This window comes from Ruegeria sp. BC3 (genome assembly GCF_056539265.1).
On the sequence record NZ_JBQFUP010000002.1, the window covers coordinates 111699 to 227041 of the forward strand.

A 115343-nucleotide genomic window follows, 5' to 3' on the forward strand; every position below is an offset into this window, starting at 1 on the left:
TCGCGGGCTCCATATAGACACCTGCCGGAACGCCTTCTGTCACACGCTTGCCGCCAAATACAGTGCCGCCTTCGGCCTTGGCGGCCTCTAGCGCTGCGGTCATGGCCGCGCCCGAGGCTTCATCCACCAGTGGGCCAACCAGCGTTCCTTCAGCCATCGGGTTGCCGATGGGCAAACCAGCATAAGCCTTTTTCAAGCGACCAACCAGTTCCTCGCGGATCGAGTTGTGCACGATCAGGCGGCGCAATGTGGTGCAGCGCTGGCCAGCCGTACCAACGGCCGAGAACACAATCGCTCGGACAGCCATTTCCAGATCCGCCGAGGGGCCAACGATCATCGCGTTGTTGCCGCCGAGTTCCAGAATACACTTGCCAAAGCGCTGCGCGACGATGGGTGCAACCGCGCGGCCCATCCGGGTCGAGCCGGTGGCCGAGATTACGGGAACCTCTTCACTGGCGACCAAGGCTTCGCCCAGCGCGGCACCACCGATCAGTGTTTGCAGCAGCCCGTCAGGCGCATCACCAAACCGGGCCAAAGCGCGTTCAAAGATCTTTTGGCAGGCCATCGCGGTCAGCGGCGTTTTCTCGGACGGTTTCCAGATCACTGGATCACCGCAAACCAACGCCAAAGCCGCATTCCATGACCAAACCGCGACCGGGAAGTTGAAGGCCGAGATCACGCCGACGGGACCCGCAGGATGCCATGTCTCCATCATCCGATGGCCGGGGCGCTCGGACGCGATGGTCAGTCCGTAAAGCTGCCGCGAAAGACCCACGGCAAAGTCACAGATGTCGATCATCTCTTGCACTTCGCCCAGACCTTCGGAGGTGATCTTGCCAGCCTCCCAGCTGACCAGCGCCCCCAGATCGTCCTTGGCGGCGCGGAGTTCCTCGCCCAGAAGGCGGATCAACTCGCCGCGCTGCGGGGCAGGCACCACGCGCCACGCTTTGAACGCTGCTTTTGCACGGGCGAACACCGCGTCCATCTCGGACACCGGTGTCTCGTGCACCTCAGCCAATACGCTGCCGTCGATGGGCGATGTAACCTTGAGCGTACCGCCGGTCAGGTCGGCCTCGGTCAGGTCCAGATTTGCCAATGTGTTTTGGGCTGTCATCACGATGTCTTTCATATCTCAGGCCGCCTTGTTCTGTTCGGTTACGTCGCCAGCCCGATAGAGCCGGCCAAATTCGGTGTTGAGGAAATCGGCAAGCTTCACCTGCTCTTGCCGGACAAAGCCTTTTGCGGGCAGCACGCCGATTCGCATCAGATCGACGACGCCCAGAACGCCCGCAGCTGTTGTCACCTGAATGGCGCTCCAGACCTGTCCGTTAATGGTGCGGGCAAAGCTTTTGTTGATCAGGGATTTCTCGCGCAGCGCGCCATCGATCATGCCCTTTGCGGTGCAATAGACCAGCACCACATCCTGATCGGTGCGCGGCAGCGCGGTTTCAAAGATGTCTTTCAGCAGATCGCGGCGACGTTCCAACCCCAGATCATGCAGCAACAGTTTCAGGATTTCGCAATGGCCCGGGTAGCGGATCGAGCGGTAAGACACCGCCCTTGCCTTGCCGTCCAAGGTTTCTGGCAAAGTTCCCAAACCGCCGGAGGTGTTGAAGCATTCATACTCCACCCCATCATGACCCAGCAGTTCGTAGTCTTCCAGCGGGGCGGTCTTGACGCGTTCGCCATTCACGATGGCATCGCAGGGGTTACAGTATTCGTTGATCAGGCCATCGGTGGACCAAGTCAGATTGTATTTCAGCGCGTTGGTCGGATAAAGCGGCAGCGCCCCGACCCGCATATGCAGGCTGTCCAATTCGTCGAATTCCGAGGCCAAAGACGCTCCGGCGATCCCGACAAACCCGGGCGCCAGACCACATTGCGGCATAAAGGCGGTTTCGCTGTCTTTCGCCAGATCGCGCACCGCATTGGTGGCCGCCACATCCTCGGTCAGGTCAAAGTAATGCGCACCAGCTGTTTTCGCCGCCTTTGCAATCTTGGGCGTCAGGAAAAACGGGGCCGCCGAAATCACGGCATCAAAGCCTATCAACCCCTGGGTCAGCTGTGTATCGTCCTCCACATCAATCTGGCGGGTCGAAACTCCCTGCTTGTTCAGGGCTGATAACGCGGCAAGATCACGATCGGCCACCGTGACCGAGTAGTTTGACGATGACTTCAGCAGGGTTGCGATCATCTGACCGATCTTTCCTGCTCCGATGACACAAATGTTCCAGCTCAAAACGCGCCTCCTCTTTCGTTTGCAAAAAGTATGAGGCCCCACCTGTTCGAAACGTAGGCGCAATCTTGACGAAACCGAAGGTATTGCCGTCAATATGTCGGCAAATCTGACATATTGATGTATCGATGGAACGCTGCTTTTTGTCCGTGGCCGAGGCCATTTCCAACTCGCGGTTGCAACGTCGCCTGACAAATCAACAAGCCCAGTGATTTTTATATTCAAATATTATACGGTGCATTCAATTGGGCCGTATTGTTCGCACATATCAAACTGTTCGGTCGGCCCGCCCAGCGCCCAAACATGGCCTGGCCGGTCACTTTTTCGTCCGGCCAATAGGGGCTGATCCAACACTATAGGGTCTAGCGTTGGGGTTTTCTGATTTTAATCGCGACGACGTTCAGGGGGGACAAGGCGTGCCAAAAGATCCAATTGAAAGCTCAACATCATTCGAACCAAACCAAGATGACCTGAAACTGATAAACGAGGTTCTACCCGCGCAGGACCCATCAGTCATTCATTCGAAATTCGAGTATTTTGAAGTTTCCGAAGACACAACGCTGCCCTCGCTCGGCATGTTTGTCGTGCTCGGCGGCGAGGTCCAGTTGCGGCAGGGTGACAACGTTCTGGCAACCGCAGATACCGGAGATTATTTCTACGAAGAGCATCTTGAGATCTACGACATTCCCGTCAGCCTCGAGGCGCACGCAATGCCCGGCACAAGGCTGGCCTATCTGTCCAGACATCAATGGTCCGCGATCCCAAAACATATCCGCGACGCCTGTTACGACACGCTTTTTGGCGATCTGGTCAGCGTCCATCTGCAAAACTATCAGCAGCCTATCAATTGCTGCAGCGTGACAGCTGCCGCTCTTAGTATGTCTGCGCTTGGCTTCAGCTACGAAGTCAACGACATCTTTCGCGAATGCGGTTTGCCGACGTCGTTTGTCGTGAATGACGGCATCTCTCTAGGCGAGCTGTACGACGTCGCCTGCACCTTTATCCACAGCCAGGGTCTGCGGGACGTGATCCAGGTTCAGGCCTATTTCATGGATGAGGCCACGACCTCGGCCGAGCTGCTGTCAGAGGCGATCGACGAATCCAACCGGTTGGGCGGAGACAACGACATCCTTGTGGCGAACTTTCAGGTCGGCGTTGCGCACGGCAAGGACAACATGCCCGGTGGTCACTTTGCGATCATCGCCAAATGCAATCGCAGCACCGGGTTGGTGCACATGATGGATGTGCACCCCGAAAAATACGGCAAGCTGTGGGTCACCACAATCGACCGGTTATGGGCCGGGATGTCCGACCGCGACGGGACCTCGATGCGGTCGCGCGGGATGCTGCGGTTCTCGGCACGCGAGGCTGTGAAAACGCATCTGCAAACGCTGAAACAAGACTGCAACTATGTCGACAGCACCCGCTATCTAGCCAAAGATCCAAAGAAGCGGCGCAACCTGTTCCGGCGTGCCAGCCCGAACATGAATTCGCTGGGCGTTTTGGCCGAAAGTCTGGCCATTCTTGGGGATGAGATCGTCGATGAAGACAAGCTTCTGTTCGCCACAGAGACCGATCTGAGCGATAAGCTCAGCCGGGTATCGACCGCCAAGGAAATGCACGATTTGGCGCAGCGCTATCTTGCCCAGTCACAAATCGAGCATTTGGGCAGCGCCTTCCGCAGCTATGCCCAACGCCCGGTGGAGGATCATAGCACCCCTGAGGAATGGTTCTGCGACCGGTTGCGCGGGTTGAACAAGGCGCACGACCGGCACTTGATGATCAACATCGATTTCAACCGCGTGCTTGGGTTCGAAGTCATCCGTCCACCAGCAAACGTGTACCGCGAAACAGCCCTGCTGGAAGAATTCTGGTGCTTGTGCATCGCCTATGACGAAGAGACTGATCTTGTGACTGTGGTGGACATGAGCCCGGCAACCTCACAGGTCTGGCAAGCACCACGGGAAAACATCTTTCGTGGCTTGCGCGACCTGAAGGACCCGGCGCTTTTGGTGATCGAAGAGCGCGAGCCACCCGAAGACCCCAGCGACGTGGCCACCATCGTCAAGAACAACGCGATTGTTTTGTTCTATGCCGACGAAGATCCGTGGTCTTACATGCTGCGCAGTATCCTTGCCAATATCGGCATCACGACGATCAAGCTGATCGACGTCGAAGGGCATGGTGCCAATGTCATGAAGATGCGGCGACAACTCACCGCGATGACAGGCAAGGAAACCGTCCCTTATCTGTTTTTCCAAGGTGAGTGTCTGGGTCGCCGAAACGACATCGTGGACAGCATACTCAAAGGCCATTTTCAGAAACGGGTATTCGAAGCCGGACTGCCGGTCCTGCTGCGTCATCAGTCCCCCAGTCTGGACAACAATATCTTTGGCTACCCCAAAGGTGGACTGACTGAACCGCCCAGCGAAAAGCGTAATGTGCTGCTGTGTGCCTGTGGATCTTCTGCAGCCGACAAGGTACCGCAACTGGTCAAAAAGATCACCGCAGCGGGCCACAACGTAAAGCTCATCCCTTCCGTTTCAGCCGAGAAGTTCTTTCGCGATATCGAGATCGAAAAGGGTGTCGAGATTGAAAGGGGGTATGAGCCCGAAAAGGTCGAGGACTACATCTCGCACAACGACTATTACCGCGATGACGACGAATGGAACTTTCGTTACACCAAGTTCGGAATGCCTCTGCGCGCCTCGCATCTTGCGCTGTGTGACTGGGCCGATTGCGTGATCGTGGCCCCTGTGACGTGCAACACGATGGGCAAGATCGCCAACGGAATCGCCGATAACCTGCTGACCTCGGTCTTTGTCGCGTGGCAGTACAGGAACAAGCCCGCCATCCTTTGCCCCGCGTGCAACACCAATATGTGGAACAACGTCACAACCCAGCGGAACGTCGAAAAACTGCGCGATCTGGGCGTCGATCTGGTCGGCCCCCGCAAGGGGCGGTTGTCAAACGGCATGATGGGGATCGGCATGATGGCCACCCCGGACCAGATCATGGAAGTGCTTGACGAAGCGTTCGAAGAACTGGCGGACCAGGAACACAACATCTGCAAATGGGCGCAGGAGGCCGCCGCATCTGACGACTTTGCGCAGTGGCGCCGCGTGTTCGACGCTGTCGACAAGGGCATGGCCGGGATCGACATCGTTGACGACCACAATGGCGACACGCTGCTGCACTATGCGGCGGGCGGCGAAGGTGAGTTGCACGAGAACGGGAAGGGTCTTGGAAAACCCGACCTGGAGGCCGCGCAGGAACTGATAAACCGCGGTATCAACGTAAATGCGACCAACGACCATGGATTTACCAGCCTGCATGTGGCGGTGATGAACAACTCGGTCGAGATGGTGAAAACCCTGCTGGGCGCGGAAGGCATTGATGCGAGCGGCTGCATTCACTTTTTGCAAAACCCCAAGAACGCAATGGATGTCCGGGAGGCAAACATCTCGGACGACGTGCTCGGGATGCTGAGTGACTGGGCCAACACCCACACCCTGACCGAGATCGAAGAAGAGGACGAAGACGAACTGGTCGATGATCGGGAACGCACCTACCTCTATTTCACTTACGGCTCATTGAAGAAGGGCTTTCCCAACCACGAGGCCCATGCCGAGGTTTTGGACGATTTTGTGGGTGAGGCCGTGACCCGGCAACGCATGCCCCTGATCGTCCCGCACGAGCCGCATTGTGACAATCCGAACTGCGGTTTCCTGCACCGGATGGCCACGTTGGTCGACCAGAAAGGACGCGGCAAACCGATCCGTGGTGAGGTGTATCGGGTGACATCCTCTGGGTTGAAAGAACTGGACCAGCTCGAAGGTTACCACGGGCCCGGATCGCCCGAGAATGTCTATGTCCGCAAGCGGATCAACGTTCTGATCGACGGCGTGAAAAAGCCCGCCTATGCCTATGTGATCGCGCACCCCACCAAGTATCTGGACCAATGGGAGGCAGGAACGTCCGGAATTGTCGCGGAATACACTTTGGACATGGCCACAGGGACGCCAAAACCGGGCTTCCAGCCGCCTAGTGCCTGACCTGAACAATAACCTCATCCTCAGGGCCGTCCTTGAGGCTGAGGTTGTAGGCCGTGATGATCACCATGCACAAAAGGACAAACGGCCAGAACGAAGCCTTGGGGATCAGGTTGTCCTTGTAGTGGATGAACCACAAGGACGGCACCGCCTCGGAGGCGAACAGATAGGTGTTCACTGAAACTGCCAACAGCAGGAAGTACATCAGGAAAAAGAACGACTCCATATAGATCACCGGTGATCCAGCGAAGCCCTCACGCAGTTGTACATGCGCCAGAAGGATCACAAAAAACAGGACCGAACACGTACCGATGACGCTGGATGTGCTGAAATCGTGCCGCTCAACCAGTTCGGGGCGGCGGGTGACGATCATGACGGCCCCGAACAGCAACATCGTCACCACGATCAGCGGAATCATGTGGACGATGAAGGCATTCGCAAAGTTTCGCTTGATGACGAAGTTGTAGTGCAACTCGGGCAGGTTGGTCTGATATTCATTCTCACCGATTCCAAGCGTCGTATCCAGATCGGATAGTCGATAGTCGAAATAGGTATTCTCACGCTCCCACGTGCCCATCACGATCCGATTGTCGATGCCAAAGATATCGTCCGGCCCCGTGGCTGGATAAGCGGAAAGGTCGGGGATTAGAGCCACATTCTTGTCAAATCTGCTCGGCCAGAAGCGGACCCAGACGGTTTTGTGGTCAAAGGGATAGCTGGTGTAGTCAAAGGTCTGGCGCAGGGTCTGTTCAAAGTACCAACCGATCAGTTCAGATCCACTCTGGTCGATCCGATAGGCCTCTTCGATCAGACCATTCGCGGCATCTGCGGCTTCGGGCAGGATGAACCCAACATCGCCCTCGGCCGGTTTGATGGCGTCGTGTACCCCGTCCTCGTAGTGCTGCCAGATATAGCCGCTGATGTGGACGTCGCTGGCCCCGGTGAAACTAAAGGACTTGATGAAAATACCCGTTCTGACCTGATGCTCCGGCAGGCTTGGGAGGTCATTCAGGTATGTGTCGACCGACGCCTGATCCGGCAGCTGCGTAGGGTCTTCCTCGAAATGGTTCAAGTCGATCCATAGCTTGATCAGCAGAAGGGCCAGACCCAGCGTGATGGCACCAGAGATCAACCAGACTTTCTTTTCGATACTCATTCAGCCCTCGCCCGTCTAATCCAACCGCCCGACCAGCGACTGAGTGATGCCGAGGTCCTGAAAACCGGCCTTCAATGCATCGAACCCTTCATGGGACGCCAGTGGAATGCCCCAGCCCCCGCATTCTGCCAGTGTTCGAGCCTGTTGGATTGACAAATTCACCATCGGAAGGGGTTCGTCCGCCGTGAACTTGGCTAGAGCATCCGCATATCGCGTCGCCTCATCCCAGTCCTGTCGCGCCAGCATAACGGCGCTGGCATCCGTGTAGAAATGCAAGTGACTGTGCCCAACACAGCCCTCAGCGATGATCTCTTCGCCCAGTTTAAGGTGGCGATCCTGCGCCTCTGGGTCTGTTTCAGCCATCGCCAAGGCCGACAGCGCCTTTGGTCCCACGAAATTCCGCCCGTGTTCCAGTGCAATATCCACGGCGCGGCGGCCGGTTTCGCGGGCCGCTTCGATCTGGCCGGCATAGACTTGCGTACGGGCGAGATGTTCTAACGCCTGGGCCTCAAGACGCTTGGCCCCGACACGGTGGGCGATCTCTGCTGAAACCGAGAACGTGTCCAAAGCCTGATCCAACTCGCCCAGGAACGTATGCGCCACCCCCAGGCAGGTTTGCGCCACACATTCCGGCACAAAGGCGAAGTACTTTTGCGAGACCTCAATAGCCTCCTGCGCATCCTTTTTGCCCTGCGCCACATCGCCGGTATAGCTACGGGCAACGCTGAGGTTATGAAGGTTCGCGGCCAAATCCCGAACCAAACCCTTTTCCCGCGCCCGCTCAACGGCCTGCGTGTAGAACCCTGTGGCCGTTTGCATCGTGGCATTCATGAAATTTGCATCGCCAAATCCGCTGAGTGCACCGACCTCAAGACGCGCGGATTCTAGCTTTCTGGCCAGTGTTAAAGCCTTTTCATTGCTCTCAAGCGCCTTTTTCACCTGCCCAAGCGGGAAGTAAACATTGCCGCGGACATAGTTGATCTGGGCAATGTCACGATCGGATCCGCAGCGTTCAGCGGCGGCCTCGGCGATATCGAGGCTTTCCAGAGCCTCTTGGTACAGGCTGGCCTGCCGTGCGGCTTGCGCCAGCCCGATATGCACCCGACAGACCTGCTCATCCGTATCCGCCAGTTCGGCGGCTTCCTTGAACTCGCGCAACGCATCATCGGACAGGCCCTGCAACCGGTGCGTCTCGCCCCGGGCACAAAGCAGATCAAACCGCACCCCGGCTGGGGAAGGCAGTTCCAGCGCCCGTTCTATCAGCGGGCTGGCGTCGTCGAACTGAAATGCAAGGATCAGCTTGTCGGCGGCCTCCAGATAAGCCTGCGCCGCATTATTCGCGCCCGCACGGTCCAGATGTTGCGCGCGCAGAGTGGCGTCTCGATCTTCAAACCATTTTGCGGCCTGACGATGCAGCCGGGCGCGTTCGGATTTCACCAGTGTCGCGTATGAACCATCGCGGATCAGCGCGTGGGCAAACATCAGATCGGCACCGGCCTCTCGGATCAGGGCCGAACGGATCAGGGTCGAAGTGTCCAGATGCCCTTCGCCCAAAAGGAAATTCAGCACCTCGGGCGAGAACCGCTGACCAAGGACCGAGGCCGCCTGAATCGCCGCTCGGCTGGCCCTGTCCAGAGAATCCAGTCGAGACTGAACAATACCCTGTATGCTGCCCGGAACAGATTCCTGCTTCAGAACGTCGATGTTGCGCAGCAATTGTTCAAGAAACAGCGGATTGCCCCCGGCGCGTTTGACGCAGGTGTCCAACAATTCCGGATCGATACCCGTGAACTCTTCGACCAGTTTTCGGGCCTGTTCGTCCCCCATGGGCGCCAGTTCTAACTTGGAAATTAGCGCGCCGTCCGTCGCCATCTGCCATTCACGGTTGATTGGATCACCCTCAACCCGGCTGGTCATCAACAAAACGCAAGGCAGATCGCGCGTCATCGCGGCGATATGCGCACAAGCGGTCAGGATTTCAGGCGAAGCCCAATGGATGTCCTCAATCTGTATCAACAGCGGGGCTTCTGCGCTGCGGGCTGTGATCAACTCATCGATGACCTGTCGTCGCCCGCGCAGGCGGGTGGCATTGTCCATCACCGCATAAACCTCGGCCAGACCGGGGTCTTGCTCCAACTCCAGCAAGGCGTTCAGGTGACCCGCGTTGGCTGCCGAGACCCAGCCCTTGGTGATAGCGTCCGCGGCGACCGAGGCGCAGGTGGCGGCATTGTCCGTAGGCTCTAGCCCCAGAATGCTGCGCGCCACGGATTGAATGGCAGAATGCCCCTCGCGCGTGCCGAAATCCATGACGACGCCGTTGTGAATAGAATAGGACAGGCTGTCCGCCAGTTCGGCCACCTGTTCGGACAGATGGGTTTTACCTATGCCCGGCTCGCCAAGAACGATATGGACCTCACCCTTGCCGTGACGCTGACAACGGTCGAAGGTGGCCGAGAACAAGGACAGCTCTCGCTCGCGCCCTACAAAGCGATGCCGGCGCGACCGGATGTTGCGCGCCATGCGGTCCAAGCGCCACAGCTCAACCGGGGTACTCAGCCCTTTGATCGCCTTTTCGCCCATGGATTCGCCAACAAAAAGCGGCCCTAACGCACGCTGAATGTCGTGTGAGACCAAAACCTCACCCGGCGCGGCCATGTCGGTGATGCGCGAGGCGAGGTTCACGCCGTCGCCCGTAACGGTGTATTCGGTGTGCGCCTCGCTGCCTGTCGTACTGGCGATTACCTGCCCCGAGGCAAGCCCGATATGGCAGGAGAGCGGAGGGTTCAGGCTGGGCAGTACCGCATGAATTTCCAACGCCGCCCGTGCCGCGCGTTCGGTATCGTTTGTGTGTGAAATGGGCGCGCCAAACACGGCCATCACCGCGTCGCCGATATGTTTGTCGATCCGCCCGCCATATTTCTCGACCACATGATCGACCTTGGCAAAAAAGCCGTTGAGCAGCGCGTGCATGTCCTCGGCATCCAACTCGCTTGTCAGGCGGGTAAACCCAGTCAGATCGGCGAACATGACCGTGACCTGCCGCTTGGCGGGTTCAAGCGGGGTGTCGGGTTCATAGGGTTGAACGGTTTCGAATGTCTCAAGTTCAGAAATCGCGCGCAGCAATCTGCGGCGGTCTCCGACGGCAGTCACACCGATTTCGATCAGATCTTCGCCCGTCAGATCGGGCAAAATTGCGAAATCAATTTTATTATCCAAAAAGGCTTGCGCGTAGTCAGATAGTCCAAGTGCGCTTAGCCAGTCCCTAAGGTCCTGAGACATGTCGCCCCTCTGAAGCCCCCAACTCCAGACACAGACGTAGCACAACAGACCCGCATGAGTCTGCAAAGTTTGAATATTTTAATGTTTATGCACACCCAATTGCCCGAATGAGGGGCAATTGGGTCTTTAGCATCAGGCCTCGGCTTCCAATCCGTCGGTCGACAGATCGTCTAGCTTCGGCATCAGGCGTAGAAGCTCGGCCGTGTATTCCGTTTGAGGATTCGCAAACAACGCGTTGGTTTCTTGCAGCTCAACCACCTTGCCCTGCTTCATCACGGCCACGCGGTCGCACATCTGGCGCACCACCGGCAGGTCGTGGCTGATGAACAACAAGGTCAGGCCCAGATGTTCCTGCAGGTCTTTCAGGATGTTCAGAATCTGCGCCTGAATCGACACGTCCAACGCGCTGGTCGGCTCGTCGCAGATCAGGAAGCGTGGCTGCGTTGCCAGTGCGCGCGCGATCGAAATCCGCTGCCGCTGACCGCCCGAAAACTCGTGCGGGTATTTCAGGCCAGCTTCATGCCCGAGCCCCACCTGATCCAACAGTTCATCCACGCGCCGCTTGATATCGGACCCATCCATCAGCTTGTGATGGCGGATCGGCTCGGCCACGATTTCATCCACCCGCATGCGCGGGTTCAACGAAGAATAAGGATCCTGAAAGATCATCTGGATGCTCTTGCGATAGGCATCCAGAGCGGCCTTGTTGGTCAGGTCGCTGACGGTCTGGCCCTCAAATGTGATCGTGCCACCATCCACCGGGTACAAACCGGCGATCATACGCGCGATCGTCGACTTGCCCGACCCGGACTCGCCCACAACGCCGAACACTTCGCTCGCGCGAATGTCAAAGCTGACGTCATCAACGGCGGTGAAAAAGGTGCGGTCCCACGGCAGCAGGCCTTTGCGCTGCAGGAACTTCTTGGTCAGGTTGCGGATTTCAAACACCGGTTTGCTGGTGTCATTGTCCACTTTGGGCCAATGGCGCGCCATGTCGTCGATGGCAAACCGGGTCTCGCGGCCGCCATAGCTGATCTGCGGGAAGCGGTGCAGTTTCAGTGTCGGGCGCGGCACGGCGGCGATCAGAGACTTGGTGTATTCGTGGCTAGGCTGCCCCATCACTTGCGAGGTCGGACCGGTTTCAACCACCTTACCCGCGTACATGACGGTCACCTTGTCGGTGGTATCCGCGATTACACCCATGTCGTGGGTGATCAGGATGACGCCAACCTGACGCTCCTGCGCCAGTTCCTTGATCAGATCAAGAATCTGTGCCTGAACCGACACGTCCAGCGCAGTGGTCGGTTCGTCCGCAATGATCACATCCGGCTCGGTACACAGCGCCAGCGCGATCACCACACGCTGCCGCATCCCGCCCGAGAACTGGTGGGGATACTGATCCAGCCGCGTGTCCGGGTCAGGAATGCCGACCCGGTCGATCAGGTCGCGGGCACGCTTGTTCGCCTCGGCATCGGATCCACCCAGATGGGCCTGGATCGTCTCAACCAGTTGCTCACGCACGGTGAACAGAGGGTTCAGCGATGTCAGCGGGTCCTGAAAGATCATCGAGATCTTTTTGCCGCGCAGACCGCGCATTGCGTTGACGTCCAGTCCACTGATCTGGTCCCCGCGCAGTTTGATCGTGCCGCTGGCAATTCGGCCAGGCCGATCCAGCAGACCCATGATGGCTGCACCAATGGTGGATTTACCCGCACCGGATTCACCCACCAGTCCGTGGATTTCGCCCGGCTCAACGGACAGGTCCACATGGTCCACAGCGGTAAACAATTTGCGGCGCGTCGGGAATTCGACCGTCAGGTCGTTGATCGTAAGTAGGCTCATGAAATCACCGCAGCTTGGGGTTCAGCGCATCGCGCAGCCAGTCGCCCAGCAGGTTGACCGAAAGGGCCAGCGCCAGAAGGGTGCAGGCCGGGAAGAAGAGGATCCACCACTCACCCGAGAACAGGAAGCCCTGCCCGATGCGGATCAGTGTGCCCAGTGACGGTTGCGTCGGAGGCGCACCCACGCCCAGAAAGCTGAGCGTCGCCTCGGCGATGATCGCCAGCGCCAGCGAGATCGTGGCGATCACCAGAACCGGGCTGAGAACGTTGGGCAGGATGTGACGGAACATGATCGGGAACGAACCGCGCCCGATCAGGCGCGCGGCCTGAACGTATTCCTTGTTCTTTTCCACCAGCGCTGCGCCGCGCACGACGCGGGCAAACTGCACCCAGTCGGACAATGCGATCGCGATGATCAGAACATAGATCGCCATCTCGTCGCGGTATTCCGGCGGGGTGACACCCTTGGCGATACCAAAAATCAGCATCGCAACAAGGATCGCAGGGAAGGTCAGCTGCACATCCGCAACCCGCATGATCAGTGTCTCAATCCAGCCCCCGAAATAGGCGGCAACTAGCCCCAGGACGATTCCGATGATCAACGCCAGCAGCACTGCCGATACACCGACAAACAGCGATATGCGCATACCGTACAGGATGGTCGAGAAAACATCTCGTCCCTGATCGTCTGTACCCAGCAGGAACGTGTCCTGCGTAAAGGCATTGGGCGTTCCCGGCGGTGTAAAGCCGTTCATCAGGTTCAGCGACGACGGGTCGAACGGGTTATATGGCGCGATAAGAGGCGCGAAAATGGCAGACAGCACCAGGATCAGCACAACCAGAGACGCGATCACCGCGACCGGCGAATGCCGGAATGACCAGGCAAAATCGCTGTCCCAGAACTTGGAAAAACGCGACTTGGTGGGGGCGGAAGGGGTTTCGATAGTATCGGTCATGTGGCCCTCGCGTCGACACGCAGGCGCGGGTCAATGGCATAGTAGAGAAGATCGACGATCAGGTTGATCGTCACGAACATGACCGAAATCAGCATCAGATAGGCGGCCATGACGGGGATATCGACGAACTGGATCGCGTTGATGAACAGCAGACCGACGCCCGGCCACTGGAACACCGTCTCGGTGATGATGGCGAAGGCGATGATCGAGCCCAACTGCAGACCCGTAATCGTGATCACCGGAACCATGGTGTTTTTCAACGCGTGGCGGAAGTTGATCACCCGATCCGACAACCCACGGGCGCGGGCGAACCGGACGTAATCGGCACGCAGAACCTCAAGCATTTCCGAGCGCACCAGCCGCATGATCAGCGTCATCTGATACAGACCCAGCGTAATCGCAGGCAGGATCAGCGCCTTGAGACCGGAAGTCGTCAAGAAGCCGGTGGACCAGTTGCCAATCATAACGGTCTCTCCCCTCCCGAAGCTGGGTAAGAGGTCCAATTCAACCGAGAAGATGTAGATAAGTAATATCCCGATCAGGAAGGTCGGCAGAGACACCCCGATCAGCGAAACGGTCATGATTATATTCGCAGCGACCCCTTGTCGTCGGATGGCTGTGAATACGCCCAAAGCGATACCCATCGTGATGGCCAGAAATCCCGAGACAAACGCCAGTTCCAACGTGGCTGGCGCGCGTTCGGCGATAATCGTCGAGACCGGACGTCCCTGACGATACGACACGCCAAAATTGCCTTGAACGGCCTCTTTCAGGAATTTGTAGTACTGAACCGGAATCGGCTGATCCAGCCCCAGTTCAGCGCGCAGCCGGTCGATATCGGCTTGCGTGCGTTCCTGACCCAGCATGTTGTCGATCGGGTCGCCAACAAACCGGAACATAGAAAATGCGACCAGACCCACGACCAGCAGTACGATCACGGATTGGAACATCCTTCGGACGATATATGCGAACATTCACTTTCCCCATTGATCCGCCTCTCTATGCACGCACTGACCAAATGGTCAAGCAATCGCCATAAATACAGCAATAGGTCTAGGCCATTTCCCGACGTCAGGCCCGACGTCGCCCTGAAATGGTTGGGATTGGCCTGATCCGGTTGGGTCGGGCCAATCCTTTAGCGGCTTATTCAGTTCACCGTTACCCAGCGCAACAGGAAGAAATTGTCAGGGCGCTGCGTCAGCTCGATATTGCTGCGCGTGCCCCAGACCAGTGGCTGCACGTACATCGGAACATAGACCTGTTCGTCCTGAATGATCTGGGTCACTTCATCCAGCATGGCCTGACGCTTGGCCTGATCCAGTTCGGATTGAATGGCTGGAAGCAACTCGTCTACACGCGCGTTCGAGAACCCACCGAAGTTCCAGCTACCCAGTTTTTTCTCTTCGTTTGGCGTCGCGACCAAAAAGCGAACGGGATGTTCGGCGTCAAAGGTACCCGGGCTCCAGCCCAGCAGGTACATGTCGTAGTTATCCTCGCGCAGCTCGGGCCAGTAGTTGCGCACCGGCATCGCATCCAGTTCCGCCGTGATCCCGATCTGTGCCAGCATGCTAACGACAGCCTGACAGACAGCCTCGTCATTCAGATAACGGTCATTGGGGCATTTCAGCCCGAACGAGAACCCGTCCGCATATCCAGCTTCGGCCAGCAGAGCTTTGGCGGCTTCGACATCAAATGCCGGGCGTTCTGCATTCGCTTCCGAGTATCCGCTCATTGCGGGGCTGACCAGCTGAGACGCCGCTTCGGCATTGCCGCGCATGATGGTGGCCAGAATCGCATCCACATTTACCGCCTGCGCGACGGCTTTGCGCACGCGCGGGTCGCGGAAGGGGTTCGGCTTGCCCGCATCGTCGGTGTATTTCAGCGTCTCAGCCTCGTGGTCAAAGCCCAGCATGATGACGCGCGCCTCGATCCCCTGAATGACTTCTACATCGGCGTCTTCCTGCAGTCGCGCGACATCCTGGATTGGCACCGGATTGATCATGTCCACATCACCGGACAATAGCGCCGCGACCGCGGTGGCCGGGTTCTGGATCGGGTTGAATTCGGCACGGGTGATGTTGTGCTCGGCCTCTCCCCACCAGCCCTCGAACGGTTCCAGCACGGTTTTCAGACCCGGCTCGCGCGCGGTGACCCTGAAAGCGCCGGTGCCATTGGCGTTGACCGTGGCATAGTTACCGGTCTCTTTGTCCGGCACCGCAGCGTCATTCGCCTCGGTCCAGCCCTGATCCATGATCATCCAGTTGGCAATCGAAGACGGGAACAGCGGGTTTGGTGCGGTCATCATGAAATCAACGGTGTAGTCATCGACCACGATGACCTCGCTGACCGGGGCAAACCAACTGCGGGTATCGGCCGCCTCGCCCGAGGCGCGCTGATAACTGAACAGAACATCCTGCGCATCAAAGGTGCTGCCGTCGTGGAACGTCACGCCCTCGCGCAGATTGAACCGCCAGCCGTCGCCCTCGCCGATCGGCTCCCAGCTGACGGCCAGTGCGGGTTGGACGCTCATATCCTTGTCGCGACGGACAAGACCTTCGTAGACGTTGTTGAGGAACCCCAGAACCGGGGCCGAGTTGACCGCGTGCGGGTCCATGGTTTGCGGGTCGGTGGTCGAGGCCCATTTGAAGTCTGCGGCCTGAACGCTGGTGGCAGTCAGCATCGCAAGGCCAATGGCGCTGTTCCTGAGGATCATTGTTATGTCTCCCTGTTTCTGGGGCCGAGTTTTCTTGGTTTTTGCCGTGTGCGCAAGGAAATCTCAGGTCGCAACAAAAAACAGGGCGCGAAAATCGCGCCCTGTCTGATCGTCAAAAGTTTTGACTTACTGCATGGTGAAGTATTTGACCTTCGGCTGGTCTTCAGCGTCCACTTCGATGCCAACACCGTCAGCCATGCCCCAGTTCAGAACCTGGTGGTGAATGGGGATGTACAGTGCTTCGTCCTGCACGACACGCCAGATGTCGGCGATGTCCGCGTTCCGGGCGTCCAGGTCAGTGTTCGAGGCAAGCGACTTGATCTTCGCGTCCAGCGCATCGTCCTGATAGCCGGTGCCGTTCCAAGTGCCGATATCGTCTTCGCGACCATGGACAAGGAAGTTGAAGATGTATTCCGAGTCATAAGTCGGAACACCCCAACCCAGCATGTAGAAGTCAGTCTTGCTGTCGGTGATCAGCGGGAAGTGCTGTGCCTTAGGCTTGGCATCCAGATTCACGGTCACGCCAATCTGGCCCAGCATGCCAACGGCTGCCTGACAGATCGCTTCGTCGTTGATGTAGCGATCGTTCGGGCAGTCCAGACGCAGCGAGAAGCCATCTGCATACCCGGCCTCAGCCATCAGCTCTTTGGCCTTTTCCAGATCGGTGGAGGACTCGCCGTCCATCGCTTCGGTCCAGCCGTTCACGAAGGGCGGTGCGATCATGCCAGCAGGCTGCGACTGGCCGCGCATCACGACCTGTTTGATCGCATCACGGTTGATCGCCATCGACATCGCCTGACGCACGCGCACATCGGCCAGAGGGTTCTTGCCGTCCACGTTGTCCGCTTCGATGTCATCTGAACCCTGGTTCATACCAAAGAAGATCACACGGTTCTGCGGGGCTTGCTTGACCATCAGGCCATCGGCGCCATCGACACGCTCGATGTCTTGCACCGGCATATCCTGCAGGAAGTTCACCTCGCCCGACAGCATCGCCGCAACGCGGGTCGCAGCGTTCTGGATGGGGGTATAGACAATCTCTGTCACTTCCATTGGGAACTGGTCGATGCCCCAATAGTTGTCGTTGCGCACCATCACGGTTTTAACGTCAGGCTCGCGGCTCTGGAGGATGTAAGGGCCAGTACCGTTGGCGTTGGTGGTGGCATAAGTGATCTCGCCACCCTCGAAATCCTGCACATTGACAGTGTTGTTTGCCTCGGCCCAACCCTTGTCCAGGATGAACAGGTTGGTCAGGTTCGACGGCAGGATCGGGTTCGGACCGTCTGTCACGATCTCGACGGTATAGTCGTCAACCGCACGCACTTCAGTGATCGAGCCGATCAGCTCTTTCATGTCGGAATTCGGTTGCTTGGCACGTTCAAAGCTGAACACCACATCTTCGGCATTGAAATCCGCGCCGTCGTGGAACTTGACGCCCTCACGCAGTTTGAAAACCCAAACGTTCGGATCATCGGCCTTGGGACCCCACTCGGTCGCCAGCGCAGGTTCAAACGCACCCGTTACGTCGCGGATGATCAGCGGCTCGTACATCTGGTGGCGAATGGTGTGTGACGGACCTTCGTTTTGCGAGTGCGGATCCAGTGTCAGAGCATCACCAGCCCGCGCCCAACGCAGGGTTTCAGCCGATGCGGCACCCGCCATCAGTGCAGTCGCGCTGGCAGCGATCATCAGGTTCTTAAGGATCATTATAGTCTCCCCATTTTCGTTAATACCGTTCCTGGAACGGCAGACCGTTTTCGACGGTCTTGGTGGTTGCCGATCATCCAGATGATTTCGGCAGTTGCAACACCAGATTGTGAACTATCCGCAATTCCGATCAATTTCGACAAGCCGAGGCACAGCGCGAGTCCAATTTAGAGACTAAACGCCCCTAGTGCAGGATGACCGAACGTTGATGCGGGTCATCTGGGAATACGCGCCCGGACTGAACACATTGAAAGATATGCCGGAACACCAACCCCGCTTCACCGCCCGGCGAAACCGCGCCAAAATATTTGTGCCCGGTCGGCGTGTCATATCGGGTGTTGATGTCGTCACAATCCACCTGGAAGACATTATGGGGCGTCCGGTCGATATTCTCGGGGCCTGTGTGGCCCAAACGGCGCGAGGCCACCTTGTTCTTCAGGTTTGCTGCCTTGCTAGCCCGCAAAGCCAGATCGTCCGAGGCGAAATAGACGACCACATTACGCGAGGCATGGCTGACCAATACGCCTTGCTCGTGTTCATGCACAGTTTCATTGACCACATCCGCCGCGACCATGAATGTATTGCGGAACAGCAACGGCACGCCCGACGCCAGATCGTACCGATCCCATTCGATCAGCGTCTGACGCAGAACCCGGTTGCCCATCGAATGCGCAAGCAGATTGATCCGCTTCAGGCAGGGTGCGGTTTCGGGCTCGTTATCATCACTGTTGCGCCATTCCAGAAAGCGTTCCAGCACACGGGCAAAGGAAAACCCGCTTTGATCCGCGGATTTCTGGTCGTCCCAGTACTTTTGCACAATCCCCTGTTTGGCGTCACTGGGCCAGATCAGCGGCAGCACCATGACCTCGCCCGGGTTGGCCTGATCACATAAACGCTGCAATTCTGCTGTCGTCTGAAACACATCCTCGGGCAAATTGTTAAACCCGTGCAGGTAGAGCATGACCTGCCGGCAGTCACTGTCCCGAACGCGGCGCAACAGCTCTTTGCTGGTGATCTCGGTGTGATGTTCATCGTGTCCTTTCTCACAATAGAATACCGAGTTCGATGGCGCGTTGTTGTCCAGATCAAAGGTGAACCGACGACCTTTGCGAGTGCGGATACTTTGGGTGGGAAACCTGTTGGTAGTAAAAAGCATGAATAGGCCCTCCTGTTGGGGATGACGAAAGCCTAGCAAGCCTCTTGTGACCTGTCAGCATCGGCAACTAAGCCCGCGCCAGGAACGCGAATGTTCGCCGCGCAGCGATCATTTCTGCTCGTTTGGCTAATGCTGCACTCCATTCCTTTCAGCATTTCGCCTGAATTATGTTAAAAGCGCCTACTTCCGTAGCACGAGTTATGACATTGAAATGACGAAGCTAAGAATTTGAAGCTAATTTTATTCAAAGCGCTTGACTGGAACTTAACTCCGCAACTAAACGGTTAACGAGTCCTGACTGCAATTCTTGCGTGTTAAAATTCGATAGTACCTAGGGTCTTTTCCACCAATGTTTGATTTTAATTTTTCTGACGGGGACTCATCGGAATCCGCCGTCCAACGCCCTTCCTCCCCTGGCGCTGCGCATGGTGTTTTTTTCAGCATCGCAAAGCGCGTGTTTGACCTTTTGGTCAGCGTAGTTTTCCTGCTGCCGCTTGCTGTCTTGTGTGGAATTGTCCTGCTGATCCTAAATCCTATTTGGAACAAGGGGCCGCTGTTCTTTGCTCAGGAACGTATGGGACGGAATTGCAAACCGTTCATAGCTTACAAGTTCCGTTCTATGCGCCCGGCACCCAAGATCGAACGTAGCGCCGATTGCCCACTGGAAGAAGACAGGATCACGCCTCTGGGCCGCTTCCTGCGCAAGACCCGCCTTGATGAATTGCCACAAATCATCAATGTTTTCAAAGGTGAGATGAGCTTGGTCGGGCCTCGCCCCGACTATATCGAACATGCGCGCAAGTATCTGTCCGAAATTCCGGGATATCAGGAACGGCATGACGTGCGCCCGGGCATCAGTGGATGGGCGCAGGTCGAGCTGGGATACATTGAAGGCACGAATGCAACTCGCCGGAAAGTACAAGCGGACCTCTACTATATTGCAAATTCTGGTCCGGCCATGGAGGCACGAATTGTCTGGCGCACAGTCTCCGTAATGTTGCGCCGCGGTGGTGCGTGATCCGTTTTTCTTGCGGCTTAGTTTCTTTTTGAAACTTAGCCGAAACTGGTCCGCCGTATTATGTAAAAAGTTTAAACTCCAATGCGATCCGGGCGCAGTGATTCCTTGAACTTGGTTTTGTTCCGCGAGGCTTTGTCTGACTACACACGGTGCGAGATATTCTCATCTTGTTCAATCTATGATTGATTATTCTTTACTCTTTCCGCTTTAGCGTTTTTCTTTGATTGTATTTTGAGCACAGAGTTGAAAGAAACGTTTTTTGGTTTGAATTGGTGCGGGACGTTTTTCAGGAAAGCATCTAGGTGATCGCGGCAAAAATGCGGCGAAAGTGACGTGAAGATTCGAGCAGTGACACACCGGCGAACGGGCCTTTTGGCCCTGGTTTGCGCATTGGCGACGGGCCTTGCACAGGCGCAGTCTGTGTCGACCTACGGCACCCCCGGCCTGATCGAGATCCCGACCGCTGAGATGTTCGATGATGGCGAGCTGGTTTTCACCGCAGCGGGGCTGAGGAACACTGGTCGGGCGACGATGACCTTTCAGCTGCTGCCCTGGGTTCATGGCAGTTTCCGCTATTCCGTTCTGAACGACTTCCAGGGGCCCGGCGCTACGCTGTATGACCGCAGCTTTGATGTCCACTTCCGGTTGCGTGAAGAAAGCAGGAACGGCCCGGCCATCGTGATGGGCCTGCGCGACTTCGGCGGCACCGGTGTCTATGCGGCCGAGTATTTCGTGGCCACCAAGACCTTTCGCGACCGGTTCAAGCTGACCGGCGGCATCGGCTGGGGGCGCATGGCGGGTCGCGGGGCGTTCTCGAACCCGCTGGGCATCTTCGGCAGCCGGTTCGACACGCGACCGGCGTCAAACTCGAACGGTCAGGGCGGCGAGGTAGAGTTCGGCAACTGGTTCCGCGGCGACGCGGCCCTGTTTGGCGGGGCCAGTTGGCAGTATAATGACAGGCTGGCCTTCCTGGCCGAGTACTCGCCCGACCTGTACACACAGGAAAGCGACGGCGGCATTTTCAAGGTCAAGACTCCGATCAATGTCGGCGCGCAGTACCGGTTCAGGAACGGATCGCAGCTGACGGCGTCGCTTCTGTATGGCAACTCGCTGGGGCTGACCTACAGCTATTTCGTCGATCCGCGCAAAGCGGTGACGCCCGGCGGGCAGGGCTCTGCGCCGCCGCCCTTGCTGCCCCGGTCCCAGGTTGCCGCCGCAACGACCCCAGCCGACAGCGACGCAATCCGCACCCGGATGCAGTCGGCGCTGAACCAGGAGGGACTGCGGCTGGTCTACCTGTCCGAGACCGGCGACACGGTCCGCATCGGGGTCGAGAACAACCGCTATGGTCAGGCGGCGCAGGCCCTGGGTCGCACCGCGCGGGTGCTGGCCAATGAACAGCCGCCCCAGGCCGAGCATTTCGACATCGCGCTGATGTCGAACGGCGTGCCGCTGAGCGCGGTGCGCGTCAATCGTGACGACCTGTACGATCTGGAACACGACCCCGACAACACCTGGCGCAGCTTTGCCCGGGCCCAGATCTCGGACACGCTGCCGCTGGTGCAGGGCGGCGTTCTGACCGATGCCTTCCCGCATTTTTCCTACAGCTTCGGGCCCTACCTGAACTTTTCCTTCTTCGACCCCGACGACCCGCTGCGCTACGAGGTGGGTGTGGCGCTGGAGCTGGATTACACCGTCACGCCGGGCCTGACCTTTTCGACCGGGCTGCGCCAGCCGATCCTCAGCACATTGGACGACAGCACCCGGCCCTCGGATTCGACCCTGCCGCGGGTGCGCTCGGACTGGAACATCTATGCCCGCGAATCCAACCTGCGGATCGAACATATGACCGGCGAGTATATGTGGCGGCCGGGCGAGAACCTTTATGCCCGCACCACGCTGGGCTATCTCGAGACCATGTTCGGCGGGCTGTCGACCGAGCTGTTGTGGTATCCCACCAACAGCCGTCTGGCCCTTGGGGCCGAGGCCAACTATGTGGTCCAGCGTGACTTTGACGTGCTGTTCGGCCTTCAGGATTACAACGTCTTCACCGGGCATGTCTCGGCCTATTACGATCTGCCGGGCGACTATCACGCGCAGGTCGATGTCGGGCGTTATCTGGCGGGCGATTATGGCGCCACTTTCACCCTGGACCGCGAGTTCAACAACGGCTTCAAGGTGGGCGCGTTCTTTACCCTGACCAATGTCAGCTCGGAAGAGTTCGGCGAGGGCTCGTTCGACAAGGGCATCCGGCTGGAAATCCCCATCTCGTGGATGACCGGACGCCCGTCGCGCAACAAGATCGCGCAGACCATCCGCCCCGTCCTGCGTGATGGCGGCGCACGGCTGAACGTGCGCAACCGGCTGTATGGCGTCACCCGCGAGGCGCGCGCGCAGGATCTGTCGCGCAGCTGGGCGAGGTTCTGGCGATGAAGATTTTGCGCACCGCCCTGCTGGCCCTGGTCCTGGTCTCCTGCGGTGAGGCGCAGGACGATGTCGACCTGCTCAGGGGCACGCTGTTTCCCAACACGCCGCGGTTCAACCCGCGCGCCGAGGCGCTGGCTGCCCGCCGCCCGATCCCGCCCCGGCTTGAGGTCGGCTTTCCCAGCCGCGATCTGGCCGGCGTCATGCTGCTTGAGACCGAGCGCGCCGGGGTGCAGACCTGGCTGACCGCAGACGGGGCCACCATCACGCTGGAACGTGGCCTGCTGACCTCGGCCCTTGGCTTTGGCGATGGCATGATGGGCTCGGATGTCCGTCAGAGCGCGGCGCTGATCCTGGGCCCTGGCGCGGGCCGGGCCGAGCGGTTCCACAGCTTTCTCAACGGCGATGACGAGATCGAACTGCGCGCCTATGACTGCCAGATCACCTCGCTGGGCCCCGAGACCGTTCTGTTGCGCGGCACCCCTGTCGCCACGGAAAAACGGCAAGAGGACTGCTTCGGGGTGGCAGATCGCTTTACCAACGTTTACTGGGTGCGCCAAAGCACCGGACGCATCGTCCAGTCCTCGCAATGGACCGGTGAGTTCCTGGGGAATATGTTCATAAAGGATGTGCCCGATGACCGTTAAGACGTCGAACCATGAAGACCGCATCATACGCCGGATCCCGCTGTTTCTCGGGGCGCTGGCGCTGAGTGCCCTGGTCGCCGGATGCTCGACCATCTATCGCAGCTCATCGGTCACCGCCGGGGTGTCGGACGCCGGCAAGGTCCGCGTCGTGTCCGTGACCCCCGAGACCGTGCGGGTCGCCAACCGCTCGCCCTATGCACCCAAAACCCTGCCATCGGTCTTTGCGCAATCCGCCGGCTCGGGCTCGTCCACCAGCCTGCGCGGCACCGGCCCCCTGCCCGAGGCCCCCTCGACCCAGGACGGATCGCGCGCGCGCCTGCAGCTGGACCCGCCGCCGCAGGTCAATCCGGGGCCGTATACCATCGGCATCGGCGACGTGCTGGTGCTGTCGACCCCATCAACGCAAGGCACCGCCGGAGAGCTATCGGGCCTGCTGGCCGCGCAGAACAGCCGCAACGGCTATACCGTGCAGGATGACGGGTCGATCAACATCCCCGATGTCGGGCGCGTCCGCCTGGTCGGCCTGACCGTGGACGAGGCCGAGGCCATCCTGTTCCAGCGCCTGGTCGAGAACCAGATCGACCCCACCTTCAGCCTCGAGATCGCCGAGTTCAACTCGCGCCGCGTCTCGGTCGGCGGCGCCGTCGGCCAGCCCGGCGTGCAACCCATCACCCTGACCCAACTGACCCTGGGCGAGGCGCTGTCGGCCGCCGGATCCGTCTCGGTCAGCGATATCGACAACTCTTCGGTCCGCCTCTACCGCGACGGGCAGGTCTATCAGATCCCGCTGGAAGACCTCTATTCGCGCACCGAGTTGCAGAACCTCAACCTGATCGCCGATGACTCGGTCTTTGTCGACACCGACTATGACCTGGACCGCGCCGAGCGCTACTTTGCCCAGCAGATCGCCCTGCGCGAGACCGTGCTGGAAGGCCGCCAGACCGCCCTGCAGGAACTGAACACAGCCGTCTCCCTGCGCCGCGACGATCTGGATGAACGTCGCAACAACTTCGTCCAGTCGATCGAGCTGGACGCTGTCGACCGCGACTATGTCTACCTGTCCGGCGAAGTGCGCACCCAAGGCCGCTATGCCCTGCCGTTCAACCAGACCGCGACACTCGCCGACGCGCTGTTCGACACCGGCGGCGGCATCGCAAAGGAAACCGGCGACGCATCCGAAGTCTACGTCCTGCGCGCCTCAGACGACGCCCGCGAATTCGGCGCCGTCACCGCATGGCACCTCGATATCCGAAACGCCGCACAACTCACCCTCGCAGCCCAGTTCCAACTGCGCAGCAACGACATCATCTTCATCGCAGAAAACCCCGTCACAAAATGGGGCAGAACAATCTCGCAAATCACACCATCCCTCATAACAACACCAATCAACGCTGCCGTGAACTAAATGCCAAAAGGCTGGTCGCAGGGACATGAGAAGTAATAGCACGAATGCCTTCAAAACAGGGATATTTTGAAGAAGACTGCGGTTTGCGGTATCGGCAACGTTGGTCCGTCCCATGCTGTTTTTTCGGCGCTAAAGCCCGAACCAATTATGCGAGTGTTTTAGTAATCTGAGCACCCAGCATCGTGTCAATTTCAACCGGTTCAGCGTCAGATTTAGATAGATCTGCGCAAAGCCTTAATGTGTCAGCAACCAATGCAGACAAATTGGCTTTGCGATGTGCAATCTCGGCACGCAGTTCCTCAGTCTGAGGCAGAGCGCCAGTGCCCCTTACAACCCGGTCAACCCATACGTTACTTTGAAGTGCACGAGTAAAATTACCAGAACTCAAAAATCCCGAATGTTGATGGGCAAACGATAGTGTATCTGCGGCCCTAAGGCGATCGAGCAATCAGAAACGCTGACGGAGCGCGTTTCCATAGTCCAGCTAAAGGCGAAACGTGCCCGGTGTGCTGATGATGTGATGAGTTGTGGATATCCGGGGCAATCGAGCGGATGTATTGTATTTGAGCTTTGGAAGGCGCATCCCCACTGATTTGCACTAGTTCGAAGCGCCGCACAACTGAATTGCTTCAGGCAAAAATTGTCCCTTGAAATGACCGATATTTTCTCAGGCTTTTAGATGGCAAGGTGGTGCAATGTCCGCGCGGGAAAGTGGATGCACAAACGGCTGCCGTCGGCAAGGATGGGTGCTTCCAGTTTATGGCCAAAGAAATGGTTGAACAGCCCGCTGTGTGGATCAAGGCAGCAAATTATTACCTGGAACATGCGGACGGACACCAGCTGTTGTCGTCCGTCGACTTCGAACAGTTCAACTGGGTGGTCATGCTGGCCTGTGGAACGGCCGTTTTGGCTTGGTTGGCAGCGAAATGCTGGTTCGAGCAAATCGCCTGACTGCCAGTCGAAGTCGATTTCGCGTCAGAGTTTTGGTACCGCGAACCTCCGATCTCGGACGCACACTGGCTGTTTTGTCAGCCAGTCCGGCGAGAGGGCCGACACGTTGGCTGCTCTGCGCTATTGCGCCGGCAGGGTCGGCAAGGTGGTGTTGCTGCTAAATGCACCCGAGTGCGCGCGAAAGCGATCTGGCTCTGAACATTCTGGCAGGCCCGGAAATCGGCCTGGTATCGACCAAGGCCTTCACCTGCCAATCACTGGTTCTGGCGGCCATAGCGCTTGAAGCCTCTCGCGCCTTGTCGATGGCATTTTGGACCAATCGGCGTTCAACCAAAGTCATGATTTCCTCGGAAATCGAGTTTGATGCGGGAAAAATGGCGGATACCAATTCCTGCAACCGGAATACCAGCTTTGTGACCTTTTCAGTCATGCTAACTGTCAGCAAAAAATCTGGTCAGTCTTTACGTGTGTCACTGAATTCGCAGTTTGGGATGGTTGGTCGGTAGGTGGAAGCACGGATCAGAAGTGCGATTTAACCGAAAACCCTGCCCCATCAGCGCTGAATGCTGTGGGGCAGGGGGTTTTAGGCTGTGCCCATGATCGTTTCCAATGAGTCGTGTTCTGCAACGAAGTGATCGGGCTTAACCTCGCTCAGTTGCGGCACGTAGCTTGTATCCCCGGACGCCAGACGGCTTGGCAGGAATCGCAGCGCAGCCTTCGGATCCATCGGAGATGGCAGTTCACCCGGCAGCTTCAGGCGCGTTCGGCTGCGTTCTACATCCGGGTCCGGGATCGGAACGGCTGAGATCAGCGATTTGGTGTAAGGATGGATCGGATCGGAACAGATCACCTCACCATCGCCCAGCTCTACAATCCTGCCGAGATACAGAACCATGATCCGGTTTGACACTGCCCGCACGACCGACAGGTCGTGGCTGATGAAGATCATCGACAAACCAAACTCCTGCTGCAATTCGCGCAGCAGCTCTACGATCTGTGCTTGTATCGAGACGTCCAAAGCGGACACTGCCTCGTCACAGATGATGAGCTTGGGTTTGTTGATCATGGCCCGCGCGATGCCGACGCGCTGGTTTTGCCCGCCCGAAAGCTCATGCGGGTAGCGGTTGATCATGTTGGCTTTCAGACCGACCCGTTCCATCATTGCTGCGACCATGTCTTTGCGTTCACGGTCGGTCAGGTCGGGGCGATAGGTTTTCAGCGGTTCCGCGATTGACGCCGAGATGGTCATCCGTGGATCAAGGCTGGCAAGAGGGTCCTGGAACACGATTTGCAAGTCCTTTCGGTACTTGTTCAGTTCGCGTCGTTTCAGTCCGACGATGGGATGACCCAGCCAGCTGACGTTACCCGCGCTGGGTTCGATCAATTGCAAAACAGCCCGAGCCAAAGTGGACTTGCCGCAGCCCGACTCGCCCACAACACCCAGCGTTTCGCCCTTGCGAATATCGAAGCTGACGCCGTCAACGGCTTTCAAAGGGACTTTGTGCCCAAACAAACCGCCCGAAACATGGATCGGGAAATGAACCTTGACGTCGTCGACTTTCAGCAGGGGTTCTTCGATCTTTTCCAGAGCTTTAGGAGCATCACCGGCGTCGATCCGCGGCATCGCCTCAAGCAAGGTCCGCGTGTATTCGTGCTTGGGCGCGCGGAAGATTTCGCGAGTCTCGCCAGCTTCGACGAACTGACCAAGGCGCATGACCTGCACCCGGTCACACATGCGGGCGACAACGCCCATGTCATGGGTGATCAGGGCAATCGCGGTCCCTTCGTCCTTTTGCAGGCGCACCATCAGATCAAGGATGTCGGCTTGTACCGTAACGTCCAGCGCTGTCGTTGGTTCATCAGCGATCAAAAGCTTGGGGTTACATAGCATCGACATCGCGATCATGACCCGCTGGCGCATCCCACCCGACAATTCGTGGGGGTACTGGTCCAGACGTCGGTTGGCTTCGGGGATACGCACGCGATTCAGCCATTCCAGACACCGCGCCCGCGCGGCCGAGCCTTGCAGACCCTCGTGAACCTGCAGGACTTCGCGCATCTGTTGCCCGATCCGCAAATGCGGTGTCAGGGCCGTCAGCGGATCTTGAAAGATCATGCCCACGTCATCGCCGCGAATCTTGTTCAGCTTGTTGATCGGCAGGTTCAAGATTTCCTGGCCGTTCAGCATGGCAGAACCCATCGCGCGCCCGGCAGGAGGCAACAGGCCCATCGCTGCCATGAAGGTCTGGCTTTTGCCGGATCCACTTTCGCCCACGATGCCCAGGCATTCGCCTGGATTGATGTCGAAACTGATACCTTTGACAGCCTCAACCACTCCATCTGGGGTGTCGAACTGGACGCTCAGGTCCTTTACGGAAAACAGGCTCATATCAGCGATCCTTCGGGTCCAGAGCGTCACGCAAACCGTCACCGATGAAGAACATGGTGATGATGATTGCGACGTAGAAAGTCAGGGGGAACAACAGTTGCCACAAAGTTCCATAGCCCATGGTTCCCGCACCTTCGGCGATCAGGCGACCAAGCGAGGTATAGGGTTCAGAAATACCCAGCCCGAGGAACGAGATGAAACTCTCGGTCAGGATCATTTCGGGAACCAGCAGCGACGCGTATACGATAACGACCCCCAGCAGGTTAGGCAGGATGTGGCGATACATGATTGTAAACTCGCTGACACCAGCGGCACGTGCCGCCTCAATGAACTCGCGGTTCTTAAGGGTCAGCGTTTGCCCCCTTACGATCCGGGCCATGGTCAGCCACCCGACCGCACCGAGGGCGATGAACAGCATCACGAACGACCGTCCTGCAACAACAAGCAGAAGAATGATGACCAGCGTCGCAGGAATCGCCAGCAGGATATCGACAAAGCGCATCATGGCGCCGTCGGTGCGGCCCCCAATGTACCCGGCGGTGATACCGTAGCATGTGCCGACGATGAGAGCTGTGGCGGCACCGATCAGACCCACCAGCAGGGACGTTGTCGTCGCCTGAATGACGCGGCTGTATAGGTCGCGCCCAAGGTCATCGACCCCAAAGTAGTGACCCGTCTCGATGGACGGCATGCCCATGCCGCGCACATCGCCCATGACGTTCCAGTCGATCTCTTCGTTGTTCCAGACCGCGAAGTAAGGCCCGATGATCGTGAAAAGAACGATTAGACCCAGAATGAAAAGGCTCGCCATTGCGGCCTTGTTGCGGACAAAACGCATACGCGCGTCTTGCCAGAGAGAACGCCCCTGAATGACCGTGTAGTCTGTGACATCGTCGGCCAATTGGGCGGCTTTTTGTGATTTTCCAAGCATTGCCAGCCCCTCAGTAGCGGATTTTCGGATCGAACCAGGCATAAGCCAGATCGGTCAGCAGGTTCACGAGGACAGTCAGAACGCCATAGAGGATCGTGACCCCCAACAGCACGGCATAGTCGCGCGACAAAGCAGACCCCACATAGGCCTGGCCCAGTCCACCAGTCGAGAAGTAGATGTCCACAAAAACAGAACCGGTTAGAACGTAAACGAAGACCGGCCCCAGATAGGACACGACGGGCAGCAAAGTCGGTTTAAGTGCGTGGCGCCAGATCACGGTTCTGGTCGGCAGGCCCTTGGCCCGAGCCGTACGGATGAAGTTCGAGTTCAGAACTTCCAGCATTGATGAGCGTGTGATCCGTGCGATCGAGCCCATGTAGGACGTCGCCAACGCGATCACCGGCATGATCAGGTACTGCCATTGACCGCCGTTCCAGCCACCGCCCGGCAGCCAGCCAAGCCACAAAGTGAAGGTCAGGATCAGGATTGGGCCCATGATGAAGTTCGGCAGCGCCTGTGCCGCAATACCCAGGCCGACAGCGAAATAGTCGATCCAGCTATTGTGTTTGATCGCGGCGGCAATCCCCAGTGCGACTCCAACGGATGTCGCCACCAGGAAGGAGAGCGAACCGTAGGTCAGCGAGATCGGGAAACCTTGCGCGATGATATCGTTCACGTCCCGGTCCTTGAATTTGAAGGACGGACCGAAATCGAAATGCACGACGATGTTGTAAAGGTAATCCCACAGCTGTTTCCACAGCGGTTGGTCCAGCCCGTACCGCGCCTCGATATTGGCCAGAACCGCGGGCGGCAGTGGCCGTTCCGAGGTGAAGGGTCCGCCTGGCGCGAAGTGCATCAAAAAGAAACTTGCGACGATCAGCAACAGGATCGTCGGAACGGCGGCCAACAACCGCCGGATGACATAGGCAAGCATTTCATGCCCCCAATTATTGGCTATGCCCCAGAGAAGCCTCCGGGGCATAGCGTGGTCTAAGGATGATTATTCGGCGACTTTGTAGAGGTTCTTGGAGTACCAGTTCTGCTCTACGTTATTGACCGGCCAGTTACCGACGTCGCTGTCCATCATGTAGACGCCAGCGTAGTGATAGATCGGGATAACGGGGGTCTCTTGCGCGATGATACGCTCGACCTCGGTGTACAGAGGTGCGGCGTCATCCGCCGTTTTGGCTTCGGCCAGCAGTTCATCAACGCGGGCGTTGTTGTACTTGCCGTCGTTATAGCCAGAGTCTGACTGAAGCAGGTCAAGGAAGGTCGAGGCTTCGTTGTAGTCGCCACACCATGCGCCACGGGCCAGATCAAAGTTCTGGTTGCCGCGCTCTTCCAGGAAGATTTTCCATTCCATGTTGGCCAGCTCGGCGTTGACACCCAGCTTTTGCTTCCACATCTGGCTCAGCGCGACGGCAACTTTCTTGTGGGCTTCCGAGGTGTTGTAAACCATCTCAAAGCTCAATGGGTTGTCGGGGCCGTAGCCAGCTTCTGCCAGCAGTTCTTTTGCCAACTCGTCACGCTCGGCCTGAGACATCGAGGCCATTTCTACGTCCGGAACATCAAAACCAGCAGTTGCTGCGGGTGCAAAGGTGTAAGCCTGAGGCTGACCACCTGCCATAATGTTCTCAGTGATGATCTTACGGTCTACGGCAAGCGAAAGGGCCTGACGGACGTTGGGATCCTTGAAGGCTTCCGGGCCGCCTTCGGACAGGTTGAACGTGTAGTAGTAGTTACACAGGCGGGGGAAGCTGATTGCCTCTTCCGGATGCTCTTTCTGCAGACGTGGGAACTGACCAGCGGGTACTTCGGTGCGGTCCAGCTCGCCTGCCAGGTAACGGGTCAGGGCGACGTTCTCATCGTTGATGACCAAGGCCACAACTTTGTCGATGATTGTGTTGTCGTTGTCCCAGTAGTTTTCGTTCCGCTCACGGACCGAACGTTCTTGCGGAAGGTGCTCGGTCAGGACGTATGCGCCGTTCGAGACGATGTTCTCAGGCTTGGTCCATGCGTCGCCAAACTCTTCGATGACTTTCTGAGGGGCCGGGAAAGTGGTCGAGTGCGTGGTCATCTGCGCGAAATACGGCAGCGGCGCGCTCAGGGTGACTTCCAGCGTGTGGTCGTCGATGGCTTTGACACCCAGTTCGTCAACCGGCTTTTCGCCAGCGATGATTTCGGATGCGTTCTCGATCGACATCAGTTCCATGAACCACGCGTACGGCGAGGACAAGGCGGGATCGACGGCGCGTTTCCAGGCATAAACAAAGTCGCCTGCAGTCACCGGATCACCGTTTGACCACTTCGCTTCGTCGCGCAGGGTAAAGGTGTAAACGTCTTTAGTGTCGTTGGTCGTGTAACCTGTGGCAACGCCGGGAACGAGGTTGCCGTCTTCGTCCTGGTTCATCAGGCCTTCGAACAGGTCACGGACGATCTCGGCGCCGGAAACATCTTCAACAACCTGCGGGTCGACCGAGCTGTGCTCGTCAAGGATACGATAGGTGAAGGTCTGATCATCAGCCAATGCTTCGCCAGTTTCCGGATGGGTTCCTGCCGCAAAAGCAGCGCCGGCGATCATGGTCGAGGTCAGTAGCCCCGCCAGAGATGTCCGAATGTACTTGTTCATGTTTGTTTACTCCCATTTTTTGGCAACGCGCACGCACCCCTTTGGGATGGCGGCAGGCCACCATGTTTGTCCGACCCAGAAGCCGACCAGGACCGGTTCGAAATTTGCTTTTCAGATCGCAATGGCCACCGCGTCGCAGTCTTTCGGTTTGTAGTCGGGAACGTGTTTGCGAAAGTCGCCTTTCACTGTGGCAGAAGGTGACACCATTTCAAAAAAGGTTAAACCCTTTGCCTTAATATTGGGCAACCAGAGGTGGATTGTGAATGAAACCGGGGATGTCTCGGAAATTTTATGCTGAAACACGCAGGCTTCGTGACATTTTCGTGAAGGCTGCAGTTTTCAGTTTTCCGGTTTCCGCGGCGTAATGATTCTCCGCCAAGCATTTCGCTAGGGCGAATCGCTACCGGGTCAATGCCTGTTGAAGGCTCTTGCTCGGAAAGCATGTCGCCGCGCGCCCACTTGTCTGCTGCCATCGACCAATCGACCGCCGCGTCTTGAAGCCGGGTAGCCCATCCGCCCCGCCGACATCATGCCCCTCTTGTTCCAGCCTACGCTGCATGGTTGCGATGTCAGAGCGGTACATGCTGTCAATCTTTCCCCAGCGCCCGCGAAAATCTGGGACACCGTATTGAATGCGATCTCCGACATGACCAACGAATAGGGCGTAAAGGTCGCTCTTATTGTATTCCTTCAGGACATAGAAATTCGGAGTCACGAGAAAAGCCGGGCCGTGTCGCCCGGCTGGCATCATCAGATAGCCCTCACCCTTTTGTTCATGCTCAGGATACGGCTTGCCCGATACCCGTTTGATACCCATTGCCGCCCAGTCCCGAATGGGTTTCCCTTGATCGGGGCCCTCCAGCGCGCAAGACACTGTTTCCGGTACAAAAACTTCGAACCCCCAGTCGCGACCGCTTACCCAGCCATGCTGCGCCAAGTAGTTCCCGATCGAGGCAATCGTATCCTCGCCCGAGGTCCAGATGTCGGCTTTTCCGTCACCGTTCCCGTCCGCGGCATAGGCCAGATAGTTTGAGGGCATGAATTGTGGTTGACCCAAAGCACCCGCCCAACTGCTTTTCATCGCACCCGGCGGTGCGGCTCTGGCTTCGGCGATTTGCAGCGCGGCGATCAGTTCCTGCGTGAAGTATTCCGCGCGGGTACTCATGAACCCTTTGGTACCCAGTACCTGAAACATGTCGTGCCGGATGGGCACCTGACCATAGCCGCTTTCCCGGCCCCAGATGGCCAGAATGATGCGCGCGGGGACGCCGGTTTCAGCCTCGACGCGGGACAACGTTGATGCGTATCGTCGAGCCATTTGTCGTCCGACCGATGTTGCACCCTGCACCGTCCCCGCATTGAAATAGCGCGCCGGCGACCCGAACTCAGCCTGTTTTTGCTGTTTCGGGGTGTTCGCTTGTTGGCCGGGCGGCACTAGATCCGGCAGTTTCCAATTAAGCGTAACCCCATCAAAAGCCTGCCGCATCGTGCGACGCGAAACCCCCTTTGCCTTGGCCATCGGCCAGACCGTTTCGTTCAACCATAACTGGAATTGTTTCTCGACCGCGTCCCTGTCTTGTGCGGTCGCGCTTGTTGTCAGGCACAAAAGGCCGAGGGCAAATACAATCCAACGCATTGGGCAAAGGCTGGCGGGACTGGGCGGTTGAGTCAACTCAGAGATTAGTCTGTGCCTCAACGCGCAAATGATCATTCAAAACGGTCAAGTCCCTGTTGATCCGGAAAAATCCTTGAGAAATTTTACGCCTCTGTCGATAGTTGGCCAAAAGGATCGCTCAGGAGGGCAATCACGCGTGGCACTATCCCGCTTGTCACATGGCACGCTGTCGGCGCTTGTCTCAGCCGCTTTGGTTGTTGCAACGGCAGCGACTGCAAGCGCGAGCGACAGCTTCATGGACCCGCAGGGCCCGATCGCGGCTGTTCAAAAGGTACACCTATTGCGAGCGACAGCGCTTATCCTGATCGCAGTCGTCCCGGTTCTTGTGCTCGTCCCGTTGATCGCTCTTCGTTACCGGCGGCGCAAGGATGGTCACGCCGTGTACAAGCCCAAATGGGATTTCTCAGGTCGCCTGGAATTTGTCATGTGGGGTGTACCCGTCGTGATTGTGGCGCTTTTGTCTTTTTACCTTTGGAAAGCGACACACCGTCTTGATCCCTACTCGGCTGCTTTTGGCGAAACACCTGCGCTCAATGTGCAGGTCGTGGGTTTGGATTGGAAATGGCTGTTCATCTATCCCGACCTGGGCATTGCCAGCGTGGGAGAGCTTGGCATCCCGGTCAAACAACAGGTCGCAATGACGCTGACGACGGACACAGTGATGCAATCTTTCATGATCCCGGCACTGGCCGGCCAGATTTACGCTATGCCCGGTATGACGACCAAGCTGCATCTCGTATCGGATGCGCCGGCTACGATGCAGGGGGAAAACACTCAGTATAACGGGCGCGGGTTCACCAAGCAGAAGTTCCAGACCCTCGCCATGCCGGCCGATGAATTCACCGCGTGGGTGGAAAAGGTACGCAGCAACGGTATTGCGTTGGATGACGAAACCTATCGGGTTTTGGCGATGCGGTCAGATAGGGATGAGGTTCAGGTCGCCTTAGGTACACCGCAAATGCCTGATAACGCGTTGTATTTCACGCTTGATAACAAGGGATTGTTCAATTCCATCGTGCATCGTTATCACGGTGGCGAGGCGCTATCGACCGATCAACAACCTGGGACCGTAGAATTCGGGCAGGAGGCGCCCAAATGACCACCGCCGACTCCGCCTTTTTCGGACGTCTGAGCTGGGACGCGTTCCCACTGGCCGGACTTATCCAGAACCCCAATACCAATGAGATTGTTGCTAACGCGGCAGCGGCCATTGTGATTGTCGGTGTCATTATTGTGGTCGGGGCGCTGACCTGGTTTCGCCTGTGGGGGCCTTTGTGGCGCGATTGGTTGACCAGTGCCGATCACAAAAAGATCGGTATTATGTACATCGTCTTTGCAATCGTCATGCTGGCGCGCGGAGTGCTGGAGGGCGTGGTCATGCGCGCCCAGCAAGCGGCCGGGCCGGGTGAGGGTTTCCTTGAGGCCGAGCATTTCGCAGAACTATTCAGCACCCATGGCACGATTATGATCTTTTTCGTGGCCGTCCCTTTTGTGTTCGGCCTTGCGAATTTTCTGATCCCGCTCATGATCGGCGCGCGCGATGTCGCCTTTCCCGTGATGAACCAGATCAGTCTGGGCCTGACTGTTTCGGCTGGGATGATGCTGATGGTCTCATTGGTGGTCGGAGAGTTCTCGACCGGTGGCTGGACGGCCTATCCCCCCTATACCGGTGCCGCATTCAATCCGGGGGTAGGACCCGACTACTGGATCTGGGCCATAGTTGTATCCGGTATTGGGACAACTCTGACCGGCATAAACTTTGCGGTCACGATCTACAAGCTGCGCGCACCCGGGATGAAGTTCATGCGGTTGCCGATGTATTGCTGGACGATCATCTGCAGCTCGATCCTGATTGTCTTTGCGATGCCGCCGCTGGGTGTCGCCGCGTTGATGCTGGCTGCGGACAGGTATCTGGATTTTCACTTTTTCACCAACGACCTTGGTGGCAACATGATGAACTACGCCAACCTGTTTTGGCTGTTCGGCCACCCTGAGGTCTACCTTCTGGTTCTGCCCGCATACGGCATCTATTCCGAGGTGTTCGCGACATTTTCGGCAAAGCGTCTGTATGGCTACAACTCGCTGGTCATTGCCACGATGTCGATTGCGGTTCTGTCGTTCACCGTTTGGCTGCACCATTTCTTCACCATGGGCCAAAGCGCGTTGATCAACGCGGTGTTTGGCATCGCCACTATGCTGATCGCGATCCCGACCGGTGTGAAAGTTTATGACTGGATGGCGACCTTGTTCCGTGGGCGTATCCGGTTTTCGGTTCCGATGCTCTATGGTCTGGCGTTCCTGATGCTGTTCGTAATCGGCGGGCTGTCTGGTGTGATACTCGCGAACCCGACTGTGGATTATCAGGTCCACAACACGCTGTTCTTGGTTGCCCATTTCCACAACGTTCTGCTGCCGGGTGTACTGTTCGGGTTGCTCGCCGGATACAACTATTGGTTCCCCAAAGCCTTTGGATTCCGTCTGAATGAGTTCTGGGGCCGCGTCTCGGTCGCGCTGTGGACGGTGGGTTTTATGCTGACATTCCTGCCGCTTTATTTCGTCGGTCTGATGGGCATGCCACGCCGGTCGTTCAGTTGGGAGGACCCCAGCTTTCACCCATACATGATCATCGCTGTAATCGGCGCGCTGGTCATTCTTGGGGCCCTGCTGTCGGTGGTCGTTCAGCTTTGGGTCAGCATCCGAGAACGAGACAAAATGCGCGTACCGGTCGGAGATCCATGGGACGCGCGCACGCTGGAATGGTCAATCCCGGCCCCGCCACCGCCTTACAACTTTGCCATCATCCCGCAGGTCACAGACCGAGACAACTTTGCCGCCGCGAAAGAGCGTGGCAACGCATACCCGTCACCGGATGCTTACGAGGATATCTCGGTGCCTCTCAACACTGGGATCGGGTTCATCCTCTGTGTTCTTAGCGGTGTATGGATGTTTGCGCTGGTCTGGTGGATTTGGTGGCTGGCCGTGCTGGCAACCGTTCTGATGCTCGGCGCCTTTATCGCGTGGACATTCAAGACCGAAACCGAACGCGTTGTTCCGGCGGATGAGGTCCGAAGAGAGCACGAGGCATGGTTGGATTTGGTGCACAGCGCCACACCTGTTGATCGTGACCACGAAACGGCCCCGGAAAATCGCGGCCTCGCCGCCCCTGATCTGGAGGCCGTGACATGAAGCGCGCGCCCAGACACAGCTATCCCGGCCTGAACCTTGGACGGCGTCACGCAAGCGCTGACAAAGCTAGCGAGGTCGTCACCTTCGGTTTCTGGGTCTTTTTGATGAGCGATCTTGTCTATTTCGGCCTGATGTTTGCCATCTACATCACCATGATCGACGCCCAGGCCGGTGGTCCGGGGCCACATGAGCTGTTCGACCTGAAAAGCATTTTTGCGCAAACCATGATCCTTTTGACCAGCAGTCTCACGGTGGGTCTGGCGATGCTTGCGCTCAAGTACAACCTGCCGCGATGGCGGATCGTGTTTTGGTTCTCGGTCACGCTGGTTCTTGGTCTGTGCTTTCTGGTTCTGGAAATTCGCGACTTTATGACGATGGCCGAAAAGGGGGGTATCCCGCAACGCAGTGGCTTCCTGTCGGCGTTTTACGGGTTGGTGCCCCTGCACGGGCTGCATGTTGCCGCCGGGTGTCTTTGGCTGGTCGTGTTGGGGATTCAGCTGCGGATTTTTGGTCTCACCGATCTGCTAATGTCGCGCGTGGTGCGGCTGGCGCTGTTCTGGCATTTTCTTGATCTGATCTGGATCGGCATCATCACGATCGTTTATTTCGGAGGGCTTACCTATGGATAAACGCAGCGAAATGCACCGCCGCGAGCGTCGCCGCTATGTAATCGGATATGGCGGGTCGCTGTTACTGACTTTCGCTGTGTTCGGGATCGCTTACCGATACGGGATCGAGACGAAGGGCGTTTATCTGACCATAGCGCTGCTTGGATTGGCGCAGTTGATCGTTCAATTGGTCTATTTTCTTCACATCGACCGGCGGCGCAGCAGCCGTGAGGATTTGGACCTTATCCTGTTCTCAACGCTTGTGCTGCTGATCATCATCCTCGGCACGGTCTGGATCATGGGCAATCTGGCCGTTCGGATGCATACCATCCCGATGTAACAGCCGACGAAACCAAACGAAGGGGGCAGGTTCATGAAATCGATAAAGCTCGTCGGTGCCATTTGCATCATAGGCGCAATCGCCGCTGGCCTGTTGCTATATTGGCGTCATCAAGAGCGATACCCCTCGACCGACGACGCCTATGTTGGGGCCAACATCATCTACGTTGCTCCGCAGGTTACAGGACAGGTGGCTGACGTTCTGGTAGAGGAAAACCAACCCGTAAAACATGGGGACCTGCTGTTCACAATCGATGACACGCAGTTCAAGGCGTCGGTCGATCAGGCCAAGGCCAATCTGGACAGCGCGGTGCAGCAGGCAGAGTCTTACTCCACTCAGATTGCAGCTGCGCAGGCCTCTGTCGAAAGTGCGCAATCGGCTTACAACACGGCGCAAAGCAATCTGGAACGTGCCAAGGCACTGTTTGCGACGGGTGATCTGGCACAGGCCTCGCTGGATCAGACCAGCTCTGATTTCGCTCAGGCGGCAGCCCAACTGACCACCAGCCAGTCCAGCTTGCTTGCCTTGCAAAGCGGGTTGGCGGCCAAACAGGATGATATTCTGTCCTCACAAGCGCAGGTAGAGATTGCGCAGGCCAATCTGAACTGGACCAAAGTTTTTGCGTCAGCGGACGGGTGGATTGCCAATCTGACCCTCAGACCCGGATCTTCGGTCTCTGCCAATGCGCCACAGTTTTCGATTGTCGAGTCCTCTGACTGGTGGGTCGACGCCAATTTCAAAGAAACGTCCTTGCCGCGTATCCGCCCCGGTCAGCCCGTCACTGTAAAGGTCGATATGCTGCCCGGTATAACCCTGACCGGCAAGGTCGCATCCATTGGGCGAGGATCGGGGGACACCTTCTCGCTTTTGCCTTCCGAGAATGCCAGTGGGAACTGGGTCAAGGTTACGCGCCGCTTCCCGGTTCGGGTTGAACTCGATCCAACGGACGCGCCGCTGCGCGTCGGGGGCAGCAGCAAGGTGACCGTCGACACCACCGTTTCTCAGGCTGATAAATGACCTCTAGGGCGGCAAGCCGCGTCAATCCGGTGATCGTGATCGCCGTGGTCCTGAGCGCCATACTCGAAGTGCTCGACAGCACCATCGTCAACGTGGCGCTGCCGCATATTCAGGCCGCGTTTGGCGCAACGACCGATCAGGCCACCTGGATTTTGACCAGCTATATCGTCTCGGCCGTTGTGGTTATGCCGCTGACCGGGTTTGTTGCCCGCCGGGTCGGACGCCGCCGTCTGATCCTGACTGCCGTTACTGGATTTGCCACCATGTCGGTTATGTGTGGCCTATCGTGGAGCCTTGAGACCATTGTCGCCTTTCGCCTTGCTCAAGGCATGTTTGGTGCGTTTCTCATACCGCTGTCTCAATCCATTCTGTTCGACGCTTTCCCGCGCGAAAAACGCGGTCAGGCTATGGCTGTATTCGGCCTGGGTGTTGTCGTTGCCCCGGTTTTGGGTCCGACGGTCGGTGCAATCCTGACCGAGTACTTCTCGTGGCGGATGGTGTTCTTCGTCAACCTTCCGGTAGCCGCAATGGCCCTGCTTTTGCTGGCCGGAGAATTGCCCGAAGACGAAACCGAAGAGGTGCGCATCGACTGGGCAGGCCTTGCCCTTTTGGCGATCGGGATCGGCTGTCTGCAATTTGTGCTGGATCAGGGCGAAACCAAGGATTGGTTGTCATCCCGCGTCATTCAGGTGGCGGTCATCGCCTCGGTTCTGGGAGCGTTGGGGTTCATCGCGCATGTCCTGACCACAGAAAAGCCTGTGGTTGATTTGCGTTTCTTCGCGGACCGGAATTTCGCGCTGTGCAATCTGGTGATTGCCGGTTTTGCCATCTCATTGTTCGGCGGCATCGCGATCCTGCCGACTTTCGTCCAGAACCTACTGGATTATCCTGTGATTACATCCGGGCATCTTTTCATCCCACGCGGCATCGCGGCCGGTATATCGATGGTGTTGACCGGCGCTGTTCTGGTTACACGGTTCGATCCGCGCGTGCTGGCCGGGCTGGGAATGTTTCTGACCGCTGTCAGCAATTTCATGATGGGATCGCTCAACATGGATGCCGGGTTTTGGGAGCTGGCGTGGCCCGGCGCAGTCAGCGGGCTGGGCATGGGCCTTGTGTTTGTGCCGATGTCTATATTGGCCTTCGAGAGCATCTCAAAATCCCGTCAGGACGAGGCCTCGGGCCTGTTCAACGTAACCCGGCAACTGGGATCGTCGGTCGGCATCTCGCTTGTTGGAACCTGGGTCGTGCGCGGGCTGCAAACAAATACAGCCGTTCTTAGCCAGAATGTGACGCCCTATAACCCTGCGGCACAGGCCTATCTTGCGCCCCTGAATCTGACGCCGGACAGCGCGCAGGGGGCGGCCATTCTGGGACAGCAGATCGCAGAGCAGGCCGAGCTGATCTCATACCTGACCGTTTTCAACAACCTTGGGCTTTTGGCGTTGGCCACCATCCCGTTGCTGTTCTTCTGCAAGGCTCCCAAGCCGGGAACTCAAGCGTCTGTACCTGCGCATTAACTCAGCAGTAACAGCCCCAAAGCCAGAGCCGTCCAGCACAACCCGAGACTGAGGACGATGTTGCCAGCGGCCAACGCGATGGTTCGTTCGCGTCTCAGTTCCAGCGACTGATAGGCAAAACTGGAAAAGGTCGTGAAGCCGCCGCAAAAGCCGAAGACGAGGCGCTTTTCCTCTTCGCCCATCTCGACGGCCCCCCCCAAATACCCAATCCACAGACCCAACAGCAAACTGCCCAGAACATTAACGATCAGTGTGGAAAAGGGTAGGTCATGAACAACCCGCAGCGCGATCCAGTGGCGTAGGACCGCTCCTAGCCCGCCGCCCAGGCCGAACATGGCGTGCAGATAAAGCTCGCTCATTCCGAGGCACCCCGCAGGTGAACGCGGCGTCCGATAGCCTCACCCAGAATGGCGGTGGCCAGTCCAACCGCAATCTCCAATGCGGCGGCTGAAGCGGCGACCCAGATGTTGGACAGGGCTAATCGTTCCAGATCGGCGACAAAAGAGGAAAAAGTAGACAGGCCTCCGCAAAACCCGACTGCACCAAGATGCAGCACATGGGCATGAATGCGGTGGCGTACCGAATAAAGCCAGCCAAGGATGAAACACGCGACGACGTTAATGCCAAATGTCTGTGTCAGAAACACCGCGCCGGGGATTGTCACTGAGAACATTTCGCGCAGCAGCGAACCGGCTGCCCCACCGATAAAAACGGCCACAAACATCAAAGCCGTGGTGCGAACATTCGTTCGTTTCTGTGTCACAAACTGTTGTCCTGCCCTGATGCCATCTGTTCGGGCATAATGGCAGACGATATGCGGATCAACCGCTGGTGAATTGAGTGGCGGAATTCACATGTTCGCCCGTTTGCGTGAGCGTGTCCGCAAAGGCTTGCAATTCAAAGCCGATTTGCCCCAGTTTTGGCACATGACGCGCCCGCTACAGCCGACCAGAAACCAAGCCATTCCGGGAGAGTACGAATGATTGTACGCAGACTCTACTATGTCCTGACCTATGTGTGTCTGCCGCTGACCTTGCTGTGGGGCTTCTACTGGCCACCTGCCCATTGGTTGTTGGTGCTGCTTGTCCCGTACGCCCTGATCGGCCTGTATGACATGCTGACAACCAAGCACAACGTGCTGAACAACTACCCGGTTCTGGGACATTTCCGCTACATGCTGGAATTCGTCAGCCCGGAAATCCGCCAGTATTTTGTGGAAACGAACGAAAGCGGCCGTCCGTTCAACCGGATCGTACGTTCCCTTGTCTATTCGCGTGCCAAAGGGCAGGTGGATACGCAGGCCTTCGGCACCCAGTACGACATCATGACGGTCGGTTATCACCGGGCCAACCACTCGCTGGCACCCAAGCATGTGGACGAAAGCGAAGAACGTGTGATGCTGGGTGGCCCGCAATGCTTGCAGCCTTACAGCGCGTCGCGATTAAACGTGTCAGCGATGAGTTTTGGTGCACTCAGCGCCAACGCGATCCGGGCACTGAACGGCGGGGCCAAGGATGGTGGTTTTGCCCATAACACCGGTGAAGGCGGGCTGTCCCCACATCACCTTGCCGAAGGTGGGGACATTATCTGGCAGATTGGTACTGGCTATTTCGGGTGTCGCACGCCCGAAGGCGGTTTCGACAAGGACAAGTTCGCGGAGAAAGCCAAGAATGAAGTCGTCAAAGCAATTGAGATCAAACTGTCTCAGGGGGCCAAGCCCTCGCATGGCGGGGTTTTGCCCGCGGCGAAAGTAGACAAGGAAATCGCCGAGATACGGGGTGTACCCGATCATCAGGACGTTATTTCCCCGCCGATACATTCGGCCTTCGAAGGACCGGCGGGCCTGATGCACTTTGTGCAGCACCTGCGGGAGATGTCAGGTGGCAAGCCCATCGGTTTCAAGCTTTGCATAGGTCGCCCGTCCGAGTTTATGGCGATTTGCAAAGCGATGCTGGAAACGGGCATTCTGCCGGATTTCATCACAATTGATGGTTCAGAGGGCGGCACTGGTGCGGCGCCGGTCGAATTTACCAACCGACTGGGTATGCCGCTGAACGAGGCGCTGATTTTTGTGAACAACTGCCTGCGCGGTGTCGGGCTGCGCGACAAGATCCGCATTATCTGTTCGGGCAAGGTGGCGACCGGCTACGACATGGTCGAAAAATTCGCCCTGGGCGCTGACATGTGCAACGCGGCCCGTGCAATGATGTTCGCTGTGGGCTGTATTCAGGCGCTGCATTGCAACACGAACCGTTGCCCATCCGGTGTTGCCACTCAGGACCCAATCCGGGGCAGGGCGGTTAACGTTCCGCAAAAACGTCAGCGCGTTCACCGTTTTCATGATGCGACCTTGGAAAGCTTCCGCGAACTCTTGGGTGCGATGGGCAAAGAGAAGGTTTCCGATCTGCGACCAGGCGATATTCGCCGCCGTACTGCGGATGAACGGGAACGGTCGTACGCCGAACTTTATACCTTCATCGAAGACGGGATATTGCTGACAGATAATGTCCCGACCGAGTTTGCTGCGGACTGGAAACTGGCCTCGGCCAATCACTTCTGATTTTTTTTGAAGCTGCCGCCAAGGATTGACGTTTCCGATCCGTCATACCCATCGTGATGCGCATAACAACATCGGATGAAGACCTGGCCAAAGCCGCTGCAGAAGGGGACGCTGACGCGTTTTCCACCCTTTTGCAGCGCCACTACGATCGGATCTATCGTCTGGCGTTTCGTCTGACAGGACGGGCGGATCAGGCCGAGGATCTGACCCAAGACATCTGCGCGGCGTTGCCTGGCAAAATCCTTGGATTCCGAGCTCAGGCAAAGTTCACGACCTGGCTGTATCGAGTTGTGGTCAATGCCGCCGAAGATGCGCGACGACGCAAAGCGAGCTACAGTCGCGCCGCCTCAGGCTGGGGCGATGTCGAACAGATGCGGCGCGCCGAAGCTGCAGACGCGGCCGAAGCGCTGGATTGGTTGCAGCGCGCCATGCGCAGTCTGCCGCCGGAGTTACAGGACACTCTGGCGCTTACGCTTGAGGACGAGATGACCCATGCCGAAGCTGCCACAGTTTTGGGGGTGTCCGAAGGCACTGTGTCCTGGCGGATGTCCGATATCCGCAAACGCCTGCGGGCCCTGCGACAAGAGGAATTGGCACAATGACCGATGATCTCGAGGACTTCAAAACCCTGATGGATGCGGCGACCCCGGCGCCGGATGCCGAGCGGCGGGCCGCGAATCTGGAACAGGCTCAGAAAAACTTCGCACGGGCCCAAGGATCACCAGCCGGAATGCGTCTGACTGTTAAGCGGGGCCTTTTGGTCCGCGTAACAGAAGGAGCCAAATCCATGTTGAATGCTTTGTCACATCGCGGTGCCTTGACCGCCACGACTGCGATCGCCGCAGTTGCGCTGATCATGATCGTCCCACAGGCCCGAGACATCGCCATAAGTCCGCAATCGCGCAGCGAAAGCCGCGTTACCGCACCCGAGGCCGATCTTGCAGAGCCCCTTGTCGAAGCCCCGGTGATTGTCGAAGAAAGCGCCGCACCCGCCCAGTCCAAGGTCGCAGCGCCCCAATTCGGCATAGCGGGTGGCATGGCAGAAAGCAGCGTGGGTTTGCGCGCGATGTCGGACGAAGTCGCCGTGGCTCGGGTGCGGCCAGAGATCGGCGTTGTCCCCGAACCTGACACCGAGGCTTTTGCCAACGCTGAAACCAATCCTCTTAAAGTTACCAGCGAAGAGCCTGTGTCCACCTTCTCGATCGACGTTGATACGGCGTCCTATGCGATTGTCCGGTCGTCTCTGATGCGCGGTCAACTGCCGCCAAACGAGGCCGTCCGGGTCGAGGAGATGGTGAACTATTTTCCGTATTCCTATCCCGCACCAGAAGGGGACGCGCCCTTTCGACCCACGATCACTGTGACGCCGACGCCATGGAATGACGGCACGCAGCTTGTTCACATCGGTGTACAAGGGGCCTTGCCGCAGCTCGAGGATCGACCGCCTTTAAACCTCGTCTTCCTGATCGACACATCCGGATCCATGCAAGATGAAAACAAGCTGCCTCTGCTTAAACAGTCCTTCCGACTTTTGCTGTCTGAACTAAGGCCGGAAGATCAGGTTTCGATCGTGACCTACGCTGGCAGCGCAGGTCAGATTTTGGAGCCGACGGCCGCATCAGAACGCGACAAGATTTTTGGTGCGCTCGACCAGCTAGCAGCAGGGGGGGCGACCGCCGGGCAAGCTGGGTTGCAGCAGGCCTATCATGTGGCTGAAAGCATGGCTGCAGACGGAGAAGTCACGCGCGTTATTCTGGCCACGGACGGTGATTTCAACGTTGGGCTGTCTGACCCAGATGCGCTCAAAGACTATATTGCGCGCAAACGGGACAGCGGCAAATTCCTGAGCGTTCTGGGCTTTGGGCGGGGCAACCTCGATGACGCCACAATGCAGGCTTTGGCTCAGAACGGGAATGGGCAGGCCGCCTATATCGATACGTTGAGCGAAGCGCGTAAAGTCTTGGTCGATCAATTGACTGGTGCTTTGTTTCCGATTGCGAATGACGTCAAGATACAGGTCGAGTTTAACCCGTCGCAAATCGCCGAATACCGCTTGATCGGCTATGAAACCCGCGCCCTGCGCCGCGAAGACTTTGCCAATGACAAGGTGGATGCGGGGGACATTGGCGCGGGTCATACGGTGACGGCGATTTACGAAGTCACCCCGGTCGGCTCTGATGCGATCCGCAATGATCCCTTGCGCTATGGCTCGCAAAAGGTGGGGGACGGATCGGATGAGATCGGGTTTTTCAAGCTGCGCTACAAAACGCCTGGGTCAGACAATAGCCAACTGATCGAACAGCCCATTTTCTCAGCGCAAGGCGACGCTTCTAACGACGTGCGTTTTGCGTATGCGATTGCGGGATTCGGGCAGCTATTGCGCGGTGGCACATATCTGAATGACTGGACATACGAGGACGCAATTGCCCTGGCAAACGCGACGCGAGGCGAAGACCCATTCGGCTATCGCGCCGAAGCAGTCACTTTGATGCGGTTGGCTGAAACGCTTTCGCAATGAGACCCGTCGGCGGGGTGAGGTGTCGCGCAGCGCCCCGCTGTCAAAATGACCTCTGGGTATTGGCCGCGTGGGAATTGATCCTGCGCACGCTCCATTCAACAGCATCTCGCATGGTTTTTCCCAAAGCCTCGTCAAAGGCTCTCACAAGATCCGGGGTCTTATCGCTGGCTGCGACGACATATTCGCGGAACGAGTCTGAGGCGATGATCTTGTCTTCGAACTCATCAATGATCTTGATGTTCATGCGAACTTCGACGCGAATGGCCGAGGATCCGTCAGCCCCCGCGACAACAAGGCCCTGAAATTCCCGTAGATCGGGTACAATGACATAGTCGGCCCGCAAGCCAACGGTCGAGCGTCCGACGGCCGCAACCTTGCCACTATTCTCATAGCTTTCGACAAGAAGCGCCTGAACGATCAGGGGGGCCCGGTCTACCCAACGGGCGCGCGGCAGATACTGCACCTGCAGCGGCGTTGGCTGAATAGCGATCTGATCGGTGTTGACTGCGGCGGTCGCGGTCGGCTCCTGTACAACGATCTGTTTTTGAATTCGCGGCAAGGACGACGAAAACGTACTTTTGGGGGTCAAAAGATATAAATCGTTGGGCTTAGATGCTTGACGCAGAGTGCCCAGACCCGTGCATGCACCCAGCGACACCAACGCCAGAACCAATAGAAACAGCCTGATCATTGGCGAAACTCCGATGCTTGGGTTCCCAGCAAAAAGCGTGCCGGGTCGCGTTCCAACTTGTCGACCAGCCGATCCAGGCTGATGACCAGCCGCTGTGACTCTTCAACAAATCGCGTGAACTGAGGAAGTCCAACGCGCAGGAAGTCGGACAGTTGCCGCCGGTTGTCCTGAACGATGCCATCGATGGTCCCGATCAGATCGGATGCGGACCGTGACGCGCTAAGGATATCGGTCGAGATGGCGTCCAGTTTCTCAGTCACGTTAGACACTGTCGTCGCGATTTGATTGGCAGCATTGCGGATGTCGTCCATGACTGCGCCGACATCATTGTTGATTACGTCGTTGGCCGAGTCGAACGCACGTTCTGCGGATGCCAAGGTGCTGTTTGCAGTGTCCATCGCCGCCGACACCGAGCCGAGCGTCTTGTTCGCATTCAGAAACGTTTCTGTGGCCGTTGCCAGGGCAACGCTGCCTTCATCGGATAGACCAGTCAGACGTTCGGCCAGTGTGGAAGCCCGTTCGATAAACGGCTTCACATCGTCACGAATAACCTCGTCCGCCGTCTCAATGGTGGTCTTGGCGCTGTCCAAGGCCGCGGTCGCGGACTCAGATGCAGTTTGCACGCTTTTGAGTGTCTCGGTGCCCGTCGTAAGGGTCGTCTCAGCCGTATCGGCCAGGGTTTCAAGCCGGGTTGTAAAGTCGCCCAGTTGCCGCGCTGCACCGCCCAGATCGGTCGAAAGGCTTTCAAAGTCCGACAGCGTCTTATCCAGTCTTCCAGACGCCGAGGCGAGATTGTCCAGAATTTCGCTAACAGATTGGCGATTTTTGTCGTCAACGACCTGATTCAGGCTTTCAAGCAGGGTGACCGCCTCATCAAGTACCTTGGGGGCGCCTTCAAACAGGGATTGAATAGCGCTGCGCTTGCTCTTAATGACGCTGTTTTCCGGCAAGCGCCGGTCGCCGCTTTTGCCACCTGTCAATTCCACATAACTGACACCGGTGACACCCAGAGACTGGAGCTGCGCAATGGTTTCTTCGGTGACCGGGATGTCAGCGTCGACCTCTAACCTGACCCGAACTTTTGACGGATCATCATCGTCTAGGTTCAAAGAAATCACCTGACCTACAGGCAGACCATTGAAGCTCACCCCACCCGCTGCAGACAGGCCGGATACGTTGTCAAACAGAACATCGTAATAGGCGTATTGCCGCGACACCTCGAACTTGGCCAGCCATAGGAAAAAGCCCAGGGCACCAAGGATGCCCGCAATGGTGAACGCACCGATCAGGATATAGTTTGCTCGGGTCTCCATAGCCTTTACCTGTCCTGCCCCTTCTCTTGCGCCGCGCGGGCCCGGGGGCCGGTGAAATATTCCTGCACCCAAGGATGGTCGACTTTGGTCATTTCTTCAATCGGACCTTCAACCAGCACGTGTTTTTCTGCGAGAACTGCGACCCTATCGCAAATGGCGTAAAGGCTATCGAGGTCATGTGTGACCATAAACACGGTCAAGCCCAGAGCATGCTGCAATTCGCCGATCAATTCGTCATAGGCGGCGGCTCCGATCGGGTCGAGACCAGCGGTGGGTTCATCCAAGAACACGATCTCGGGGTCTAACGCCAAGGCGCGGGCCAAGGCGGCGCGCTTGCGCATCCCTCCGGACAATTCGGACGGAAGTTTCCCGCAACTGAGTTGCGGCAGGCCAACAAGGCTGATCTTCAGGTTGCCAAGCGCGCACATCAGGCTTTCGCTGAGCCCCGTATGCTCGCGCAGCGGCGCCATTACGTTCTGCAAAACTGTCAGTGACGAGAATAACGCTCCGTCCTGAAAGGCGACGCCCCAACGGCGTTCGATTCGGCGGCGCTCTTCTTCGGGGCCATTCAGAACATCAACGCCCAGAACCTCGATACTGCCGGCGGCTGGTTTGTTCAGGCCGACAATCGTGCGGAGCAGTACGGATTTCCCGGTTCCCGACCCGCCAACGATGCCCAGCACTTCGCCACGCCATACATCCAGGTTCAGGTCCTGATGCACCACTTGTGGTCCGAACTGGTTTGTCAGGCCCCTCACGCGGATCACTGCCTCGCGCTGTGCGTCCGACTTTGAAGTCTGCTCAAGTGTCGTGCCGTCCATGTCAGACCCCCAACACCGAGAAGAAGATCGAAAACAGCGCGTCCAGCGCGATGACCAGGAAAATGGATTGTACCACGGAGGCAGTCGTTCGCTGCCCGACACTTTGCGCCGACCCCTTGACCTGCATCGCCTGCCAGCAGGCGATCACGCCAATAACCAAGGCAAAGAAGGGGGCTTTGATCATGCCAATGGCAAAGTGCCAGATGCCCGTGTTCTCTTTCAGCCGGGTGATGAACATTCCGGGACTGACGCCGAGGTCGATCCAGCTCATTAATCCTCCGCCGAACAGGGCGGCGATATCGGCAACAAACCCAAGGATCGGCAGCATGATCAAAAGGGCCACAACTCGCGGGATCACAAGCACTTCGACCGGGTCCAATCCAAGCGTCCGCATCGCATCGATCTCTTCCTGGACCTTCATCGAACCGATGGCCGCCGTAAAGGCTGAACCAGATCGACCTGCAACGATGATCGCGGTCAGCAGAATACCCAGCTCGCGCAGAACAGAGATCGAGATCAACTCGACCACGAATATCTCGGCCCCGAACTGTTTCAGCTGGGTTGCCCCCTGAAACGCTAGCACGACACCAATCAGAAATCCCATCAGGGCAACGATGGGGATGGCTTTGAACCCGGTTTCTTCCATCTGCGAAACCAGGGCGGCCTTGCGCAACCGGCGCGGCATCACAACGGTGCGGGCCAGACGGTGCAATGTCAGACCAAATAAATTCAACAGTGACAGGCCGTCCTTGCCAGCCTGCACCGTACGCTCGCCCACACTCGCGACCCAATCAGTGAAATTGCGGTTTTCGGTTTCTACACCGGGGTCATCCGGAATGTTTTCCGCAACAGTTTCCAGCAATGCGGAATGCGCGGGTTTCACCCCTTCGTACTGCACAGTTGCACCATTGGCTCGGGCACGGCGCGCTAGGTCGGCAATCAACCAAGCTCCGCCCGTGTCCAAGGCACCAATTTGCGACATATCGACGGTCAGAGTTGCACCATCCGCGCGAAACCTTGCAAACGCGCTTTCCACCCTATCCAATGACTGCGTCAGCAGATCACCCGAGACCCGCACGTAAACGCCATTGGCGTTCTGGTCCGACTGTATCATTGGCTGTGTCATGGGCGTATGTGATGTCAAAGGGCTTTGACCTGCAACGGGTTTTTGCGATGGATCCCGTAAATGTCGCGGGCAATAGCGTTGGGGTGACAATAACTGAGACAAAATTTCCCTGATGAGCCTCAGTCTTCAAAACAATCCCGGTTCGAGTGACCAAGCAATAAAGTGGTGGCGCGCGACTAAGTAGTTGCCGGGCCTTTTGATCCGCTACAGAGTTCGCCCTGCACCAAATCGGTGGAATCAGGGAGAGCGACATGCCGGACACCAAGAATGTCCTGTTCATTATCATAGATCAGTTGCGTGCGGATTGTTTGAACGGCGCGTTGGCAGCCCATGTCGAATTGCCAAATCTGCGTGCTTTCATGGACGAGGCAGTGACTTTTGATCGCCACTACTCGGTGACTAACCCTTGTGGCCCGTCGCGGGCGTCGATCCTGACGGGGCAATATGCGATGAACCATCGCTCGGTACGCAATGGAACGCCGCTGCGGCACGATACGCCGAACCTCGCGACAGAAATGCGCAAGGCGGGGTATCTTCCAATGCTGTTCGGCTATACGGACACTTCGGCTGATCCCCGCGCGCACGACCACAACGATCCGATCCTGAAGTCCTATGAACGGCCAATGGCTGGTTTTGAGGAAATCCTCGAGATGCGGTTAGAGGAATCCTATCCTTGGCGGGCGTACCTGATGGAAAAAGGGTACACGTTTGATGATTACTGGGACGTTCACAAGCCGGTGTCGCCTGATGGCAGAAAACCACGGTTGAACGATCCGGCGCTCTACCGCGCTGAAGACAGCGACACAGCCTTTTTGACCGATGTGTTTTTAAGCAATATTGCCCCGCGTGTCGGCGAAGGTTGGTTCGCGCATCTGACATACATCCGGCCCCATCCGCCACTGGTCGCGCCGGCACCGTATAACGCTATGTATGACCCGACGACGCTGCCCCAGCCCGCCAGCTTGGTCAGCCCGGCGGACGAGCGGGCGATGCACCCGTTCTTTGGCCCTGCAATCGACAACTCGACGATCGGCGATTTTGTTCTGGGTTTTGACGCAGTTGAACCCACAGTTGAAAATGTCCAGACTTTGCGCGCTGTTTATTTGGGGCTCGCGACCGAGGTCGACCACCATATTGGCCGTGTTATCCAGTTTCTGAAGGACAGTGGTCAGTACGAAGAAACGTTGGTCGTGATCACCGCAGATCACGGTGAAATGCTGGGCGACCGGCACGGTTGGGGTAAAATGACGGTCTATGATGCCGCATATCAAACCCCTTTGATGATCCGCATGCCGGGCAATAAAACGCGGGCTGGGGCGGTGGTCTCGGAGCCGACGGAATCCGTGGATATCACGCCGACGATCTTGGACTGGATCGGCCAATCCATCCCGAACGCAATGGACGGTAGATCCTTGTTGCCACTGCTGCACGGGCAGCCGCCCGAGGATTGGCGGACCTATACTTTCAGCGAATTGGATTTCGCAGAGCCCGAGCAGCCGACCCTGTGGCAGCAAGAGTTGGGCACGGGCAACAGCGACTCTTGTCTGGGCATTCTGCGGGACGACCGTTTCACTCTGGTCGAGTTCGCGGCGGACCTTCCGCCGATATTGTTCGATCACCGTAAAGACGGCGAATTGCAGAATGTTGCCGGGGATCCAGAATGTCTGGCGGATTTGACGCGACTAAGTCGACAAATGTTGCGGCACCGGATGCAAAATATGGATCATACCCTGTCGTTGGACTCCATCACAGCCGAAGGTCCAAAGACAAAATCCCGGTATTGATTGCCCTGCGCAGCCAGTGCGCGACCCCAAAGTGTCGCGCGCTTGCCCCCTACACCTGAAACAGATCAGGTGTTACGCATATGTCGCGGAGAGGGTGAACTTGGAAATAACCGAACAACAGATCAAGTCCATGACAACAGCCGGTCTGAACCTGATCGGGCAGGCGCTGTCTATCTATGATAGCCAGTTGCGGCTGGTGGTCAGCAATCGACCGTTTCAGACAATGTTCGACCTGCCGGACCATCTTGTGCAGCCCGGTGCCTTGTTCAGCGATACGATCAGATATTTGGCGTCGATCGGCGACTACGGCGAGGTCGAAGATATTGAAGAGGTCGTCGATCTGCGGGTCAAACAGGCGCTCGCTTTTGAACCTCATTACATCGAACGCGTGCGTGCCAATGGTCAGGTCATTTCCGTCGAGGGCGCGCCTTTGCCCAAAGGCGGTTGGGTGGCGGTCTATACAGACATCACTGACACGAAACAGGCCGAAGCTCTGTTGCGTGCCCGTTCAGAAGAATTGTCGGACCAATTGCTCGGCAGGGCCGAAGAACTTTCGGCTGCGAACCGCAAATTGGCGGCGACCAATGCGGCGCTGGAAGAGGCCAAACGCCAACTGACCGAAATCGAAGCGCGCACTCGCATGACGACCGAGATGATGCCGGCCCATATCGCCCATCTGGATTCTGAGGGCCGGTATGACTATTCCAATCGACGGCTTAACTCCGTAATGCCGGGTCGTCCGTCTGAGATATTGGGAATGCATATCTCGCAGGCCTTGGGTTCTGTGGCCTATAACCGCGTCGAAACTCACTTGCATAAAGCCTATGGAGGTGAGGTATCGGTGTTTGAGTTTACGGAAGATCAGGACTCAAGACGTATCCGAGTGTCGTTTACACCCGACGGCGAAGGCGGCGTTTACGTGATGTCCGTTGACATCACCGAAGAAACCCAGGCTCGGGTCGCTCTGCAACAGACCCGCCGCAGGGCGATGGCTGCGCAGATGACGAACGGTCTTGCGCATGATTTTTCGAACCTGTTGACCATTATTCTGGGCATGCAATCCCGTCTGGAAAAAATGGGATTGTCCGAGGACGCCCGAGAGTTGGTTGCCGCAACCCAACAAACGGCCCGACGGGGCGGGCAGTTGCTGAATCGAATTGCCGACATGACCGGAAACCGAACCCCGCAACCCAAAGCGACAGACATGCGCGGTTTGTTGGAGGATTTGCGTATTCTGGCATCGCCTTCGTTGCCGCGCGGCGTCGGTTTGTCCGTGGTCAACACGCTGCCAGACAAAGCGCTTATGCTGGATCCCGGGATGGTTCAGGATGCGCTGCTCAATTTGGTGCTGAACGCGCGTGACGCCTGCGGAGAATCCGGGCAGATCACAATCAGTGCTCACACCATTGGCGAGATCTGGATCGAAATCGCTGTGTCGGACACCGGCCCCGGGTTTTCGCAAGAGGCACTGGAAAAGGCACTGAACCCGTTCTTTACAACCAAGGGCGACAAAGGGTCAGGCTTGGGACTTCCGATGGTCTATGACACCGTCAAATTGGCTGGCGGCGATCTGAGCTTGCGGAACACACCCTCCGGCGCATCTGTTGTGCTGCGCTTGCCGTACCGGCCGGCCCCTCCGGTTCAGGACGGATTGGTTTTGTTGGTCGAAGACAGCGACGACCTGCGCAGCCAGTTTCGGGATATGTTGGTCGAGCTTGGATTTGCAGTGATTGAAGCGACCTCGTTTGACGAGGCGCTCGTCCTGACAAAGGATGTCAGGGACATTGCCCTTGTACTTTCCGATATCAGGCTTGAGGGGCAAGAAACCGGCCTGGACCTGCTGGCGAAGCTTGATCCTGCATTGCCCTGTATTCTGATGACATCCTTGCCATATTCTGATCCGCTGCATCGCGCGGCGCTGCAACGCGCGCCAGTGCTTCGCAAACCATTCACGCGGGCGCAGCTGTCCGCCCTGATCCAAGACGAGGCCGCCTGATGACTCAACCACTGGTGACCATCGTCGATGATGAACCCGAAATTCGGCGTATTCTGACCGATGCGCTTGAGGATGCCGGTTTCCGAACCCAGAGCTTTTCCCGCGCGCGGGAATTTGAAGCTTCGCTGAAACGCGTCACACCGGATGTGTGCCTCGTGGATTTGTCTCTGCCGGATACCGACGGGTTGGCACTGGTTCACAGGCTGGCGCTCGAGCAAGGCGCGGCGGTCATTATCATATCCGGCCGCGCTCAGGTACAAGACCGCGTTACCGGTTTGGAGCTTGGGGCGGATGATTACATCACCAAGCCGTTCGATCCGGTCGAGGTTGTGGCGCGCGTCCGCGCCCGATTGCGATCACCAAGGGTGCAGGCCGCACAGTCGGATGTGGCGCGTTTCAATGGTTGGACCGCCTATTTCGACCGCTACATTCTTGAAGACAGTTCAGGGGCAGAAACCCCGTTCAGCCATGCCGAAGGCGAAGTGTTGAGGTTGTTTTTGGAAAGCCCTAAGCGTTTGATCAGCCGTGCGCAAATGCAAGAAGCTTTGGGGGGTGCTGCAGGCGAAAGTTTTGACCGCGCAATGGATGTCAGGATCTCGCGTCTGCGGACGAAATTAGGAGAAGACCCAAAGAACCCCCGGTTGATCAAAACAATCTATGGTGCCGGATATATTTTCCTCGGTGATGTCGACTGGTGAGGTGGAGCGGGCGATGATCCGCGCCCCGACACCGAACGAGAGGCGCGTACGTTATTCACGTAGAGCCCGGTCCTTGACCTTGATCACCGGCTGCAGGAGATAGTCCATCACAGTTTTCTTACCCGCCAAAATGTCCACTTCGGCTATCATTCCGGGGATGATCTCAACTGCGACACCATTGGCGTCCAGAATGGCATGCCGCGTTTGGATTTCGACGACAAACACCTCTTCGTCATTGCGTTCTGGACGCGTGATTGTATTGGCCCCAATGCGGGTGATCTCTCCGTCCAGCGCCCCGTAGCGCGCAAAATCATAGGCCGTGATTTTCACTTTTACTGGTTCGCCTGCGTGCAAAAAGGCAATGTCGCCGGGGCGCACGTAAGCTTCGACCAAAAGCGTGTCGTCCAACGGAACGATTTCAATCAGTTCTTCTCCGCTGCGGGCCAACCCGCCCAAGGTGGTCCGGTGAATGCGGTTTACGATGCCCCTGACCGGAGATCGAACCAGCGCGCGATCCGCGCGGTCCTGCAAGGCCGGCAAGGCTGGTCGCAGCGCTGCCAGTTCAGCCGTTGTGATTGCCAGATCGGTCAACGCAGCGCTGCGGAACCTGCTGCGCGCGGCCTTGATCCTGTCATCGATTTCTGCAAGCCCCGTTTCCAAACGGTTGGTCACCGCCACCGCGCGGATTTTACGACCCTCCCATTCCGCCGCGCTTCGGCGCAGGGACAGCAGGGTTGTTGCGGGCTCCATCTGTTGTTTCACCAACGGAGTCATAATGGCGCGTTCTTCAGCCAGGATCTTTAACGTTTCTTCAGCCGTCACTTGGTCGACCAGGCCTTCCTCGTACTCTCGATGGCGCTGTTCTCGCTGACGTTCCAAGATGGCGATCTCGGCGTTCAACTCCAGTTGACGGCCACGAAACAACGCGGTTTCAGACCGGACCACTTCTGGTGCGCCTTTGACGAGGTCGGCCGGGAACGTAAGATCGGTGCCGTCAATTTCAGCCCGAAGACGTTGAACCCGAGCTATCAGACCGAATGAGCGCTGCTGTTCCTGACTTAGCTGGCTGTCGATCTGTGTGGTGTCAAACTCCATCAACAGCATGCCTTTGTCGACGACCTGGCCTTCGGCCACGTGCAAGGATTCCAGAACCCCGGGTTCGGTTGCTTCGATCAGCTGTACATCCGCCGAGGGCACTATTCGTCCGTCCACACGTGTCACGTCATCCAACTCGGCGAAAGAGGCCCATACTCCTGCAGAAACAAAGCAAGTCAGGATCGCCAGCAAAAGGAGCGAACCCCGCAACGGAGATCGCCCTCGCATTTCGCGGGCCATCAAGGCTAGATCAGGATGCCGCGACATTTAGGTGCCTCCCAGTACTACGCGCATGTTGGTTCAGCATGCTCTTGGGACCATCAGCGCCAACGCGTCCGCGCTCGATTACGATGACCCTGTCTACAAGAGCCAACAGGCTCGTGCGGTGTGTGACTATGACCATCGTTGTGTTGGCAGTCGCCTGTTTCAAGCGTTCGATCACCTTAGCCTCGGTTTTAACGTCCATCGCGCTGGTGGGCTCATCCAACAGTAAAACCGGGGGGTGACCAACCAGCGCTCTGGCAAGCGCGATGGCCTGGCGCTGGCCGCCCGACAGGCCTTCGCCTCGTTCAGCCAGTTGCTGGTCATAGCCGCTTGGATGTCTTGCCACGAAATCCTCGACCCCGGCCACACGGCCCGCACGAATTAAGTCCTGATCTCTTGGTCGGATCGCGCCACTGGCGATATTGTCCCGGATAGAGCCTGAGAAAAGCCATATATCCTGTAGTACCGACCCGACGCTGTGTCGCAGATCGCCAGGATCGATTTGCCGAATATCAACCCCATCCAGCATTACCGAGCCGGACTTGGGCTCGTACAATCCCAAAAGCAGGCGTGCCACGGTGCTTTTGCCTGACCCGATAGACCCCAGAATGGCCACTTTCTCACCGGGCTTGATATCGAACGAGATGCCGGACAGCGCATCATCCTGCTGTTCGGGGTAAGCGAAATGGACGTCTTTGAATGAAATCTGGCCGTTGATCTTGGGGCGGCTAATCCAGTTTCGGCCTTCCGGTCTTTCGCTCTCGGCGTGCATGAGAGCATTCAAGTTCTGATAGGCACCACGCGCTTGATTCACGCGTGTCAGTGTTTGTGCAAGCTGTCCCAATGGGGCCAGGGCGCGTCCGGTCAGCATCACTGAAGCGATCAGCGCACCCATACTGGCTTGGCCGTCGGCTATCAGGAACACGCCATAAAATACGATCAGAACCTGGGCTGCCTGTTGCGTGAAGCCAGTTAGGTTAAGCGCAAACTGAGTGATCGTGCGGCTGCGGATGCCGTGCGAAGACTGGCGTTCTATTGCGTCATCCCAGCGGGCGCGCATTTGCCGAGACGCAGAAGTGGTTTTGATGGTCTCAAGCCCAGAAACAGTTTCGACTAGAACGGATTGTTTTGATTGCCCATCTGCAAAGCTGTTTTCAGCCAATCGCGACAGCAGCGGCTGAACTGCGAGACCCGACAACAAAACGATTGGAACTGCGAGTGCCGGTATCAGAGCCAACGGTCCACCAACGATATGAATGACGAATATGAACAGGGCAATAAACGGCAAATCCACCACAGCGACCAAAGTCGCCGACGTAAAAAACTCCCGCAGGGTTTCAAACTCGCGGACGGTGCTAGCCATTGCGCCCGTCGATCCGGTGCGGGCTTTCATCTTTAGGTTCAAAAGCTGGTCGAAAACGCGACGCCCCATGAACAGGTCGGCCTTTTGCCCCGCCCGATCAATAAAGCCAGCGCGCAAGAGCTTCAGAATGAAGTCAAAACCTAGCGCCAGTCCCACTCCGACGGTCAGAGCGATAAGGGATTCGGTTGCTTCGTTTGGAAGCACCCTGTCGTAGACCACCATGATGAAAACAGACGTGGAGAGGCCCAGAAGGTTGGCGACGGCCGCAGCCAGTACGACCTGCGCATAGAACCAGCGGTTCGCCAACATAGCAGACCAAAACCAGTGTTCCGATGCAGGAGATTTGCCGCTCATCGGCTTTTCCTTATGGCTGCGCCGAAACAAGAACGCATATCCGGTGTAGTTTTTTTGGACGGCTGCTTCGTTCACTTCACAGATGCCGTCGCCAGCTTCTGGGTCAAATACCAAAAGCCTTCCGTTTTTGGTGCGGCCATGAAAAACGATGGCCTTTTCGTTTTCCAGAAGAAGCAATGCGGGAACCAGAACGTCATCGAACTCGGCAAGCTTTCGTGCGCCAAACCCGGCCTGCAATCCGGCGTGATGCGATACTTCTACAATGTCTCTTGCACTCAGCTTGCCTGATGCGTCGGAGTGGGCGGCGTGTAGGGCAGCGATGGTCAGAGATCGATCCAAATGCGCAGCTATATGCAGCAAGCAGGTCTCCAACGAGGTGAGTTGCGGCATGGCTGCCGGAGGTATTGATGGTGTCATGGTGCTGCGCCCTAGTTGGTGATGGATATGCCAAGGAGATCCAGAATGTCGCCAGTCAGGCTTAGCGCAGCGTAGTTGGTCAGGAAAAAGCTCTGCTCTGACAGAATGAGGCGCTGCTGCGCGTTCACGTAGTCCCGCTGCGCATCTAAAATTTCGACCAGACTGCGCCGTCCGATTGTGAATTGGGTGCGCGCTGCAGTCACGCTTTCGGCGTTTGCCTGAACCGCCAATCGAGCTGCTTGCAGACGAACCGCCCCGGCATCTTGATCTGAGCGGATAAAGTCCAGTTCCCTTCGAATTTCGCGGATCAGCGTTTCGCGGGCAAACTCGGCTTCTCGGACCTGCGCTTCTGCGGCTGCGATTGCGGCACGGCGTTGACCGGTGCTGTCGATTTCATAATTGAACGACAGATCGACCCCGAAATTTGCGTCATTGTTACGATCGCGATCCGCAAAAGCCGCAATTTCAATTCCGGGCTGCCGTCGAGCTAATGCAGCGGTTTGCTCGGCTCGGGCCGCCAGCAAAGCTGCATTTGCGCGTCGGACTTGCGGGCTGTCTAAGACAATTTGGGTATCAGTTCGCGTGAGTTTCGGCGCCTCAACAGGCGGGGACAGTTCACCGGGTGGCTGACCGAATACTTCTTGAAACTGAGCTTCGGCGCGTTCCATTCTGGTTTTTGCATCAGCGAGTTGAGTGCGCGCGTCAGCCATGCGCGAGCGTGCCGTGAGTACATCAGCATTTGATCCAACACCCTGAGCGGTGCGTTCGGTGATCTGGTTTGAAATTTCTTCGTGCACTTCGACATTTTCGGCCGAGATCGCCAGGATCTTGCGCCGATCCAGCACGACAACATACGTTTCGATAGCCGCCAGAGCCAGTGAGGCGGCTGTTTGTAATTGGCCACCGCGGCTTTCGAAAACCCGCGCCTTTGCAGCTGCCAAATCCCCGGATGCGGCGCCACCATCATACACCAGCTGTGACACTCGCAGGTATGGCGTGACATCTGCAATATCCGAATTCACGCGCTGTGACCTTGCATTCATTCCGAGTGAAACACGGGGCAAGAAAGCACCTTCGGCCGCCCTCTTATTGGCGGTAGCAACGTCCAGCTGAGTGACACTTTGGGCGAGGTTCGGGTTTGTTTCGACGGCGGCGCGAATCCGTTGCCCAAAGTCACTTTGCGTCAACCGCGGGGCTGCCGCCTGCGAACCGGTGCCGACCGAGCCTTGGGACAAGGAATGCTCGACTGCGGACAGGTCTGGTGGGGCCACGCATGCGGTCAAAGTCGGGATCCACAGCAGGGTAACCCACTTCAAGATACGTCTGCGGTTCTGCTCGAATTTCATTACACTTCCCCGATCAAGCAATCGTCTTCGTTTCGCGCATGGGCCATGGCTGAAAGAAAATGCGAAACATCTGAATTTTCAGTGTATTTTTTGCGAGTATAGGTATGCGCTGCCTGCTTTTGGGCAATCGAGAGCCAAGCAAGATGCGACAGCGAGACCTGATGCGCATGGACCAGTTGAAGTGCGCCGGCCTCGAGCAGCGTCAGTTTTTCGGGTTGTGACAACGCGTTCAGCCGTTGAAAATCCACCCCGAGAGTACCAGCGGGAAGCTCGATCCCCTCATGACCGGCCAGAGGTTTGAACAGTCCGAGATTTTGCAAAGTTCGGCAAGTTATACGAGTTGCGAAAGCGGAGCTTTCGCGCGCACGCAGAAACCTGAGAACCTTTTTTAACTCTGGGCTTAACTCACCGGTGGCGACAAAGAACGGTTCGTGTTCCGGACTACCTGTCACCAGGCCAAGAGTCTCGTCCACCATGAGTTGCATTTGATTTTCAGAGCGCGAAGTACACTGCTCGGTTTTAAATGGGGGGCATCTTAGAACGGATGGAATGTAAGAAGCTAACCAGCGACCATCGCCCGAAACAAACGGTGTTGGTTCACGAGGTGACAACGATAAGACTGCGACCGGCTCGACCCAATTGTCGCTTTCGCGAAACACCATCGGGTAGGCGGCTGCGGTGAGTGGAACCTCATGCTCGACAATTGGACACAAGTGCTGATGCCTAGCGAAACTGAATGACGAAAATCGCTTCCAATATCGGTTGGCGTACTTATCGTAAGTTACTGGATACAGGCCATTCTGTGCCATATTGACCCCTAGTTGAATTGAGGAGACCGCCGATTGCATGAACCGGCGGTCGAAGCTGTGGTCAAGCCGTCGCCCCGGTTGGGTCGGTGTGCAGGATGTTGTCCGAATTCAACTCGCTCAGGTCGTCCAGGCCAGAGAATTGCGCCATTGTTTCTATGGTTGCCGAGGTCGGAGTAGAGTAGTCGACTTTGACCAGAACCCCGTTGTCGCCGTCTGTTGCGAGGACATAGATTTCGTCCCCTGCCTGAGCGCCAATCAGGCTTTCAACAGCCGTTTCCACAGTGTTCATGGACAGGTCTGCTAGGACCGTAGTCAAACCTACAAAGCCTGTGTTGACACCCAGCGTACCCCCGACACTCAGGTTTTCGACTCCGGTACCATTGCCGCGCAAACTGGCCGGATCGAGGCCACTGAACATCAAAGCGTCCGCCGCATCCGCTGCCGTCCCAAGCGCAAAGCCTGTAATCGTATCCACGCCGTTCGTAGCCGGATCCGCTTCAAAGACAATGACATCTCGGCCGGCATCCGAGACATTGATGGCATCGTCACCATCTTGTCCGCGAACAAAGCTATCCACATCGCTGGCCACCAGCGTATCGTTGCCGTCCGTACCCAGGATTATGGTTGATGGGCCGCCGTCCGATGTGGTGATTGTCAGCTCGATGGGTTTTGTTGGGTCCTGAACGGTCATCGTGAACGTCACCAGGGGCTGGTTCAGGTCGGAATATACTGGTGCAACACCCGCGAAGTTGACGGCTGAGCTTCCTACTGGATTCGACAGATACAGGCCAAAGGCGCCATTTCCCGAGTCTGAGCCAGTGTTGAATGTGACCACAGACGGATCAAATCCCAACTCGATAGTCATCGCCAAACCCGACGAGATGTCGCGATCGGCATCGGCAAAGATCTCGAACGTGATGATCGATCCGCTTCGACCCGCCTCGGCTATGACATAGGCCGAAGGGACATTCGCGTTTACCTCATCGGATACAGGCAAGGGGTCTGGGCCACCGGAGACCGTAGCCTGTGCTTGAAAGTTGAGGTCGTCGCCGGCCAAGACGCCGGTGAATTCTGAGGCCGGGACGGTTAGTGACCATGTACCATCGGCGGCCACGGTGGCAGAGCCGACAGAGTTGCTGTTGAGCGTGACATTCACAAATTGACCGGCGCTCAGACCAGCCGACGTCCCAGACACAACAACGCCCGAGCTTTGCGCATCACTCAAAGATACAGAGTTGTTCGACCCGATAGGATTTAGGTTCAGTAGAGGTCTGAAATCCGTCGCAAGTGTGGTTGTCGCTGGAATAGCGCTGTTTCCTGCGCTGTCACTTACGGCAGCCGAGATCGTGAAATTCGTGCTGTCTGCCAATCCAGCAAGATCGGAATCTGGGATTGTGACGGACCATCCACCGGATGACGCGTTGACGGTATAGTCTCGCCCATCCAACGTAACGGTCACGGTTTGCACGTCTTCCGCCGAGGTCGCGCCTGTTATGGTCAGGTCGTTGCCCCGCTCGGCAATGTCCAGAACCGATCCGACTGGCAAGGCGTTGATTGTCACGGTTGGGGCCGTGAAATCAGTCTGGAATGCGCCGTTCGCGGTGGCGGTGTTGCCGGCCGCATCGGATACGGACGCCCTTACGTCATAGCTTTCTCCGTCCTGCAGGGCAGAGAGGCTTGCAGCTGGCGCTGTTAACGACCACGTGCCGCTGTTGACCGTTGTGGTGTTGCTGATGTCTACCGTGCCGTCGGCTCGAACGATTTCAATAGTGATGGTGGTTCCGTCAGGCGCATCAGACGTTCCGGAAACAGTCAGGTTTGTGCCCCGTTCCGCCGCGTTCAAGACAGCTCCGTCGGACAGTCCCGTGATCGCGATTGCGGGTGCCGAAAAATCTGTATTGAAACTTCTGCTTGCCTGCGAGGCTGGGTTGCCCGCTGCGTCCGTCACATCAGCTGTAACGGAAACGGTCGCTCCGTCAGACAAAGCGGCAAGGGCAGCCGAAGGCACGGTTGCCGACCATGATCCGCCTGACACAGTACCGGTATAGGTCTGACTGTTTAAGGACACGGAAACGGTTTGCCCGTCTTCGGCGTTGGTCGATCCGGTGATCGTTAGATCTGTGCCACGTTCAGTGGCATTCAGAACCGGCCCACCGGAAAAACCGTCAATGCTGAGGGTTGGGGCGGTTACATCTTTAGAAACCGCAATGCTGTCCTCACGGGCGGCGAGCCCGTCCAGGTTGACTACGTTAGCAGTGATCGAAAATGATCCGCCGTCTGCCAAGGACACCAAGTCGGCAGTGGGGATAGTCACCGACCAGCTATTGCCCGAGACAGTGCCGGTATAACTTTGTCCGTCCAGCATCACGGTAACCTGCTGACCGTCCTCGACATTTGCGGATATGCCCAAGACAGTCAGGTCTGATCCAACTTCGACCGCGTTCAAAACGCTTCCAACGGAAAGCGGAGAAATGGCAATCGAAGGACTGGTCAAATCCACCGGGACGGAGGCCGTTGCCGGAGCTGACGTGTTCCCTGCTGAATCGCTGACAACAACTTTCACGGAAGCCGGAGTGCCCGAAGACAGTTTTGCAAGATCGGCGACCGGAACGGTCACGCTCCAGTTGCCGCCCGACGCGGTGCTGGTGTAGGTCTGGCCAGCGAACTCGACCGCAATCGTTTGGCCATCGGCAGCGGTTGTCGATCCGCTCAATTCTAGATCGCTTTGGATATCAACCAATTCGATCGAACCGTCAGAAACTTGGTTCAACGAAATAGTTGGTGCCGTGAAATCGGTGTCAAAGCTGTCGCTGACCTGTGCGGCCGGGTTCCCCGCCTGATCTGATACGTCAGCCGTGACAGACACAGTTGTTCCGTCAGCCAGCGTTGCGAGATCGGCGGACGGGACGGTGACAGCCCATTGGCCGTCTGCAACTGTACCGGTGTAGGATTGCCCGTTAAGTGTGACTGTGACCGTTTGGCCATTCTCTGCGTCGGTTGTACCTGAGACCACCAAATCAGTGGCCATTTCCGCCGCATTCATAACTTCACCATCCGAGAAACCCGAGATTGCGAGGGTCGGCGGGATGGTGTCGATGTTGTATCGGACGGTTTCAGCGGATAGCTCTTGCCCGTTGCTGTCCAGGTGTCGCACGGTCACGTCCTGAACGCCTTGCGGCAGGCTGGCGGCCTCGGCAGACGTCAGGGAAATACTCCAATCCCCGTCTGCATTGAGTTCTACTGATTTGACCAGCGATCCAATCGTGACTTCCACGGTCTCGGTGCCGTTAGGGACATCAATATCAGTTCCCGAATTACTCAACGCAGTTGATTGCACCTGAGCAAGATTGAGGGTTGGTGTCACAGGCGTCGGCACGGTCAACTCTGCGTCATCGCCACCGCCACCTCCGGCGCCTGCGGCGGCGGCGCCCGCCAAGCCCAAGCCGCCCAAGGCAGCGCCCATGCCGCTGATGCCACCGCCCGCTGCCGCAGCTCCTCCGGCCTCGGCGAGGCTGAATTGCGCAATTTCGGCCACCGCGTTTTCGGCAATCATGATTGCACCGCTGTCCAGTACCTGAACATTCTCGGCAGCAACAACCATCGTGCTGCCGTCGATCATCTTCAATTGGACATCACCGTTCTTCAAAAGTTTGACGGAGCGAACACCGGGAATCGTTTCGGCAAACTGATAAGCGTAGAGCTCTTCGATCGTGGCCTGTGCCAGCGCAGGCAGGGCCATCAACGCCGAACCAAGCCCGCCCGCAATACCGCGTCCGGCCCAACGACGCATTTTGCCGTCGATCCACTTGCGAATGTGATCTTTGCGACCGGCTTCTGATCCGTCCGCTTCGGTTTTGGCGTGAGAATCGTGTTCTTTGGTCATCTTACCCTCATTTGTGGTGTGCACGTCCGCCCGAGGGGGCCAGGTTCTGTTCATCTGTCTTTCGCTCTTGTGACTCATGCGGCCGGACCAGGAAAAATTGTGTTAAACTGAAACCGAACTCCGCGTTTTCACCACAATTCCGCTTTGGTTTCGGGCCGGGCATCAGATCATCCTGCAGTCAGTGCCAATTTTGGCGTGGGGTGATTAGGTATGATGCTTCGGTTTGACAGAGTGATTGCAACGGGGAGCGCAGCGCTCGATTCAGGTATCCGTGATACGGCTTTAAAAACGTTTAACGGGGCCACGTATCTTTACAGTTTGACCGGCCCCGGGGGTGGTATCGCCGTCTGGCGTCTGGTCGATGGTGCATTGCCGCAATTGGTGGATACCGAGTATTTCAGCGGTACGATTGCTTTCCAGGTGGGCGATATAGGTGTGCCTATTTCCGTTGGTGGCACTAATCAGCTTGTCTTGGATATCGATACTGCAAACGGTCTTGTCGGCTATACATTGAACCCCGATGGAACGGTCGGCTCGTTGCGGGAAACCGGTACTTTGACGGGTGGAGGCGAAATTTCCGCCTTGGTCGAACTGTCGACTGGTTCTGGGCGATTCCTGATGATGTCGCACGAAGATACCGATCGGATCGTGACCTATAGAGTGAACGGAGACGGCTCGCTGACATCCTCTGGCGTCGTTCTGGCAGAGGCCGATTCGATGCAGGGCCTGCGCATCGGGGCCGACAATTTTGTCATTGCTACAGACGGCACGCGCAACACCGTTGCAACCTACCGCGTTGACGGATCTAGCGGCGCCATAACCGTGGTGGACAATTCCGAGGCGCTGTCAACGCTGGGGATTGCCGTGCCGACAGCGGTTGAGGTGATACAGGCTTACGGAAGATCCTGGGTTGTGATCGCTGGGGCCCAGAGCAACTCTCTCAGTGTAATGGAGATGGGCAGTGATGGCCGCCTTATCCCTACGGACCATGTTCTGGATTCCCTGCATGCCCGTTTTGAATCTGTTCAGGACCTTTCGGTCGTCCAAGTGGATGGTCGGGTCTTTGTCGTGGCGGGCGGGGGCGACGATGGGATAACGTTGTTTACTATGACGCCCAGTGGGCAACTGGTGTATTTGGACAGCTTTGCCGACACACTTCAAAGCGGCCTGCAGAATGTCGAGACGTTCAGCGTCGCGCATGTAGGGGATGAACTGCAAATCCTCGTGGCGTCGCAGCAGGATGCAGGCCTGACTCAGTTGACAGTGGATGTCTCGGATATGGGCGTCGTGCGCAGCGGGTTCGGCACCGTCAACGGGACGGCCGGAGACGATATGCTGAGCGGCAGCATCCTTCCAACTGCGCTTGTTGGTGGGGCTGGGGATGACATCCTAATCGCCGGGCAGGCCGCCACGACTATGACCGGAGGCGCAGGGGCCGACATTTTTGTCATGCAATACAAAACCGAGCCTGTGACGATCACCGACTTTCAAGCAGGGCTCGATCGGTTGGACCTATTCGACTACCCACTGCTCAGAACGCCCGCTCAGCTGACGTTTACCCCAACCGCGCAGGGCGCGCGGATTGAGTACCTGAACGAAACCATTAACGTAATGTCGGCTTCGGGTGGGTCACTAAGTAGCACGCAAGTGTTTGGTGCAGGTTTTGGTGGCCCTGATCATATACCTGTCGACTTCGGTGATTTTGGCGGCCTCGACCCAGGAAGTTCAGATGGCGTTCAGGGCGCGGTCTCGCTCAATTCCGCGACCGCCAACGCTAGTCTCACGGATGCCGAAATCAGGTTTACCCCAACCGGTGGCGCAACTATCACCGCCCGCGCAGACAGTAACGGGCGATTTGATCTCGATTTACCTTCTGGCCGCTTCGAGGGCGAGTTCGATGTGATCAAGTCCTACTCCACCGCCAGCAAAGACATTAATGCGCTGGATGCATTGCAGGTTTTGCGGATTGCGGTCGGACTGGACCCAACATGGGGGCCCGCATCGCCGGAAAATCTGATTGCCGCAGATATCAACCGTGACGGCACGGTGAATGCATTGGATGCGTTGTCGATCCTACAAGTGGCCGTTGGTCAGCCGACAGCGGCCCAGCCGGAATGGGTGTTCATCGACGCGAACGCGGACCTTTCGGGGATCACCCGAAACAACGTCTCATACGATACTGGTGTCGATGTGGCGGCCGTGGACGGCGTAATCACAGTCGATATGACTTCGATCCTGCTGGGAAACCTCGAAGCCCCCTGACGCGGGCCGAGTGGTCATTCTCTGAACGCCCGGTTGAAGTAATCCGCCAAAGGCTTCACGAGATAAGAAAGCGGGGTCCGCTCATCTGTTTTGATCAGGGTCTCAACCGGCATACCCGGCAGCAGTTCCTGACCGTTCAAACGCTCGACCTGACCTTCTTGCGGCACGACTTCGGCGCGATAGAACGTCTGGCCCGTGTTGTCGTCGGTGAACGTGTCAGCGGAAACGGTGATGACCTGCCCGTCAATTTCAGGAGTTTCACGCTGGTTGAATGCGGGAAAACGCAGTAGTACTGGCTGGCCCACGTGTAACTGATCGACGTGAATCGCATCGACCCGCGCTGCGACCAGCAAGGGTGTGTCCTGAGGTACAATATACATCATGGGTTCGGCAGGCTGTATCACCGATTGAAGGGCAAAGACCTGGCTGCCGTAGACGGTACCCGAAACCGGGGCGCGTATGTCCAGTCGAGACAGGCGTGTGTCCAAAGACAGGCGGCGCTCGGCAAGCTCTGAAATCTGCGATTGAATATCCCGCAGGGTCGAGATGGCCTCTTCCCGTCGGGTTGCTTCCAGTTCCACTATCGCTATCTCGGTTCCCGAAATCTGGCCTTTCAGGCGTGCAACGGCGGCTTCCAATCGACCGATATCGCCCGTCAGGCTGGCCTCTTCGCGTAGCAGGGCTGATACACGGCTCGCCTGTGTGAGGCCGCGCTGGAACAGGCTTTGCTGGTCTTCCAACTCTTCCTGAATCAACTCGACCTGACGTCGCAGCGAGACCAGTTGCGCCTCGGTTCCTGCAATTTCGCTTTCGATCTGGATGGTTTGTTTGCTTAGCTGTTCGGTTTGCTGGTTCAACGTGTTCAATCGCGCCTCGAACAGACGCTGCTGGCCGGCAATCAAATCGGGGTCGATGTTTTCCTGTCGCTGTATCTCGGCCAGTTGAACGGCAAGCGCCTCGGCATCCGCGCCATCGCGTTCGGCTTCCAGCCGGGCCCGACGGGCCAGCAGCTCGAACAGCTGCGCTTCGACAATGGTTTTTTCAGAGGACAAGAACGTATCGTCCAGCCGCAACAGAAGATCGCCATTGCTGACCGCATCCCCGTCGCGCACATAGATTTCGCCCACAACGCCGCCGTCGGGGTGCTCGATCACTTGGCGATTGCTTTCGACCTCGATGATACCCTGCGAGATGATTGCCCCCGCCAGTCGGGTGTTAACTGCCCACAGGCCCAAGCCGCCAACAAGAATACCCAAGGCCAGGAAGCCAACCAGCGCGGGGATCGTGATGCGCCATACCGGGCGCGAAGTGTTTGCCGCTGTGTCCTGCATCAGTTGCTTGCCTTGCTGAGATTGCGCTTGATCGACCCTGCGTTTTGCACGACTGCGCCCAAAACCTCATCCCGCGGTCCGGCTTTTACCACCTGACCGCGCTCGACGACCACGAGGTCATCGCATTCCGAGATTGCCTGGGGTCGGTGGGTCATGATGATCGCGGATTTGCCCTCGGCCTTCAGTCCTCGGATGGCGGCGTTCAACGCCTCGGTCCCATCTGCATCCAAAGCCGAGTTTGGCTCATCCAGGATCAGCAAGACTGGGCTTCCGTACAAGGCGCGCGCAAGCGCGATCCGTTGTTTTTGCCCGCCCGAAAGCTGACTGTCATTACCTTCCAGAATGGTGTCATACCCTTTTTCCAGCGTCAGGATCAGCTCATGCGCGTTGGCTTTCTTGGCGGCCGCGACAACCGCGTTTGGATCGGGGTCTTCGGACATGCGCGCGATGTTTTCCGTGACAGTTCCGTTGAACAGCGTGACCTCTTGCGGCAGGTACCCAATATGTTGGCCCAGATCGGTTGGGTCATATTGATCCAATGTTGCGCCGCCTAATCGGATTTCGCCTGCGGCGGGTTTCCAGATACCCAAGAGCGCTTTGGCCAACGTTGATTTGCCCGATCCGCTTTTTCCGATCACGCCAAGTGCCCGTCCTGGCGAGAGGGTTAGCGAGACATTGCGCAGAGTCGGCGTCTCTGCACCGGGTGGGATCACAGTCACACCCTTGGCGGTCAGTTGGGCCTCGGGCACAGGTAGTCTGGTTCGGGGCATCTCGGGCGGCGTGGCATCGAGAAACCGATTCAGCGACACCCACGCGGTGCGGGCGCGTTCAACGACACCCCATTGTCCCACGACCTGCTCAACTGGTGCCAACGCGCGTCCGAGCAAGATAGAACCTGCGATCATCGCGCCGGGGGTCAGTTCGTTGCGCAACACAAGTAAAGCCCCAAGTGCCAACATCGCGGACTGTAGGAACAGACGCAGAGACTTGGTCACAGAAGTAAAGCTGCCGGTCCAGTCACTGGCGGCAATCGTTTGTTGCAAGGCGTTTGTGCGTTGCCTTTGCCACCGCCGGGTAATGTCTTCTTGCATCCCTTGCGCACGGACGACTTCGGCGGCTTGTCTGGCATGTTCCGAAAAGTTGTTGGCCTTGGCGGACGCAGATTGTGCCAATGCAACCTTGCGGCGCGTCATCATCTGGTTGAGCAGGGCTATGACCACCAAAAGCGAGCCGCCCGCCACGGCCAGCCAACCCAGAAGGGGATGGAACAGAAATATCGCGGCCACAAAAACCGGCGTCCAGGGGATGTCCATGACTGCCAAAAGCACCGGCGATGAACACAGGTTCTGGATCGACTCCAGATCCCGCAGTGCTGTTGCTGGTGCCGCACGAGCACGCGGGTGCAGCGACCGACGCAAAGTTGCGTCGAATACACGTTCATCCAGTTGGGACTGAAACCGCGCTCCAAACCGTGCAACAATCCGGCCGCGCGCATAGTCGAGCATCGCCATAAGGCCGTACAGCAGCGCCACCAACAGAAACAGTGCCGCCAAAGTCTCAACAGCCCGCGACCCCAGAACGCGATCATAGACCTGCAACATGAACAGTGGGCCAGTCAGCATCAGCAGATTTACGAAGATACTAAACAGAAACGCCAGCGCCAGGAACGTGATCCCCTGATTGCGCGCGGATTGCATTTCACGTCTGGGCTGCGCGGCCATGCGATTCTCAGTATTCACGAACAAGGGCTTTCGAATTTGTTGCTCAGGCATTGAATGCGTGCATTCGGCGGCATCCTAAACAGATGTTGCAGCGGTGGAAATGCACCTCGTGACGGATAGTCCATATGTCGCCGACGCGGTGTCACGAGCGACACCCAACTTGCGCGGTCCGGGCAAAAGATATTTTGTTGACACAAACTTAGCTCAGATAAGGCCTATGCCATATGGTACGTGACGCGGACCCTGTTACCCGAGTGCTGGTGGTTGTGGCACCCAGCTTCAACATGGCGGCGACAATGGGGTTCATCGATCCGTTTCGCGCTGCCAACTATCTGGACGGAAAGCCGTATTTCAAATGGGATTTTGCATCTGAGACGGGTGGTTCCTGTGTTGCAAGCAACGGTGCCGAAATGGCCACCGTTGCTCTGGCTGATGTTCCTTCAGCGGATATTGTGGTCGTATCCACAAGCTGGACGCCGGAAAAACACCTGACCCAAAAAACCGGCAACGCTTTGCGACATTGGGCGCGAAGTGGTGCCACGCTAGGGGCTCTGGATACCGGAGCGTTCGTTCTGGCGCAGGCCGGTTTGTTGAAAGGACGCAGGGCGACGGTTCACTACGAGCATATCGATGCCTTTCAGGAACTGTATCCGGATGTCGAAGTGGTCGAAAATCTGTTCGTGCTGGACGGCAATCGTATTTCGTGTTGTGGCGGAAGCGCTGCGGTGGATTTCGGTTTGCAGATTGTTCAGGGCATCTATGGTAGCGCTTTGGCGAATGCGGCAGCTAGATATATCTTCCACGACCGCCTCAGAGGACCATCCGACATGCAGCAGCCACAAGGCAGCGAGCCTTTGGGCGCAACGGTTCCAGTCAAGTTGAGAGCCGCTATTCAGGTGATGGAAGCCAACCTGGAAGAGCCGGTGACGGTTCCGGAGATTTGCAGGAAGGTCGGCATTTCCCATCGGCAATTGGATCGCCTATTTTCAACATACATCAAGAAAACGCCCGCGCTTTATTACCGAGATATCCGACTGGACCGGGCGCGTGGCTTGGTGACACAGACTGAATTGCCTATCGCCGAGGTCGCGATTGCTTCGGGGTTTTCCAGTCAGGTGCATTTTAGTCGGGCATATAAGGAACGGTTCGGCTTGCCGCCCAGTCGGGACAGGGTGGAAGGCCGTGTGCCATTCGAATTCCGGGCATGGCCGATGCATCGCAAGCCGGCAAGGTAAAAGCAGTTCAGCGGCGATTGGCGAAAAATGATGATTTGATGGCGAAAAAAGTTAAGAGCGTGGACGCATTTGGCCAGAGAATACCGTCCAACAGTCAGCCAATGGGTCGTTGCCTGCCCCAGAGTTGTGGAGTTTCCGATGAGCGAGCTGCCGTCCAAAGATCAGTTTCAACGCATATCCGAGGGCTTCAGCCCGGATCCTTTCGATACAAGCTCTTTGAAGGCTGAGGCCTATGTCGATCCGGCCTGGCATCAGGTGGATCTGAACGAAATCATCGCAAAAACCTGGCAATGGGTGTGTCACGTCGAAAAATTGCGTGTGCCTGGGTCCTATGTGACTGTCGAGATTGCAGGCCGCCCGATCGCCATTGTGCGCGACCGCGAAGGCGAGTTGCGCGCATTTTACAATGTCTGCAAACACCGTGCGCACCATTTGCTGACGGGCGAGGGTGAGACGACACGGATCATGTGCCCTTACCATGCGTGGGTCTACAAGTTGGACGGTCAGCTTGTGCGCGCACCCGAGACCGAGAATCTTTCCAACTTCAACACCAAAGATATCTGCCTCGATCAGGTGCAAGTCGAAGAGTTCGCGGGCTTCATTTACGTCAATTTGGATCCTGCAGCGCGCCCATTGCGTGAGGTGTCTGGTGATCTCGAAACCGAGATTCGCCACTGGGCCCCGGACATCGAACGGCTGACCTTCGGCCATCGGCTGACCTATGACATCAAATCCAACTGGAAGAACGTCGTCGACAATTTTCTGGAATGCTACCACTGCCCGACCGCGCACAAGGATTTCTGTGATCTGGTCGACATGGACACCTACAAGGTGACCACATACGGCATTTACTCCAGCCATATGGCCGAGGCAGGCAAGGGCGCGAACACGGCCTATGATGTTTCGAACGCGACCGTGCGCACCCATGCGGTCTGGTGGCTTTGGCCCACGACCTGCCTGATGCGGTATCCGGGCCGGTCGTCGATGATCGTTCTGAACATCATCCCCGTGGGTCCCGACCGGACGCTTGAGACGTATGACTTTTTCCTCGAGACCCCCGAGCCGGACGAAGCCGAGCTTGAGGCCATCCGGTATCTGGACGAGGTTCTGCAGCGCGAAGACATCGACATCGTCGAAAGCGTTCAGCGTGGGATGAGCACACCAGCTTTCACTCAGGGCCGGATCGTGCATGATCCAAACGGGTCGGGCAAATCCGAACATGCGGTGCATCACTTCCATGGGTTGGTTCTGGACGCTTACGCAAAGGCTGCTCCGTGACACGGCCCAATATCGTTGTGGTCATGGCTGACCAACTGGCTCCGCATTTTTGCGGAGCCTACGGACACCCGACTGTTAAAACGCCCCACATCGATGCACTGGCTGCACGTGGGATGCGGTTTGACGCGGCTTATTGCAACTCACCGCTCTGCGCCCCGTCGCGCTTTGCCTTCATGTCCGGGCAAATGATCAGCCGGATTGCGGCCTATGACAACGCCAGTGAGTTCCGCGCTTCGGTCCCGACATTTGCGCATTATCTCAAGGCGTTGAGGTATCGCACATGCCTATCGGGCAAGATGCACTTTGTCGGCCCCGATCAGAAGCACGGCTTTCAGGATCGCATCACCACCGATATCTACCCCGCCGATTTTGCTTGGACCCCGGATTGGGAAGCCCCGGACGAACGCATCGACAAGTGGTATCACAACATGCAGACGGTCAAGGAAAGCGGCGAAGCTGTCGCGACCTATCAGACCGATTATGATGATGAGGTCGAGTTCGCTGCGCGCAGATGGCTGATCGACCGGGGTCGGGACCGGGCAGCAGGGGACGACGCGCCGTTCTGTCTGGTGGCAAGTTTTATCCATCCGCATGATCCATACGTGGCCAAGCCTGAATGGTGGAACCTCTACTCGGACGCAGATGTCCCGATGCCGGAGTTCACGCTTGCGCCCGAGGAACAAGACCCGTTCTCCCGCCGGGTGATGGATGGGATCGAGGCGAGTTATGTGCCTTTGACAGACGAAGAGGTTTTGCGCGCACGACGCGCCTATCTGGCCAATGTCAGCTATTTCGACAGCAAGGTCGGTGCGATGGTTAAAGCACTCGAGGACATCGGCGAGTTGGAGAATACCATCGTCATTGTCACCGCCGACCACGGGGACATGCTGGGCGAACGAGGCCTCTGGTACAAGATGAACTTCTTTGAACATTCGGCCCGGGTGCCTCTGATGATGGCCGGTCCGGGCGTGGTGCAGGGGCACGCGCCAAATGCCTGCTCTTTGCTGGATCTTTTGCCGACCTTTGTGGACATCGCGGGGGGTACGGACGGTCTTTACGGTGAACCCGTCGATGGGCGGTCGCTGATGCCGTTGGCACGCGGAGAGGCTGATCCGGTGGACGAAGCCATCGGTGAGTACTGCGCCGAGATGACACCCTATCCGGTGTTTATGATCCGGCGCGGGATGCTGAAATACATCCATTGCGACTCGGATCCACCACAGCTTTACGATCTGGCCGCTGATCCGCTGGAAAAGGTGAACGTCGCAAACGATCCGGCATACGCCGATCAGACTACCACGCTCGCTGCTGAGGTCGCTCGACGCTGGGATAGCGAAAAACTGCGCGCTGACGTGATTGCCACGCAAAAATCCCGCCGAGCGCTGCATGCGGCGATGGAAGCTGGCGCGGGTGAGGCCTGGGATTACAACCCGCCGCGCGACGCCACTCAGGAATATGTACGCAATCACATGGACTGGACGGTCGCCGCAACGCGCTACCGCTACCCGCCGCTGAAGGAGAACAACGAATGATGCTGGACGGCAAAACCGCCTTGGTGACCGGAGGGCGCGGCGGGATCGGGCGTGCCATTGTCTCGCGCTTTCTGCGCGAAGGCGCGCGGGTCTATGCGGCAGACCTGACGCCTGAGGGGTCCTTGGCCGCCCATGACGACGATGGCAGTGTTTTTGTTAAGCTGGATGTCACGCAAGAGGTAGATGCAATAGCTGCGATGGGGCAAGTTGGTGCCGAAGCGGGCCAGCTGAACATTCTGGTCAACGCTGCGGGGATCGAGATTGAGAAGACAATCGAAGAGACTTCGCTTGAGGAATGGAACCTGTCTTTTGCGGTCAACGTTACAGGGACGTTTCTAACGTCGAAACATGCGTTGCCGCTGATGCGCAAAGCGGCTGCTTCCGGCACGTCGGCCTCGATCATCAATTTCGGCAGCTACGACGGATTCATCGCCGACCCAGGTCTGGCTGCCTATTGCGCAACAAAAGGAGCAGTCCACGCGTTGACCAAGGCCATGGCTTGCGATCACGGTCCAGAAGGCATCCGGGTCAACGCAATTTGCCCAGGCTATGTCGACACGCCGATGTTGCAGAGCTTTTTCACCGGAGATGGCTCCGGTGCAGGCGGCAAAACGATCGACCAGCTGCAGCAAGCGGTTCGGGACGTACATCCCATGCGCACTTATGGCACGCCCGAGGACATCGCTAATCTGGTCAACTGGCTGGCCTCGGATGAGGCGCGATATGCCAGCGGGCAACTCTGGGTTCTGGACGGAGGGCTGAGCGCGCAGGTTCAGCAGATGAAGCTATGAGCAAACCCGTTATCATCACCTGCGCACCAACCGGCGGCATCCACACGCCGACAATGTCGGAACACCTGCCGATCACGCCGAACGAAATCACCGAGGCCAGTATAGGCGCGGTCGAGGCCGGAGCTTCGATCATCCACCTGCACGCGAGAAACCCGAAAGATGGCCGACCCGATGCTGATCCGGACTTGTTCATGCAATTCCTGCCGCGCATCAAACAGGCGACCGGCGCGGTGATGAACGTCTCGACCGGCGGCGGGCTGGGCATGACGCGCGAGGAACGGCTGCGCGCAGCCCTGCGAGCCAGCCCGGAAATGGCTAGTATGAACATGGGGTCGATGAACTTTGGCATCTTCCCGATGATGCAGAAATACTCGGATTGGAAACACGAGTGGGAGCCCGAATTTTTGGGCATGACCCGCGACTTTATTTTCCGCAACACCTTTGCCGACATCGAATACGCGATGAAAGAGTTGGGCGATGGCCACGGCACCAAGTTCGAGTTCGAATGCTACGACCTTGGTCATCTCTATAACCTTGCATGGGTGGTTGATCAGGGTTGGGTCAAGCCGCCGTTCTTTATCCAGATGGTGTTCGGCATTCTGGGCGGGGTCGGCGCGGATCTGGACAACCTGATGCATATGCACACGATTGCCGAAAAGCTGTTTGGCGGCAGCTATGAGTGGTCAGTGCTGGCTGCGGGCCGTCATCAAATGGGCTTTACCACACAAGCTGCGTTGCTGGGTGGCAACGTTCGCGTCGGACTGGAAGACAGCCTGTACATAGGCCCGGGCGAAAAGGCGAAATCCAACGCCGATCAGGTGCGCAAAATCCGATCGATCATTGAAAACCTTGGGCTGTCGGTCGCCACTCCGGACCAGGCGCGTCAGCGTTTAGGTCTTAAGGGCAATGACCAGACGGCATTCTGATGGGGGAACGCATGCAGACAAAGATGTTGATCAATGGCGAGATGGTCGAGGGGGCCGGAGACGTTCTTCCCGTCTTGGACCCGGCTACCGGAGAGACCGTTGCCCAAGTGCCAGAGGCTTCAGCCGAGCAGATCGAAGCCGCAACGCGTGCGGCCGAAGAAGCCTTTGAAACCTATCGCCGCACGCCGCCTGCGGAACGATCAGCGCAGCTTTTGGCCATTGCGGATGTCATCGAAGAGAACATCGAAGAGCTGGCCGAGCTGGAAACGCTGGACGTTGGTAAGCCCTGGCCGATGGCACGCGACGAAGAGATGCCGCTGACCATCGACACCTTTCGGTTCATGGCGGGCGCAGCGCGCACGATGACGGGATCGGTCGCGGGGGAGTATGCGGCAGGCCATACCTCGATGATCCGCAAGGATCCCATCGGGCCTGTGGCGTCGATCGCGCCGTGGAACTACCCCCTAATGATGGCGGCTTGGAAAATCGCTGCGCCATTGGCAGCAGGCTGTACCATCGTGTTGAAACCATCCGAGGTTACGCCGCTGGCAACGCTCCGACTGGCAGAATTGCTTTCGGATGTATTGCCAAAAGGCGTTTTGAATGTTGTCCACGGTCGGGGTGCTTCTGTCGGCGACGGCCTGATCAATGATCCAAGGATCGAGGGGATTTCGGTCACCGGCTCTCCGGTGACCGGTATGGCGGCCATGCGGGCGGCTTCAAACCAAATCCGCCATGTGCATCTGGAACTTGGCGGCAAGGCCCCGGTCATTGTCTTCGATGATGCTGATATCGATGCGGTGGCCGAGACGATCCGATACGGTTCGTTTTTCAATGCCGGGCAGGATTGCGCGCAGCCCTGCCGTGTCATGGTTCAAGATGGGGTATACGACCGTCTGGTTGCCGAAGTGGCCGATCAGGTGAGCCAAATTCAGATCGGAGCGCCCAAGGCAGAAGGTACGGAAATGGGCCCCATCGTGTCGGCGGTTCAACGCGACCGCGTCGCGGGTTTCGTGGACCGCGCCCGAAGCAGCGCCGAGATCGCCGTAGGTGGCAAGGTCGGAGACGGAGCTGGTTTCTTCTACCATCCAACAGTAGTGGCGAATGTGGACAACGATGCCGAAATTGCCTGCAACGAGGTGTTTGGTCCCGTTGTGACTCTGTCGCGTTTCACTGAGGCCGAGGACGCTCTGAGAATTGCTAACGCCGGGCGCTACGGTCTGGCGTCGTCGGTCTGGACCAAGGATGTGTCGACCGCGATGCAGATGACCTCACGTCTGCGCTATGGCATGACCTGGGTGAACACGCATGGGATGCCCGCTGCCGAAATGCCCTGGGCCGCGATGAAGGGATCAGGGACCGGGTGCGATATGTCGGTCTATGCGCTCGACGCCTACACCTCGGTACGTCATGTGATGGTGGCGCACTGATGCGGCTGGCAGGAAAAAAAGCGCTGGTCACCGGTGGCCGACAGGGGATTGGGCGAGGGATCGTTGAGGCATTCGTTCGTGAAGGCGCGGTTGTCACCACCTGCGGTCGAGGGCCGAGACCCGAGGGGCTGTCAGACAACATCATCTGGTATCCGCTGGACGTTACCGACGCTATCGCCGTCGGTGAGCTCGCTGAAACGACAGGTGGCACCGATATCCTTGTCAACAATGCGGGGGTTCAGGTTGAAAAGACCGTAGCCGACAGTACGGACGCGGATTGGGAGGCAGTGATCGGCACCAATTGTCGGGGTGTGTTCAACCTCTGCCGCGCTTGCATCCCGCGGATGCCCGAGGGCGGGTCGATCATCAATATTGGCTCGATTTCGGGCAAAGTCGCGGACCCGTCTATGGCGCTTTACAATGCGTCCAAGGCGTTTGTACACGGTCTGACACGGTCGGTTGCAGTCGACCACGGCCCTCGAATTCGCTGCAATGCCATTTGTCCCGGGTGGATTGAAACCGGAATGTTGGATGCAGGCTTTGATCTGGCGTCAGACCCGGCCGCGGCGCGGCAAGACGCGCTGGCACGGCATGCCGTGCGGAGGTTCGGCAGACCCGAGGATATTGCAAGCATGGCGGTTTGGCTCGCCTCGGATGAGGCGGCGTTCGCGACGGGTCAATTGTTCACGGTGGATGGCGGCATGACGGCTGCTTCGCCTCTTAATCCGGGATTGTTTTGATGGACACACAACACACAGCCTGCCTTGGCGGCGGCGTGATCGGCGCCAGCTGGGCCGCGTTGTTTCTGGCGTCTGGGCGTTCAGTTGCGATGTACGACCCGGACCCTGACGTTGAAAAAAAGGTGCGCGACTATATCGAAACTGCGTGGCCTGCGCTTGTCGAACTGGGGTTGGCGGAGCATGGCACGCCCGAGGCGATCTCATTCAGTTCGAGCGCTGCCAGCGCTGTCGAAGGTGCAGCTTTCGTCCAGGAAAACGTGCCTGAGCGTCTTGAGATCAAGCACGCCACCTTCGCCCAGATCGAGCCCGCCCTGACCCCCGATGCAATTGTCGCCAGTTCTGCTTCGGGGCTCACCCTTGGGCAGATGCAGCCGGGTTGGAAGGATCCTAAGCGGTTTGTGTTGGGCCACCCGTTCAACCCTCCGCATCTGATCCCGCTGGTTGAGGTTCTGGGGAATGACAAAACCGGCGATGGTGTGGTCGAGGCGGCGCAGCGTTTCTATGAAAGCCTTGGCAAGACCACGATCCGCGTCAACAAAGAGGTGCCCGGTCACGTGGCAAACCGTCTTCAGGCGGCGATCTGGCGCGAAGCCATTCACCTGGTGATGTCTGGGGTCGCCTCTGTCGAAGACGTTGACAAAGCTGTCTGGGCAGGGCCGGGCCTGCGGTGGGCAGCGATGGGGCCAACGATGCTGTTCAACCTGGGTGCCGGTGAGGGTGGGCTACAGGCGTTCTGCGATCACTTCACTCAAACTTTCAACGGCTGGTGGGATGACATGGGTGACGTCTATCTTTCGGAAGATGTGACCCGACACCTGGTTGAGGGCGTTCAGGTCGAGGCGCAGGGTCAATCTCCCGCGGAATTGTCGCAGCAACGCGACGCCCTTATTGTAGCCCTGCAAAAATCGATTTCGGGAATGCGCTGACAAGAGTCTGGCGTCTTCGAGGCGAACTTGAACAAGGTCGTGGGCCGCCGCGTTCTTGCGAACGTCCAGGTGGCGCAAATTCTGGAATCGGTCGGAATGACGCGGCCGGTAGATTCCAGTTGTGATTTCCCTCTTTATCTATAAAAGATCGGGTAGCTATGAGAGTTTGCGAAAAGTATCGATAAAATGAAAAACACCACACCGCCATGGTCCCGTGAAGATGCGCAAGCACTGTATGACCTCCCGCTGATGGATCTGTTGTTTCGCGCCCAGTCGGTGCATCGCGAAAACTTTGATCCCAACAAGGTCCAGACTTCTAAGCTGTTGTCGATCAAAACCGGCGGTTGTGCCGAAGACTGTGCCTATTGCTCGCAGTCAGCTCGAAATGGATCGAAGCTGTCGGCCTCCAAGCTGATTGAGGTCCAGCGTGTTCTGACCGAAGCGCGCAAGGCGCGCGATGGCGGCGCTACCCGGTTCTGCATGGGCGCTGCTTGGCGCGAGCCTAAAGACCGGGACATGGATGCGCTGGTTGCTATGGTCGAAGGTGTGCGCGAGTTGGGCATGGAAACATGCATGACCTTGGGCATGCTGGACGACAACCAGGTGATCCGCCTGCGCGACGCTGGGCTGGATTACTACAACCACAATATCGATACGTCCGAACGGTACTATTCCGAGGTCATCACAACCCGTACTTTCGCAGACCGGATCGACACGATGAACCGGGTGCAGGAAGCCGGGATCAAGGTCTGCTCTGGCGGTATCCTTGGCATGGGCGAAGAGGTTCAGGACCGCGTGGATATGCTGGTCACACTTGCAAACATGAACCCAGCCCCAGACTCCGTTCCAATCAATATGCTGATGCCGCAGGAAGACACTCCGTTGGCCGATGCGAAGCCCATCGACCCGATTGATTTTGTCCGAGTTATCGCAGTTGCACGTATCATGATGCCGAAATCCTATGTGCGCTTGTCGGCAGGTCGCAGCGACATGAGCGATGAGTTGCAAGCCATGTGCTTCTTCGCCGGTGCGAACTCGATGTTTGTTGGTGAAACGCTTTTGACGGCAGAGAACCCCGAGGAAGATACCGATGCCATCCTGTTTGCCAAGCTGGGGCTGCAGGCTGAAACGGCGTCGGAACAAAGCTGTCTGGACGCTGCTGAATGAAAGCATTGAGTCGTCTGCGCTCGATGCTTGAATTGCTGGACACCCGGCACCGCCGTCGGGTGCTCGCGCCTCGGCGCGGTCTGGACTTTGCCTCCAACGATTATCTTGGACTGGCGCAGTCTCCTGTGTTGCAGGATGCCGCGCAACAGGCTTTGGCACGCGGTGTTCCGCTGGGTTCAGGCGGGTCGCGGTTATTGCGAGGCAACCACCCGGAACATGAAGCGCTGGAGCGCGAGGCCGCCGCTTTCTTCGAGGCCGAAGCCGCCCTTTTCATGGGGGGTGGGTTTCAGGCGAACCAAGCGATTTTCTCGACACTTCCTGCAGCCGAAGACCTGATCCTTTACGATGATTTGGTGCACGCTAGCGCGCATGAAGGTATGCGGACGGGGCGCGGCCAAGCGCGGGCCTTTGCGCACAATGACGTGGGTGCTGCACGCCTTGTGATCGAAAATTGGCTGGCCGAAGGTGCGGTGGGTCAAATCTGGATCGCCGTTGAAAGCGTCTATTCGATGGAAGGTGATATGGCACCTCTGACGCAGCTGTCTGATCTTGCCTGCGAATACGGTGCCATCTTGGTTGTTGACGAGGCCCATGCCACAGGCGTGTTTGGCCCCAACGGTCAGGGCCTGGCTCATGGCCTCAAGGCTGAACTGTTGACCTTGCACACATGTGGTAAAGGTCTTGGCGTTGCAGGTGGCTTGATCTGCGGCTCTCGGGTCATGATTGATACCCTCATCAACCGCGCCCGCCCTTTTATCTTTGCTACGGCCCCGTCACCATTCAACGCGGCACTTGTGAGGGCTGTCTTGCAGCATCTGCAACAGGACACGTCTCTAGCGCAGGCCGCTAAGTCCCGCATCACACATGCGCATGCCGTCGCGAAGAAATCCGGGATTGGACAAGAAGCTCTGAACAGTCAAATCATTCCGGTTGTTCTGGGTGATGACGCCAAAACCATGGAAATGGCCGCAACGTTACAGGCCAAAGGCTTTGACGTTCGTGGTATCCGGCCGCCGACCGTACCGCGCGGCACGTCGCGCTTGCGGGTATCTATCACTGGGAATGTGGGCGAGGATGACATCAGCGCTCTGTTCGAAACACTGGCACAACAACAGGCGGAGGCGGCATGAGCGCTGTTATCGTAACAGGCACCGACACCGGTGTTGGCAAAACCGTATTCGCAGCGGGCCTGACCGCCGCGCTGGGTGCAACCTATTGGAAGCCTGTGCAATCCGGGCTCGAAGACGCGACGGATACTGAAACAGTCGAATCTTTGTCCGGCGCCACGGTTTTGCCAGAGGCTTATCGGTTGAACATGCCAGCCTCACCGCATTTGTCGGCCGAGGATATGGGGCTTGAGATCGAACCTGATCGCCTTGCCTTGCCGCAAGTCGATGGCCCATTGGTTGTGGAAGGTGCCGGTGGCATCATGGTGCCCCTGAACCGGAAGGTCTTTTTCCTCGATGTGATCTCTCAATGGCAGGCGCCGGTGGTTCTGGTGGCACGCACCGCACTGGGGACGATCAACCACACCAGCCTGTCTCTGATGGCCCTGCGCCGCGCGGGCTGCAACGCCGCTGGCGTGGCTTTCGTTGGTGAGGCTGAACCCGATGTCGAGGAAACCATCGTTCAGATGTGTCAGGTCACTCATCTGGGACGCCTGCCACATATTGACCCTTTGTCCCGCGAAACTCTGTCAGACGCCTTTGACGCCATCGACGTGGATACGATCCGGGGGATGTTGTGACTGCTTTGGAGTTTGACGCCCAACATCTGTGGCACCCCTATACAAACGTTCTGAACCCCGGCCCGATGCACCTGATCACCGAGGCTGAAGGCGTCTGGTTGACCCGTGAAGACGGTACCCGGATGATCGATGCTATGTCGTCATGGTGGTGCGCGGCCCATGGGCATCGCAACCCGGCGATCACAGCGGCGATGCAGGCGCAGTTGCAACAGATGCCGCATGTGATGTTCGGCGGCCTGACGCATAACCCGGCGATTGAACTCGGGCGCACTCTTGTGGATCTTTTGCCCGATGGCCTTGACCGGATCTTCTATAGCGACAGTGGGTCGGTCGCGATTGAGGTCGCGTTGAAAATGGCCGTTCAATACCAGATGGCGCTGGGGAACACCGGACGCACGCAATTCGCCACGATCCGGGGCGGTTACCACGGAGATACGTGGAAGGCGATGAGTGTCTGTGATCCCGTGAACGGCATGCACGGGCTGTTCAGCGGGGCGCTCTCGATCCAGCATTTCCTGCCGCGTCCGCCCATTTCGTTCGATCAGGACTGGACTGACGACTCCAGTTTGAACGGATTGGACGCTTTGGAAAAGCTGCTGGAGAGTAAGGCGGATCAGATTGCGGCGTTGATCCTTGAACCCGTGGTGCAGGGTGCGGGTGGTATGTACTTTTATCACCCTCAATGGCTGAAGTACGCGCAAGAGCTGTGCAAAGTCCATGATGTCCTGCTGATTTTTGATGAAATCGCCACTGGTTTCGGTCGCACGGGCGAGTTGTTTGCGATGCAGCATGCGGGCGTTGTTCCTGACATCGTCTGCCTCGGCAAGGCGCTGACCGGCGGACACATCACTCTGTCCGCGACGGTTGCCACCGAGACGGTTGCCCGCAGAATCGGCGAAAGTGAGGCCGGCGTTCTGATGCACGGCCCGACCTATATGGCGAACCCGCTGGCATGCGCGGCTGCTTTGGCAAGCCTGAACCTGCTGTCCGTCCGGGATTGGCGCACCGAGGTACATTCTATCGCGGAACAGATGAAGCAAGAGCTTGCGCCCGCGCGCGACTTGCCCGGCGTCGCGGATGTGCGCGTCCTTGGTGCAATTGGCGTCATCGAGATGGAGCAATGGGTTGACCCATCAATCGCGCACGCTTTGGCACCAGAAACAGGCGTATGGCTGCGGCCGTTTGCGCGCAATATCTACTGCATGCCGCCCTATATCATATCGGCTGATGAGCTCAGCCGCGTGACTGCAGCAATGGTTTCGCTGGTTCGGGGCATGTCATGAAACAGAGATGGTTGTCGCGCAATGGTACGAATGATCTGATCCTGATCTTTGGCGGGTGGGCGCTGGGAACCGCGCCATTCTCCGGCCTTGTTGGGGGCGGGGACGTGCTGTTCGTTGATGACTATACGCGACTTGACGATCCGCTGCCGGATCTTGAGCAATACGATGACGTCGACCTGATCGCCTTTTCCTTTGGCGTCGCATCAGCGGGCCATTGGTTGGCGCAAACTGGGTTCCGCCCCAAGCGCCTGGTTGCGGTCAGCGGTACCTTATATCCAGCAGACTCTGAGCGTGGTATTGCCCCGGATATGATCCGCGCAACTGCAGACAATTTGACCGAAAGCAGCTTTGCCAAATTCTGTCGTCGTGCGGGTTTGGATGGGCCTGCACCTGAGATTGATGTGTTTGCCGCCCAGGCCGAGCTTCACGCCGTGATTGACCGGGGCGATTGCCCTGACGTAGTGTTTGACCGCATCTGGATACCTGAACGGGACCGGATCATCCCAACACATGCGCAAGAGGCCGCTTGGCATGACCAACTTGATGCCGCGCGCAGTATCGCCGCGCCTCATGTCCCATTTCGCCGTGGTCAAAGCTGGCAGGAGTGGTTGTCATGAACGCCCAGATCACCGACCGGGTGCAACGCAGCTTTAGCCGCAGTTTTCGCAGCTACCATGACTCGGCCAGCCAACAGGCCGAAATCGCGGATCGCTTGGTGGAAGAAATGCGTCTTGGCGGCGCGCCTCAGCAGTTTGCTGCCGCGTTGGAGTTTGGATGTGGAACAGGCCACCTGACACACAGGTTGCGTACTGAATTCGACTTTGAAAATCTGACGGTCAATGACCTTTCACCCGAAGCGGCGGAAACCGCCGAAGCCGTCGGCGCTGCTTTTTTGTGCGGGGATGCCGAAACGGTTGAATGGCCGCGTCGACCCGACCTGATCGCTTCGGCCTCGATGATCCAATGGTTGCATGATTCCAGAACCTTTTTGCAGCGCGCTGCCCAAGCACTTCCGCCCGGGGGGTGGTTGGCTGTGTCAGGTTTTGGGCCAGAACAGTACCGGGAACTTGTGCGTGTGGGATCCAATGCCAAAGCGCCGGGCTTATGCGGATCGGACGATTTGGTTGCGGCTATCGAAGACCAGTTGGACATCGTTTCCAGCGGAGAGAGCCTCTCGTCAATACATTTCCCATCCCCGAGAAAGGTCCTTGAGCACCTGCGAAGAACCGGGGTCAACGGGAGGGCGCAGAAGGTTTGGACCAAAACCAGCCTGGCTCAGTTCACGGATCACTACGTACGGGATTTTGGCACCGATGCCGGTGTTCCGCTGACTTATCACCCAACATGGGTCGTTGCGCGCAAGCCAAAATAAACGCGCCAGCCTATCATAGGCCCAGGCAACGACTACCAGTCTATACGTTCATATGCCTCGGTCTGGATGCAAGAGATCTCAGGGCCCGAATGGGTCAAAATGGCTTCGGCCATGACATCTCCGTCCTGATCGCTTTCGTGGCTAGGCTGATCCAAATGCCAAGGCGGGGGCGTGTCAGCCGAGGAGGTTGCTGCGAGGGTATCAGCCAGTTCCGAGCCCAGATCATCGGCACCGTTATGGTCGTGACCAAAGCCCAACTCGAACGGTACTTCTGAGGTTGTTTTCGCTCCGTTAAATCCGGTGTCGGTCACGATGATTTCACCTTCGATTGTGCCTTCGAAACCCGGGGGCGGGGAGATCTCAAGGTAACTCAGGTCCCAACCGGACAGGTCTGTCGGGTTGCTGTCGGCGATCGCGGAATCCTCGCCGCTTATCAATAGTGTTCCGGGCGGAAGCCCGTCCAGCGAAACAACAGCCTGATCTGTTGCCTGATCCAGTTCAATCGCAACCTCAAGTGTGCCGGTGTCGCTGATTGATGGCTGAGGGTCTGCCTGCAAAATCTCACGGCCTTCCGTTCCTGGACCTTCCCATTCCAGTTTCAGACCTGCGTGGCCATAATTTTCGAAGTACCGGACTTCGATGTCATATGTTCCTGGTTCAAGGTCAACTTCGCCCGAGCGCGTTCGAAACCCGTGTAAGCCGTCATTGTTGATGATCCGATCTCCGTTGATGAACACGGCAACCCCGTCGTCTGCTCCGGCGAAGAACCTGTAGGATCCGCCTTCTTCGACGGTGACCTGACCTTCGAGTTTCGCGCCAAACGTGTCTTTCGACCCACCTTCCCAGAACGAGTCTTTGCTGTTCACATAGTTGATCCCCGCTACAAACTCTTGGTGCGTCGGCTCAGCGGTCCAGTCAATATCCTCCAGCTTGGTCAACCGGTTATCCGTGTCAAAATAGCTGGCATGAAATCCTCCGACCATTTTCGCGGATGGAGGAGTTACGGTCACCTCGTTCACTTTGAATGTCAGGGTTTGAACGCCGTAGTGGCTGCCGTTGTCCCCGGTCGGGGTCGAATGGCGGAAAGAAGCTTCGACCGTGCCGGAAAAATCTGGCGGGGGGATCAATGTCAGCATGCCGCCCCGCCACCCTTCGAGTTCTACGGTTCCGGTCTCATCTGCCTCGAATGTGGTGCCGCCCGCCTCAACCAACGTGCCCGGCGGCAGATCCCCGAGTTTGAAATTGGTTTCATCTGTCAGATTTAGCATCCCTGTATCGACATCAATCGTCAAAGGCATGCCGGACACCGTCTGCGCCTCAGTCAGCTCTGGTGCAGCCACCAGTTCACGGCCATCAAGACCTGGCCCTTCCCATTCCAGCTTCAATCCGGCACGGCCGTAGTTTTCGAAATAGCGGATCTCAATCGCGTGCGTGCCGGGTTCCAATTCTATCTCGCCTGACCGCGTCCGAAACCCGTGCACCCCGTCATTTTCCACGACTGGCTGGCCGTTGATAATCAGTGTTGCGCCGTCATCAGCGCCCAGAAAGAAAGTGAAAGTCCCACCTTCTTCGACTTCGATATTACCTTTGATTTCAACGCCAAACGTGTCCTTCGATCCGCCTTCCCAAAAGCTATCGTGGCCATTGGTATAGTTGATCTCGGATATGACTTCCTGGTGTGAGGGGTCTGCGGACCAATCCAGATCGTCCAGTTTGGACAGGCGATGGTCGACGTCAAAATACTTGGCGCTGAAACCTGTCGAGAAGGACATTTCTGCCCTATCGGCTACGTTAACGGTGAAGCTTTCGGTCAGCCTCAATCCACCTTCATCGATCACCGTGACGTCCACTGTGAGCGAGGATGCCTCTTCATAGTCCAATGCCACACCGGGTTTTAGGCGCAGCTGATTGTCTATGACCTCGAACCTGTCATCAGACACTTCGAACCGATGCGTATCGCCCAGATCTGGGTCGTCAAAGCTGAGTTGCCCAACCACCGCGCCGCTGGTGTTTTCCGCCACTGTTTGTTCAGCCACAGTCAGCGTAACGTTATCGATCAGTGCGCCATAACTGTCATTTTCGACTTGGGACTCCCGCAGCTCCAGCGTGTCTTTCCCAGTCCCGACGACCTGCAGCTTGAACGTTTCCCAATCAGCGGACTGCGGGTCCAGTTCGGCGACCAGGTTACCGTTCCAATACACTTCAACGGTATCAGTACCACCGGCAACGCGCTCGCGCAGATCAAGGCTCAGATCATAGAGCTGCCCATCTTCTGTTTGAATAACCTGAGAGATGCTGTCGACGCCGTGACCGTGGTCCATTTCAAGCAGCTGGTTGCCCTCGGACGCTTCGACTCGCCCAAGTTGGTTCCAAATCTCCATCCCATTTGCGTTCTGCCATGATCCAGTGTCGTCTGATTGGAAACCCTTCCAGCGCCCTTCCGCAACATCGAAGTCCTCAAAACTGCCATTCCGGATGAGATTTCTTTCGCTGTTGTTCAGCGACAGCGCTTGCGGGCCTTCGTTCACGTCAAGGACATCGACGGTAAAACGCTCGGTCAGGCTGAGGCCCTGGGCGTCAGTGACGGTGACATCGACGTCGATCTGCGCTGCTTCCTCATGGTTCAGAGACACGCCGGGTTTCAGCCGTAGCTGCCCGTCCACGACCTCGAACCGGTCGTCAGAGACGTCGTAGCGGTGGGTGTCCGCCGCATCGGGGTCCACGACCGAGAGGGTTCCGATCACGGCCCCTTGCGCGTTTTCCGCCACGCTCGCGTTGTTCAGCGACAGCGCTTGCGGGCCTTCGTTCACGTCAAGGACATCGACGGTAAAACGCTCGGTCAGGCTGAAGCCCTGGGCGTCAGTGACGGTGACATCGACGTCGATCTGCGCTGCTTCCTCATGGTTCAGAGACACGCCGGGTTTCAACTGCAGCTTCCCGCCCACGATCTCGAACCGGTCGTCAGAGAGGTCAAAATGGTGGGTGTCCTCTGCGTCTGGGTCCACGACCGAGAGGGTTCCGATCACGGCCCCTTGCGCGTTTTCCGCCACACTCGCGTTGTCCAGCGTCAGAATCTCAGGGGGGGCGTTTTGGTCAACGGCAATAGGTGCCTGCGTGCCGCTTTTTTCTGTCGAATTGGTGGTTGCGGGTGCGCGGCCAGTTGGAATGTCAGTTTTTGGCGGCTGTTCAGGAAACGAGACCGTCTTTTGTCCTTGTTCGGAAAAGCTAATGCTGCTCGCGGGCGCTGATGCCTCTGGGGCTGTGTTGGTTGCTGTGTCGCGACTTAAGCTCGCTCCAGCGCTATTGTTGTTGACCACAGGTGCCACCGTGGCGGCACGGCTGTCCATACTAGCAGTTGATGGCTGTGGGCCATCTACCTCGGCACCTGGTTCGAAGCGTTGCGTTTCCGGCGCGCCGTCGCCTTTGCGGCTTTGTTCAAACGTTCCGGCGACCTGTTCACCAGTGTGGAGCGTGCTGCGTGTCGGATCATCTGCCTTGCTTGGTGCGCTTTGAGAGAGGTGAGAAATGATGTCTTCTTTGTCGTTCGCATCCGATTTTTCAGACTGGGCACGAAAACTCAGATTATTGTCCAAACTACCCATAGCCAACATCCCCAAGCTACCTACTGATTCATTTCGTTCGATAGCATAGAGAATGTCAGTGCCGATGAATTAAACATATAAATTTAAAGGAAATTCTTACAGGTATGTGGGCCAAAAGTTTACGGTTCTTAAACACGCGCGCTGATTTCTTTGCCAAGATCAAAGGGGCGAAGACATCATGGAAATACGTGGATTTGTTGGCCGTGTTTCGGCGTTTGAGTTTGATGCTCCGCTTTGGATTGCATCGCTATCGATGAACCTTCTTTCGCTCTTGATGCCGATTTCTATATTGCTGATTTTTGACCGGGTTATTCCGTTTCAGTCTTGGGAGACATTGCGGGTTCTAACGGTCGTGCTGTTGGTCGGTGCCGTGTTGGAACTGTTACTGAGGCACTGCCGAGCTGTACTTTTGACGACGTCAGCCGAAGCCGCTGCAATCTCGAACCACCGCCGCTTTTTGTCCAAGATTCTGAGCGCTAATACGCTGGCGTTTTCCCGCGAACCCGCCAGCAGTTACGCAGAGCGCTTCAGCGCGATCGGACAACTCAGGGATTATCACTCGGGTCAGAACCAAACCCTTTCCATCGATTTGCCCTTTACGGTTTTGTTCGCGGCTATGATCGGGTTGATCGGCGGTTGGTTGATTTTGGTGCCAATTGGGGCGTTTTGCATTGTCCTTGCGTTTGCCGGGGTGATGAAGCGTGGCCAACGGCATCTGTTCAAACAGCGCAAGTCGCTGGATACGCGCCGTTACGCATTTTTGTATGAGTTATTGTCCAGCATGCCCACGATCAAGGCAAACCGGATGGAGCCGCAAATGGCGCGCCGATTTGAAATGCTTGAGGATCAAACTGTTGATATTAGTCGAAAACTAATCCAATTCTCCGGATTTGCGCAAAGTTTTGGCGCCATTTTTTCGCAGATGGCTGTGGCCGCAATGGGTTTATTGGGGGCCTATCTTGTCATTGTCGATCTGATCGGTATTGCAGAATTGGCTGCTTGCATGCTGTTGAATGGCCGGATCATTCAACCGTTGACCAAACTCATGGCGCTGTGGGTGCAATCCGAAAATCTGACTTTGTCAAAAACGCGTTTGGCAGAGATAAATGAAATCGAAACGCACCACGGTTTTGAGGCCAAGCGTGGCAATTTGATAGGCCGGATCGATGTGTCTGGGTTGTCGCTGCGTGGGACCCTCAAAGACAGTCAGAGAACTGCACCTGTCACTTTTCACGTTGTGCCTGGAAACAACGTTCTGATTGAAGCAGACGAAAGCTGGATGGTTGGTGCTTTGTTTGACGCCATCGCAGGTCAAACGACCCCTGACTTTGGAGAAGTATTGATAGATGGCGCACCGGCTCGGGACCGAGTTGGTTGGCGGGGCCAAAACGCGCTGGTCGTGTTGGAGGAAGAGCCGGCCATTTTTTCCGGTACCATTTTGGAAAACCTCAGTGCTTTTGGTGCGGCGGACACGGCCGCGCGCGCCAAGCAGGTCGCAATCGCGCTTGGGTTGGAAAAACGAATTCACCGTCTGCCCATGGGATATGCGACGCTGTTAAACACCGGCTCAGGGTTTGAGGCCGACCCCGTGAACCGGCAATTGATTGCCCTCACACGAGCGCTGGCACTGCAGCCGCGGGTGATTTTGATGAATGAACCGACTGCCGTTCTGGACACGCCTGAACGTGAGGCATTGGCTGATTATATGCGAACGCTCTCGTCTTTGATCACCGTCATCGTGGTCAGCCCGGATCCGCGGATGAAACAACTGACAAACACTACCGTTCGTTTGAGGGCCTCAAATGCACTCGATCTTGCGGCCTGGGCAGTCGACGCAGATCTGGAACGCGCAGCGTCAGAAACATGGAAAAGAGGTGTTGCGTGACATTGATGAACACCCAAACAGCGCGCGGGATCCTTTATCAGTTGCTTCTTGAGGCCGGCTGGCGAAGCAATGAGGATCGGTTGATTGAGGCCTTTCCGCACATGCTGAAACAACTGCAACCCGAGGATGTTTTCCAGACACTGGAAAACCTCGAAATCCCATACACGCAGATCAGATGTCGTGAGCGCGACATTACTCAGCATGAATGCCCGGCACTGGTCATACCCGAAAACGGGGCTTGCTACCTTGCTCTGAACCGCACTGATGATGAATTGCAAGTCAGCGATGATCAGAACCCGGACCTTAGGCATGTAATCCCGGGGCGCCAACGGTGCACGGTTATCCGAATAGACCGTTTTGCACACCAAAAGGCTAATCCCAAAATCAAGTCCGTACGCGTAGCGTTTGCGGAGCTTGGGCCAATGATGCCATGGCTGCTGATGGCCTCGTTGCTATCGAATATTCTCGGCCTGATGGTGCCGCTGTTGATCATGGGCATCTACGAGCGGGTGATCCCGTCTGGTTCAGTCGATCTGCTGTTTTCCTTGGTGATTGGCGTTGGGATAATCGCGGTTTCAGATCTGTGCTTCCGCCATGCGCGGACCCGGGCATTGGCCTATATCGGTTGGCGGGGCGAACGCCAGTTAATGATAGCGTTGTTTCGCAAGCTGACTTCGCTGCCCCTAAGCCAGCTTCAGAAATCGGACATCAATCAACAGCTGTCGCGTTTTCGTCAGTTCGAGTCATTGCGCGACGTTTTCACCGGGCAGGTCATGACGACCCTGCTGGATCTTCCGTTTGTTTTGATCTTCTTTGCGTTTCTTGCATATCTCGCCCCGCAGGTTGGGTTGTTGACGCTTGGTTTGGCCGTGTTTTTGGTCGTACTGGGGGTGTTCACTATCCCGCGTCAGAAGCGGCTGGACGACGAAGCGACTGAGGCCGCGGCGTCAAGTCAGGCTGCGATGCAGGACGCTATTCGACATCAGCGTGCGATTGCCAATCTCGGCATGCAGTCGCAATGGTTGGCGCGCAGTTTGCCGATGGCAGAACAAGCCGAGGCCGCAACGCGCCGTGCGCGACAATTTCAGGCGTTCTCTCAATCTTTCGCGCAATCCGTCACGGCGCTCGCAACTATGGGTGCGATCATTCTCTGCGCGCATGGCGCGTTGTGCGGTGAGATCAGCTTTGGCGCTTTGATTGCATCAATTGCCCTCGTATCCAAAGTCTTGTCGCCGATCCAGGCCCTGTATTCCAGTTTCCCGCAGCTTCTTTCCTTTCACAGCAGTCGACTTCAGGCGGATCGCGTTTTGGGCTTAAATGAAGAAATGCAGGTTGGCCTTGAGCCGACACATCAAAAAACCATGAGTGGCGCGATCACTTTCTCTGCCGTGACCTATCGGCCTGACCCGTTAAATGCGCCGCTTTTGTCTCAAGCCAGTTTCAATGTTGAACCGGGTGAGGTCGTTTTGGTCATGGGCAGCGATGCGGCCAGTCGCACTGCGGTTCTGGACTTGATCGATGGCCTTTACAGCCCTCTGGCTGGCACGATTGAGCATGACGGAGTAGACATTCGTCAGATCGCTCGGGATGAGCTTCGCAAGTCTATCACCTACGCAACTTACGATACGGCCTTTTTCTACGGCACGGTCGCCCAGAACTTTCGATTGGCCGCGCCGTCGCTTTCCGATGATGACATTCGGGCGGCTTTGGAACAGTTGGATTTGCTTCACGATCGCGGCCTGTTGCCCGACGGAATCAGTACCCGCCTTACGGACGATGGTTTGGCGCAATTGCCGACCGCCGCCCAAAAGTCTTTGGCTCTTGCGCGCAGCCTGGCACGGCAATCCTCGGTCTATCTGTTTTCTGAGCCAACCAACGGCCTTTCAGATCATCGCCGCGCTTGCTTCCGAAATTGGGTCCGGTCCCAACAGGGACGTAAAACCGTCGTTATTGCAACCGCTGACCGGTCCTTTGTGCCGTTCGCTGATCGCTTTGTCTTTTTGAACGGGGACAGGGTTGTGGTGAACGCGACGGGTGAGACGGGTCGAAAGAAACTGCAGGCTGTTTTGAAAACGCTTGGGAGGGGATGATGAAAAAAGACTTAAAGACAACGAAAGCTTCTGGTCCGATGGAACGGGCCAATCGTAAACGTCGCTTGCGGCGACCTCGGTTTGCAGCGTTTCTGTCACTGGCTGTTTCTGCCATGATTTGTAGTCTCGTTGTGCTGGCGGGGCAAACAGCGGTGCCGCAAATCACCCGCGCGCCGGGAACGATCCTGCCGGTCGGCGCTTATCCGCAAATCGAAACAATGCCTGGCGGCATTGTGCGAGCTGTTCATGTCTTTGACGGCCAATTGGTTGAGGCAGGCGATCTGCTGGTCGAGCTGGACCATCCGGATTTGACCCGAGAACGGGCTGTTCTGTCCGACCAACTTGCGGGGGTCAGGCGCGACTTGAACACGGCGGCCGCAATATTGGCGATATTGGATCGCGAGGCGTTGCCAAGCAGATCAGAAATAGCGGCGCTGAGTTCGAAGGGTCTTGTGGCTGCTGCCGCGAGATTGGAGCTGTATTCTGAAAACCAACGCATCAAAGATGCCTCAATTTCCCAACAGGAAGGCACGTTGGACATCCTGATGAAAGCCGCCCAATTAGCGCAGGAGCGTGTGCAGAAGAAAGAAGGGATCCTTAAGCGCTACGCTCAATTGCGGGCCCGCGGTCTGAAATCCCTGAGCGAATTTCTTGAGGAAGAGGACGAGGTGGACGCTGTGCGTGCCGCGGCTTCTGATGCCCGGGTGCGGGTCGCCGAAGCCCAAAGCGCGCTGATGCTGGCCCGTGCGGCCAAGGCTGAAGAAACCCTGACCCTGCGTGACGAACTGCTGACCCGAAAATCCGAGCTTGAACAAAAACAGTCAGAGCTGAGTGTGTCTTTGGAAGGCGTCACTTCTAAGCTCTCGGCCTTACGTATTTCAGCTCCGGCGCGTGGCGTTGTTCAGGCGGTTGCCTTCCCCAATGCGGGAGAGGTCATCGCCCCCGGTGAGGTGATCTTTGAGATTCTACCAACGCATCAAACACTCGTGGTCGAGGCTCGCATTGCCAATTCCGAGGTTGGGCATGTCGCTGCAGATCAGCCGGTTTCTGTCAGCGTCGACACATTTGATGCGCGCCGGTTTGGTAAAGTCGACGGGCGTCTGCAGTCAATCTATCCTGTGCCTATGACAGATGAACAAACCGGTGAGACCTATTTTCGCGCGGCTTTCGAATTGTCCGAAGACAGTATTGGGGCTGGTAACTGGGAGCGGCCATTGCAGGCCGGGATGACAGTCGTCGCAGAGATGACGACAGGGGAGCAAACCTTGTTGGCTTACCTTTTGAAGCCAGTGCAAATGACTATGGAGCGCGCATTCAACGAGCGCTAGCCTGTGCATTCAGTAAAGCACATTCAGCATCAGCATGGAGACAATCAGAAACAGGACGGTCATCACACCACCTGACCGTACGAAGTCCATGACCTTGTACCCTGCGGGGCCCATGATCAAGGCATTCACCTGATGTGTGGGAATGATGAAGCTGTTCGATGTCGATATGGCCACCGTCAGCGCAAAGAGGGCTGGATTTCCGCCGGCCGCAACGGCAATGGAAACGGCTAGTGGCACGAGTAGAACCGTGGCTCCGACGTTAGACATCACCAGCGAAAACGCAGTGGCCAGAACGGCCACACCGGCTTGCAGCGACCAGATCGGCCAGCCGTCCAGAATGACCATGATCTGCTGTGCAATCCACGCCGCAGTCCCCGTGTTTTGCACCGCCTGTCCCAAGGGGATCAAGCACGCCAGCAGAAAAACGGTGTTCCACCCGACCGCGCGATAGGCTTCATCGACGCTTAGAACGCGGGTCAGCATCATTCCCGCGGCGCCGGTCAAAAGGCAGAGGGACAGCCGCACGTCGGTAAACAAAATCAACGATAGCGAAATCGCAAAAAAGGCGAGCGCCCATCCGACTTTTTGCGGACGCAGCTCGTCTTGTGGAAAGTCGGTCGTAACAACGACAAAATCCGGGTCGCGCTTGATGCGCATGAGGTTGTCCCATCGCGTATGGGCGACAAGCATGTCACCAGCCTGAAATTTCTCAAGCCCGATCTGGGTGGAATGGTGTGTTTCCGTCTCGACATGGCTGAGTGTCTCTTCACCGCGATGGATGGCCAGCAAGGACATGCCGTACGTTTTGCGGAACAACAGTTCACGCGGGCATTTACCAATCAGTTTGCTATCGGGCGTGATGACGACTTCGGCAATGCCTGCGTTGGTTGGGGCGAATTCTTCTACGAAAATGTCCAGTTCGGGCAGCACCGTCAGCCCGTACTTTTGCGCGAATTCCTCGACCACCCAACGACGTCCGATGATCGCCAACCGGCAAGGCGCGGCAATTTCCGCAGTCAGGACCTGAACCATCGAGGTCTTGCCTCGGTAGAATGTCGAGATGATGTACAGGTGGTTTTCGTGGTTAATGTCCGCCAGGATTTGCCCGACCAGAGGGCTTTCTGCGGGTACAATTACCTCGAAAACATCCGCCTTCAGACCATAAACCCGCTGCAGATACTCTTGCGTACCTTGGCCCGTCCCGGTGTTGTCGGACCCTTCATCTCCCGGCAACACCCAGCGTCCGAGCAGCAGGAAATAGGCGATACCGGTCAGGATCAAAGCCACCCCGATAGGAGTCACTGAAAACAGGCCAAACGGCTCCATCTGCTGATCTGCAGGCAACCCATTGTTGGCCGTCTGGATCAGATCGTTTAGCAGGATCAGGGGTGATGATCCGACCATGGTCATCGTGCCGCCCAGAATTGCGCAGAAGCCCATTGGCATGAGCAGGCGAGACAACGGAATGCCGGAGCGCGAGGAAATCCGGCTGACTACGGGCAGGAACAGGGCAGCGGCACCGACATTCTGCATGAATGACGAAATCACGCCCACCGTGCCCGAGACGATCGGCAGAACCCGGTTTTCGGATTTGCCGCCGTATTTCAGAATTACCGCGGCGACTTTGTTCATGATCCCGGTCTTGTCCAGACCGGCCCCAACGATCATGACCGCAATGATGGATATGACCGCGTTCGAGGCGAACCCGTCAAACAAGCGCGGGACATCCGCCAGGTTTTCAAGACCGGGCGCATAGCTGAGCAGGCCGATCAGAACCAGAACCAGAATGGCGGACAGGTCTATTCGGACGATTTCGGAAACAAAGAGGAAAACGGTAAAGGCCAGAAGGGCGCATACAACGCCCATCTCAAAATTAAAGGCCACCTGTTCCACAAACTTCACCGGGAATTCGTTCTTCGTAACAAGAACACCTAACCCATTTGGCTGTTCTTGTCATGATATTTCAAAATGGCGCGGCAAGGCGAAACATAGTTGCGCAGGTTGGCGGGGTTGAGGTCATCCCCGGCCGCGATACGGCGGCACACCCTGATCGGGGATCCAAACGCCTTCGGGCATCGCGCCGGTTTGCCAGAACACGTCGATCGGGATGCCTCCGCGCGGGTACCAGTAGCCACCAATCCGCAACCAGCGTGGCTTAAGAAACTCTTGCAGACGACGCGCGATAGAGACTGTGCAATCTTCGTGAAACGCGCCGTGGTTGCGGAACGAGCCCAAGAAAAGCTTGAGCGCTTTGCTTTCCACCAACCACTGGTCGGGCACATAGTCGATCACGAGATGCGCAAAGTCCGGCTGTCCCGTCATCGGGCAGAGCGAGGTGAATTCGGGCGCGGTAAAGCGCACGTTGTAGTCTACGTCTGCCTGCGGGTTCTGAACGCGCTCCAGAACGGCCTCTTCCGGGTTGGCAGGCATTTTGGTTTCTCCACTCAGTTGGGTGAGGTTGCTGTAGATATTGTCGGTCATGTTATCTCTCCTACGGTCAAACGCCGCGTTTGTTGCCCCAGACCACCACATGCAGCTGCGGCAGGATGCGGGGCGCGAACCATCCGGTGGTCAGAGTCTTTTCGATCAGCCATTCCAGGCGGCTGGTGGCTTTGGTCAGGTCAACCGGACTGGTCGGGTCGGTATCCGGGTTACCCGGTTGCAGATAGAGCGGCAGGTCCGGGTAACGATCTGCGACGCTGCGGGCCCAGATGAAGTCTGCATCGTCAAAGATCACGATCTTAAGTGCCGTCTGAGCGGGGCGAACCGCCAGACAAGCCTCGAACGCGGCCCAATCCATGTCCTCACCACTGCTCGGCGGTTTGGGGCTGAGAACCAGCATTGCCAGATCGGCGAACCATGGTTTGGCAATCGATCCCTGCGTTTCACAGGCAAAGGCATAACCTTCCGCCACACCGCGCCGGATCAGCGGTCCAAAGTCCTGAATGGCGGGGTTGCCGCCGGACAGGGACACGGTCAAGGGATGCCCACCAGACAAACGGTGGATTTCGCGCCAGACCGCCTCAGTCTCCATCGCCGCCCAATCATGGCGATGAGCGCTGTCGACCGCATGCAAGCTGTCGCACCAGCTGCAGCGGAAATCGCATCCGCCCGAGCGGACAAAGACTGTGGGTTGTCCGATCAGAGCGCCTTCGCCCTGTACCGTGGGGCCAAAAATCTCGGATATGCGCAGCGTCATGGGCGGTACTCGGCCCAGGTTTTGGGCGTTTCGGACACTTTGACCGCTGCGGTTTCGGGCCAACGATCCGCGCACCAATCAAAGAAATGCCGCGCGAGGTTCTCGGCAGTCGACACGACGTTCAGCACATCGTTCAGATGTCGGTGGTCGAACTCATCGTCGATATAAGTCTTGAGCGGCTTTAGTTCGTGATAGTCCCGCACGAACCCATCACTGTTCAGATCACGCCCTGCCAGTTCGACGACAACGATGTAGTTGTGACCGTGCAGGCGGGCGCACTGGTGATCCTCAGGCAGATGAGTCAGCTGGTGTGAAGCGGAGAAGTGGAACTCTTTGGTAATTCTATACATCAGACGCGCGCCTCAGCGATGGCCGACTTCCAGAACTCAGGGTCTTGGTATTGGGTAGGGTCGGCCACACCGGCCAGATTGAACGCCTCGCGCCGTTCAACGCATGTCCCGCAACGTCCGCAGTGAACCTCGCCACCTTTATAGCAGGACCACGTCTTGTCGAACGGAGTGTCCACCCGCGCGCCCTCGCGGACGATATCGGCTTTGCTGCGATGTACAAACGGGACGTACAGCGCCACGTCTGCATAGCCGTCCAGCGCGGCGCGTTGCATTCGGTCGAACGCGTCGGTGAATGTGGGGCGGCAATCGGGATAAATGAAGTGGTCGCCCCCATGCACGGCTGTCGCAACCGCGTCGTCGCCCTGTGCCGCTGCCACGCCATAGGCGATCGTCAGCATGATGGCATTGCGGTTTGGGACCACGGTGACCTTCATCGTCTCTTCCGCATAGTGCCCATCAGGCACATCCAAGTCGTCGGTTAGGGCCGAGCCAGTCAGCGATGCGCCGACCGAACGCAGATCTATGACGTGATGGGGCACGTTCAGCCGTTTTGCACAGGCGGCTGCAAATGTCAGTTCCTTGGTGTGACGCTGGCCATAGTCGAAAGACACAAGCCGTGACAGGTTCCCTTCCGCAGCCAGCACATGCGCAAGCGATACGGAATCCAGTCCGCCGGAGCAGACCAATGTCGTTTTCATATTTTCAGTCCTTGTTTTGATAGCCGGGTAGGCTGCGACCGGCGGGGCGGACGCTTACGAACTTTTGTCGGTAAGCGCAATGCACGACTTGGTGCGCATCAACGGGTCTTCAGACTGACTGTTGCGTCAGTGGGCGGGAAAAGTAGGCGGTACTAGCCCTGCCTGAAACCAACTGACCAGGGTTACGATGGAAAAGATGGGCAAACCCGTCGCGCGCTGAATATCCGACGCGTAGGGGCACATATTCGTGCATTCCAGCACAATCGCGCCGAGATCCGGATTGTCAGCTTGCAGGGCAACGGCGGCCTCGATGTTGTCGGTCCGTGCCTTTTCGACGTCAAGTTCAAGCTCGTTTCCAAGGATTGCGCGGGTAAATTCGCGACCGCCTTCGGTGGTTCCGATCGGGGTTCCTTCAGGAACCTGTGCAGCGATCAGATGATCCTGGGTCAGTGTCGACGCGGAAATCGTCAGTACCCCTGCGCGCTTCCCGGCAGGCAGGATTGAGTTCACCGTCTGCACTTGCATGAGCGAAGACGTCACGACCGGGACCGGCACCGCCTCGGACAGTTCTTTCTGGAACAGGGACAGAAACCCGCAATTGGTGGTGATGCCATCAGCACCGTCTTTCACCAAATCGCGCGCTGCGTCGATAAAGGCGTCCAGCATCCCTTCGGCCCTGTGCCGCACCACGCGGTCCGGTGAAGCATCCCGGACGATGCGATAGAGCACCGGAAACGGCCACGTCACAGCGTTACCCATGTCACCGGGGATCCGCGGGAACCGGGCGTCCAGCATGAGTATACCGACCGACGCGCCGTAAATGGATTTTCCGCCCTGGGCGATCATCCCTGTGCCTCCTCGATTATCCGGGCCGAGATGTTCTGGGACCCTTCCATATAGATGCTGGATATCCCGTGCCGCACCGCATCCTGCACCTGATCCATCCGCTTGGCGATATGCGCACCCAAAACGCGTGCGGCTTCGTCCGCATCGCGCTCCAGCAGCGCTTGCATGACCCGTTTGTGTTCCTCTTTCGAGCGCTGAACCCGATCCAAGCTCATCGAAACCCATCGGATGTATCGGATGCGTTCGTTGATCCGGGTCAGCGTCTGAACCAGTTCGGCATTGCCGGAAAGAGTGGCTATGCCCAGATGAAACGCCTCGTCACGGCTAACAGCCTCTTCCACGGTCAATCCGGTGATGTCGATGCCGGTCGCGTACAGTTCATCGCGCAGCGCTTGCAGTTCGGCGTCAGAGGCCTTTGCGCAAGCCGCACGCACTGCGGCGGTTTCGATAATCTGCCGCAACTCGAACAGATCAAAAACGCTTTGCGCATCCAATGGGCGGCAGAAAAACCCCTGGCCGGGTCGAAAATCGAACATCCGTTCTGCAACCAGCCGGTTCAGGGCCTCGCGTAGAGGCGTACGGCTGACGCCCAATTCCTTGGACAGCGCCACCTCGTTCAACCGGTCCCCGGGCCGCAGGCGAAACGAGACGGCCATTGCCTTTACCTGATCGTAAATGTCGTCGACGCGTGGACCTGCCATGACCTGTGCCTTTTTCTTTTGCCAAGGGGTGCCACAAGCCGCTGTTGAAATCAATATACAAAACTGTATACAGTTCTGTGTGCAGGTGTGAATCGAAGGAATCCAAGCCATGACAGGGACCAACTATCTGACCGGCGCCGAAGCCATGGTGCGGATGTTAGAGGCGCACGGGGTCAAACATATGTTTGGCCTGTGCGGCGACACGACGTTGCCTTTCTATGACGCCTTGGCGCGTATGGATCATGGCATTCAGCACATCCTGACACGCGATGAACGGCACGCCGCCTACATGGCAGATGGCTACGCCCGCGTGACCGGCAAGCCCGGCGTCTGCGAAGGCCCGTCCGGTGGGGGTGCGACCTACATCCTTCCCGGAGTGGTCGAGGCCAATGAAAGCTCGGTCCCTATTCTGGCGATCACTTCGGATGTCGCCACGACAAGCCGAGGGAAGTACCCGCTGACCGAATTGGATCAGGCAGCGCTGTTCAAGCCCTTGGCTAAGTGGAACACCTCGTTGGATGACGCCACGCGGTTGCCAGCAATGGTTCGCGCGGCGTTTCGGGCAATGACAACCGGCACACCGGGAGCCACACATTTGGCGCTGCCGTTTGACACTCAGAAAGCGCAAGTGGACGAGGCCGAGATCTGGGCCGATGCGCGACATCGCAGCTATCCCGCCGAACGGGCAGGGCCTGATCTGGACGCGATTGAGGCAGCCGCAGACATTCTGGCACAAGCCAAATCCGCCGTCATCGTGTGCGGCGGCGGCCCGGTTTTGTCCGGGGCGGAAGACGCATTGCGCCGTGTCGCGCAGCTTTTGGACATTCCGGTTGCAACAACTGTGTCCGGACAGGGTTCGATTGCCGAGACCGACCCGCTGGCTCTGGGTGTCGTAGGCTCAAATGGCGGGGTCCCAGCGACCCGTGCCGTGGTCGATCAGGCAGACGTTGTCATGTTCGTCGGCTGCCGCGCCGGGTCCGTCACGACCGAGCGCTGGCGCAGTCCCGGCCGGGACACAACCATCATCCATATCGACAGCGACCCAATGGTGATTGGCGCGAACTATCAGACCGAGGTGGCGATCTGTGCCGATGCCCGTCTGGCACTTGAAGCCCTGGCGCAATCGCTTGAAGCGCGAGGAGATTTTCCGGGTTTTAATGGCGCAGCCAAGGCCAAAGCCGCGTGGGATGTCAAATTGGCCGATTTTGCACCTCTCGCAGCCAGCCGAGATACCCCGATCCGGCCCGAAGCTGTAATGGCTGCGTTGATGGACATATTGGATGACGACGCGATTGTCGTGGCTGACCCCGGTACACCCTGTCCGTATTTCAGCGCGCATTACCGTTGGCGCAAGCCCGGGCGACAGTTCATCACCAACCGGGCGCACGGCGCGCTGGGATACTCGCTAGGGGCCGCCATGGGCGCGCATGTGGGCCGGCCATCGGTCAAAACACTGGCCGTTATGGGTGATGGGTCGTTCGGTTTCGCCTGTGGTGAATTTGAAACGATGGTGCGGCACAAGATGCCAATCACCTCGATCGTATTCTCAAATGCAGTATTTGGCTGGATCAAAGCGGGTCAGAATGCAGGCTTTGGCCAGCGTTACTACAATGTCGATTTCAACCGCACCAATCACGCCGCTGTGGCCGAGGCCTTCGGGGTCAAATCCTGGACGGTCAAGGATCCGGACGACCTGCATAAAGTGCTGAAAGAGGCGATAGAACATGACGGGCCGACGCTGGTCGACATCCATTCGCAACCGCTTCACGAAGCGGCGGCACCGGTTTCGGAATGGGTGGCGTAAGAGGCAATCGCCGGGGTCAACTGGGCTAAAAACTCTTGCGCAATTGTGGATAGAGGGCGCCCTTTGGCTGTAATGATCGCCAGATCGAGTATCACGGCTGGTCGAAATGGGCGGGTTTGATACCCGCTCTCGCCATCGAACGTCACCGTGAATGGGTCGATCATTGCGACGCCCATCCCCTGTTTGACAAAGCTCAGCAGGTTTTCCGAAAGATGCGTGTGAATACGCGTGTTCCAACTGCATCCTACGGCTTGAAAAATGTCGCGGGTTCGGCGGTGGGTCTGGTGTTCGGGCCCCATGACAATGAAAGGTTCATTCTCCAGGAGGTCCGGCGTCAGAGTGTCGTGGTCGGCGAGAGGACTGTTTTCCGGGAAGGTCGCCATCGTTTCGAAATGAAACACCTGATAGTTCAGCGTGTCGTGCAGAATTGGCATCTCGACAATACCGATTTCGAACAGGCCCGAGATGACCCATTCCTGAATCTTTGACGAGTATTGCGATTGAAAGCTGACCGAGAGGTTGGGGCGGGATTTTGCAAATCGCGCGATCTCTCTCGGCATGAACCCAAAGGACAGAAGGTGTGGTGCGGCGACCTGCAGTTGGCCGGGGTGTTTGTTTTGCAAATCTGAAACGGCCTGCGCAACGTGATCCAGCCCTCGGACCACAGTGTCCACCTCACGATACAACAGTTCCGCTTCTGGGGTCGGCAGCAACCGCCCTTTGGTGCGTTCAAACAACGGAAGGCGGGCTTCGCGCTCGAGCTGTGCCAAAAGGTTACTAATGCCCGGTTGTGAGATACCCAGCACGGACGCGGCCCCGGTGACCGTGCCGGTTTCCATAATGGCGTGAAACGCCTGCAACTGGCGAAAACGCAGCGACATGAGCTACCTCATCATTTCTTATGATGGACTTACGAAAAGATAGTATTTGAAATGATATATTGGTCAAGGCAGGCTGCCTCCTATCGCTTGGGAGGATGCATGGGCGATCTGTCACAAAAGATAACAGGTTTTGACCTTTGGCACCTTGAACTGCCGGTCACATCCCGGCGTGATCACGGCATCGGGTCCGTCGAAGGGGTGTGCGAGGTCGTCATCTTACGTCTGACGTCAGAAGATGGCAGTTACGGCTTCGGCGAGGCCTCGCCCTGGTCGGTCTTCACGGGAACGCCCGAAGCAACTTTTGCAGCATTGAACAGGTACCTGCGTCCTCTGGTAGTCGGTGCGCGCGTTTCCGACAGGGCCGCAATCATGACGCGCGCGGCCTACGCCGTGGCGCATTGCACCGAGGCCAAGGCAGCCTTGGAGACCGCTTTGCTGGATTTGGCAGGCAGGATCTGCGCTGTGCCTGTGTGGGCTTTGCTGGGCGGAAAGTGTCGGGATGCGATCCCGTTAAGCTGCTCAATCGCCAATCCGGATTTTGCACAGGACATCGATCTTCTCGCACGTTTGCAGGAGGATGGTGTTGGGATCGTGAAACTGAAGACAGGGTTCAGGGACCACGCGTTTGACATCATGCGCTTGGAATATCTGGCGCAGAACTGCCCTCAGTTCTCAGTGCGCGTCGACTATAATCAGGGTCTGTCGATCGAGGATGCTCCGAACCAGGTGCGCGACGTGGCGCAGTTCGGTCCTGATTTCATCGAACAACCCGTGCGTTCGCATCACTACGGCATGATGGCCAAGCTGCGGCGTATGACGGACGTGCCCTTGCTGGCCGACGAAAGCATCTTTGGTCCCGAAGATATGGAACACGCAGCGCGCGAGGGGATTTGCGACGGGGTGTCGGTCAAAATCATGAAGTCTGGGGGTTTGACGCGTGCTCAGACGGTCGCCCGAATGGCGGCGGCTCATGGCCTCAGCGCCTATGGAGGCGATATGTTTGAGGCCGGTTTGGCGCATCTGGCGGGCACGCACATGATTGCCGCGACGCCCGAGATTTCGTTGGGATGTGAGTTTTATCAGGCGTCGTATTTTCTGGCCGAGGATATTCTGGAAGAGCCCTTCGAGATCAAAAACGGACAGGTGATTGTTCCCGAAGGACCCGGTTTGGGCGGAATTCCAGACGTTGCCAAGTTGAATCACTATGCTGTGTCCAAAGCGGTGGCCGCATGAACGAGAAAAAGACCATAGCGATCATCGGCGCCGGCATTGTTGGCGTTTCGACCGCGGTCTGGCTGCAGCGCGATGGGCATGACGTCATCCTGATCGACAAGGCGGGCCCCGGCGAAGGCACCTCGCACGGGAATGGCGGAGTGTTGGCGTCTTGCTCGATTATTCCGGTGACGGTGCCCGGGCTGCTGAAAAAAGCGCCACGGATGTTGTTTGATCCGTCCCAGCCGTTGTTCATGAAATGGGGTTATGTGCCCAAGTTGCTGCCGTGGTTAATGCGGTATCTGAAACACGCAAACGCCGGAGATGTCCAACGGATCGCAGCGGCCTTGACCCCCATCGTCGGAGACAGCCTGAACGACCATCAGGCATTGGCGCAGGGCACCGGGGCCGAAAAGTGGATTGTCCCGTCGGACTATCTGTTCCTCTACGAGAACCGCCAGCATTTCGAAGGTGATGCCTTTGGCTGGGGCATTCGACGCGAGCATGGGTTTCAATGGGAAGAACTGGAGGGCGAGGCCTTTCACGCATACGACCCGATCTTCAGCAAAGACATCGGGTTTGCAGCAAAACTGTCAGATCACGGGCATATCACCGATCCCGGGCGGTATGTGAAAGACCTTGCCGCGCATGTCGAAGCGAAAGGCGGCCGGATCGTCCGCGCGACCGTGGATGACGTTGTGCGCGAGAGCGGAACAGTCACGGGTGTACGAGCCGGTGGTGAGACTATCGAATGTGATGCCGCCATTGTTACCGCGGGGGTTTGGTCGGGGCCGTTGGCCAAAAATTTGGGTGTGTCCGTTCCGCTGGAAACCGAGCGTGGGTATCATCTTGAATTAGTGGAACCTTCCGCAATGCCCAAAAACCCGGTTATGGTGGCGTCAGGCAAATTTGTGGCCACACCTATGGATGGTCGTATCCGACTGGCTGGGATCGTCGAATTCGGCGGGCTGGATGCGCCGCCCTCGCGGGCACCGTTCGAGTTAATGCGCAAAAATGCCCGGGCGGCCTTTCCGGGCGTGACATGGAAGGATGAGGTGGAGTGGATGGGCCATCGGCCTGCGCCAGCGGATTCGATCCCCATCATCGGCGAGGTTCCGGGCGTTGACGGCGCGTTCATGGGCTTTGGCCACCATCACATCGGCCTGACAGGCGGGCCAAAAACAGGGCGTTTGCTGGCGCAAATGATCGCGGGCAGAGCTCCGAACACGGACATGAGCGTTTACGCTCCGTCCCGATACGCAACTTCATAAATACCGGTGACGAACGCCGGAGACACGACATTAAACAGGGAGAAAAAGATGAAGAAATTGACTAGCCTTCTGGCGGCAACCGCCTTGACCGCTGCAGCCGCCGCTCCGGCGATGGCTGAAAAATGGGATATGCCCATGGCGTATTCGGCGTCGAACTTCCATTCAGCCACAGGCGCGGAGTTCGCCAAATGCGTGACTACCGGCACCGGTGGAGAGATCGAGATCGTCACACATCCGTCCGGCTCACTGTTCAAGGGTGCGGACATCAAGCGCGCTATTCAGACCGGCCAAGCCCCGATTGGTGAGCGCCTGTTGTCTGGCCACCAGAACGAAAATGCGCTGTTCGGGTTCGACTCGATCCCTTTCCTGGCTACGTCCTTCGATGACAGCGCCAAGCTTTGGGAGGCTGCAAAGCCCTCGATCGAAAAGCTGTTGGCCGAACAGAACCTGACCCTGCTTTATGCCGTTCCATGGCCGCCACAGGGTCTGTATTTCAAGAACGAGGTCAACTCGGTCGCGGATATGGAAGGTATCAAGTTCCGGTCCTACAACAATGCCACCTCGCGTCTGGCAGAGCTGACAGGCATGTTGCCGGTGACCATCGAAGCGGCCGAAATCAGTCAGGCGTTTGCCACTGGCGTCGCGGACTCGATGGTGTCGTCGGGTTCGACGGGCTATGACCGGAAGGTCTGGGAAAGCCTTAACTATTTCTATGAAGTCGACGCCTGGCTGCCGCGTAACTACGTGATGGTCAACTCAGACGTCTGGTCGGGCGTGTCTGACGCCAACAAGAACGTTATAAAAGCCTGCGCCGAACTGGCGGAATATGCCGGTAACTGGCGTGCCAAGGAATATACCGGCTTTACCCTGCAAGGTCTGCGCGATGGCGGTATGACCGTTGGTCCGGCTTCCGAGCAGATGACCAACGAATTGAAAGAGATCGGCGTTACCATGACCAATGAATGGCTTGAAGCTGCTGGTGACGAAGGCAAGGCCATCGTCGACGCGTTCAATTCGGCTCAGTAACCGACCCATTCGGGCGGCGGCTTGAACTGCCGCCCGAATTCCAAAGAATAATCAAAGCGGGGACAGCATGGCGGCGTTGCGAGGGCTCAGGTCCGTTCTGGATTTCATTTATCTGGCATCAGGGGTTTTGGCGGCACTAAGCCTGATCGCCATCTTGCTGCTGATCGTCGTGCAGATGCTGGCCCGCTGGACCGGAGAAGTCTTTCCCGGCGCACCAGATTATGCAGGTTACGCCATGGCCGCCGCTTCCTTTTTGGCGTTTGCCAACGCGTTGAACCGTGGCAGTCATATCCGCGTTTCCATCTTGTTGAACGCCGTGCCCGACAAGGTGCGTCGCATCCTTGAAATCTGGTGCTTTGCCATCGGTGCCGCAGTCATGTGGTATTTCTGCTGGTACGCCTACCGCTTTGTCTACTGGAGCTGGAAGTTCAATGATGTCAGCCAAGGTCAGGACAAGACGGCTTTGTGGATTCCGCAATCAACTATGCTGATTGGTGCGGTGATTTTTGCCATCGCCCTAACGGATCATCTGATCCACGTGCTGTTCCGCGGCGATCACCGTATCGTCCGCGATCTGGCCGATCAGAGCCACGGGGAGTAAGAGCATGGAAAACCTGTCCGTCATTATCCTTTTCCTCTTTGTTCTGTTCACCCTGCTTGGCACCGGCGTCTGGGTCGGGCTGGCGCTTATGGGCGTCGCCTGGGTCGGGATGGAGCTTTTTACTTCGCGCCCGGTTGGCGACGTAATGATCACTACGATCTGGTCGGCTTCTTCCTCTTGGACACTCACCGCGCTGCCAATGTTCATCTGGATGGGCGAAATCCTTTATCGAACGCGATTATCCGAGGACATGTTCAAGGGTCTGTCTCCGTGGATGGCGCCGTTGCCCGGGGGGTTGGTGCATACGAATATCGTCGGGTGTACGGTGTTTGCCGCTGTTTCGGGGTCGTCTGCTGCAACGCTGACCACCGTGGGCAAGATGTCGATCCCGGAATTGCGCAAGCGCAACTATCCAGAACGGATGATCATCGGCACGCTCACGGGTGCGGCCACGCTGGGATTGATGATCCCGCCCTCGCTGACCTTGATCGTCTATGGTGTCACTATCAATGAATCGATCACCAAGCTGTTCTTTGCCGGCATCCTGCCCGGTTTGGTGCTGGCTACGATGTTCATGGGATATGTGGCGATCTATTCGAAATTCGGGAAGGACTGGAACCCGAATACCGAAAACAAGCTGAGCTTCTCTGAAAAGATCAAGAACTCGCGATTTCTGCTGCCCGTCATCCTGCTGATCATGGTGGTGATCGGGTCGATGTATCTGGGCTATGCCACAGCGACCGAAGCGGCCGCTTTCGGCGTGATCGGAGGTTTGCTGCTGGCCGCAGGGCAGGGGTCTTTGACGTGGAAGACCTTCACCGAAAGCCTGATGGGTGCCACGCGAACCAGCGCCATGATCGCGCTGATCCTTGCCGGTGCCGCATTCCTGTCGTTGTCCATGGGTTTCACCGGCCTGCCACGCGGATTGGCTGATCTGATCGCCGGATGGGAGCTGACGCGGTTCGAACTGCTCATGGTTTTGCTGGTATTTTACATCATCCTTGGCTGTTTTCTGGACGGAATTTCCTCGGTCGTTCTGACGATGGCAGTGGTAGAGCCGATGATCCGCGACGCAGGCATCGATCTGATCTGGTTCGGCATTTTTATCGTTGTTGTCGTCGAGATGGCGCAAATTACGCCGCCGATCGGGTTCAACCTGTTCGTGATGCAAGGCATGACAAACCACGAGATGAGCTATATCGCGCGCGCCGCGATCCCGATGTTCCTGATCATGGTTCTGATGGTCTTTGTCCTGATCTGGTTCCCCGAACTGGCGACTTGGCTACCGGAGAATCTGCGACAAAGCCCCGGCGGGTAACGAACGTTGAACCCTCTTCACCTGGCGGCCCGCCATGGCCCTTATGTTCTGGTCATGGGACTGGTCGCCGGGTTGTTGTTGCCCGGGCTGGCAGAGCCGATGCGCGCCTTGCTGCCTCCGCTGGTCGCGTTGTTGCTGTTTCTAACAGTTCTACGCATCGATCCAGTGCTGCTTGTCGGTTCTTTGATGGACTTGCGGCAAGTGACAAAGACCGTGGCAGTGTTTCAACTTGCTCTTCCGTTGACGCTCGTCGGGATTGGTTTGAAGGGCGGTTGGACGGGCTCGCCGGTCTTTCTGTCTTTGCTCATCATGGCGTCGGCACCTTCGATAGCAGGCAGTGCCAACATGTGCCTGATGATGGGGCACCCGGCGGAGTTTGCTCTGCGCTTGATGGTGATCGGCACTGCTGTTTTGCCGCTGACTGTGTTTCCCATATTCCTGTTGATGCCCGAACTGGGGGACATTCAATCCGTGTTGGCGGCGGTGCTGCGATTGTTTTTGACCATTGCCGTTTCAACTGTTGCGGCAGTTCTGGTGCGGCGGGTCTTTTTGCGGACGCCGTCAGAAACGGCTCTTAAGAACCTGGAAGGTTTGGCGACGATTACTTTTGCGGTTTTTGTGATCGGCCTCATGCCCACATTGGCGGCAACAGCGCTGGCCAATACCGCCGTCGCACTGTTTTGGGTGATCTTTGCTTGTCTGGTGAATTTTGGAGCGCAATTGGTTGCTTTTTTTGTGACGCGTAACCGAATGACCGCGGACAAGGTCACGGCCGTATCGGTCATCGCTGGAAACCGAAATGTCGCGATCTTCTTTTTGGCATTGCCGGCCGAGGTCACCGCGCCTGTATTGGTTTTCATAAGTGCATATCAAATACCAATGTACCTGACGCCAATGGTCATGCGGCGGGTGCACCAAGGGCGGCAGTAGGCCAATCAGGCTGGTAGCCGATTGCAAATCATGAAAATCTGCACAACTCGGGCAGGGGAATTGCGCATTCTCTCGCGATCCTGCGGGCATGAAGAAACCTGTCACAGACTCTCTGGCTTGGATGGCGCTGGCATTGGCGTCGGTGATCCTTGCCGCCCAGCCCTTGCAGTGGCTTGTCCAAAGCTGGGTTAGTCCAGCTTATGGGTCATACGGATACCTCTATGTTCTGCTGATCCTCGCGCTGGCCGGCGCAAGTATTCTCAGCGGTCCGGCAACCGAAAAAGGTGCCAACGCTCCGGTTCTTGCTCTGCTTTTTGGCGCAGCTTTGACCCGATTGATGGGTCAGGTGCTGGCCATTAATATCCTGAGCGCACTTGCTCTTGCCGTGGATGTCTTTGCTTTGGTGCGCCTCCTGCGGCTCGATCGGCGCCCCTTTGCCCTGTCGCCATTTTGGATGGCAGCCTTGTTCCTGTTCGCGTTGCCGACCGAAGTGATCTTGCAACGGACGCTGGGATTTCCCTTGCAGATGGTGTCGGCAGATATCTCGTGTCGGATGCTGGGTCTGTTGTTCCCCAGCGTGATCTGCGAAGGCGTCCGAGTTACGCTGGAAAATCAGGATATCCTGGTGGATCTGCCTTGTTCAGGCGCGTCAGGGTTGCTGCTGGCAACGGCCTTTGTCGTGGTTCAGAACGCTATCATGCGCCCACACATGATGACGGCTATCCTGAGCGTTGTGGCTATGGCCGGATGCGCTGTGATCGGAAACAGCCTGCGCATCTCGTTCCTGGCGGTTGGTTTGGTTAACCAGTTCGACGTGATGGCAGAGCCGTGGCATTCGCTGATTGGCCTGGTGTCATTGGGTTTGACCGTGCTGCCGTTTGCCTGGTTCTACCGCCCGGTAAGCGTAAAAAAACTTCAAACACAACGCCTTGCACCCGCTCGATTGTCTCTGCCGGTTGCCGTGATCTGTTTGCTGGCCAGTTTCACAATCGTTTCGCTGAAACCCGAACCGGTAGATGTGTCCGGCGTGGTTCAGCTTCCGGCAATGCCCGGGCAGATCCATGGTTACAGGGCGCAGAACGTACCGCTGACTCCGCTGGAGGCCACGTATTTCGAAACCTACGGCGGACAGGCGCAAAAGGCGCAATTCGGTCCACTTGGATTGAACGTTGTCAGCACCCGCGCACCTTTGCGGCATCTGCACGCGCCGGAAATCTGTCTGCGCGGGTTGGGTTACAAGGTCCGGTTTCTTGGCACCCGGTACGATGGTGCCCCCACCGCCTATTACCAGGCTATCGGCCCGGCCGGAGACCGCTGGCGCGTTGCGGTCAGTTACGTGTCAGAGGACGGACATGTCACCCCCAGCGTAGGCGAAGCGATCTGGCACTGGATGGCCGGATCGGGCGGCACCTGGAGCAGCGTTCAAAGGATCACGCCCTGGCAGCTTGACCCAAAGACGGGTGCAGCGTTGGAGGCTGCCGCATTGGCTTCTCTTGATATTCAACTCATCGAAGGAACGGACATATGATACGATACTTTGCCTGCCTAACGGTTCTGGCGGTGCCAGGGATTTGGGCGCAAGGCGTTTTTGCCCAAACCGTTGAGGACTTAGCGGGACGCGTTGTCGGTTCGACCACCGCAGGGCCTGTGGACATGCCGCTGCTGAAATCGGACCTCAAGGTTGATATTCAGGGGGATATGGCCACGGTTCAGGTGCGGCAGGTCTTTGCCAATCCCTCGGATTTGCCCATGTCGGCAGAGTACCTGTTTCCGCTTAATCAAAACGCTGCGGTCTATGCGATGGAGATGCAGGTTGGAGAAGAGGTCGTAGCGGCGCAAATCCAGCGCAAAGCCGAGGCCGAGCAGACATTCAAATACGCTGAGCAGGAGGGCAAAGCAGCGGCGCTGCTGACACAGCATCGCCCCAATATGTTCACACAGAACATTGCTAACCTCATGCCGGGGCGCCCGATTTCGGTCACGCTCAATTATGTGCAGCCTGTTCCTAAGATCGATGGCGCGTATGAACTGGTGCTGCCCCTTGTTGTTGGCCCGCGCTACCAGGGAACTGCTGAACAAAGCGATCCCGGCGATCCGGTTTTGGCTGAATTTGCCGCCGATGACGCGCAGCACGAGACAACGCAAGCGGGCAGTTGGCTTGTGTCTGGGCTACCCGAGTATCCACCCGTTTCCGGCCTGACCATCCCGGACATGATCGATCCTGAACGCGTCTCACTTGATCTGTCTCTCGAAGCCGCTGTGCCGATTTCGAGTCTCACGAGTGCGACGCATAAGCTGAATGTTACTGAAAACGATGGTTCGATTGAGGCTGGCTTAGCGGCCGGTCGCGTGATTGACAATCGGGATATCATCCTGCGCTATGAGCTTGGGGCAGAGGATACGACCGCCGGCATCCTTTCGCATTATGACGACCGGGGCGGGTTTGTGTCCTTGATGATCGAACCGCCGGAACTGCCCGAGGCGGATCAGATTGCCGCCCGTGAGCTGGTCTTTGTTCTGGATACGTCTGGGTCCATGAGCGGTGCGCCATTGGAGGCAAGCAAGCAGTTCATGAATGCCGCGCTGCAAGGTCTCCGTCCTGAGGATTATTTTCGCGTCATTCGGTTCTCGTCCGAGGCGTCCGAGTTTGCGACCGAAGCGGTGCCTGCAACGCGCCGGAACATTGCCGCCGGTCTGCGCTTTGTGCGCAGCCTCAGGGCACGGGGCGGCACCGAGGTTGACAATGCCATGCGGCACGCCTTTGCGACCCGACAACCTGCCGACATGCTGCGGATCGTTGTATTTCTCAGCGATGGTTACATCGGCAACGAGGCGCGTGTGCTGCATAGAATCCGCCGACAAATTGGCGACGCACGCATCTACGCCTTTGGCGTCGGGACGTCTGTAAACCGCTATCTTCTGGATGCCATGGCAGATGAGGGTCGCGGGTATGCGCGCTATGTGGACCCGACCGAGGACGCCTCGGAAGTGGCCGAAACGCTGGCTCGGGATCTGAAGTCGCCGGTTCTAACGGATATCTCAGTTGATTGGGGTGACTTGAATGTCACTGATGTCGTCCCCGAGCGTATACCCGACCTTTTTGAGGGCGGCTCGGTTCGTGTTCTGGCGCGCTATGAAAGTGGGGGTTCAGCGGATGTTCAGATCAATGGGCTGGTTCAGGGTCGCAAAGCCAACTTGCCTTTGAAGCTGGACTTGCCGACTGTGCCCACCGACGAGAGCATAGCATTGCGCAGCGCAGCGCTTCCGCTGACTTGGGCACGTAAGAAAATCGCGGATCTAGACCGAGCCATCGCAGTCCAGGATGGTGACGAGCGGCAGTTGGAAGACCGCATCGCTGATTTGGGTCTGCGGTTCAATCTTCAGACCCGCTACACCTCATTCGTGGCGGTCTCCAAAGCGGTTGTGAATGATAGCGGCATGCTGGCCGCACAAACTGCAGTGCCGCTACCGCAGGTGGCCGGTATCAGCGCACATGCCTATCCAAATACCGGGTTCAGCGGATCATCCACACCGGAACCCCAGACCCTTTTCGGGATCATCACCCTGATGGCCTTGGGGGCCTTGCGCCTGTCTCGCATACGGAGGAAAGCAGCATGAGGCGTGTCCCTTACAAATTGTGTACAGACGCTTGGTGGCTGGATGGAGTCATCACATGGCGGGCACCGATGTGCCCCGACAGGGCGAACCCCTCACTTGACCGCGCCAGCGGCGGTGTGATCTGTGATCGAAACACGCAAGCAAAACCGACGGCAAAAGACCATGGCAAACCAAATCCTGATTGCAGATGACGATGCCCGTATTCGTGATGTCGTGCGCTTCGCGCTTGAGGATTCCGGCTTCACAACAGTCGAAGCGGCGACCGGTCTTGAGGCGCTGGATCGGTTTAGCGAGGTTGCCGCCGACCTGATCGTTCTGGACATTGGAATGCCAGACATGGACGGGTTGGAGGCATGCCGGGAAATCCGCCGGGCCTCAGACGTCCCGATCCTGTTTCTGACCGCGCGGGATGAAGAAATAGATCGCATTCTGGGTTTTCAGCTTGGGGGTGACGATTACGTTACAAAGCCCTTCAGCCCGCGCGAACTGGTTCTTCGCATCCGCGCGATCCTTGCCCGATCGACTACATCGGCACAGGCTGAACGAGCTATCGTTTTCGATGATCTGCGACTGGACGAAACCGCCCATCGTTGCACCCTTGCCGAAGTTGAGCTTCAATTGACGGGGATCGAATTCTCGGTCCTGGCGACACTTGCAAAATCACCGGACCGCGTTTTCTCAAGGTCCCAGCTGATCGAACAGGTTTACGGGCAGAATACGTACTTGTCGGGCCGAACGGTTGACAGTCACATCCGGAATATTCGCCAAAAGGCGCGGTCTGCTGGGTATGCGGATTTGATCCAGACGGTGCACGGCGTTGGGGTCAAGCTGGGTGTTTGCCGGTGTTGAAGGTCACGCAGAAATGGCGGCCATCGCTGGCGTTGGTGATCTCTTTGGTCTGTTGCGCGCTGGTTGCGCTACCCGTCATTGGCGTTCTGGGCGCGCGGTTGTCCAGTAATCAGTTCGCCCGCGAAACAGAGCGTAGTTTGCTAGCGCAGGCAGCCATCTTTGCCGAGATTTACGCTGCCGCTTTCGCCCAACAGCAGCCGTCGCCAGAATTCGGGCATCCATTGGGCCCTGATCAGATTGAGCGGCTCGCTCAGGATTTTCATCCTGTTCCACCCCGTCTGGATTTGTTTCGAGGGCAAGTTCTGCCCGCGCGTTCCGACCCTGTCGAAACGGGTGCGGAATTGGGTGCACCCTACGCGACAATTGCGGAAGACTTGTCTCAGTTGGCAAAGTCGGCGCGGAAAACGACGCTGTCGGGATATCTGTTTCTGGATCATTCCGGCCAGATCATTGCCAGCAGCGGACAGGTCACCGGGACTTTGGGTGACGTCCCCGAAGTGATAAAGGCGCTGCAGGGTGAGACTGTGACGCTGCTGCGCTATCGCGATGATCAGACCAACCGGCATCTCTTGAATTCTATCAGCCGCGATACGTCCTATCGCGTGTTCGTTGCGCATCCCGTTGTTGTCGGCGACCGGGTTGTCGGAGCGGTTTATCTGTCGCGTACACCCATGGACCTGCGCAAATTCCTGTTTCAAGAGCGCTATACGCTGGGATCAGTGGCCGCGTTCATGGTGCTCTCGGCGGCGCTGGTCGGTTTTTTGATGTGGCGATTGATCTCCAAGCCCATCCGCGACCTCAGTGCCCAAAGTCGGGATGTAGCAACGGGGCTGAAACCAGTGCCGGACCCGGTCCGCCATTATGGTGTGCGTGAGCTTGCCGATCTGGGGAACAACGTTGTGTCAATGGCATCCACCCTGTCGGACCGATCTGCGGCGATTGAGACTTACACGAACCACGTCACGCATGAATTGAAATCCCCGGTTACGGCCATTCTGGGCGCGGCGGAGCTACTGGCTGATGCAGGCGACGATATGTCGGGGGATCGGCACAAGAAGCTGGTCAGTAATATCCAGGAAGAGAGCCTGCGCATGAACGCGCTGTTGGAGCGACTGCGTGAACTGGCGCGTGCTTCGGCGCAGTCCGGCCCGGAGCAGTCTTCGCTCGCAGAGAGTGTGGCGATCACGACCGGTGAGTTTGGGGATTTGATCGTTAATTTGAACACCGACGCGGATGTGACGCTACCGCTGTCGCCTGACCAAAGTCAGATCGTGCTGCACCACCTGTTGCAGAACGCGCAGCAGAATTCCGCCACAAAAATCGATTTCACTTACGATTCCACTTCTGACAGCCTAACTGTTCAGGACAATGGGAACGGAATTTCTGCTCGGAACCATGACCGGATTATCCAACCGTTCTTTACCACGCGCCGAGATGCGGGGGGCACGGGCATGGGGTTAGCCATTGTTGCAGCAGTGCTAGAGCAGGTGGGCGCGAGCATTCGCGCGGAACCTGTCGAAAGCGGCGCGCTATTCCGATTGACGTTTGGAAGGGCAAGCGACGCGTCCTGACGCGAGGGCGTTTGCTTGCGCCTAATAGGCTTGAACCGGGCGCGGCGGAGGTCGCCGCGCCCGATAGTATGTTAGAAATGGACCGAGCGCGAGGTCGCAGGAACCTGCACCGGGGGCGCGAATTTGGTCAGGTCGATGCCGTCGACCGCAACCTTATATTCTTCAAGCGTGGGGGTCCGGCCCAGGATCGCCGACAGAACGACAACCGGGGTCGAGCCCAGCAAGGATTCACCCTTTTTCGTCTCGCTATCTGCCACAACACGGCCCTGGAACAGGCGGGTCGACGTGGCCAGAACCGTGTCGCCCTTGGCGGCCTTTTCCTGGTTGCCCATACACAGGTTGCAACCCGGACGCTCGAGGTAGAGGATGTTCTCATACTCTGTCCGCGCGGTCTGTTTTGGGAACAGATCATCGAACTCGAAGCCCGAGTATTTCTGCAGGATAGCCCAGTCGCCTTCTTCTTTCAGCTCGTCAACGATGTTGTAGGTCGGTGCAGCGACGACCAGCGGAGCCTTGAATTCGACCTTGCCATACTCCTCTTCGAGGTTGCGCAACATCTGGGCCACGATCTTGATGTCGCCCTTGTGCACCATGCAGGATCCAACAAAGCCCAAATCGACCTTCTTTTCCGCACCGTAGTAAGAAATCGGGCGGATGGTGTCATGGGTATAGCGTTTCGACACATCGGCGTTGTTGACATCCGGGTCGGCGATCATCGGCTCGACGATCTGATCCAGATCCACAACGACCTCGGCAAAGTATTTGGCGTTGTCGTCTGGGCGCAGGGCAGGTTTCTCACCCGAGCGGATTTCAGCGATGCGCTTGTCAGCAATGTCGATCAGCCCCTGCAGCATCTGAACATCGTTATCCATGCCTTTTTTGATCATGATCTGGATACGCGACTTGGCGATTTCCAGCGATTCAATCAGCGTGTCGTCGTTCGAGATACAGATCGACGCCTTGGCCTTCATCTCGGCTGTCCAGTCGGTGAAGGTAAAGGCCTGGTCCGCCAGCAGCGTGCCGATATGAACCTCGATGATCCGGCCTTGGAACACGTTGTCGCCGTGTTGGGCCAACATCTGAGCCTGCGTCGCGTGCACTACGTCGCGGAAGTCCATGTGTGGCGCCATTTCACCCTTGAAGGTCACCTTGACGGATTCCGGGATCGGCATTGTTGCCTCGCCCGTTGCCAGAGCCAATGCGACGGTGCCCGAGTCAGCACCGAATGCCACGCCCTTGGACATACGCGTATGGCTGTCCCCGCCAATGATGATGGCCCAATCGTCGACCGTGATGTCATTCAGCACTTTGTGAATAACGTCGGTCATCGAGTGGTACACGCCCTTGGGGTCGCGGGCCGTGATAAGGCCGAACTTGTGCATGAATGCCATCAGGCGTGGCGTGTTGGCCTGAGCCTTTTTGTCCCAAACCGAAGCCGTATGACAGCCGGACTGATATGCACCGTCAACGCTGGGCGACAGAACGGTGGCAGCCATAGCCTCAAGCTCTTGGCTGGTCATCAGGCCGGTGGTGTCTTGCGAGCCGACAATGTTGACTTTGACCCGCACGTCCGAACCGGAATGCAGGGTTTTGCCGGGCGTCGCTCCACGAGCGTTGGCGTTGAAGATTTTCTCAACCGCGGTCAGCCCCTGACCCTCGTGGCTGATTTCTTTCGATGGGGCAAAGGCGGATTTGAGCTCGACACCCAGTGTCTCACACGCGAATGTCTGCAGCTTCTTGCCGAAGACGATGGCATAGGACCCGCCTGCCTTCATGAACTCCATCTTTTGCGGCGTGAAGGACCCGGCCATATCGACCAGTTCTTCACTTCCATCTGCACTGTAGAGTATTTTCTCTTTCGTGTTGATGGTCAGAACGGTGCCGGTTTCGACCGAATAGCGTTGTTCGAGGATCGGGTTGCCATCGTTGTTGAGGATCGGCTTACCGTCCTCATCCGTTTTCTTGACCCAGTTTTTCAGGTCGACACCAATCCCGCCTGTCACGCCAACGGTGGTCAGGAAGATAGGTGAGATACCGTTGGTGCCGGCGACGACGGGCGCGATGTTGACGAAAGGCACATAGGGGCTGGCCTGTTTGCCAGTCCAAAGCGCCACGTTGTTCACACCTGACATCCGGGATGAGCCAACACCCATGGTGCCTTTTTCGGCGACCAGCATCACGCGTTTGTCCGGGTGTTGAAGCTTGAGCGCTTCAATCTCTTTCTGCGCGGCTTCCGAGATCAGGCATTTGCCGTGCAGTTCACGGTCAGAACGCGAGTGCGCCTGATTGCCCGGTGACAAAAGGTCGGTCGAGATGTCGCCTTCGGCAGCGATATAGGTGACGACTTTGATCTCTTCGTCCACCTCGGGCAGCTTGGTGAAGAATTCCGCGTTGGAATAGCTTTCAAGAACGTCTGTGGCGACGGCGTTACCTGCCTCGTAGGCTGCTTTCAGACGGTCCGTGTCGGCTTCGTACAGGAACACCTGCGTTTTCAGAACCTCGCCTGCCTGAGCAGCAAGATCCTGCTGATCACCCAGGGCGACATCAAGCAGAACCTCGACCGAAGGACCGCCTTTCATGTGCGACAACAACTCGAACGCAAATTCCGGCGTGATTTCGTTGACGATTTCGTCGCCAAGAATGATCGATTTCAGGAACTGGGCCTTTTCACCTGCTGCGCTGGTTGTACCGGGCAGCGTGTTGTAGATCAGGTAGTGCAGCGAATCCGCCCGGTGCGGATGATCGGCGTCTTTGATTTGCTCGATGATTTCCTTCAGCAGCGCAGCATCGTCAATGGGTTTTGGGCTAAGCCCTTGTTCTTTCCGCGCTTCGATTTCATCCAAGTAGTCTGAATACTGGCTCATGGCTGTTTCCGCTTTGTATGTGTCATCGGGTGTGGTGAGGCGGGGGCCAACCACCACGGTCAAGATTTGTATACACCGGTATAC

The 115343-nt window shown here is 57.4% G+C and carries 86 protein-coding genes (1 of these 86 only partly in view); 48 read left to right on the forward strand and 38 right to left on the reverse strand.

Annotated features, from left to right (window positions below):
* Positions 1-1114, reverse strand: the 5' portion of a protein-coding gene (gene amaB / locus ACR0MV_RS06050) for an L-piperidine-6-carboxylate dehydrogenase (protein ID WP_480701354.1). 383 nt of this gene lie to the left of the window's left edge; the window shows 1114 of its 1497 coding nt (coding positions 1-1114); the start codon lies at positions 1112-1114; the stop codon falls past the left edge of the window.
* Between the two features lie 18 nt (positions 1115-1132).
* Positions 1133-2239, reverse strand: coding sequence for a saccharopine dehydrogenase family protein (locus ACR0MV_RS06055; RefSeq protein WP_480701356.1), 1107 nt, complete (start codon positions 2237-2239; stop codon positions 1133-1135).
* A 413-nt stretch (positions 2240-2652) separates the two neighbouring features.
* Between ACR0MV_RS06055 and ACR0MV_RS06060 the strand changes: the two genes are divergently transcribed.
* Positions 2653-6291, forward strand: coding sequence for a flavoprotein (locus ACR0MV_RS06060; RefSeq protein ID WP_480701358.1), 3639 nt, complete (start codon positions 2653-2655; stop codon positions 6289-6291).
* Here the strand turns inward: ACR0MV_RS06060 and ACR0MV_RS06065 are convergent.
* The 8 genes from ACR0MV_RS06065 to ACR0MV_RS06100 all read right to left on the reverse strand — a co-directional run bounded on the left by ACR0MV_RS06065 (position 6281) and on the right by ACR0MV_RS06100 (position 19096).
* Complete coding sequence (locus ACR0MV_RS06065) at positions 6281-7444, reverse strand: hypothetical protein (RefSeq protein ID WP_480701359.1); 1164 nt, start codon at positions 7442-7444, stop codon at positions 6281-6283. The two genes, ACR0MV_RS06060 and ACR0MV_RS06065, sit on opposite strands and share 11 nt — an antisense overlap.
* Before the next feature lie 15 nt (positions 7445-7459).
* Entirely contained in the window at positions 7460-10723 is a 3264-nt protein-coding gene (locus ACR0MV_RS06070) for an adenylate/guanylate cyclase domain-containing protein (RefSeq protein WP_170428670.1), read from the reverse strand.
* Between the two features lie 132 nt (positions 10724-10855).
* Positions 10856-12565, reverse strand: coding sequence for an ABC transporter ATP-binding protein (locus tag ACR0MV_RS06075; RefSeq protein ID WP_480701361.1), 1710 nt, complete (start codon positions 12563-12565; stop codon positions 10856-10858).
* Between the two features lie 4 nt (positions 12566-12569).
* Positions 12570-13520 (reverse strand): ABC transporter permease, encoded by a 951-nt coding sequence (locus tag ACR0MV_RS06080; RefSeq protein ID WP_170428677.1) that lies wholly within the window; start codon positions 13518-13520, stop codon positions 12570-12572.
* Positions 13517-14494 carry an ABC transporter permease gene (locus ACR0MV_RS06085; protein ID WP_170428680.1) on the reverse strand — a complete coding sequence of 326 codons (978 nt, stop codon included), beginning with the start codon at positions 14492-14494 and terminating at the stop codon, positions 13517-13519. Before ACR0MV_RS06085 ends, ACR0MV_RS06080 begins: the two co-directional genes overlap by 4 nt.
* A gap of 173 nt (positions 14495-14667) precedes the next feature.
* Positions 14668-16233, reverse strand: coding sequence for an ABC transporter substrate-binding protein (locus ACR0MV_RS06090; protein WP_170428683.1), 1566 nt, complete (start codon positions 16231-16233; stop codon positions 14668-14670).
* A 126-nt stretch (positions 16234-16359) separates the two neighbouring features.
* Positions 16360-17940: an ABC transporter substrate-binding protein gene (locus ACR0MV_RS06095; RefSeq protein ID WP_480701363.1), complete on the reverse strand. Its 1581-nt coding sequence runs from the start codon at positions 17938-17940 to the stop codon at positions 16360-16362.
* Positions 17941-18124: 184 nt separating this feature from the next.
* Positions 18125-19096, reverse strand: a complete 972-nt coding sequence (locus ACR0MV_RS06100; protein WP_480701365.1) for an alpha/beta hydrolase — start codon at positions 19094-19096, stop codon at positions 18125-18127.
* Positions 19097-19550: 454 nt separating this feature from the next.
* On the opposite strand from ACR0MV_RS06100, the gene ACR0MV_RS06105 reads away from it, so the two are divergent.
* The 6 genes from ACR0MV_RS06105 to ACR0MV_RS06130 all read left to right on the forward strand — a co-directional run bounded on the left by ACR0MV_RS06105 (position 19551) and on the right by ACR0MV_RS06130 (position 26047).
* Positions 19551-20114, forward strand: coding sequence for a sugar transferase (locus ACR0MV_RS06105; RefSeq protein ID WP_480701367.1), 564 nt, complete (start codon positions 19551-19553; stop codon positions 20112-20114).
* A 348-nt stretch (positions 20115-20462) separates the two neighbouring features.
* Complete coding sequence (locus ACR0MV_RS06110; protein WP_480701369.1) at positions 20463-22547, forward strand: YjbH domain-containing protein; 2085 nt, start codon at positions 20463-20465, stop codon at positions 22545-22547.
* Positions 22544-23185: a YjbF family lipoprotein gene (locus ACR0MV_RS06115; protein ID WP_170429855.1), complete on the forward strand. Its 642-nt coding sequence runs from the start codon at positions 22544-22546 to the stop codon at positions 23183-23185. Before ACR0MV_RS06110 ends, ACR0MV_RS06115 begins: the two co-directional genes overlap by 4 nt.
* Positions 23175-24590: a polysaccharide biosynthesis/export family protein gene (locus ACR0MV_RS06120; protein ID WP_480701371.1), complete on the forward strand. Its 1416-nt coding sequence runs from the start codon at positions 23175-23177 to the stop codon at positions 24588-24590. The genes ACR0MV_RS06115 and ACR0MV_RS06120 overlap by 11 nt, the downstream gene beginning before the upstream one ends.
* Before the next feature lie 711 nt (positions 24591-25301).
* Positions 25302-25541 carry a hypothetical protein gene (locus ACR0MV_RS06125; protein WP_480701372.1) on the forward strand — a complete coding sequence of 80 codons (240 nt, stop codon included), beginning with the start codon at positions 25302-25304 and terminating at the stop codon, positions 25539-25541.
* A 161-nt stretch (positions 25542-25702) separates the two neighbouring features.
* On the forward strand, positions 25703-26047 hold the full coding sequence (locus ACR0MV_RS06130) for a hypothetical protein (RefSeq protein ID WP_480701373.1): 345 nt from the start codon (positions 25703-25705) through the stop codon (positions 26045-26047).
* Positions 26048-26124: 77 nt separating this feature from the next.
* On the opposite strand, the gene ACR0MV_RS06135 is transcribed toward ACR0MV_RS06130, so the two are convergent.
* From ACR0MV_RS06135 to ACR0MV_RS06155, 5 genes are all read right to left on the reverse strand, one after another.
* Positions 26125-27930 carry an ABC transporter ATP-binding protein gene (locus ACR0MV_RS06135; RefSeq protein WP_480701374.1) on the reverse strand — a complete coding sequence of 602 codons (1806 nt, stop codon included), beginning with the start codon at positions 27928-27930 and terminating at the stop codon, positions 26125-26127.
* A 1-nt stretch (position 27931) separates the two neighbouring features.
* Positions 27932-28861, reverse strand: a complete 930-nt coding sequence (locus ACR0MV_RS06140) for an ABC transporter permease subunit (protein WP_170429126.1) — start codon at positions 28859-28861, stop codon at positions 27932-27934.
* A gap of 10 nt (positions 28862-28871) precedes the next feature.
* Positions 28872-29795, reverse strand: a complete 924-nt coding sequence (oppB, locus tag ACR0MV_RS06145; protein WP_170429129.1) for an oligopeptide ABC transporter permease OppB — start codon at positions 29793-29795, stop codon at positions 28872-28874.
* Between the two features lie 66 nt (positions 29796-29861).
* On the reverse strand, positions 29862-31490 hold the full coding sequence (locus tag ACR0MV_RS06150) for a peptide ABC transporter substrate-binding protein (RefSeq protein WP_480701376.1): 1629 nt from the start codon (positions 31488-31490) through the stop codon (positions 29862-29864).
* 400 nt (positions 31491-31890) lie between these two features.
* Positions 31891-33126: a lytic murein transglycosylase gene (locus ACR0MV_RS06155; protein ID WP_480701378.1), complete on the reverse strand. Its 1236-nt coding sequence runs from the start codon at positions 33124-33126 to the stop codon at positions 31891-31893.
* A 175-nt stretch (positions 33127-33301) separates the two neighbouring features.
* On the opposite strand from ACR0MV_RS06155, the gene ACR0MV_RS06160 reads away from it, so the two are divergent.
* The 6 genes from ACR0MV_RS06160 to ACR0MV_RS06185 are packed head-to-tail and all read left to right on the forward strand — an operon-like array spanning position 33302 to position 39836.
* The gene (locus ACR0MV_RS06160; protein WP_480701380.1) at positions 33302-34264 is read left to right on the forward strand and encodes a cytochrome ubiquinol oxidase subunit II; all 963 of its coding nucleotides are present in this window, start codon (positions 33302-33304) and stop codon (positions 34262-34264) included.
* The gene (locus tag ACR0MV_RS06165) at positions 34261-36351 is read left to right on the forward strand and encodes a cbb3-type cytochrome c oxidase subunit I (protein ID WP_480701381.1); all 2091 of its coding nucleotides are present in this window, start codon (positions 34261-34263) and stop codon (positions 36349-36351) included. Before ACR0MV_RS06160 ends, ACR0MV_RS06165 begins: the two co-directional genes overlap by 4 nt.
* Entirely contained in the window at positions 36348-36980 is a 633-nt protein-coding gene (locus ACR0MV_RS06170; RefSeq protein ID WP_480701382.1) for a cytochrome c oxidase subunit 3, read from the forward strand. The genes ACR0MV_RS06165 and ACR0MV_RS06170 overlap by 4 nt, the downstream gene beginning before the upstream one ends.
* The gene (locus ACR0MV_RS06175; protein WP_254445863.1) at positions 36973-37299 is read left to right on the forward strand and encodes a cytochrome o ubiquinol oxidase subunit IV; all 327 of its coding nucleotides are present in this window, start codon (positions 36973-36975) and stop codon (positions 37297-37299) included. The genes ACR0MV_RS06170 and ACR0MV_RS06175 overlap by 8 nt, the downstream gene beginning before the upstream one ends.
* Positions 37300-37332: 33 nt before the next feature.
* Complete coding sequence (locus tag ACR0MV_RS06180; RefSeq protein ID WP_480701384.1) at positions 37333-38316, forward strand: HlyD family secretion protein; 984 nt, start codon at positions 37333-37335, stop codon at positions 38314-38316.
* On the forward strand, positions 38313-39836 hold the full coding sequence (locus ACR0MV_RS06185) for a DHA2 family efflux MFS transporter permease subunit (RefSeq protein ID WP_480701386.1): 1524 nt from the start codon (positions 38313-38315) through the stop codon (positions 39834-39836). The genes ACR0MV_RS06180 and ACR0MV_RS06185 overlap by 4 nt, the downstream gene beginning before the upstream one ends.
* Here ACR0MV_RS06185 and ACR0MV_RS06190 read toward each other — a convergent pair.
* Together ACR0MV_RS06190 and ACR0MV_RS06195 are read right to left on the reverse strand one after the other, a co-directional pair.
* The gene (locus ACR0MV_RS06190; protein WP_170429151.1) at positions 39833-40195 is read right to left on the reverse strand and encodes a fluoride efflux transporter FluC; all 363 of its coding nucleotides are present in this window, start codon (positions 40193-40195) and stop codon (positions 39833-39835) included. The two genes, ACR0MV_RS06185 and ACR0MV_RS06190, sit on opposite strands and share 4 nt — an antisense overlap.
* Entirely contained in the window at positions 40192-40599 is a 408-nt protein-coding gene (locus ACR0MV_RS06195) for a fluoride efflux transporter FluC (protein WP_367647719.1), read from the reverse strand. Before ACR0MV_RS06195 ends, ACR0MV_RS06190 begins: the two co-directional genes overlap by 4 nt.
* A gap of 216 nt (positions 40600-40815) precedes the next feature.
* Between ACR0MV_RS06195 and ACR0MV_RS06200 the strand changes: the two genes are divergently transcribed.
* From ACR0MV_RS06200 to ACR0MV_RS06210, 3 genes are all read left to right on the forward strand, one after another.
* Positions 40816-42396 carry an FMN-binding glutamate synthase family protein gene (locus tag ACR0MV_RS06200; protein ID WP_480701388.1) on the forward strand — a complete coding sequence of 527 codons (1581 nt, stop codon included), beginning with the start codon at positions 40816-40818 and terminating at the stop codon, positions 42394-42396.
* A 62-nt stretch (positions 42397-42458) separates the two neighbouring features.
* Positions 42459-42998 (forward strand): RNA polymerase sigma factor, encoded by a 540-nt coding sequence (locus tag ACR0MV_RS06205; protein WP_480701867.1) that lies wholly within the window; start codon positions 42459-42461, stop codon positions 42996-42998.
* Positions 42995-44914, forward strand: coding sequence for a vWA domain-containing protein (locus ACR0MV_RS06210; protein WP_480701390.1), 1920 nt, complete (start codon positions 42995-42997; stop codon positions 44912-44914). The genes ACR0MV_RS06205 and ACR0MV_RS06210 overlap by 4 nt, the downstream gene beginning before the upstream one ends.
* A 40-nt stretch (positions 44915-44954) precedes the next feature.
* Here ACR0MV_RS06210 and ACR0MV_RS06215 read toward each other — a convergent pair whose 3' ends face one another.
* The 4 genes from ACR0MV_RS06215 to ACR0MV_RS06230 are packed head-to-tail and all read right to left on the reverse strand — an operon-like array spanning position 44955 to position 48853.
* Complete coding sequence (locus tag ACR0MV_RS06215; protein ID WP_480701391.1) at positions 44955-45605, reverse strand: ABC-type transport auxiliary lipoprotein family protein; 651 nt, start codon at positions 45603-45605, stop codon at positions 44955-44957.
* Positions 45602-46918, reverse strand: a complete 1317-nt coding sequence (locus tag ACR0MV_RS06220) for an MlaD family protein (protein WP_480701393.1) — start codon at positions 46916-46918, stop codon at positions 45602-45604. Before ACR0MV_RS06220 ends, ACR0MV_RS06215 begins: the two co-directional genes overlap by 4 nt.
* A gap of 5 nt (positions 46919-46923) precedes the next feature.
* Positions 46924-47739 carry an ABC transporter ATP-binding protein gene (locus tag ACR0MV_RS06225; protein ID WP_480701395.1) on the reverse strand — a complete coding sequence of 272 codons (816 nt, stop codon included), beginning with the start codon at positions 47737-47739 and terminating at the stop codon, positions 46924-46926.
* 1 nt (position 47740) lies between these two features.
* Positions 47741-48853, reverse strand: coding sequence for an ABC transporter permease (locus ACR0MV_RS06230; RefSeq protein ID WP_480701397.1), 1113 nt, complete (start codon positions 48851-48853; stop codon positions 47741-47743).
* Between the two features lie 263 nt (positions 48854-49116).
* On the opposite strand from ACR0MV_RS06230, the gene ACR0MV_RS06235 reads away from it, so the two are divergent.
* From ACR0MV_RS06235 to ACR0MV_RS06245, 3 genes are all read left to right on the forward strand, one after another.
* A complete protein-coding gene (locus ACR0MV_RS06235) occupies positions 49117-50649 on the forward strand; it encodes a sulfatase-like hydrolase/transferase (protein ID WP_480701398.1) in 1533 nt (510 codons plus the stop codon).
* A gap of 130 nt (positions 50650-50779) precedes the next feature.
* Positions 50780-52645, forward strand: coding sequence for a PAS-domain containing protein (locus tag ACR0MV_RS06240; protein WP_480701399.1), 1866 nt, complete (start codon positions 50780-50782; stop codon positions 52643-52645).
* Positions 52645-53343: a response regulator transcription factor gene (locus ACR0MV_RS06245; protein ID WP_170429183.1), complete on the forward strand. Its 699-nt coding sequence runs from the start codon at positions 52645-52647 to the stop codon at positions 53341-53343. Before ACR0MV_RS06240 ends, ACR0MV_RS06245 begins: the two co-directional genes overlap by 1 nt.
* Before the next feature lie 51 nt (positions 53344-53394).
* On the opposite strand, the gene ACR0MV_RS06250 is transcribed toward ACR0MV_RS06245, so the two are convergent.
* The 5 genes from ACR0MV_RS06250 to ACR0MV_RS06270 all read right to left on the reverse strand — a co-directional run bounded on the left by ACR0MV_RS06250 (position 53395) and on the right by ACR0MV_RS06270 (position 62874).
* Positions 53395-54705: an HlyD family type I secretion periplasmic adaptor subunit gene (locus ACR0MV_RS06250; protein ID WP_480701401.1), complete on the reverse strand. Its 1311-nt coding sequence runs from the start codon at positions 54703-54705 to the stop codon at positions 53395-53397.
* Positions 54689-56836: a type I secretion system permease/ATPase gene (locus tag ACR0MV_RS06255; protein WP_480701403.1), complete on the reverse strand. Its 2148-nt coding sequence runs from the start codon at positions 56834-56836 to the stop codon at positions 54689-54691. Before ACR0MV_RS06255 ends, ACR0MV_RS06250 begins: the two co-directional genes overlap by 17 nt.
* Before the next feature lie 11 nt (positions 56837-56847).
* Positions 56848-58182 carry a TolC family protein gene (locus tag ACR0MV_RS06260; protein ID WP_480701404.1) on the reverse strand — a complete coding sequence of 445 codons (1335 nt, stop codon included), beginning with the start codon at positions 58180-58182 and terminating at the stop codon, positions 56848-56850.
* Complete coding sequence (locus ACR0MV_RS06265) at positions 58182-58991, reverse strand: SapC family protein (protein ID WP_480701406.1); 810 nt, start codon at positions 58989-58991, stop codon at positions 58182-58184. Before ACR0MV_RS06265 ends, ACR0MV_RS06260 begins: the two co-directional genes overlap by 1 nt.
* A gap of 61 nt (positions 58992-59052) precedes the next feature.
* Positions 59053-62874 carry an Ig-like domain-containing protein gene (locus ACR0MV_RS06270; RefSeq protein ID WP_480701407.1) on the reverse strand — a complete coding sequence of 1274 codons (3822 nt, stop codon included), beginning with the start codon at positions 62872-62874 and terminating at the stop codon, positions 59053-59055.
* A gap of 210 nt (positions 62875-63084) precedes the next feature.
* On the opposite strand from ACR0MV_RS06270, the gene ACR0MV_RS06275 reads away from it, so the two are divergent.
* Positions 63085-65136, forward strand: a complete 2052-nt coding sequence (locus ACR0MV_RS06275; protein ID WP_480701409.1) for a dockerin type I domain-containing protein — start codon at positions 63085-63087, stop codon at positions 65134-65136.
* A gap of 14 nt (positions 65137-65150) precedes the next feature.
* Here ACR0MV_RS06275 and ACR0MV_RS06280 read toward each other — a convergent pair whose 3' ends face one another.
* Both ACR0MV_RS06280 and ACR0MV_RS06285 read right to left on the reverse strand, forming a co-directional pair.
* On the reverse strand, positions 65151-66467 hold the full coding sequence (locus ACR0MV_RS06280) for an HlyD family type I secretion periplasmic adaptor subunit (RefSeq protein WP_480701411.1): 1317 nt from the start codon (positions 66465-66467) through the stop codon (positions 65151-65153).
* Complete coding sequence (locus tag ACR0MV_RS06285; RefSeq protein WP_480701412.1) at positions 66467-68188, reverse strand: type I secretion system permease/ATPase; 1722 nt, start codon at positions 68186-68188, stop codon at positions 66467-66469. Before ACR0MV_RS06285 ends, ACR0MV_RS06280 begins: the two co-directional genes overlap by 1 nt.
* Positions 68189-68412: 224 nt before the next feature.
* Here ACR0MV_RS06285 and ACR0MV_RS06290 point away from each other — a divergent pair, with 224 nt between their 5' ends.
* From ACR0MV_RS06290 to ACR0MV_RS06355, 14 genes are all read left to right on the forward strand, one after another.
* Positions 68413-69423 carry a GlxA family transcriptional regulator gene (locus tag ACR0MV_RS06290; protein WP_480701413.1) on the forward strand — a complete coding sequence of 337 codons (1011 nt, stop codon included), beginning with the start codon at positions 68413-68415 and terminating at the stop codon, positions 69421-69423.
* Positions 69424-69561: 138 nt separating this feature from the next.
* Entirely contained in the window at positions 69562-70701 is a 1140-nt protein-coding gene (locus ACR0MV_RS06295; RefSeq protein ID WP_480701415.1) for an aromatic ring-hydroxylating oxygenase subunit alpha, read from the forward strand.
* Positions 70698-72233, forward strand: a complete 1536-nt coding sequence (gene betC, locus ACR0MV_RS06300; RefSeq protein WP_480701417.1) for a choline-sulfatase — start codon at positions 70698-70700, stop codon at positions 72231-72233. Before ACR0MV_RS06295 ends, betC begins: the two co-directional genes overlap by 4 nt.
* Positions 72230-73024 carry an SDR family NAD(P)-dependent oxidoreductase gene (locus ACR0MV_RS06305; RefSeq protein ID WP_480701419.1) on the forward strand — a complete coding sequence of 265 codons (795 nt, stop codon included), beginning with the start codon at positions 72230-72232 and terminating at the stop codon, positions 73022-73024. Before betC ends, ACR0MV_RS06305 begins: the two co-directional genes overlap by 4 nt.
* Positions 73021-73950, forward strand: coding sequence for a 3,5-dioxohexanoate:acetyl-CoA acetone transferase (kce, locus tag ACR0MV_RS06310; RefSeq protein ID WP_480701421.1), 930 nt, complete (start codon positions 73021-73023; stop codon positions 73948-73950). Before ACR0MV_RS06305 ends, kce begins: the two co-directional genes overlap by 4 nt.
* A gap of 11 nt (positions 73951-73961) precedes the next feature.
* Positions 73962-75380 carry an aminobutyraldehyde dehydrogenase gene (locus ACR0MV_RS06315; protein ID WP_480701423.1) on the forward strand — a complete coding sequence of 473 codons (1419 nt, stop codon included), beginning with the start codon at positions 73962-73964 and terminating at the stop codon, positions 75378-75380.
* Positions 75380-76120: an SDR family NAD(P)-dependent oxidoreductase gene (locus ACR0MV_RS06320; RefSeq protein ID WP_170429219.1), complete on the forward strand. Its 741-nt coding sequence runs from the start codon at positions 75380-75382 to the stop codon at positions 76118-76120. Before ACR0MV_RS06315 ends, ACR0MV_RS06320 begins: the two co-directional genes overlap by 1 nt.
* Positions 76120-77046 carry a 3-hydroxyacyl-CoA dehydrogenase NAD-binding domain-containing protein gene (locus ACR0MV_RS06325; protein ID WP_170429222.1) on the forward strand — a complete coding sequence of 309 codons (927 nt, stop codon included), beginning with the start codon at positions 76120-76122 and terminating at the stop codon, positions 77044-77046. Before ACR0MV_RS06320 ends, ACR0MV_RS06325 begins: the two co-directional genes overlap by 1 nt.
* A 186-nt stretch (positions 77047-77232) precedes the next feature.
* Positions 77233-78213 carry a biotin synthase BioB gene (gene bioB, locus ACR0MV_RS06330; protein WP_170429225.1) on the forward strand — a complete coding sequence of 327 codons (981 nt, stop codon included), beginning with the start codon at positions 77233-77235 and terminating at the stop codon, positions 78211-78213.
* Positions 78210-79343 (forward strand): 8-amino-7-oxononanoate synthase, encoded by a 1134-nt coding sequence (locus tag ACR0MV_RS06335; RefSeq protein WP_170429228.1) that lies wholly within the window; start codon positions 78210-78212, stop codon positions 79341-79343. Before bioB ends, ACR0MV_RS06335 begins: the two co-directional genes overlap by 4 nt.
* Positions 79340-79960, forward strand: coding sequence for a dethiobiotin synthase (gene bioD, locus ACR0MV_RS06340; protein WP_480701426.1), 621 nt, complete (start codon positions 79340-79342; stop codon positions 79958-79960). The genes ACR0MV_RS06335 and bioD overlap by 4 nt, the downstream gene beginning before the upstream one ends.
* The gene (gene bioA, locus ACR0MV_RS06345; RefSeq protein WP_170429234.1) at positions 79957-81243 is read left to right on the forward strand and encodes an adenosylmethionine--8-amino-7-oxononanoate transaminase; all 1287 of its coding nucleotides are present in this window, start codon (positions 79957-79959) and stop codon (positions 81241-81243) included. The genes bioD and bioA overlap by 4 nt, the downstream gene beginning before the upstream one ends.
* On the forward strand, positions 81240-81860 hold the full coding sequence (locus ACR0MV_RS06350; protein ID WP_170429237.1) for a pimeloyl-ACP methyl esterase BioG family protein: 621 nt from the start codon (positions 81240-81242) through the stop codon (positions 81858-81860). The genes bioA and ACR0MV_RS06350 overlap by 4 nt, the downstream gene beginning before the upstream one ends.
* Complete coding sequence (locus ACR0MV_RS06355) at positions 81857-82615, forward strand: methyltransferase domain-containing protein (protein ID WP_170429238.1); 759 nt, start codon at positions 81857-81859, stop codon at positions 82613-82615. The genes ACR0MV_RS06350 and ACR0MV_RS06355 overlap by 4 nt, the downstream gene beginning before the upstream one ends.
* Positions 82616-82647: 32 nt before the next feature.
* Here ACR0MV_RS06355 and ACR0MV_RS06360 read toward each other — a convergent pair whose 3' ends face one another.
* The gene (locus ACR0MV_RS06360; protein WP_480701428.1) at positions 82648-86217 is read right to left on the reverse strand and encodes a PA14 domain-containing protein; all 3570 of its coding nucleotides are present in this window, start codon (positions 86215-86217) and stop codon (positions 82648-82650) included.
* Positions 86218-86395: 178 nt separating this feature from the next.
* Between ACR0MV_RS06360 and ACR0MV_RS06365 the strand changes: the two genes are divergently transcribed.
* The 3 genes from ACR0MV_RS06365 to ACR0MV_RS06375 are packed head-to-tail and all read left to right on the forward strand — an operon-like array spanning position 86396 to position 91520.
* Positions 86396-88102, forward strand: a complete 1707-nt coding sequence (locus ACR0MV_RS06365) for an ABC transporter transmembrane domain-containing protein (protein WP_480701429.1) — start codon at positions 86396-86398, stop codon at positions 88100-88102.
* 5 nt (positions 88103-88107) lie between these two features.
* Positions 88108-90192 (forward strand): peptidase domain-containing ABC transporter, encoded by a 2085-nt coding sequence (locus ACR0MV_RS06370; protein ID WP_480701430.1) that lies wholly within the window; start codon positions 88108-88110, stop codon positions 90190-90192.
* Positions 90192-91520, forward strand: a complete 1329-nt coding sequence (locus ACR0MV_RS06375) for an HlyD family type I secretion periplasmic adaptor subunit (RefSeq protein ID WP_480701432.1) — start codon at positions 90192-90194, stop codon at positions 91518-91520. The genes ACR0MV_RS06370 and ACR0MV_RS06375 overlap by 1 nt, the downstream gene beginning before the upstream one ends.
* Before the next feature lie 9 nt (positions 91521-91529).
* Here ACR0MV_RS06375 and ACR0MV_RS06380 read toward each other — a convergent pair whose 3' ends face one another.
* The 7 genes from ACR0MV_RS06380 to ACR0MV_RS06410 form a co-directional block, all read right to left on the reverse strand.
* Positions 91530-93386, reverse strand: a complete 1857-nt coding sequence (locus ACR0MV_RS06380; protein WP_480701868.1) for an SLC13 family permease — start codon at positions 93384-93386, stop codon at positions 91530-91532.
* Between the two features lie 150 nt (positions 93387-93536).
* Complete coding sequence (gene queF, locus ACR0MV_RS06385) at positions 93537-94001, reverse strand: preQ(1) synthase (protein ID WP_480701434.1); 465 nt, start codon at positions 93999-94001, stop codon at positions 93537-93539.
* Between the two features lie 16 nt (positions 94002-94017).
* Positions 94018-94719 carry a 7-carboxy-7-deazaguanine synthase QueE gene (queE, locus tag ACR0MV_RS06390; protein ID WP_480701436.1) on the reverse strand — a complete coding sequence of 234 codons (702 nt, stop codon included), beginning with the start codon at positions 94717-94719 and terminating at the stop codon, positions 94018-94020.
* Positions 94716-95069 carry a 6-carboxytetrahydropterin synthase QueD gene (queD, locus tag ACR0MV_RS06395; protein ID WP_480701438.1) on the reverse strand — a complete coding sequence of 118 codons (354 nt, stop codon included), beginning with the start codon at positions 95067-95069 and terminating at the stop codon, positions 94716-94718. The genes queE and queD overlap by 4 nt, the downstream gene beginning before the upstream one ends.
* Entirely contained in the window at positions 95069-95767 is a 699-nt protein-coding gene (queC, locus tag ACR0MV_RS06400) for a 7-cyano-7-deazaguanine synthase QueC (protein WP_170423318.1), read from the reverse strand. Before queC ends, queD begins: the two co-directional genes overlap by 1 nt.
* 126 nt (positions 95768-95893) lie before the next feature.
* A complete protein-coding gene (locus ACR0MV_RS06405; RefSeq protein WP_170423320.1) occupies positions 95894-96613 on the reverse strand; it encodes an aspartate/glutamate racemase family protein in 720 nt (239 codons plus the stop codon).
* The gene (locus tag ACR0MV_RS06410; RefSeq protein ID WP_170423322.1) at positions 96610-97314 is read right to left on the reverse strand and encodes a GntR family transcriptional regulator; all 705 of its coding nucleotides are present in this window, start codon (positions 97312-97314) and stop codon (positions 96610-96612) included. The genes ACR0MV_RS06405 and ACR0MV_RS06410 overlap by 4 nt, the downstream gene beginning before the upstream one ends.
* Positions 97315-97423: 109 nt before the next feature.
* On the opposite strand from ACR0MV_RS06410, the gene ACR0MV_RS06415 reads away from it, so the two are divergent.
* A complete protein-coding gene (locus tag ACR0MV_RS06415; protein ID WP_480701439.1) occupies positions 97424-99118 on the forward strand; it encodes a thiamine pyrophosphate-binding protein in 1695 nt (564 codons plus the stop codon).
* Here the strand turns inward: ACR0MV_RS06415 and ACR0MV_RS06420 are convergent.
* A complete protein-coding gene (locus ACR0MV_RS06420) occupies positions 99079-99999 on the reverse strand; it encodes a LysR family transcriptional regulator (RefSeq protein ID WP_480701441.1) in 921 nt (306 codons plus the stop codon). The two genes, ACR0MV_RS06415 and ACR0MV_RS06420, sit on opposite strands and share 40 nt — an antisense overlap.
* A 99-nt stretch (positions 100000-100098) precedes the next feature.
* On the opposite strand from ACR0MV_RS06420, the gene ACR0MV_RS06425 reads away from it, so the two are divergent.
* From ACR0MV_RS06425 to ACR0MV_RS06470, 10 genes are all read left to right on the forward strand, one after another.
* The gene (locus ACR0MV_RS06425; RefSeq protein WP_480701443.1) at positions 100099-101232 is read left to right on the forward strand and encodes an enolase C-terminal domain-like protein; all 1134 of its coding nucleotides are present in this window, start codon (positions 100099-100101) and stop codon (positions 101230-101232) included.
* Entirely contained in the window at positions 101229-102482 is a 1254-nt protein-coding gene (locus tag ACR0MV_RS06430) for an NAD(P)/FAD-dependent oxidoreductase (protein ID WP_480701445.1), read from the forward strand. Before ACR0MV_RS06425 ends, ACR0MV_RS06430 begins: the two co-directional genes overlap by 4 nt.
* Positions 102483-102530: 48 nt before the next feature.
* Positions 102531-103508: a TRAP transporter substrate-binding protein gene (locus tag ACR0MV_RS06435; protein WP_475206811.1), complete on the forward strand. Its 978-nt coding sequence runs from the start codon at positions 102531-102533 to the stop codon at positions 103506-103508.
* Between the two features lie 67 nt (positions 103509-103575).
* Positions 103576-104109 (forward strand): TRAP transporter small permease, encoded by a 534-nt coding sequence (locus ACR0MV_RS06440; protein WP_170464674.1) that lies wholly within the window; start codon positions 103576-103578, stop codon positions 104107-104109.
* A 4-nt stretch (positions 104110-104113) separates the two neighbouring features.
* Entirely contained in the window at positions 104114-105427 is a 1314-nt protein-coding gene (locus ACR0MV_RS06445; protein WP_170423336.1) for a TRAP transporter large permease, read from the forward strand.
* A 6-nt stretch (positions 105428-105433) separates the two neighbouring features.
* Complete coding sequence (locus tag ACR0MV_RS06450; RefSeq protein WP_480701447.1) at positions 105434-106357, forward strand: hypothetical protein; 924 nt, start codon at positions 105434-105436, stop codon at positions 106355-106357.
* A gap of 88 nt (positions 106358-106445) precedes the next feature.
* Positions 106446-107885: an exosortase T gene (gene xrtT, locus ACR0MV_RS06455; RefSeq protein WP_480701449.1), complete on the forward strand. Its 1440-nt coding sequence runs from the start codon at positions 106446-106448 to the stop codon at positions 107883-107885.
* Positions 107882-109975, forward strand: coding sequence for a VIT and vWA domain-containing protein (locus ACR0MV_RS06460; RefSeq protein ID WP_480701450.1), 2094 nt, complete (start codon positions 107882-107884; stop codon positions 109973-109975). Before xrtT ends, ACR0MV_RS06460 begins: the two co-directional genes overlap by 4 nt.
* A 162-nt stretch (positions 109976-110137) precedes the next feature.
* Positions 110138-110824 (forward strand): response regulator transcription factor, encoded by a 687-nt coding sequence (locus ACR0MV_RS06465; RefSeq protein WP_480701452.1) that lies wholly within the window; start codon positions 110138-110140, stop codon positions 110822-110824.
* Complete coding sequence (locus tag ACR0MV_RS06470) at positions 110818-112395, forward strand: ATP-binding protein (RefSeq protein WP_480701453.1); 1578 nt, start codon at positions 110818-110820, stop codon at positions 112393-112395. The genes ACR0MV_RS06465 and ACR0MV_RS06470 overlap by 7 nt, the downstream gene beginning before the upstream one ends.
* A gap of 71 nt (positions 112396-112466) precedes the next feature.
* Here ACR0MV_RS06470 and ACR0MV_RS06475 read toward each other — a convergent pair whose 3' ends face one another.
* Complete coding sequence (locus ACR0MV_RS06475) at positions 112467-115259, reverse strand: bifunctional aconitate hydratase 2/2-methylisocitrate dehydratase (RefSeq protein ID WP_480701455.1); 2793 nt, start codon at positions 115257-115259, stop codon at positions 112467-112469.
* Between the last annotated feature and the right edge of the window lie 84 nt (positions 115260-115343).

Excerpts from the sequence above, each read along its gene's own strand:
- ACR0MV_RS06185 (WP_480701386.1), top strand. The coding sequence starts at position 38,313 with ATGACCTCTAGGGCGGCAAGCCGCGTCAATCCGGTGATCGTGATCGCC.
- ACR0MV_RS06425 (WP_480701443.1), top strand. The coding sequence starts at position 100,099 with ATGGGCGATCTGTCACAAAAGATAACAGGTTTTGACCTTTGGCACCTT.
- xrtT (WP_480701449.1), top strand. The coding sequence starts at position 106,446 with ATGAAGAAACCTGTCACAGACTCTCTGGCTTGGATGGCGCTGGCATTG.
- ACR0MV_RS06255 (WP_480701403.1), bottom strand. The coding sequence starts at position 56,836 with ATGACACCATCAATACCTCCGGCAGCCATGCCGCAACTCACCTCGTTG.
- ACR0MV_RS06410 (WP_170423322.1), bottom strand. The coding sequence starts at position 97,314 with ATGGCAGGTCCACGCGTCGACGACATTTACGATCAGGTAAAGGCAATG.
- oppB (WP_170429129.1), bottom strand. The coding sequence starts at position 29,795 with ATGCTTGCCTATGTCATCCGGCGGTTGTTGGCCGCCGTTCCGACGATC.
- ACR0MV_RS06075 (WP_480701361.1), bottom strand. The coding sequence starts at position 12,565 with ATGAGCCTACTTACGATCAACGACCTGACGGTCGAATTCCCGACGCGC.
- queE (WP_480701436.1), bottom strand. The coding sequence starts at position 94,719 with ATGACGCTGCGCATATCCGAGATTTTTGGCCCCACGGTACAGGGCGAA.
- ACR0MV_RS06285 (WP_480701412.1), bottom strand. The coding sequence starts at position 68,188 with ATGGCCGCGCAGCCCAGACGTGAAATGCAATCCGCGCGCAATCAGGGG.
- ACR0MV_RS06095 (WP_480701363.1), bottom strand. The coding sequence starts at position 17,940 with ATGATCCTTAAGAACCTGATGATCGCTGCCAGCGCGACTGCACTGATG.
- ACR0MV_RS06215 (WP_480701391.1), bottom strand. The coding sequence starts at position 45,605 with ATGATCAGGCTGTTTCTATTGGTTCTGGCGTTGGTGTCGCTGGGTGCA.
- ACR0MV_RS06140 (WP_170429126.1), bottom strand. The coding sequence starts at position 28,861 with ATGCTTGGAAAATCACAAAAAGCCGCCCAATTGGCCGACGATGTCACA.
- ACR0MV_RS06375 (WP_480701432.1), top strand. The coding sequence starts at position 90,192 with ATGAAAAAAGACTTAAAGACAACGAAAGCTTCTGGTCCGATGGAACGG.
- ACR0MV_RS06445 (WP_170423336.1), top strand. The coding sequence starts at position 104,114 with ATGGAAAACCTGTCCGTCATTATCCTTTTCCTCTTTGTTCTGTTCACC.
- ACR0MV_RS06305 (WP_480701419.1), top strand. The coding sequence starts at position 72,230 with ATGATGCTGGACGGCAAAACCGCCTTGGTGACCGGAGGGCGCGGCGGG.
- ACR0MV_RS06360 (WP_480701428.1), bottom strand. The coding sequence starts at position 86,217 with ATGGGTAGTTTGGACAATAATCTGAGTTTTCGTGCCCAGTCTGAAAAA.
- ACR0MV_RS06295 (WP_480701415.1), top strand. The coding sequence starts at position 69,562 with ATGAGCGAGCTGCCGTCCAAAGATCAGTTTCAACGCATATCCGAGGGC.
- ACR0MV_RS06220 (WP_480701393.1), bottom strand. The coding sequence starts at position 46,918 with ATGGAGACCCGAGCAAACTATATCCTGATCGGTGCGTTCACCATTGCG.
- queD (WP_480701438.1), bottom strand. The coding sequence starts at position 95,069 with ATGTATAGAATTACCAAAGAGTTCCACTTCTCCGCTTCACACCAGCTG.
- queF (WP_480701434.1), bottom strand. The coding sequence starts at position 94,001 with ATGACCGACAATATCTACAGCAACCTCACCCAACTGAGTGGAGAAACC.
- ACR0MV_RS06365 (WP_480701429.1), top strand. The coding sequence starts at position 86,396 with ATGGAAATACGTGGATTTGTTGGCCGTGTTTCGGCGTTTGAGTTTGAT.
- ACR0MV_RS06200 (WP_480701388.1), top strand. The coding sequence starts at position 40,816 with ATGATTGTACGCAGACTCTACTATGTCCTGACCTATGTGTGTCTGCCG.
- ACR0MV_RS06420 (WP_480701441.1), bottom strand. The coding sequence starts at position 99,999 with ATGTCGCTGCGTTTTCGCCAGTTGCAGGCGTTTCACGCCATTATGGAA.
- ACR0MV_RS06090 (WP_170428683.1), bottom strand. The coding sequence starts at position 16,233 with ATGATCCTCAGGAACAGCGCCATTGGCCTTGCGATGCTGACTGCCACC.
- ACR0MV_RS06290 (WP_480701413.1), top strand. The coding sequence starts at position 68,413 with ATGGTACGTGACGCGGACCCTGTTACCCGAGTGCTGGTGGTTGTGGCA.
- bioD (WP_480701426.1), top strand. The coding sequence starts at position 79,340 with ATGAGCGCTGTTATCGTAACAGGCACCGACACCGGTGTTGGCAAAACC.
- ACR0MV_RS06225 (WP_480701395.1), bottom strand. The coding sequence starts at position 47,739 with ATGGACGGCACGACACTTGAGCAGACTTCAAAGTCGGACGCACAGCGC.
- bioB (WP_170429225.1), top strand. The coding sequence starts at position 77,233 with ATGAAAAACACCACACCGCCATGGTCCCGTGAAGATGCGCAAGCACTG.
- ACR0MV_RS06325 (WP_170429222.1), top strand. The coding sequence starts at position 76,120 with ATGGACACACAACACACAGCCTGCCTTGGCGGCGGCGTGATCGGCGCC.
- ACR0MV_RS06335 (WP_170429228.1), top strand. The coding sequence starts at position 78,210 with ATGAAAGCATTGAGTCGTCTGCGCTCGATGCTTGAATTGCTGGACACC.
- ACR0MV_RS06250 (WP_480701401.1), bottom strand. The coding sequence starts at position 54,705 with ATGTCGCGGCATCCTGATCTAGCCTTGATGGCCCGCGAAATGCGAGGG.
- ACR0MV_RS06190 (WP_170429151.1), bottom strand. The coding sequence starts at position 40,195 with ATGAGCGAGCTTTATCTGCACGCCATGTTCGGCCTGGGCGGCGGGCTA.
- ACR0MV_RS06170 (WP_480701382.1), top strand. The coding sequence starts at position 36,348 with ATGAAGCGCGCGCCCAGACACAGCTATCCCGGCCTGAACCTTGGACGG.
- ACR0MV_RS06460 (WP_480701450.1), top strand. The coding sequence starts at position 107,882 with ATGATACGATACTTTGCCTGCCTAACGGTTCTGGCGGTGCCAGGGATT.
- ACR0MV_RS06465 (WP_480701452.1), top strand. The coding sequence starts at position 110,138 with ATGGCAAACCAAATCCTGATTGCAGATGACGATGCCCGTATTCGTGAT.
- ACR0MV_RS06130 (WP_480701373.1), top strand. The coding sequence starts at position 25,703 with ATGCACCCGAGTGCGCGCGAAAGCGATCTGGCTCTGAACATTCTGGCA.
- ACR0MV_RS06100 (WP_480701365.1), bottom strand. The coding sequence starts at position 19,096 with ATGCTTTTTACTACCAACAGGTTTCCCACCCAAAGTATCCGCACTCGC.
- ACR0MV_RS06280 (WP_480701411.1), bottom strand. The coding sequence starts at position 66,467 with ATGCAGGACACAGCGGCAAACACTTCGCGCCCGGTATGGCGCATCACG.
- ACR0MV_RS06245 (WP_170429183.1), top strand. The coding sequence starts at position 52,645 with ATGACTCAACCACTGGTGACCATCGTCGATGATGAACCCGAAATTCGG.
- ACR0MV_RS06265 (WP_480701406.1), bottom strand. The coding sequence starts at position 58,991 with ATGGCACAGAATGGCCTGTATCCAGTAACTTACGATAAGTACGCCAAC.
- ACR0MV_RS06120 (WP_480701371.1), top strand. The coding sequence starts at position 23,175 with ATGACCGTTAAGACGTCGAACCATGAAGACCGCATCATACGCCGGATC.
- ACR0MV_RS06080 (WP_170428677.1), bottom strand. The coding sequence starts at position 13,520 with ATGACCGATACTATCGAAACCCCTTCCGCCCCCACCAAGTCGCGTTTT.
- queC (WP_170423318.1), bottom strand. The coding sequence starts at position 95,767 with ATGAAAACGACATTGGTCTGCTCCGGCGGACTGGATTCCGTATCGCTT.
- ACR0MV_RS06370 (WP_480701430.1), top strand. The coding sequence starts at position 88,108 with ATGAACACCCAAACAGCGCGCGGGATCCTTTATCAGTTGCTTCTTGAG.
- ACR0MV_RS06275 (WP_480701409.1), top strand. The coding sequence starts at position 63,085 with ATGATGCTTCGGTTTGACAGAGTGATTGCAACGGGGAGCGCAGCGCTC.
- ACR0MV_RS06440 (WP_170464674.1), top strand. The coding sequence starts at position 103,576 with ATGGCGGCGTTGCGAGGGCTCAGGTCCGTTCTGGATTTCATTTATCTG.
- ACR0MV_RS06430 (WP_480701445.1), top strand. The coding sequence starts at position 101,229 with ATGAACGAGAAAAAGACCATAGCGATCATCGGCGCCGGCATTGTTGGC.
- ACR0MV_RS06405 (WP_170423320.1), bottom strand. The coding sequence starts at position 96,613 with ATGATCGCCCAGGGCGGAAAATCCATTTACGGCGCGTCGGTCGGTATA.
- ACR0MV_RS06240 (WP_480701399.1), top strand. The coding sequence starts at position 50,780 with ATGACAACAGCCGGTCTGAACCTGATCGGGCAGGCGCTGTCTATCTAT.
- ACR0MV_RS06315 (WP_480701423.1), top strand. The coding sequence starts at position 73,962 with ATGCAGACAAAGATGTTGATCAATGGCGAGATGGTCGAGGGGGCCGGA.
- ACR0MV_RS06350 (WP_170429237.1), top strand. The coding sequence starts at position 81,240 with ATGAAACAGAGATGGTTGTCGCGCAATGGTACGAATGATCTGATCCTG.
- kce (WP_480701421.1), top strand. The coding sequence starts at position 73,021 with ATGAGCAAACCCGTTATCATCACCTGCGCACCAACCGGCGGCATCCAC.
- ACR0MV_RS06210 (WP_480701390.1), top strand. The coding sequence starts at position 42,995 with ATGACCGATGATCTCGAGGACTTCAAAACCCTGATGGATGCGGCGACC.
- ACR0MV_RS06070 (WP_170428670.1), bottom strand. The coding sequence starts at position 10,723 with ATGTCTCAGGACCTTAGGGACTGGCTAAGCGCACTTGGACTATCTGAC.
- ACR0MV_RS06115 (WP_170429855.1), top strand. The coding sequence starts at position 22,544 with ATGAAGATTTTGCGCACCGCCCTGCTGGCCCTGGTCCTGGTCTCCTGC.
- ACR0MV_RS06320 (WP_170429219.1), top strand. The coding sequence starts at position 75,380 with ATGCGGCTGGCAGGAAAAAAAGCGCTGGTCACCGGTGGCCGACAGGGG.
- ACR0MV_RS06435 (WP_475206811.1), top strand. The coding sequence starts at position 102,531 with ATGAAGAAATTGACTAGCCTTCTGGCGGCAACCGCCTTGACCGCTGCA.
- ACR0MV_RS06085 (WP_170428680.1), bottom strand. The coding sequence starts at position 14,494 with ATGTTCGCATATATCGTCCGAAGGATGTTCCAATCCGTGATCGTACTG.
- ACR0MV_RS06355 (WP_170429238.1), top strand. The coding sequence starts at position 81,857 with ATGAACGCCCAGATCACCGACCGGGTGCAACGCAGCTTTAGCCGCAGT.
- ACR0MV_RS06475 (WP_480701455.1), bottom strand. The coding sequence starts at position 115,259 with ATGAGCCAGTATTCAGACTACTTGGATGAAATCGAAGCGCGGAAAGAA.
- ACR0MV_RS06270 (WP_480701407.1), bottom strand. The coding sequence starts at position 62,874 with ATGACCAAAGAACACGATTCTCACGCCAAAACCGAAGCGGACGGATCA.
- ACR0MV_RS06415 (WP_480701439.1), top strand. The coding sequence starts at position 97,424 with ATGACAGGGACCAACTATCTGACCGGCGCCGAAGCCATGGTGCGGATG.
- ACR0MV_RS06150 (WP_480701376.1), bottom strand. The coding sequence starts at position 31,490 with ATGAACAAGTACATTCGGACATCTCTGGCGGGGCTACTGACCTCGACC.
- ACR0MV_RS06260 (WP_480701404.1), bottom strand. The coding sequence starts at position 58,182 with ATGAAATTCGAGCAGAACCGCAGACGTATCTTGAAGTGGGTTACCCTG.
- ACR0MV_RS06165 (WP_480701381.1), top strand. The coding sequence starts at position 34,261 with ATGACCACCGCCGACTCCGCCTTTTTCGGACGTCTGAGCTGGGACGCG.
- ACR0MV_RS06180 (WP_480701384.1), top strand. The coding sequence starts at position 37,333 with ATGAAATCGATAAAGCTCGTCGGTGCCATTTGCATCATAGGCGCAATC.
- ACR0MV_RS06175 (WP_254445863.1), top strand. The coding sequence starts at position 36,973 with ATGGATAAACGCAGCGAAATGCACCGCCGCGAGCGTCGCCGCTATGTA.
- ACR0MV_RS06380 (WP_480701868.1), bottom strand. The coding sequence starts at position 93,386 with ATGGGCGTTGTATGCGCCCTTCTGGCCTTTACCGTTTTCCTCTTTGTT.
- ACR0MV_RS06135 (WP_480701374.1), bottom strand. The coding sequence starts at position 27,930 with ATGAGCCTGTTTTCCGTAAAGGACCTGAGCGTCCAGTTCGACACCCCA.
- ACR0MV_RS06155 (WP_480701378.1), bottom strand. The coding sequence starts at position 33,126 with ATGCGTTGGATTGTATTTGCCCTCGGCCTTTTGTGCCTGACAACAAGC.
- ACR0MV_RS06065 (WP_480701359.1), bottom strand. The coding sequence starts at position 7,444 with ATGAGTATCGAAAAGAAAGTCTGGTTGATCTCTGGTGCCATCACGCTG.
- ACR0MV_RS06235 (WP_480701398.1), top strand. The coding sequence starts at position 49,117 with ATGCCGGACACCAAGAATGTCCTGTTCATTATCATAGATCAGTTGCGT.
- ACR0MV_RS06230 (WP_480701397.1), bottom strand. The coding sequence starts at position 48,853 with ATGATACAGTCGGACCAGAACGCCAATGGCGTTTACGTGCGGGTCTCG.